The following is a 115,343-nucleotide window of genomic DNA, read 5'->3' as shown; positions in this document are numbered from 1 at the left end:
CGATGGGGAACTGGACCTTGGTGAAGAACTCGGCGATCTGCGGATGTTGCTGCTGGAATGGCGTGGATACGCCGATGCTCAGCTTGGACGCCAGCGACCGAGTGGGACGAGGGTTGGGATTGTCGGCGTCGGTGAGGGTCTTCCACGCGTCGGCGTCAAACGGTGGTTCTTCCAGTTGAATCAGTTTGTAGCGACCCATTAATGGAGTCGGCGACCAGTAGTAGAACAGTACCGGCTTGCCTCGGCGGATCGATGAGGCTATCTCGGCGTCCAGTGCTGCACCCGAGCCGCTGCGGAAGTTCACGTAGCTGTCGTCCAGGCCATAGGCCTTGAGCTTCTGCTTGTTGACCACTTCGGACGTCCAGCCAATGGGGCTGTTGAGAAAGCGGCCCTTGCCGGGCGATTCCGGGTCCTTGAATACGTCCTTGTAGCGCGCCAGGTCCTGCACGGTCTTCAGGTCCGGCGCCAGCGGCTTGAGGCCTTTGGACGGGTCACCCTTGACCACGTATTCCGGCACCCACCAGCCTTCGGTAGCGCCCTTGACCGTATCGCCCAGGCCCACCACTTTGCCTTCGGCTTCAGCCTTGATCCACACCGGGCTGCGGCCGGCCCATTCTTCGCCGATCACCTGGATATCGTTTTTCGCCAGGGCGGTTTCCAGGGTGATGGTGGTGCCGGGCAAGGTGTCGGTGGGCAGGTCATAGCCCTTTTCGACGATAAAACGCAGCACTTCGGTGATCAGGCTGCCGCTTTCCCAATTCAGGTCGGCAAAATGCACGGGGGCCTGCGCCGCCGACACCGGCAACGACAGACTCAATGTCGTCACAGCCGCAGCCAACAGGGTTCTCAATCCTTTCATGCCTTCCCACCTCGCCTCTGTGCAGCCACTGACGGACGGCTTGCTGCCTATGCGCGAAGCCTCTGAATAATTAAGTCAGCTCAACTGTAGTAGAGGTTCCGCAAAGAGAAAGGAATCAAAGAGCCCGCTGTGTTTACTCGCTGGCCTTGAAGGTCACCAGCTCACCCTTGCGCCACTTGGCGGCCTTGCCGGTGACGGCCTTGAGGGTCTTGGTCAAGCCTTCCTGCAACTGTTCATGGGCGGCGAATACCAGCATCACGCTGTGGCCTTCCTTGAACACGATGCCTTGGCCTTCGGCTGACGAAACAAAGGCGTAATCGCCCAGGCCGTACACCGTCAACTTGATATCGCGAAACTTCAATTCGAACTTGCCGCCTTCACGACTGGGCAACACGGCGGCGCGAAAATGGTCGCCCACCTTCAGTTCCAGACGCGGCTTGTCGTCGACGACCAGGGCCGCCTCGGTGTCGATTTCGGCAATGTAGATGCCTTCCGGCGTCTGTTCAGTGATGTAAACAAACCGCGATTGAAACTGCTTGACCAACTTTGCGCGCAAATCACCCAGCACGAACAACGCGTGCATATCCAGATTACTGACTGCCAAGGAAACGCCCCCACATTGAAATAGTGCCGCCCGCCGGAGCAGGCAGCACAAAAAACGGCCCGAAGGCACGATCACATAGTCGTTAAAAAACTGAAGAAGACCCTGCTGCGCCTTAAGACTAGTACAGGCGCGCACGATGGACCTTGTGCAAGGTCATCCGGCGTCACAGCAAATCACAGGTTCAACGGCCAGAGAATACGGGCCGCGCTACTTCAGAGAATAACCCGGTCCAGTGCGCACAATTCCCACGCACCCTACAAAACAAAACATTTGAGCATGGAACCAGACGGGTTGCCGGCGACAATACTAAAACAGCACCGCCGTTCAAAACCACTCGAAACGCTGCCTATGAGTGCACAGGATCAATCAAAAGGAGCTGACCATGCAACCACGCCTACACGATGCTACGTCTTCCCGTACCTGTTCATCTGCGCAGGACGGGCGCCAATACTACTGCCTGCCTGACCCCGAGAGGTACTCCAATTCCGTTCTTTACCAAGTTCTACCGGCCGGACGTAACTTCTTCCATATTCTGGAAGTGACCAGCGGCAGAATTCGCGGCTTTCGCAGCCACCACGGCAAGGCCTGCGAACTGGCCCGGCAACTGGAAGCCAGCCTGTACGCCCTTCACGGGACGAGCGGTTCGTCACACCGATGACTTTACTGCGCCACCACCCTTCAACAACTGCCATACTGCCGCGTCCATTGAAGTTTGCCCATGTGGGTGCGGTTTCAGCAGTGCAGTTACCTTGAAGGGAAGGCAATACGTGACGGAATTTGATATTGGCGAGTTTTTCATCCACGGCGATGCACGGGAAATAGAGGGTGAGTTTCAGGCGGTGATCGTGATGCGCGCCAAACCACCGCTGACCACCGTCACCACACATCAGGTGGAAAAAGACCGTTGGTTCAAGACATTCGAGACGGCTGCGGTTGCTGGCCGCGAGTCAGCCCAGGCGCTCAAGGCCGCTGTGGATTCAGGCGCCCTGACCTCCTGAGAATCGGATCGAACTCTGGCGCGCCACAGGTCTCCCATGCATACGATGGTCAGCCCGCATGGAGAAACCGATGGACACTACTACCCCGACGCTGGAAACCCTGTTCGATCAACTGGGCCTGGATTCGAGCCAGGCAGGGATCGAGCGCTTCACCGCAGAACACCGCCTGCCCAATGACGTAAAGCTGATCGATGCGCCGTTCTGGAGTGAGCAGCAGGCGAGCTTCCTCAAGGAACAATTGCATGTTGACGCCGAATGGGCGCCGGCCGTGGATGATCTGAATGCGTTGCTGCATGAATCCCCGGAAGCCTGACTCATCCCATAGCCAGATGACCGTGGCGGCGAACTAAACCTTGGCCGCCTCGGGCTTATAGCCCAGGCGCAGGCCGCCCCAATGCCGGCCCTTGACGCTGATCGGCACCGACAGGTCGTGCATCAATTCACCCGTATCGCGGGTATAGGTTTGCAATAACACCGCCTGCTGGTGGCTGCCGCAGCGGATGCCGGTGCGGTCCTCGAACTTGCGCTTGGTGCGATTTTGCACCGCGTCCACCTGGGTATCTCCCGTCAACGCCTGTGAAAACGCCTGGTTATGCGTCGGCACGTAGCCCTGCGGCGTACAGGCAATCGCAAACACCAGCCCCTCATGGCGCGGCAGCAAGGCTTCCTGGATCGCCGGCAGCACCTTGTCGGTGTAGCCGTCAAAACGCGTGTGATATTTACTCGGGCTGGTATTGGGTATCAACGTATAGCTGCGGTCGAACAGGTCATCCAGGCTGATTCGGCCCTGCTGCACATCCGCCTCGAACTGTTCGGCGATACGGTTGGCCCCCTCGCGGGCCAGGTCGTAGACACGCTGGTGATAGTCATCCAGACCGACCTCGGCCAAACGCTCGCTGATGGTCTCCGCCTGCCCTTCCATCTGCACCGCGGCGTCGGCCAACTGGCGCGTCTGCTGGTCGCTCACCGTGAGGTCACTGCGCATCTGCTCCACCGCATGGAACAGGCTGTCGAGCTGCGCGCGATTGGTGTCGCTGCCCTGGGCGATTTCGTTGACTTGCCCTTCCACATCCGCCGCCAGGCTGGCGATGGCCTCCAACTGTTCGCCCGCTTCCTCCACCTGCGCGACGCCGGTGTTCAAGTCCGCCGACAGTTGGCGAATCTGCTCCACCACCTGGGCCGTGCGCTGCTGGATATCCGCCACCATCACCCCGACTTCGTCGGTGGCCTTGGCGGTACGCCCGGCCAGCCCCCGCACTTCATCGGCCACCACCGCAAATCCGCGTCCGTGCTCGCCGGCCCGTGCTGCTTCAATGGCGGCGTTCAAAGCCAGCAGGTTGGTCTGGCTGGCGATGGACTGGATTACCAGGGTCACACGCTGGATTTCTTCGCTGCGCTGGCTCAACGCTTCGATCAGCTCACGGCTGGCATTGGCGCGCTGGCTGAGCTGGTGCATACGCGTGATGGACTGGGACAGCACCTCGCGGCCTTCACTGCTGCGCTGATGGGCCTGGCTGGCCGCGCCAAGGGCCTGGCGGCTGAGCTGGGCGGTCACCTGTTCGGTGCCGATCATCACTTCAGCGCTGCTGACGATCTGTTTGGCCGCACTCAGCTGGGATTGCAGGCGCGCCGCCAGTTGCTTGACCGAATAGGCCACGCCTGCGGCTGACAATGCGTTATGGCTGGTGGTATGGGAAAGGTCGCGCGTCAACTCGCCGATTGCATCGACGGTATTGATCGAGGTCACCGCAGGCGTGCGGGTTTTCAAGCGCGGCAGCCAGATCACCAGCAAGGCCAGTGGCAGGCACACGTACAGCGGCAGACCGGCAAATGCCAGTCCCAGCAGCACCAGCACCATGGCGGCGCTCTGCATAAGCGGCATCAGCCAGACGGGCAGCCTGCTCACCGCTTGCGGTGGCATTGCCATGCCCATCAGAGATCCATCTCCAGCCATCGTCGTTACCCCACTGCTTGTCGTTGTTGTGCCTGCATTAGACGCCACTATCGGGCCATTATCCATGGGCCTTTAGTGGGGGGCTTGCAGCACATCAACAGAGGAGGTGTAACGGGATTGCCCTGGGGGGCCGCAGGCACGGCGCCCCAGCTTCACCGCATCAGGCCTGGCGCTGATGCTTGTCGATCTGCTCGTGGCGCTCTTGGGCCTCGATGCAGTATTTGGTGGTAGGGCTGATCAGCAGGCGCTTGAGGCCGATAGGCTCGCCGCTGTCGTCACACCAGCCAAAGGAATCTTCCTTGATACGCTCCAGGGCGCGCTCCAACTGCGGCAGCATGCGCTGGTCGCGGTCGATGGCATTGACCAGCCAGGTGCGCTCTTCTTCAACGGAGGCGGCGTCGGCCGGGTCGGCCGGGGTGTCCAGGCTTTCAATGGCGATACGGTTCTGCTCAATGCGCTCGTGGTGCTCGACTTTCATGTCCTGCAGCAACTTCTCGAAAAAAGCGTGCTGTTCGGCATTCATGTAGTCATCCGCCGGCATGGCCAGCAACTTTTCCTTTGTCATTGATTTCTCTATAAAAAATACGTGCATTAAGGCGAATAAGGGAGCGTTCCGGTCGACCTCTGCAGGTCTCGGAAAGGCGCCATCCATTCCAAGCGCCACCCGACACTCAATTTAAGAGGGGCGGCAGTCTAAGGCCGACTTGAGGGCGCAGCAACTGAAATGACAGGCATTTTTTCCCGATTAACCCCCAAAGGCACCAGGACGGGCTTGGCGAATGGTTATCGGAGTGCGTTTATAGCAGGAAAGTTCGTAAAGCGGCTATAAGCCGCATGCTGCAAGCGACAAGCTGCAAGGCGCTCCACTTCAGCCTGCAGCTTGCAACCTGTCGTTCAGCGCTTGAGCTTGCGTTTGTTGCGATACTGGTCAATCACCACCGCCACCACAATGATCAGCCCCTTGATGATGTCCTGGATATACGCATCCACCCCCACGAAGGTGAACCCGCTGGCCATCACCCCGAGGATCAGCGCGCCTATCACCGTGCCGGTAATGCGCCCTACCCCGCCCGCAAGGCTGGTGCCGCCGATCACCGCAGCGGCAATCGCGTCCAGTTCATAGGACATGCCCATGCCCGCCTGGCCGGTGGCGGCACGTGCCGAGGCGACTACACCGGCCAGGCCCGCGAGCAGGCCGGCGATGCTGTAGACGATGATCAGGTGGCGCTTGACGTTGATGCCCGACGTGCGCGCGGCCTGCATGTTGCCGCCGATGGCGTAGGTGTACTTGCCGTACTTGGTGTAGCGCAGGGCGATGTGGAAGATCACCGCCACCACCAGAAAGATGATCACCGGCATGGCGCCATGGCCGATGGCGGTGTAGGAATCCGACAGCATGCTCACCGGCTGCCCTTCGGTGTAGTAGCGCGCCAGGCCACGGGCCGAAACCATCATGCCCAGCGTCGCAATAAATGGCGGAATGCCGGTCACCGCAATGATGCTGCCGTTGATCGCGCCGGCCAGCAGCCCCACACCGAGCCCCATCGCCACCGGGATCCACACCGGCAGGTCGGTGAGCGATGGAAACACCGCGCGGGAAAAGTCCGAGGTCTGCGCCAGGCTGGCAGCAATCATTGCCGACAGCGCCAGCACCGAGCCCGACGACAGGTCGATGCCGGTGGTGATGATCACCTGGGTCACCCCGATAGCCAGCAAACCAATGATCGACACCTGCAATATCATCAGCACCAGGCGCTGGGAGTTCATCAAAAAGCTCTGGTCCCGCACGATCCAGCCGAACAGCTCAAACACCAGGCCGATGCCGATCAACACCAGAAAAATGCTCAGTTCGGTGGGCAAGCGCCGACGCTGCTTGACCGGCGCCGTAGCCGGCTTGTTGTCCGTTATTGCGTTCATAGCCAATCACCTTCTTATTCTGTAATCAGTCGACTGTGGTCATACCCGACGCCAGTTGCATGACTTTTTCCTGGGTCGCCTCGCTGCGATCCAGCGTGCCCATCAGGTCGCCTTCGTGCATCACCATCACCCGGTCGCTCATGCCGAGCACCTCGGGCAGTTCCGACGAAATCATGATCACCGCCATGCCTTCGCTGGCGAGGAACGAGATCAGGCGATAGATCTCGGCCTTGGCGCCCACGTCGATACCACGGGTCGGTTCATCCAGGATCAGCAAGCGTGGATGGGTCATCAGCCAGCGCGCCAGCAAAGCCTTCTGCTGATTACCGCCGGACAGGGTGTCGATGCACTGCTCCAGCGACGGGGTTTTGACCCGCAGCTTCTTGCACATGTCTTCGCACAGCGCGCGCAAGGCTTTCTGCTGGATAAAACCGTTGTCCGAATAGTGCGGCAGTACGGCCATTTCCATGTTTTCCAGCACCGACAGGCACGGGAACAGACCGCTGAGCTTGCGATCCTCGGTCAACAGCGCAAAGCCCTTCTCGATGGCCATGTGCGGGTCGCTGATGCGCACCGGCGTGCCGTCCAGGGTGATCTGCCCGCTGGTGCTGGGGGTGATGCCGAAAATGGCTTCGGCCACATTGGTGCGGCCCGAGCCCATGAGCCCGGCGATACCGAGGATCTCACCGGCGTGCAGGTCAAACGACACGCCTTTGAATACGCCGTCCAGCGTCAGGTCGCGCACCGACAGCAGCAAGTCGCCAATCGGCGTCTCGCGCACCGGGAACAGCTGGCTAAGCTCACGGCCCACCATCATCGAGATCAGGCTGTCGCTGTTCATGCTGTCGGCGCGCTGCAAACCGATGTAGCGGCCGTCACGAAATACCGCCACTTCATCGGCGATGGCGAACACTTCGTTCATCTTGTGGGTGATGTAGACAATGCCTTTGCCCTGGGACTTGAGGTCGGCAATGATCGAAAACAGGTGGGCGACTTCCTTCTCGGTAATCGCCGAGGTCGGTTCATCCATGATCAGGATGTCGGAGTCGTAGGACACTGCCTTGGCAATCTCGACCATCTGCCGCTCGGCGATGCTCAGGTTGCCGACCTGCTCCTCGGGGTCCAGGTTGATGCGCAGCCGCGCCAGTAACTCGGCGGTGCAGCGGTGCATTTCGCGGTGGTTGACCATGTGCAGGCTGTTGAGCTGCTCACGGCCGATCCAGATATTCTCGGCGATGCTCATGTGCGGCATCAGGTTGAGTTCCTGATGGATCATCGCGATGCCCGCCTTCTGCGCGGCCAGCGGCGTTTCAAACACGATCGGCTGGCCGCGCAGACGGATTTCGCCGGCGTCGGGCTGGTAGATGCCGGCGATGATTTTCATCAACGTCGACTTGCCGGCACCGTTCTCGCCCATCAGCGCCAGCACCGAGCCCGGGCGTACGCGCAATTGCACATCGTCCAGGGCCACGACGCCGGGAAAGCCTTTGCTGATGTTGACGATTTCCAGCAGGTAGGGTTCGTCCAGCGCCAGTGGCTGGATACCAGGGGGCTGCGAGGCAGTCGCTTGAGCGAGCATGGGGAGTACTCCATCGGCAGGACGGCCGTGACCGCCCTGCCGCTTATTGTTGTTATGTCACTGCTATTTGAAGTCGTTGACGTTGTCCGGCGTGATCAGCTTGAACGGGATAATCACGTTCTGCTCGACGGGCTCCTGCTTCGCCATCTTGCGCGCTGCTTCCACCGAGCCCACTGCCTGCCCCTTGGCGTCCTGGAACGCCGAGGCGGCCATGTCACCCTTGGTGATCGCGTTCAGCCCGTCCGGGGTTCCGTCGACGCCGGCGATCAGCACTGTGCCGGGTTTGGTGCCTGCCGATTTCAACGCCATGGACGCGCCGATGGCCATCTCATCGTTGTTGGCCAGCACTGCGTTGAACTCGCGGCCCTGGGTCAGCCAGTCGTTGACCAGGGTCATGCCCTTGTCACGCAGCCAGATACCGGTCTGTTCCTGCTCGATCTTGATGTCGGGGTACTTGGCCAGCACCTCTTTCACGCCCTTGGTGCGGTTGGTCGTGGAGTTGTTCGCAAGATCCCCCAGCAGGATCACGATTTTGCCCTTGCCACCGAGTTTTTCGGCGATGTATTGCATTTGCAGCTTGCCGGCCTCGACGTCATCGGAGGTCACGGCCACCACGCCCTTGGGCAGGTCTTTCTGGTCCGGGCGGCGGTTGACGAACACCAGCGGGATGCCCGCTTTGGTGGCTGCGCTGATGATGTTTTTGGTCGATGCGGTGTCCACCGGGTTGACGATGATCGCGTCGACCTTCTGGCTGATGAAATTCTCGACCTGGCTCAGCTGCTTCACCACGTCGGCGCGGGCGTCTTCGAATTGCAGCTGCACACCGTCACCCTTGGGATAGGACTTGGCCTGCTTGTCCATGTCTTCGCGCAGGTAGGTCAGGAAGGTGTCATCGAAGGCGGACATGCTCACGCCCACCTTGATATCGGCGGCAGCGGCCATACCGCTGGCCAGCCACAGGGACAAGGCCAGCGCGGTAAAACGGATCGGGGTCTTCATGAACGGTCTGTCTCCACATTTATTGTTGGTTTTCTGGACGTTGCGTTAATCAGGACTCGGCGGGCAGTCGAACCACCGGCGCGCCGGGAATGCAGCACACCAGCGCGCCGTGGTTTTCGACGCACAGCACATTGAGGAAGGAGAAGTAGAAAGGCCGGGCGCGTGGCAGGCCGCGTGGCGTGTGAGAAAGGCGTAAAACTCGCAGTACGGCGTTGAAGATTTTCATCTGACGGTACCTGGTTGTTTTTGATCTTGTTTTTGTTGAGTCGCCGGAATCAGGTCCGGAACGTACTTTATGCAACCTGCAAAAGACTTTATTGGAAAATAATTTCTATATCAACCTATTTTAGAATTTTATTCCATTTTCGTTGAAACCACTTGCTGACGCTCCGCACTCAGGCGTGCAGCGTCCAATATACGGGTGGTTTCCAGCGCGTCATAGGCGTTTACCGGCAAGGGCCCCTGCCCTTCCACAGCACGCTGCAACTGGCTGTAGAAGTGCGTCCAGCAGCCTTTTTCGGTGGGCACCCGTTCGCGCTGCTCGCCTTGTTCAAACCAGCCCCAGCGGCGATGCTCTTCCGCCCCCCAATGCTCGCCTTCGGTTTTCGGCGACTTGCCGGCCATCAGTGCCGCTTCCTGGCCGTCCAGGCCTTCCACGGTGTAGCACCCGAGGGTGCCGCTCACGCGAAAACGCGAAGCCGGGCTGTTTTGCAGGCCATTGCCCCGCAGGTGCGAAATGACGCCGTTGGCATGGGTCAGCGACACGAAGAAACCATGGTCAACGCTGGGGTGTTCGGCGGTGTAATGCAATTGCGCAAATACCCGGTCCACCGGGCCGAACAGTTGCAGCGCCTGGTCCACCAGATGGCTGCCGAGGTCACGTAGCCAGCCGCCGCCACTGGCATTGCCGACGCCCTGCGGACTGTAGCGCTCCACACAGGATTCAAAGCGCGTAATGGTGCCCAGTGCGCCGGCGTCAATCAGCTTGCGCACGGTCAGGTAATCGGAGTCCCAACGGCGGTTCTGGTAGACGCTCAGCAAGACGTCATGCCGCTCGGCGGCCGTGATCAGCGCCTGGGCCTGTTCGGCGTTGCTGGCGAAGGGTTTGTCACTGACCACCGCCACGCCGTGCTCGATGGCTTCCAGCACCAGGGCCGGGCGGCCTTTGAGCGTGGTGGAGATAACCAGCGCATCAACGCCGGCTTCGACGATCTGGCCGATGGCGTCGAATGCCGGGATACCCGGGTGATCGGTTGCCAGTTGCTCGCGGCGTTCGATTGATCGTGTGACCACGCCCACAAACGTCGCGCCCGGCAATGTTGCAATCAGCGGCGCATGAAAAAAACGCCCTCCGTGGCCGTAGCCGACAAGTCCGATTCGCATAACGCGTGTTCCTTTATTGAGAGGCAAGGCCAATCCAGGGGGGGAGCAAGCAAGCTTCCTCCCACCTGTTTGATCGCGCATCTGCAGAGGTTCAGTTATAAAAACCCGGACGCTGCGGCAGGCTGACGTTCACAATCTGCTCGCTGTTTTGCGCCTCGATGCACGCGTCCGCCGCCACGGCCGCTGCAAAGCCGTCCCACGCCGACGGCCCGCCGACCTGTCCGGCGCGCACGCTGTCGATAAACGCCTGCAGTTCGACGTCATAGGCGCCGACAAAACGGTCTTTCCAGTCCATCAAAATGGCGTTGGACAGCTTCGCCTCACTGCGCAATTGCACCTGGGACGGTTCCGGCAATTTGGCGATACCGGTCTCCCCCACCACTTCGCACTGGATGTCGTAGCCGTACTGGCAGTTCACAAACACCTCCACGTCAATGCGCGTGCCTTTGGCGGTCTCCAGCAGCACGATCTGTGGATCGCGCAGATGGGCCAGGGCCTTGCTGCTCTTGCGCGGGAACACCACTTGCACCGAGACGTAATCGTCGTCGAGCAGCCAGCGCAGCACATCCAGCTCGTGGATCAGCGTGTCGGTTATTGCCATGTCAGTCTTGTAGTTCTCGCCCACCCTGGGGTTGCGATGCGCGCAGTGCAGCATTAAGGGCTCGCCAATCTGGCCGCTGTCGATCACCGCTTTGAGGGCTCGATAACCAGGGTCGTAGGGGCGCATGAAGCCCACTTGCACCAGACGCTTGCCGTGGGCCACTTCGGCATCGACGATCGCCCGGCAACCTTCGGCCGTCACGGCCAGGGGTTTTTCGCAGAACACCGGCTTGCCGGCAGCGATGGCGGCGAGCACAAACGCCTGATGGCTCGGCCCCCAGGACGTCACCAGAATCGCCTCGACCTGCGGCGAATGGATCAGCGCATGGCCGTCCGGGTACACCTCGGCATCCAGCTGCAACTCGGCAACCACCCGGGCGGCCTGTTCAAGGTTGATGTCCGTCACCGCCACGACCTGGCTGTTGAGCAACGTCTGGCTGCACCGACGAATATGGTCTCGGCCAATGGCGCCCGTGCCGATCACTCCAAGCTTCAAAGACATGCAAACACTCCTCTTGTTGTTAGTACTGCCTGGCCTTGGCCAACTGTTCATTGAGTTTTGCGGCGGCTGCACGGGTGCGCTCGCTGGTGGACACCTGCGCCACCCCCACCCGCCACCACGACAGGTAGCCGTGGACCATGGTCTTGGGCAGCACCTTGATATCGATCAGGGTCGAGACGCTTTGCGTGCGCGCATCAGCCAGGGCCGCTTGCAGCTGTTCCACGTTGCTGACCTTGTAGGTCTTGCAGCCATAGGCCGCCGCGCTCATGGCGAAATCAACCGGCACCAGGCCGCCGTCGAGCTTGCCGGTCTCGGGGTTGCGGTAGCGGAATTCGGTGCCGAAGCTGTCCATGCCGTTGCCGATCTGCAGGTTGTTGATGCAACCGAAGGCCATGTTGTCCAGCAGCACCACGTTAATCTTGCGCCGCTCCTGGATCGAGGTGGCCAGTTCCGAATGCAGCATCATGTAGGAGCCGTCGCCAACCAGCGCATACACCTCCTTCTGCGGTTCGGCGAGCTTCACGCCGAGGGCCGCATTGATCTCGTAGCCCATGCACGAATAGCCGTATTCGACGTGGTAGGTGTTGACGCCCTTGCTGCGCCAGGCCCGCTGCAAATCACCCGGCAGGCTGCCGGCGGCGGCGACGATAATGGCGTCGTCGGCCAGGCTTTCATTAAGCACGCCAAGAACGCGGCTCTGGGTGAGGCAGGAGCCGGTGAGCTCGATGAATTCGCGCAGTACCGCACGGTCCAGCGGGTCGTCGACCTCGGGCACGAAATCATCGCCGTGGTACTGCACGTTGTGCACGCGATCCAGCTCGGCCTCCAGTTGCGCCTTCGCGTCGCTCACCTGTTCGCCCCAGCCCGCGCGGTAGTCGCCGAGCGCATCGGCCAGTGCTTCGAGGGCCACCCTGGCGTCCGCCAGCACCTGCACACCGTCCAGCTTCAACGCGTCGCACGGGCTGATATTGAGGTTCAGAAACCTCACCTCGGGGTGTTTGAACAGAGACTTGGACGACGTGGTGAAGTCGCTATAACGGGTGCCGACGCCGATGATCAGGTCCGCCTCCGGCGCCAGCAGGTTGGCCGCCAGGCAGCCGGTTTCGCCGATACCGCCCACATTGAGCGCATGGCTGGACAGCACGGCGCTCTTGCCCGCCTGGGTCTCGGCGAAGGGAATGTCAAAACGCTCGGCAAAGGCTTGCAGCGCCGCATTCGCGCCGGCGTACTTCACCCCGCCGCCACAGATGATCAGCGGCTTGCGCTTGCCCCGGAACACCGCCAATGCATCGCCGATCATCGCGGCAGTGGGCGCACGACGCTCGATGCGGTGCACGCGTTTTTGCAGGAAATAATCCGGATAATCCCAGGCTTCAGCCTGCACGTCCTGCGGCAATGCCAGAGTCACGGCGCCGGTTTCAGCGGGGTCGGTCAGCACGCGCATGGCGTGGATCGCGGCGCTCATCAACTGCTCGGGACGGTTGATGCGGTCCCAGTATTTGCTCACCGAGCGGAACGCATCGTTGGTGCTGATGCTCAGGTCGTGGAACTGCTCGATCTGCTGCAACACCGGGTCGGGCTGGCGGCTGGCGTAGACATCGCCGGGCAACAGCAGCAACGGAATACGGTTGGCGGTGGCGGTCGCCGCAGCGGTGAGCATATTCGCCGCACCCGGGCCGACGGACGCGGTGCACGCATAGATTTTGCGGCGCAGGTGCTGCTTGGCGAACCCGATGGCGGCATGGGCCATGCCCTGCTCGTTGCGGCCTTGATGCACCATCAGGTCGCCGCTGTCCTGCTCGAGCGCCTGGCCCAGGCCCAGCACATTGCCGTGGCCGAAAATAGTGAATACCCCGGCGACGAATTTGCTCTGTACGCCATCGACTTCGATGTACTGGTTATCCAGAAATTTCACCAGGGCCTGGGCCATGGTCAATCGGGTTGTGGTCATCACTTGCACCTTGTGTCAATTCAGATCCATTGGGGCTCGGTTATGCCCGAAACTTTTGCAACAGGGTCATGCTGGCTCCCAATGCCTGCTGAATATCCGCCATCCAATGCACGCTTTCGGCAAACGGTTCGAACGACAGATAGCCCCTGTAGCCGCTGCCGAGCAAGCTGTCGATCTGCGCCGCATTGCCGAGGATATCGCCCTCGCCCACCCGTACGCGGTGACCGTCGCGGATCGAATTGAGCGGCGCATCGGCATCTTCCACGCCGCAGATATGCACCAGCCCGGTGAGTGGCGCGAAGAACGCCTGCTCGCCGGCCAGGTGATGGTGGAAGGTGTCATGCACCAGGTGCGGCGCAACCATGCGGTTGAGGGCGAAACGTAACGGCGATTTCATTGTTGTTCCCCGTCCAAAACAGCTTAAAGGTCCAGCAGCCAACTGTGCTGCGGGTCATTGTGGAAATGCCAGGCGCGCTTGGGCCCGGCCATCACGTTCAGGTAATAGGACTCGTAGCCGTACGGCACGCTGACCGGGTGATACCCCTTGGGCACCACCACCAGGTCGCTGTTTTCCACAGCCATGGCCTGATCGATGCTGCGATCGTCGGTGTAGACACGCTGGAACACGTAGCCCTGGGGCGGGTTGATCTGGTGGTAGTAGGTCTCTTCCAGAAAGCTCTGGTGCGGCAGGTCATCGGTGTCGTGCTTGTGCGGCGGGTAGCTCGACGAGTGCCCGGACGGCGTGCGCACCTCCACCACCAGCAGCGAGTGGGCCGGCTCGCTGTCGGGCAGGATGTCGCACACATAACGGGTATTGGCGCCCTTGCCGCGCACGCTGCGTTTGCAGTCTTCGGGGCGGATCAGGCGCGGCTCGAAACCTGCGGCGCCGGGGGCGGCGCACACGGCGATTTGTACATCGCTCAAGGCGGTCACCTGGGCATCGGTGCCCGGCGGCAGGTAGGCGGCAAACGGCGATTTGTCCTCGAACACCGAGTGGCGATCACCGAGGTTCTGCCAGTCGAAACCTTCGCCTTGAATAGTCACCCGGCCACTGAGCAGCACCAGGCACAGCTCTTTGTCGCCGGCGCTGACCGGCAGGGTTTCGCCCAGGCTCAGGCGGTATGCACTGAAGCCCACGTACGCCAGGCGCCCTTCTTCCAGGGCGACCATGGTGTGTCCGCGTTTGCTGCTTTTAACCAACAGGCTCATGGTTGGGTCCTCTCATCGAGCAGCGCGCGCAAGGTGTCATAGCCTTTTTTCGCATAGACATAGCTGGGCGCCACGGCAGGGTCCTGCTCGGCTTCCACCACCAGCCAGCCCTCGTATCGGGCCGCCAGCAATACATCGAGCAGTTCGGCAAAGTTGATGTCGCCATCGCCAGGCACGGTGAAGGTGCCGTTGACGATGCAGTCGGGGAAGCTCCACATCTGGTTGCGCGCCAGTTGCACCACCGGTTTGCGCACGTCCTTGAAATGCACGTGGCAAACGCGGTCGATGTGTTTGCGCAGCACTTCAAGCGGTTCGCCGCCGCCCATGTAGCAATGGCCCGAATCGAACAGCAGGCCGACTTCGGGACCGGTGCGCTGCATCAACTGGTCGATGTCCTGCGGGGACTCGACGTAGGCGCCCATATGGTGGTGGTAGGCCAGGCGCACGCCCTGGGACAGGGTAAAGCGCGCCAGCTCCGTGAGCTTGTCGGCGTAATCCTGCCAGGCCTGTTCGCTGTGAAAACGCGGGCGTTCGATCAGGCGAATGCGCGAACCCTGGATGGAATCGGCAACTTCGCCATACACCAGTACCTTGGCGCCATTGTGTTTGAGTAATTGAACGTGGCCGCCAATCGCCTCGATTTCTTCGGCCACCGAGCGGCGCGCCAGACGGCTGGAGTACCAGCCGGAGACCAGCGCCAGCTCATAGGGGCGCAGCACATCGGCGACGCCCTGGGCGTCTTTGGGGAACTTGCCGTTGAGTTCAAACCCTTCGTAGCCGATGGCCTGGCCTTCGCTCAGCGCGGTGCTCAGCGGCGTTTCACCGCCCAGGGCCGGCAGGTCGTCGTTGCTCCAGGAGATCGGGTTGATGCCAATTCGGATTGCGGGCATGGCTGCACCTTTTATTGTTTTCAGGTATCACTGAGATCTGCTTTATGTGGGAGGGGGCTCGCCTCCTCCCACAGTGGATCGCGTTTAATGTCGAGCGCTGCGCCAGGCGTTGATGAGCTGTTCAAAGGTCTTCTGCACTTGCTCAACCAGCAGGTCGTCATCGATCTCCCCCGCCATCCACGCGCGGCTTGGCTCCTGGAAGATCGTGCGGCCCACCGCAAAACCCCGGCAGGTGGTGCTGTGGCTGGCTTGTTGAAAGCCCTCCGCCAGGCATTCAGCGGACGCATTCAGGCCCAGCAATACCACGCCACGGCAATACGGGTCGCGCTCAAGGATCAGCTCATCGAGCTTTGTCCACGCCTCGGCCGACTGCGCCTCGATCTTCCACCACGCCGGGTAGATGCCCAGGTTGTACAACCGTTTGAGGCTGCGGTAGAGCACATCCGGGTGCGGCGACGGGTGATCCTTGGGCGGGATGACTTCCAGCAGCAGTTCATGGCCGCTGACCAGCGATGCGTCGTACACCGCCCTGAGTTGCGCTTCCTGTTCCAGGCGCAGCAGAGGCTCGTCATCCGGGTGAAACTGCACCAGGCACTTGATGATCTGTTCGTGGGGCCAGGCGATCAGGTTGCTGCCAATCGAGCGGCCGTGTTCAAACGCCAGCGGCCGTGAGTTCTGCACTTCCACCGGGCGCGCAATCCACCAGCCGCGACCGCTGGCAGCGTTGAGCGCGTCCTGGCCGAAACGCTGGTCGGCCAGCAGGCCCACATCGGCCTCGACGCCCTGCTCGCGCAGCTTGTGCTCCACGCGTTCGATGGCCTGGATAAACAGCTGCTTGATGTCGCTGATGCGGGTCAGGTCCTGGCCGCCTTTTTGCGCAAGCTCCACCAGTTGCCAGCGATGGTCAAAGGCGAACACAAACAGCTGCTTCCAGGTTTTGCGCGGCACCGTGACCCGGTGCAGGCGTTGCAGGGTTTCGTCCTGATCCGGCCGGGTGATGGGCACCGGGCTGCTGAACAGGTAATCCAGTTCGGCGCGCGTTGGCATCGCCGGGGCACAGGCGTGACGCGACACCACCAGGCCACCACAGGCGTTGGCCAGCTGGCTGCAACGCTCGTCACTGGCGTCATTGATCCAGCCACTTAAAAAGCCCGACATGAACGCATCGCCGGCCCCCAGCACATTGAGCACTTCCACGCGCACACCGGGGTAAATCGCGCCGTCTTCCAGGCTGGCCGGGATCGCGCCGTGGATCACCGTGCAGCCTTGCGGGCCCAGTTTGACCACCAGCGTCGCCGGGGTCAGCTCGCGCACCGTGCGCAGCGCGGTAAGCAGGTCTTCACTGCCGCCAGCGATGAGGAATTCTTCTTCGGTGCCGACGATCAGGTCGAAACGCGGGAGGATGGTCTGCACGTGCTGGCTGACATTTTGGTCGGCCACAAAGCGCGTCTCGCCGTCGGCCTTGCCCGCCAGGCCCCACAGCACCGGACGGTAGTCGATATCCAGCACGCACCTGACGTTGTGCCGGGCCGCGTAATCCAGCGCCTGGATGCTGGCCTTGTACACGCTGTCGGTGGAGAAATGCGTGCCGGTGATCAGCAGCGCCTTGCTGGAAGCGATAAAGGCCTCGTCGATGTCCTCGGCGCGCAGGGCCATGTCGGCGCAGTTTTCGCGGTAGAACACCAGGGGGAAGGTTTCGCGGTCCTTGAGCCCGAGCAGCACCAGCGCGGTGAGGCGTTCCGGGTCGACCTTGATACCGCTCACATCGCAGCCTTCGCGGCTCAGGGACTCCACCAGGAAACGGCCCATATGGTCGTCACCGACGCGGCTGAGCATCGCCGACTTGAGCCCCAGGCGTGCAGTGCCGAACGCGATATTGGCGGATGACCCGCCGAGGTATTTGGCGAAACTGGTGACGTCCTCAAGCCGCGCCCCCACTTGCTGCGCATAGAGGTCGACGCCCAGGCGCCCGAGGCAAATCAGATCCAATTGACGCCCACTGGCAAAACGAGTCTGGCCCATGCTGGCTCCTGTTATTTTTATCAGCCTGCGTTGTGCCGCCGTGGCGACGGCAAACGCTCTTGGTGGGAGCAGACTAGAACGTCCGGCGACACCGATCAATATTTATTCCATAATTATTTTTATTGGAATATTTTTTCCAATACGCCAGCATAGCTTCACGCCAGCCGCAGTGCATCGTTTCAGCAGCCCCGCCGGCCGTGATGCCGAGGTATTTTTTTGCGCCTACCCTGTAGACTGGCGCCACCGCCCAGCGCACCAGACCGACACGCCAGAAGGATTGCCCATGTCCGAGACCCCTTCACAAGACGCTCTCGCCAGCCCCCCGCTCAATGCCGAACGTTTGTTGCAGCTGATCACCGATGAATACGAGAGCCTGCCTCGCCAGCTCAAGCGCATCGCCAGCTACATGAGCCAGCAGAGCGACCGGATCATGGTCGACCGCATCAGCGACATTGCCCGCGAATGTGAAGTGCACCCTTCGGCCATCGTGCGTTTTTCGCAGCGCTTCGGCTTCAGCGGGTTCAGTGAGATGCAGACGCTGTTTCGCGAGGCGTATACGCACAAGACCACGCCCGTGCAGAACTACCAGCAGCGCATTCGCAGCATGATCGCCAACAAGTCGCAGAAGGCCAGCGGCGGCGACCTGGCGCGTGAGTGCGTGAATGCCACGCTATCGGGCATTGAGCGGCTGGGGCTGGAGCTGGATGACGTGGCGTTCGACAAGGCCGTGGACCTGGTGGTCAACGCCGACAACATCTATGTGGTGGGCGTGCGCCGTTCGTTTGCGGTGGCCGACTACCTGGTCTACAACCTGCAGCACACCAATAAACGCATCCACCTGGTCTCGGGCCTGGGCGGCAGCTACCGCGAGCAGATGCGCAGCGTGCGCGCCAATGACCTGGTGATCGCCATCAGCTTTACGCCTTACGGCAAAGAGACCCAGCACTGCCTGCGCATCGCCCAGCACCATCAGGCCAGGACGCTGATCATTACCGACAGCAACCTCTCGCCCCTGGCCAAGCGCGCGAATGCGGTGCTGCTGGTCAACGAGGGATCATCCTTTGCGTTCCGCTCATTGAGCGCAACATTGTGCCTGTGCCAGGCCTTGTTCATCGCCGTGGCTTACCGCCTCGAATTGAAAGTGGACGAGATTCACGAGCAAGTGGGTTTCGACGACTGACCTGACACCCTGCAAAACAAAATGTGGGAGGGGGCTTGCTCCCGATAGCGATGTGTCAGTGCTGAACAGGCCAGCTGACATACCGCTATCGGGAGCAAGCCCCCTCCCACATCGGGATGGAGCCTGGCTCGGATCAGTGCATGAAGATCGCGATCAGAATGATCAACGGGATTGGCACGCCAAGGAACCACAGAAGTAATGAGCGCATGATGTTCTTCCTTATTTAACGAACGTAGTTTTCGGTTTCGACGTACACCACCGCATCGCGACGGCGACCGCCGAAGGTGGCAGCGAAGCTGGCGAAGAACGCACCGATCAACAGCGACACGAAAGTCCACAGCGAGGCGTACGCGGCCACTTTCGCAGCCGTGTCGGCAGCTTGCTTGGCTTTGAGCTTGGCGTCTTCGATGGCTTTGCGGGCGTCGCCATACACCTTGTCGATACGCGCTTCGGCATCGGCCTGGCTGAGGTTGGTGCGCTGGCTGATCAGTTGAGCCAGATAGGTACGGTCTTCCGGTGCCAACTGGCCGTCGTTGCTCAGGGTACGGGCGAAGATGCGACCGACCACGGCATGCGCTGCGTCATCGCTGACCGCTGCAGGGCGATCATCACGGAACAGGCTGTCGACGTAGTAGCCGAAGTCGCCGCTGTGGGCGCCCTTGGCCATGCTGCCGGCGGCCTGGGTCATGCCGCTTGCCGCACCCGACGCCACGCTGGCACCGGCTTTGACGCCACCGCCGACGACGCTGCTCACCGAGCCGACGACCAATACGGCCGTGATCAGGGTGGCCACGGCCCAGGCCAGGAAGCCGTGGGCGGTGTCGCGAAAGTACACTTCATCGCCATGCATGTTGGCCCACTTCACGCGCAAGCGACCGGCGATGTAACCGCCCAGGCCCGATGCGACGATCTGGGTGAAAGCCAGCCAGATAATGGTGGAAATGCCAAGGCCCTTGGCACTCATGCCGCTGTCGGCCCACGGCGATACCGCCGAGAAACCCAGGCCGAAGCCCAGCAGCACGAGGATCAGGGACAGTGCAGCCGCCGCAGCGGCGCCAGCAAAAATCGCCCCCCAGGAAACCCCGGAGCGCGCGCTCGATTCTTGAAGCGTGGTGGATGATGTGATCATTGTTGTTGTGCTCCCGGCAGGAAAAAAAGTGTTACAAGTCTCAAAAGGGACAGTGCAGGCCGCGTGCCAGCCCCTCTAAAAATAAAATCTATATATTTCAACAACTTAACTAAATTGAACTTACACAATCCATGCAAGTTGCAATAAACCCGGGTTTCGAGCGGGCGTAATGCAATCCCCACAGCCACACACAACGGCCTGTGAGAAGGGGCTTGTTCCCCCAGATGATTTTCCTGTCAGTTTTATGGAGATGACGTTTTATTTAGGAAACGTTCAGTTACTTATTGGCAAAATATGCGTACTTCTAGTGTGAATCGCTCACCAGGTACTCCTATGACCCGTATTTTGACCATCGAGGATGACGCCGTAACGGCCCGCGAGATCGTCGCCGAGCTGAGTAGCCATGGACTGGAGGTGGACTGGGTGGACAATGGCCGCGAAGGCCTGGTCCGCGCCGTGAGTGGTGATTACGATCTGATCACCCTCGACCGAATGCTGCCGGAACTGGATGGCCTGGCCATCGTCACCACCTTGCGCACCATCGGCGTCTCCACGCCGATCCTGATGATCAGCGCCCTCTCCGACGTCGACGAGCGTGTGCGCGGCCTGCGCGCCGGCGGTGACGATTACCTGACCAAACCCTTCGCCTCCGATGAAATGGCCGCCCGCGTCGAAGTGCTGCTGCGCCGCAAAAGCACGGTCAAGGAGTTCGAAACCGCATTGCGCGTGGCGGACCTGGAACTGAACCTGATCAGCCGCGAAGCCAGTCGCGCCGATCAGCCGCTGACCCTGCTGCCCACCGAATACAAATTGCTCGAATTCCTGATGCGCAACACCGGGCAGATCCTCTCGCGAATGATGATCTTCGAGGAAGTCTGGGGCTATCACTTCGACCCCGGCACCAACCTGATCGACGTGCACATCGGGCGCCTGCGCAAGAAGATCGATCCCCCGGGCCTCACGCCGCTGATCCGCACGGTACGGGGCTCGGGTTATGTCATTGCTGAACCCCTCTAAGGGCTGGCGCTCCTCCAGCAGCCGCCTGCTGGCGCTGTACAGTTCGCTGTTCGTGGCCTGGAGCTGCATCCTCATGGGGGTGCTGTATTACGAGGTCTCGGGTTACCTGAGCGACCTGTCGCGCCATTCGCTGCTGCAGCGCCAGCACCTGTTCCAGCGCTTCGACGGTGAAGAACTGGTGGAAGCGCTGACCACCAGCATGACCTTCGACATGAAGGGCGTAGACGCCTATGGCCTGTTCGACGAGGCCTTCCGCCCGTTGAGCGGGCCGATCCGCGCGGTGCCACCGGACCTGCCCCTGGACGGCAAGATCCACACGCTGGTCAATTGCGTCGAATCCGACGATCCCAAGTTGCCCAAGGACAGCTGCGATGCCGTCGCCACCCACACCGACGACGGCCGCTGGCTGGTGCTGGTGCGCGCCAACGGTTCGCTGTTCGGCGTCACGCGGATCATCTGGCACGCCCTGTTGTGGGCGCTGTCGCTGACCATCATCCCCGGGATCGCCGGCTGGCATCTGCTGCGCCGCCGCCCGCTGCGGCGCATTCGCGGGATTCAGGCGAGCGCCGAGGCCATCGTCGCCGGCGACCTCACCCATCGCCTGCCGCTGTCCGACCGGCGTGATGAGCTGGACATGCTCGCGGCCATCGTCAACGCCATGCTCGACCGCATCGAGAAACTGATGAATGAGGTCAAGGGCGTGTGCGACAACATCGCCCACGACCTGCGCACCCCGCTGACGCGCCTGCGCGCGCAGTTGTACCGCATCAAGCAGCAAGCCGAGGAAGACTCGGTGCACGCGGTGAAACTCGACGATGCAATTGCCGAAACCGACACGCTGATGGCGCGCTTTCGTGGGCTGTTGCGCATCTCGGAGCTGGAAGATCACCAGCGCCGCTCGGGCTTTCTGGTGATGGACCCGCTGCCGCTGCTGCGCGAGCTGCATGACTTCTACCTGCCGCTGGCCGAAGAAGGCGAATTGCAACTGGTATTGGACGTGCCGGCGTCTTTGCCGCCAATCAGCGGTGACCGCGCACTGCTGTTCGAAGCCTTGTCCAACTTGCTGAGCAACTCGATCAAGTTCACCCCGCCGGGCGGCGAAGTGATTTTGCGCGCGGTCAATAACGCCGGCAGCACCCGCATTGAAGTGCATGACTCCGGGCCTGGCATTCCGCTGGCCGAGCGCGATGCGGTGTTCCAGCGCTTTTACCGGGTGGACGAAGGCGATCAGCAAGGCGGGTTCGGGTTGGGCTTGTCGATTGTGGCGGCGATCATCAACCTGCATGGCTTCAAGCTGGACGTGGGCAGCAGCGCACGCGGCGGCGCCAGGCTGGCACTGGAGTGCCGGCAACAACTGATGCCCAAATAACCCGGACACTGCAAAAAAACGGTGGGAGGGGGCTTGCTCCCGATGGCGGTGGTTCAGTCGGCATGGCTGTAGCTGATACACCGCTATCGGGAGCAAGCCCCCTCCCACAGTTGAATGTGTACTGTCTGTCGGATCTGATCAGGCCGGGTAGTTGGCGCGAAGCGCAGCAAGCCCATCGCTGTACACACCAGTGAACAACGCCTCGGCAGCCGCCTCGGTGGTGCCCGCTGCCGGTGTGAACACGCCGGACCAGGTCACCTTTGCCGACGTTTCGCTCAGCGCCTCAACCTGCACCGTCGCCAGGTAAGCACTCACCGGAAACGGCGATTGCTCGATGGTGTAGCTGTAGGTGCGCGCCACGTTGTCAAAGGTTTGCAGGCGCTCCACGATCACGGCGCCATCGGTGGTTTGCAGGTGACGCACGCGTCCGCCCTCACCCGGCTCGCTGCTGGCGATGAACGCCAGCCAGTCCGGCAGGCTGTTGAAACCGCCCATCAATTGCCAGACCTGATCGGCCGAAGCGGGGATTTCAATCACGCAAGATGCTGTTGCCACGGTAAATACTCCAGAAAATAAATCAGCATTCAGATCCTTGTCCTGTCGAACCACGCCGCTGCACCAGAGGTAGCAGACGACATGATTCCAAGGGGTGCTCAGTGAGTGTTTGAAACACTGCCCGGCTTATCGTTCAACCGCATCGGCCAACTATCGGTTATTCCAACCTCGGGTATTTAGGCGCTGGATACCTAAGTTCTCCCCGCAGAACGGAGTCGAACTCAATCACGGCCTCCTCAAGCCTTCTCAACAGTTGCGCGGGAGTGATGACCTGCGCCAAACGGTTGGCGATCGATCGCAGGTACACACGAAGCATCTCGTCCGCATCCACGATCCGCTTGATGAATAACCACAGCCGTTTGCGCAGGCCTTCATAACCTGCCTGATATTCCGCCGTGCCGGAGAGCTTGGCGAATCGCGACAAGATGCTTGTAGCTCCCGGGTCCGCCACGAGTTCCTGAGCCGCCACTCTTCGCCATAGCGTTGTTCTGGCGGCCGCTTCCGACTCGGGCAAGCCCCTGAGCCAGTCAACGGGTTGGTTCAAAAGCGGGGCGTTATTGTTGACCCATAATTCGACACCTGTTTCACGCTCAAACGAGAGTAAACGTTGGAACGTGTTCAAATCGTTGAGGGGGTTTCCATTCAGGCCCAGCCCCTGCCTCAAGTCAACTGTCCTGGGAATAGAGGTGAAATTGTTATCCTCCAGCCCCAGAAATTCCAAAGACTGATGTTCAAACAACTCCTCGGGAACAGTCGTCAACCCCGTGCGATTCAGAGTGAGGCGGCGCAGTTTGGTCAAAGTGGCGATCGATGGAGGCGTCTCAAGATTATTACCGCTCAAATCAAGTGACTCCAGCGCCGTCATCTGACTGAAAAACGCACTCTCCTCCGGCGGCATGCTCAGCCCGTTACTGGTCAGTTTCAGTTGCCTCAGACGGGGAAACTTTACAAGTTCCGCGGGCAAGCCGGAGCGGATCGCGTTTTGAATCTCGATAATTTCAAGACGCGGGAAGCAGCGGGAATAGATCTCCAAATACTCAGGAATCATTCCCTCCGGTTCACTGATGGCAACCACGGAATTGAACTGCAGATTCTCGCTGCGCATATAGGTGAAAAGGTCCACTAGCGGGCGATTGCCCGACACGGTGAAATCCGCGTCAAGCTTGAAGCCGATCATCCGACCGTTGCGATAGACCTTTTGCGATTGCGCGCCACGCCATGTGTACAACCGACGCAGCTCCTCAAACCATTCGGGTGGCGTTTCAGGATCAAGTTTACTCTGATCAATTATCCACTCGAGCTTGTCTTCCTCATCGATCGGCGCGTCTGGCAACTCGTCATCAGAATCAATCGAGAGGCCATCCTGGTAAGCCTCGTTTTCCTTTTGGAAATATTCATCCTCCAGAATGCTCCACTGGTACTCGGAGATGTAGCTCAGGTTTTCCTGGGTATCCACAATTCGCTGTAGCTCGGCTTGCGCATCATCGACCCAATCGAAACATTCCATGAATTCGCTGACTTGCAGATCCGTGAAGCCGGGAATGTAGGTGTCCACCAGCATTCTATCGGTCCGCAGGGCTGCCGCTCGCCCTCCAGCCCCCCCCAGTAAGCTACCTTCTTCCGGCTCGAAAAACGGCGTTCGCAATTGCTGTCGACGCAGCACCGTTTCAAATTCGCGCCGGTTTAAAAGGTTGAGCCGTAGCTTGAACTTGAAGTTGTCGAGTGAGCGCTGCACGCCCAGCTTGAGAAACTCCGCATCCGTCAGGCTGGCTACAAGCGCATCGCCAAAGTCGTCCGTGATATAGCCAGGCGTCGGCGTTGAGTCCGGGCATCGGTAGCGGTTTGTTGCCCTGATGATGATGCGTTGTTTTGGCAGGGAGGGCGCTCCGATCCTGTCCACTACCACACCGGAGGCCGATCCTTCGCGCACCGTTATCGGCACGTTCCAACCGGGCATGCGCCGAGCGCTGTGCAGCAGCAGCGTATCGCTGTCCACGTTACGGATGCTATCGAGATAAGCCCCCTCATAGGCACGAACCAGGCGCAACTCGTGTTCGTAAGCCGAGACTTGAGGTTCCAGACGCTGAAACAACGCCTTGGTCTCTGCCAGGGTCAACGTGCTGTCAGGGCTGATGTGTTCGTCGAGCAACATCTGATCGCGCACTGACAAAGGCAGTGACGGGTATTCATGCGCGAGGGCCTTTTGCAGGTCACTCTGCGGTTTGGTGAGGACGTTGTAATGCTCTTCAAACATCGACAACCGCTGATCATGCGCGATCCCCCTGGCCTTGAGGTGTATCAATCGGGCTCTGACGTAAGTGGGAGGATATGGCTCCCCTGGCTCAAGTAGATCGCCCAATAACTGACGTGTTTCTTCCGGGCCCAGACGTCTTGCCAGGTCTTTGAATAACGAGCCGCCTTTGGGATGAATAACCAACACATCTTCTTCAGCCATGATTGCGGCGGTTTCCCAGATGACCTTGTTGCCATCGACCAGCCGCAAGCCGACGCCGCGGGGCCAGGAACTGTCTGACGTCAACCAGCGGGCCAGGTGCAAATCCCCCAGAGGCGACTGAACACTGCCCAGCTGCGTAATGTAGTCTTCCACTCGCTGAGCGGTCTTGAAACGCAGCAACGTATCGGCAAACAACCCTTTGGGCCTGGCGCCCGTGATCAGTTGCTGGCGCAATTGCTCATCTGAAACGCCGCTGACCCGGCGGATCAATTCCAGCCTGTCATCCGAAATCCCTTCCACCTCGCGCCCGAAACCGCGCATCAACTGAGGACGAGTCCACTGTGCGATGGGCACATTCTCCGCGCCTGGCGGGATGAAGATTTCAGCAGCAACGACGTGAGGCGACGATGGGGTAACGATGGGCTCGGAGGGAGGTTGAATGCTTGCGCCCCCCTCATCGAGCACAGGCGGCCTGGGCCGCGGTGTTGGCTTTGACGCCGGGCCGGCCAGCGCTACGCCGGTCTTGATCAACAGCGGCAGCGCATTGAGCAAGCCAAAGACCGTTCGGGTCACGCCTTCATTGATTTTATCCCGGCTCTCGCCTTCCACCACTTCAGACACCCCCTGCGCGGCGTCGATCAACCCGGCCAGACCCAGCAAGCCTTCGCCACCGGGAAAGAAAATAGCCAGCGCGCCCCATCGGTTTATCCAGCCGATCACCGGATTGATCACGGCCGCCAGATTGTCGCGATTGACATCGGCATCGTCGCGAATGGCTTCCTCGGCAGTGGCCAGGCTTGTCTGCTTGAATACCTTGACCAATTCAGCAAACGGATCAACTGAATTCGCAACGGTGTCCAGCAGGATGTAATCGTCCGGGTTCCAATACCCGTCATTGTTGAAGAAGCCCGATTCGCGAGTAAGGTGATGCTGCTTCGGATACTGGGCCATGGCCTGCAATGCTGTCAGCACACCCGCGTGAAAGGTGCCGTCGCTGCGGTCGTCTTTTTCGAAATGCTCGCAGAGGGCCACTCTTTTCTCTCGGTGTTTGCCTTGCTCTACGATCCAGGCGCGCAATGCCTTCATGTTTGCGAACTGATGAAGCGGCGACGAATTGCCTGGTACATAGAGCAGCACCACGCCGCTGCGACGATGACGCACTACCCAAAGATCCCGCGCCGTGTAGCGATAGATCATCAGGCGGGAAACTTCTACATGCGCCATTGGAAAGGTGCGTTGCTCCAACTGAACACTGCTGATGCCAGAGAACTCAACAGCGTCTTCTCCAAGCCCCGCCACTGAAAGAGCCAGCTGCAATCCGGCAAGGGTCAGGCTCGATTCAAGATTTTGCAAAAAGGCAGCCATGACGAATGCTGTCTTCATTGAGGTGCGCAACGCGTAAGGCTCGCTCCCCATGATCGTGGCATCCGATGGCAAGTTGCTGTACAGGTACTCTTGATACAACTCTTTGTAATCGAGCGTCCACACCCATTTTTTAAACTCGGCCGCAGTGATCGCAAGTTGCGTGGAAGGCCCGTAGGTCTGCGGGTCGGTGCGGCGGTAGATACCCTCGTAAACCTTATGATTACCGCTGCCCTGAAAAGCGAACTCGTCGACATTCGCAACCAGCTTTATCTCTGGCCCTACGGCTGGTGGCGTGTACAGGCCGAACGCCGTTTCTGCAAAACGGTTATCGCCCACCGCCTGGTAGTCGCTCAACAGGCCCTGCACCAGTGACTGCTGGACGCGGATCTGCCCCTGATACACACCGTTGATGGGCGGGTGGCCGTGGTAGTCATAGTCCAGCGTCACCAACTGGGTGGTGACAGGGTCGAGGTCTTCGCCCCACTTGAGGCGTATCTGTGTGGCACCGTGTTCAGCGGGCGTGAAGATCAGGCTGTCTTTCAGGGCAAGATTCAGTGAGCCGAGCCGGTTGGTTGTCGAAATGCAGGATGTCATGCAGTCAAATCCATTTGTGATTGAAGAATCGTCGACTCTAGGTTCGTTGACTTGATTGAACGATCAGAGAATGGAGGTTCGCGTCGAGCCCATTACTGACGCCTTCTGTAGGTCAAGCGGTGCCCACGAGGCCTGAGCCAACGCTCAATCTTGTAATATCCCGCCGTTATGCCTAGCTTATGCGCCCCCCGCCCAACGCTTTAAGGCCCTGCCCCATGGTTATGGTTATGCGTCTTCGTCCCGTCATCACTTCACCTTTTGCCCTCGGTCTGTTGCTCAGCAGCGGCATGGGCAGCAGCCAGGCGGCTGAAATCGAACTGCCGGCGCTACAGGTCCAGGGCGAGGAAGCCTCCGGCTACCGCACCGAGAGCGCGTCGGTCGGCGGGTTCAACGAAGCGCCGTTACTCGACACACCGGCCTCGATCACGGTCATCAACGCCACGCTGATCAAGGACCAGCAGGCCCGCCTGCTCAGTGAAGTGCTGCGCAACGACGCCTCGGTGGGCGACAGCTATGCGCCGATCGGCTACTACGAAAACTTCGTGGTGCGCGGCTTCTCGCTGAATGCGGCGAGCAGCTACAAGATCAACGGGCGCACCATCACTGGCGAGCAGAACGTTGCACTGGAGAACAAGCAGCAGGTGGAAGTGCTCAAGGGCCTGGCCGGGCTGCAAAGCGGGATTTCCGAACCCGCCGGCGTCATCAACTATGTGACCAAGCGCCCGGAAGAGGTGCGTTCGGTCACCGTCTCCACCGATGATCGCGGCAGCGGCTATGTGGCCACGGATGTGGGCGGCTGGTTCGGCAGCGAGCAGCAGTTCGGCCTGCGTGCCAACGTGGCCCATGAAGACCTCAATACCTATGTGGAGCACGCCGATGGCCGGCGCGATTTCGTGTCCCTGGCCTTTGACTGGAACCTCAGCCCAGACGCCGTGTTGCAACTGGACGCGGAATACCAGAACAAGCAACAGCGCTCGGTGCCGGGCTATCAATTGCTGGGCGGCACTGAAGTGCCCCACGGCGCATCGCCGAAAAAACTGCTGGGGCACCAGAGCGGTTCCAGGCAGGTGGGCATCGACTCGCTGAACCTCAACGGCAAGTTCGAGTACCGCTTCAGCGACCAATGGAAAGGCAGCCTCAGTGCAGCCCGCAGCCAGGTGGTGATCGACGACTACAGCGCGTTTGCCTGGGGCTGCTACGGTTCGGCCAGTTGCAGCGGCTCGAGCACGCCCAACTACTTCAGCCCCGAAGGCAATTACGACGTCTACGACTTCCGCAGCCCGGATGACACGCGCCGCGACGATGAAGTGCAAACAACCATGACCGGCCTGTTCGACACCGCCGGTATCGGTCATGAGCTGACCTTCGGCAGCAGCGCCTTTCGCCGGGTGGTCGACAAACGCATGCCAGTCAACGAGCTGATTGGCACCGCCACTGTCGACGAGGACGTGCCGACCTTCACCCCCACCGACAAGCCGCTCAACGATAGTCATCGGGCCCTCGACAGCCGCCAGTACGGCGTGTTCGTCACCGACCGCATGCGCCTGAGCGAACAATGGCAAACCGTCGTCGGCGGCCGTGAAGTACGCCTGGATGAGCGCGCCTTCGACAGCGACGGCAACCCGGCACGGCATACCCAACAGTCTGTGTTCCTGCCCCAGGCGGCGTTGATCTACAAGCCGGTGCAGGCTGTTTCGCTGTACACCAGCTACAGCAAGGGCCTGTCCCTGGGCGGCACCGCGCCGTGGTTTGCCAGCAACGCCAATACCACCCTGGCACCGACCACATCACGGCAGATCGAAGCCGGGGTGAAATACGACTGGCGCCGCATCAGCTTCGCCGCCGCCGTGTTCCAGACGCGCCAGGCCTATCAATATGCCAAGCCCGACGGCGCCGGCAACTTCACTTACGTACAACAGGGCGAGCAGAAAAACACAGGCCTGGAGCTCTCGGCCAACGGCTGGGCCACCGAGCGCCTGCAGATCGCAACCAGCGTGGCGGCGATTCGTGCGCGGGTGAGCGGCAGCGGCACGCCGGGTTATGAAGATCATCAGGCAATCAACGTGCCCACGCTGCGCGCCAGTGTGTATGGAGATTACGCGTTGCCGTGGGTGAACGGTCTGGCGGTGCTGGGCGGCGTGCACTACAGCGCCAAAAAGTACGCCAATCGCACCGGCAATGCAGAGGTGGGGGATTATGCGGTGGTCAATGTCGGCAGCCGCTACACCACCCGGCTCGATGGCTATGAAACGGTGTTTCGCCTGAGCGTCGACAACCTGTTCGACAAGCGATACTGGCGCGACGCGGGCGAGTACATGGGCGATGACTACCTGTTCCAGGGCGCACCGTTGACGGCCCGCTTAAGTGCATCGGTCAACTTCTGATTCAGGTATGCATGCAGATCCAACTGTGGGAGAACGCCTGGTTTTAAAGCCTGAAATGTCAGACAGCCACATCACTGTGGCGAGCGGGATTGCCCTAAGGCCAGTCAGTTAAGCGCAGATCCCTTGTGGAAGCGGCGGTGCGACGATTCGACTTGCCCGCGAAAGCGGTGGGTCTTCAACATCAATGTTTGCTGGGCCGACGCCATCGGGAGCAAGCCCCCTCCCACATTTTGTACAGCGTTCGCAAACCATTCCGGTCGGCGCTCAGGCCGCCGCGCCTTTGCTTTTGATCTGGAAGCGCCCCGTCAAACACGCTGGCCGAACGCAGGTTTTGGAGCGTGGGTAACCCGGCAGGACGCCGGGTTAGCCGCGCTGGGCCAAGGATGGCCCATCGCGGCGGCCCACGCTCCAAAGCCTGCGTTCGGGCACACCGAGCCTGGGCGAGGTGCCGAGTGTTGGGGCAAGAGCCCTTTGGTTACTTTGGGGCTTTCCAAAGTGACCCGCCGTCAGGGCGGAACCCTAAGTCGCCGTTACCGCAGAAACGAATATGCGCACCGAAAAATCATCTTCGCAGGCAAGCCGCTAGTCACAGAAACTACAGTCTTACCAGAACCGCTGCTGGGTCAGGCGGCTCCACCACGTCAGCAGCACCCGGTCCACTGAACCGCTGGCCGCCAGGCCCACACGTTCCTGCAGGCTCTTGCGCTCGGCGTAGTGCAGGTGGAACACCTCGGCCGTCTTGGCCTTGGTGGCCAGGTATTCGTCGCTGGTCTGCAGCGCGTCCACCAGTTGCTTGTCCAGCGCCGCAACGCCCAGCCACACCTCTCCGGTGGCAACGTCATCGATTGACAGCTGCGGGCGGTAACGCGAGACGAAGTTCTTGAACAGTTGGTGGGTGATATCCAGGTCTTCCTGAAACTTCTCCCGGCCTTTCTCGGTGTTTTCGCCGAACACCGTGAGGGTGCGCTTGTATTCACCGGCAGTCAGCACTTCAAAGTCGATGTCGTGCTTTTTAAGCAGGCGGTTGACGTTGGGCAACTGCGCGACCACACCGATGGAGCCGAGGATGGCAAACGGCGCGCTGATGATCTTCTCGCCAATGCACGCCATCATGTAGCCGCCGCTGGCCGCGATCTTGTCGATGCACACGGTCAACGGCACGCCCGCCTGGCGAATGCGCGCCAGTTGCGACGAGGCCAGGCCGTAGCTGTGCACCATGCCGCCGCCGCTTTCCAGGCGCAGCACCACTTCGTCCTCGGGCGTGGCCAGGCTCAGCAACGCGGTGATTTCATGGCGCAGGCTCTCGGTGGCCGAGGCCTTGATATCGCCATCGAAATCCAGCACGAACACCCGGGGCCGGGCCTCTGGCTTCTTTTTGCTATTCTTCTTTTCGGTTTTGCTTTCGGACTTGCGCAGGGCCTTGAGCTGGTCCTTGTCGAGCAGGGACGACTCCAGGCGCTCACGCAACCCCTTGTAGAAATCATTGAGCTTGCTGACCTGCAACTGGCCGGCGGACTTGCGACGTCCTTTACTGCGCAGCGCCGCGAAGCTGATCAGGACGACCAGAATCGCGACCACCAGGGTGACAGTCTTTGCGAGAAAGCTCGCGTATTCAGCCAGAAAATCCATGGTTCTCCTTACAAGTGCAGTGCGCCAGGCGCGGATGGCCCCAGCATACCGGCGGCACTGCCTGCAAACCAGTGCCCAAACCGCCAGCAGCCGCCCTCCAACTACCTTTTAAAACAAGCGTATGTTTTTCCATTGACAGCTTCCGGGCATCCCCATAACCTCGTCGGACGTTTCAACGTACCCAGGAAAACGGACGTGGGCAGCATCTATCTGATTCGGCATGGCCAGGCCTCTTTCGGGGCAGACGACTATGACGTCCTGTCGCCCATCGGTGTGGAACAGGCGCAGGTGCTCGGTCGTCATCTCGCCGACCTGGGGCTTGCCTTCGACCGCTGCATCGCCGGTGACCTGCGCCGCCAACAGCACACTGCCACCGCCACCTTCGAATCCTTCAGCGCCCTCGGCTTACCGGTCCCGCCCGTGGAAACCGACAGCGCATTCAATGAATTCGACGCCGAAGCGGTGATCCGCGCGCTGCTCCCCGAGCTGTTGAGCGAAGAACCCGAGGCCCTCGACATCCTGCGTAACGCCGCGCAAAACCGCCGCGAATTCCAGCGCATCTTTGCGCTGATCATCGACCGCTGGCTGGCCGGCACTTACGACCCGCCGGGGCTGGAAAGCTGGCTGGGGTTCGTCGAGCGCGTACAGGGCGGTCTGCAGCGTCTGCTGGATAAGGCCGACGACGCCGACAAGATCGCCGTGTTCACCTCCGGCGGCACCATCACCGCCCTGCTCCACCTGATCACCCGAATGCCTGCCGCGCAGGCCTTCGAGCTGAACTGGCAAATTGTTAACACCTCGCTCAACCAGCTGAAATTCCGCGGTCGCGAGGTGGCCCTGGCTTCCTTCAACAGTCATGCGCACTTGCAACTGTTGAAGGCGCCGCAGCTCATCACGTTCCGATGAACTGCGGCCCACCGTGACCCCAAGGTCACTGGACTCTACCCTAAAGGATCGAAACCATGACTGACGTAGCCAAAGCCGTAGCAGCAATGAAAGCCAAATTCAACCCAAGCGCCGCCGAAGGTCTGGACCTGGTGTTCGGTTTCCGTATCGATGACACCAAGAACTTCTCGCTGGTGGTCAAGGACAAGACCTGCGAACTGCTGGAAGGCGAAAACCCGGACGCCCAGGTCACGCTGGTGATGGACAGCGAAACCCTGGAAGGCATCGTCGACGGCTCCACCGACGGCATGCAGGCGTTCATGGGCGGCAAGCTGCGCACCGAAGGCGACATGATGCTGGCCATGAAGCTGAGCGAATTGTTCCCGTCCTGAGTACCCGTGGGAGGGGCTCGCCCCTCCCCTATCAGTTTTTCGGTTGCAGCAACAACGCCACCAACGCGCTCCACCCCGTCTGATGCGACGCCCCCAGGCCTCGCCCCGTTTCTCCATGGAAATACTCATGGAACAGCACCAGGTCGCGACTCGCCGGGTCCGCCTCCAGCTGCGCATACCCCGCCATCGAAGGCCGCAGGCCGTTTTCATCCCTTAGAAACAATCGCGTCAAGCGTTGACTCAAGCTGTCGGCGACCTCCCCCATCGACGCCAGATAACCACTCCCCGTGGGGTACTCCACCGAAAAATTATCCGCGTAGTAACGATGAAACTCGCGCAGCGACTCGATCAGCATGTAGTTCACCGGCATCCACACCGGCCCGCGCCAATTGGAATTGCCACCGTACAGGCGTGAATCGGATTCGCCGGGCTGATAGCGCGCGCTCAGGCTGTCGCCATTCATCTGCAGCGCCAGCGGCTGCTCGGCGAAGGCTTTGGACAAGGAGCGCACGCCGAACGCCGAGAGAAACTCATCGTCATCCAGCATGCGCCGCAGCAGGTCCTTGGTGCGCTCGCCGCGCAGTAACGCCAGCAACAGGCGATTGCCCTGCCCCGGTTCATTCCAGCGCGACACCAGCCTGGCCAGATCAGGCCGGTGATGCATAAAGCCCAACAGCCGTTCGCGCAACCCCGCCAGGCCTTCATGCTCGCGCTGCTCCAGCACCAGCACGGCGAACAGCGGCATCAGGCCGACAATCGAGCGCAGGCGCACCGGCTCGCTGTGGCCATCGGGGCGGTGCAGCACGTCGTAGAAAAACAGGTCCTGCTCATCCCACAGGCCTTCGGCGCTGTCGTCGACGCGGTTGATGGCGCCGGCGATATACAGGAAGTGCTCGAAGAACTTCACCGCAATGTCGACGTACACCGCATTGCGCCTGGCCAGCTCCAGGCCGATGCGCATCAGGTCCAGCGCATAGGCTGCCACCCACGCGGTGCCATCGGCCTGATCCAGTTGATAACCCGGTGGCAACGTCGCCGAGCGGTCGAACAAGGCAATGTTGTCCAGGCCCAGAAACCCGCCCTGAAACAGGTTGCGCCCCTCGGCATCCTTGCGGTTGACCCACCAGGAAAAATTCAGCAGCAGCTTGTGGAAAATCCGCTCGAGAAAATCCATATCGCCGACGCCCGTGAGCGCCTTGTCCTGCTGATACACGCGCCAGCTGGCCCAGGCATGCACCGGCGGGTTGGCATCGTCGAAACGCCACTCATAGGCCGGCAACTGGCCATTGGGGTGCATGAAGCGGTCCTTCACCAACAGCAGCAGTTGTTGCTTGGCATAGCCCGGGTCGATCAGGGCAAACGCCACCGCCTGGAAGCCCTGATCCCAGGACGCGTACCACGGGTATTCCCAGGTGTCAGGCATTGAGAGGATGTCGAAGTTGGACAAGTGCCGCCAATGGGTATTGCGAATGTGCAAGCGCTCGGGCGGCGGCGCCGGTTGGGCCGGGTCGCCGTCGAGCCACTGGTTCACATCGAAATAATAGAGCTGCTTGGACCACAGCAGGCCGGCCAGGGCCTGACGCTGCACATTGCGTGCGTCTTCATCGACGAGGCCCTGTTGCAGGGCGGCGTAGAAGTCATCGGTTTCCTCGCGGCGCTGGTCGAACAGCTTGCGCGCATTGACCTCAGGCGCGCCCACCGGCGCAAAGCGCAGGTAGACCGTTTTGCTTTCCAGCCCCGCCAGCTCCAGGATGAACCGCGCGGCGACCTTGGTGCCCGCGTCACGCCGAATGGCGGCCTGCACACCGTCCACCACGTAATCGTTGATGCCATCCTTGAACGGCCCGGGCGCGGCTTGCCCGTCAAGCCTGGGGTAGTTGGTTTCGTTCTCGCAGAACAGCCATTCCACGCCGTCCTGGCCCCAGGCGCCGAGCTGGTAATCGGGCAATTCATGATGACGCGCGAGCACGCGCTCACCGTCGAGTTTCAATTGCGGCTTGGCGGCGTCAGCGGTCCAGCTCCAGTCGTTGCGCGCCCACACCTGGGGCAGCACCTGCAGGCGCGTCGGCTGCTCGGCGCGGTTGTGTACGGTGACGCGCATACAAATATCGTCCGGCTGATGCTTGGCGTACTCGACGCTGACGTCGCAATAGCGGTTGTCTGCAAACACGCCGGTGTCGAGGATTTCATACTCGGCATCACCCAGCCCGCGTCGCGCGTTTTCGCTGATCAGGTCGGCATAGGGAAACGCTGCATGGGGGTATTTGTAGAGCATGCGCATATAGGCATGGCTCGGCACGCCGTCGACGAAAAAGTACAGCTCCTTGACGTCCTCACCGTGGTTGCCCTCGGCGTTGTTCAGGCCGAACAGGCGCTCCTTGAGGATCACATCGCGCTCGTTCCACAGCGCCAGGCCCAGGCACCAGCGCTGCGCCTTGTCACTGAAACCGGCCAGGCCATCCTCGCCCCAGCGGTAGGCGCGGCTGCGCGCATGTTCATGGGGGAAGTAGCGCCAGGCATCGCCGTCGGCGCTGTAGTCTTCGCGCACCGTGCCCCATTGGCGCTCACTCAAATACGGCCCCCACGCGCGCCAATCCTCGGCATCCTCGGTCGCCAGGCGCTGGCCTTCAACCGTTTCACGTAGTCGGGTATTGGGTGTGGCCGTCATGGAGTCCTCCGTCGCCTGCCTGATAGACGCAGTGTAGAGCCCAACCGCGCGCGGATGCACATGAAGACTTGGAAGACGCCTTTCATTCATTTGCAGAATGAAGTCCTGAGGATTCTTCGTTTGCACGCGCACCCCGCGCCCAACAAAATCCCGTGAACGGCCACGCTCATCGCCACTGCCATCAGGAATTTTTCTATGTCCAGCACCGCCCACGTCAGCCCCGACGACATTCGCAAAGGTTTCTCCAGGGCCATGTCCGACATGTACCGCGATGAAGTGCCGCTTTATGGCGCGCTGCTGGAGCTGGTGGCCGAGACCAACCGCCGCGTACTCGACAGCGACCCGGGCCTGGCGCAACAGCTGCAACGCACCGGCGAACGCCAGCGTCTGGACATGGAACGCCACGGCGCCATTCGTGTGGGCACGGCTGCCGAGCTGGCAACCCTGCGCCGGCTATTCGCGGTGATGGGCATGCAGCCGGTGGGCTATTACGACCTGACCCCGGCCGGGGTGCCGGTGCATTCCACGGCGTTTCGTGCGATGCATGAAAGCGCGTTGCAAACCAGCCCGTTCCGCGTATTCACCTCGCTGCTGCGCCTGGAACTGATCGAAAACCCCGAGCTGCGCGCCTTCGCCGAAACCGCCCTGGCCAAACGCTCGATCTTCACCCCGGGCGCTTTGGCGCTGATCGAACACGCCGAGCAACACGGCGGCCTCAACGCCGCGCAGGCCGATGAATTCATCCGCCAGGCCCTGGAGACTTTTCGCTGGCACCACACTGCTACCGTCACCGGCGCGCAGTACCGGCAATTGAGTGACCAGCACCGCCTGATCGCCGATGTGGTGGCCTTCAAGGGCCCGCACATCAATCACCTGACCCCGCGCACCCTGGACATCGACCAGGTGCAGGCCGCGATGCCCGGCAAAGGCATCACGCCCAAGGCGGTGATCGAAGGACCGCCGCGCCGCCGCTGCCCGATCCTGCTGCGCCAGACCAGCTTCAAGGCGCTGGACGAACCCATCGCCTTCACCGATGCCCACGGCAGCCACAGCGCGCGCTTCGGCGAAATCGAACAACGCGGCGTCGCCCTCACCCCCAAGGGCCGCGCGCTGTACGACCAACTGCTGAACGCCGCGCGCGAGGAACTGGGTGCCTTTCCCAACGAGGCCAACGCCGGGCGCTACACGCAGTTGATGGCACAGCACTTCCAGGCGTTCCCCGACGATCATGGGCTGATGCGTGAACAGGGCCTGGCCTATTTTCGTTATTTCGCCACCGAGCAGGGCCTGGCAGCACGCGGCCAGGCCGACCGGCCGCACACGCTGGAGGCACTTTTGCGCGCCGGCCATGTGGCGATTGAACCCTTGGTGTATGAGGATTTTCTGCCAGTGAGTGCGGCGGGGATTTTCCAGTCGAATTTGGGGGATGCGGCGCAGAGTCACTATGCGGCGAACTCGAACCAGGCCGAGTTCGAGCAGGCGCTGGGGTGCAGGACAATCGATGAATTGCAGTTGTATGCACAGACGCAGCAGCGTTCCATCGACGCCTGCACCCAGGCATTGCTGTAGGAGCAAGCGTGCTCCTACAGCCGTTGGCATTCAGCTCAGGCGGCCGCTGATCTCGTCCTTGATCAACAGGCGTTTCTTCTTGAGCTTCTCTACATCCTCATCGTTGGCACTGGCTTTTTCCGCCTCCAGCACGTCCTTGTCGGCGGCGTCATAGCGAGTGAGCAGCGCGTCCAGCCGTTTATCGTTCGCCCTGTGTTTGTGAACGTCGTCCTTGCTCATCCCCAGGTCCTGATACAGGTCGTGTTTAACTGGCATGGCCTACCTCCTCACGTTGATCAATGGCTTACGCCTTTGAAACTAGCCCATTCCTGACGCGCTTGTCATGTTTCAAGCCCATCGGTTCCGTTCGTCGCGGCGCGAAGGATGGGATCAAACCTTTGCGCTGAGCTGCCCTCCACTGTAGATCGCCACCCAAGGGAGACCGGTTCATGAATCACGCTGCCACCGCTGTCGACACCCAATGCATCAACACCCTCCGCACCCTGGCCATGGACGCCGTGCAGAAGGCCAACTCCGGCCATCCGGGCACGCCCATGGGCCTGGCGCCGGTGGGGTATACGCTGTGGAGTCGATTCCTGCGCTATCACCCCGAGCACCCGGACTGGCCCAACCGCGACCGCTTTGTGCTGTCGGTGGGCCATGCGTCGATGCTGCTGTATTCGCTGCTGCACCTGGCCGGTGTGGTCGAGATCGACGCCCACGGCAAGCGCAGCGGCCAGCCGGCAATCAGCCTGGACGATATCAAGCAGTTCCGGCAGATGAGTTCCAAAACCCCAGGGCACCCCGAGTACCGCATGACCACTGGCGTGGAGACCACCACCGGCCCGCTCGGCCAGGGCTGCGCCAACAGCGTCGGCATGGCGATGGCCGAGCGCTGGCTGGCCAAGCGCTTCAACCGCGACGGTCAGGTGCTGTTCGATTACAACGTCTACACCCTGTGCGGCGACGGCGACATGATGGAAGGCATCAGCAGCGAAGCCGCGTCGATGGCCGGCCACTTGAAGCTGGATAACCTGTGCTGGATCTACGACAACAACACCATCAGCATCGAAGGCCATACGGAACTGGCGTTCAGCGAAGACGTGATCAAACGGTTCCAGGCCTATGGCTGGCACACCCTGCACGTCACCGATGCCAATGATTTGCAGGCATTGAGCGACGCATTGACCACCTTCCAGGCCAACACCGGCGCGCCGACCCTTATTGTGGTGGACAGCGTGATCGGCTACGGCTCGCCGCACAAACACAACACCGCAGCGGCCCACGGCGAGCCGTTGGGTGACGACGAAATTCGCCTGACCAAGGCGGCCTACGGATGGCCGGAAGATTCCAGCTTCCTGGTGCCCGAAGTCGCGCGTACGGTATTGCGTGACGCGCTGCATGAGCGTGCCGAGCCTTTGTTTGCGCAGTGGAACCAGACCCTGTCGCGCCTCGACCCGCAACTGGCCGATGAACTGCAGCGCATGCGCGCCGGTGAAATGCCCGCGCAGTGGCAGGCGCAACTGCCCGACTATGCGGCCGACGCCAAGGGCGTGGCCAGCCGCGCCGCCGGTGGCGAGGTGCTGAACGCCTTCGCCCAGCAGATTCCCTGGCTGCTCGGCGGTTCGGCGGATTTGTCGCCTTCGACCAAGACCAACCTCACCTTCGACGGCGCCGGGCGTTTCAGCGCCGATGACTACAGCGGGCGCAACCTGCACTTCGGCATCCGCGAACACGCCATGGGCGCGATTGCCAACGGTATGGCGCTGTCCTACCTGCGGCCGTACACCTCGACCTTCCTGGTGTTCAGCGACTACATGAAACCGCCGATCCGCCTGGCGGCGATCATGGAGCTGCCGGTGGTGTTCGTGTTTACCCATGACTCGATCGGCGTGGGCGAAGACGGCCCCACTCACCAGCCCATCGAGCACCTGACCCAACTGCGCGCCACACCGGGACTGCTGACCCTGCGCCCGGGCGATGCAAATGAAACCCTGGAAGTGTGGAAAGTGGCGCTGGCGCAAACCCATCGGCCCAGTTGTGTGGTGCTCTCGCGCCAGCCGCTGCCGACCCTGGACCGTACGAAGTACGCAGCCGCCAGCGGCGCGGCCAAGGGTGCCTATGTGCTGGCGGGTGCCGAGCAACCTCAAGTGCTGCTGTTGGCGACGGGCAGTGAAGTGAGCCTGGCGGTGGCGGCGTATGAACAGCTCAAGGGTGAAGGGATTGCCGCGCAGGTCGTCTCGATGCCCAGCTGGGAACTGTTCGAAGACCAGGACCAGGCCTACCGCGACAGCGTCTTGCCGCCCGCGGTGAAAGCCCGCGTGGTGGTGGAACAGGCCGGCCCGCTGGGCTGGGACCGCTATGTCGGGCAGACCGGCGCCAAAGTGGTGATGAACAGCTTCGGCGCCTCGGCCCCACTGGCCAAACTGCAGGAGAAGTTCGGCTTCACCGTGGAAAATGTGGTCAAGCAGGCCAAGCAGCAAATCCAGCTGAATCAACACTGATCCACCTGTGGGAGGGGCTTGCTCCCGATGGCGGTGTCACAGTCAACATCTGCATTGACTGACCCACCGCTATCGGGAGCAAGCCCCCTCTCACATTGGCCGAAGGTGGCCGCACAGGTTCGTGATCACCTGAGATTTACTCAAGAAGCCCAAACACACATCCAACTGACCCAACACTGCTCCCACAGGTGACCTTCCCTGGTTGTTAGACCCGCTCGCGCGCCAGAAACGGCGCGGTGCGGCTTTTCTTGCTCCTGGCGACCTTTTGCGGCGTGCCACAGGCAACCACGGTGCCGCCCTCATCGCCGGCCCCCGGCCCGATGTCGATCACCCAGTCACTCTGGGCCACTACGCGCATTTCATGCTCCACCACAACCACCGTGTGCCCTGCGTCCACCAGTTGATTGAGCTGGCTGAGCAAGCGGTCGACGTCGCGGGGATGCAATCCGGTGGTCGGCTCGTCGAGCACATACAAGGTCGCGCCCCGGGCATTGCGTTGCAGCTCGGTGGCGAGCTTGATGCGTTGCGCTTCGCCACCGGACAGCTCGGTCGCCGGCTGACCCAGGCGCAAGTAGCCCAAACCGATATCGCGCAGCACCTGCAGTGAACGCAGCACAGCAGGTTGCTCGGCGAACACCTCGACCGCCTGTTCCACCGTCAGCCCCAGCACCTGGGCGATGCTCAGGCCTTGCCATTTGATCGCCAGGGTCTCGGGGTTGTAGCGCGCACCGTGACAGGTCGGGCATGGCGCGTACACGCTGGGCATGAACAGCAACTCAACGCTGACAAACCCTTCACCCTCGCACTGCGGGCAACGGCCCTTGGCGACGTTGAACGAGAACTGCCCCGCGTCATACCCGCGCTTCGTGGCCGCCGGCGTGGCGGCAAACAGTTTGCGCACGTTGTCGAACAGCCCGGTGTAGGTTGCCAGATTGGAACGCGGCGTACGGCCGATGGGTTTCTGGTCCACCTGCACCAGCCGACGGATATGCTCGAGCCCGGAGCGGATGTGCCCGCCACTGGTTTGCGGGGCGTCGTCCTCCAGGCTGGGTTCTTCGTCATTGACCACCCGGCTGCCGAGGCCGCTGCCCACCAGGTCCAGCAGCGCCTGGCTGACCAGGCTGGATTTGCCCGAGCCGGAAATACCGGTCACCGCCGTGAAACAGCCCAACGGGAAATCCACCTTCACGTCATTGAGGTTGTTGCGCGTCACCCCTTCCAGCTGCAGCCACTGGGCGGGCTCACGGCGCGTCGAGGGCAACGCCTGCCCTTCGGCAAACAGGTACGCGCGGGTCTGCGAAGCCTGCACGTGCGCCAGCCCGGCCGGCGGGCCGCTGTACAGCACTTGCCCGCCGTGTTCGCCGGCGGCCGGGCCCACGTCGATCAGCCAGTCGGCGCGGCGCATGGTTTCCAGGTCATGCTCCACCACGAACAGCGAATTGCCGGCGGCTTTCAGGCGCTCGAGCGCGGTGAACAGCGCCTCGCCATCGGCCGGGTGCAAGCCCGCCGAGGGCTCGTCCAGCACATAGATCACGCCGAACAACTGCGAGCCCAATTGCGTGGCCAGGCGCAAACGCTGCAACTCGCCGGACGACAGGGTCGGCGTGCTGCGCTCCAGGGACAGGTAACCCAGGCCCAGGTCGATCAAGGTGCTGACCCGTTCGAGCAGGTCCTGGGCGATGCGTTGCGCGGCCAGGCGTTTCTCCACCGACAACTTCATGCGGTCCTGCCCTGCCGCCACCGGGCGCAACAGTTCGGCCAGTTGCGAAAGAGACAGCTGCGACAACTCGCCGATATCCACCCCGGCAAATTTCACCGACAGCGCCGCACGCGTCAGGCGCTTGCCCTCGCACAGCGGGCAGGCGCTGCCTTGCATGAACTGCGACACGCGCTTTTTCATCAGCGCGCTTTGGGTGTGACTGAAGGTGTGCAGGATATAGCGCCGCGCACCGCTGAATGTGCCCTGGTAACTCGGCTCCAGCTTGCGCTTCAACGCGTCGCGGGTCTGCGCCGGGGTGAAGCCGGCGTACACCGGCACCGTCGGGGTTTCTTCGGTGAAGAGGATCCAGTCACGCTGCTTTTTCGGCAGGTCGCGCCAGGGGATATCGACGTCATAGCCCAGGGTCACGAGGATGTCGCGCAGGTTCTGGCCCTGCCACGCCAACGGCCAGGCGGCCACCGCACGCTGGCGGATCGTCAATGAGGGATCGGGCACCATCAGCGCCTCGGTCACCTCATACACGCGGCCCAGGCCATGGCACTCCGGGCAGGCGCCCTGGGGCAGGTTCGGCGAAAAGTCCTCGGCATACAGCATCGCCTGGCCCGGCGGGTAGCTGCCGGCGCGCGAATACAGCATGCGGATCAGGCTCGACAAGGTGGTCACACTGCCCACCGAGGAACGCGCGCTCGGCGTGCCGCGCTGTTGTTGCAGGGCCACGGCCGGCGGCAGGCCTTCGATGGAGTCCACGTCCGGCACGCCGACCTGATCGATCAGGCGCCGCGCATAAGGCGCCACCGACTCGAAATAACGGCGCTGGGCCTCGGCATACACCGTGGAAAACGCCAGTGACGACTTGCCGGAACCTGACACGCCGGTAAACACCACCAGGGCATCCCGTGGAATATCCACGTCGACGTTGCGCAGGTTGTGTTCGCGGGCGCCGCGTACCCGGACGAAACCTGGGCGTTGGACGGAGATCGGGGGAATGCTGCGCGGTGAAGTCATTGGCAACCTTGTCGTGCGGTAAGCATGCTGCGCACCCGTAGCGTGAGGGCTTCGGGGCTGTAGGGCTTGCTCAGCAGATGAATGTCGGGGCTCAGCAGGTGGTTGCTGGAGAGAATGTCGCGGGTGTGGCCGGAGGTGAACAGCACCGGCACCGGCGGCTGTTGCTGGCGAGCCCAGTCGGCCAGGTCGGTACTTTTGACCCGGCCCGGCATCACCACGTCGGTAAAGATCAGTTCCGGTTGCAGGCCGGTTTGCAGCTTTTGCATGGCCTGGTCGCCGTCGTCGGCGGTGAGCACGGTGTAGCCCGACTGTTCGAGCACTTCCACCACGGTGAGGCGCACGCCTTCGTTATCCTCGACCACCAGGATGGTTTCCTGGCCGCCGACAGTCTCCACGGGCTCATCCACCGACTCCCCGCATTCCTCACCAAGGCTGCGCGGGAAATACAACTGCACCACGGTGCCCTTGCCTTCGGCGCTGCACACGTCGACATGCCCGCCGCTTTGGCGCACAAAGCCGAACACCATGCTCAAGCCCAGCCCGGTGCCGTGGCCGTCGCGCTTGGTGGTGAAGAACGGTTCGAACACCTTGGCCTGGATCGCCGGTGACATGCCCACCCCGGTGTCGCTCACCGACAGGCGCACGTACTCGCCGGGGCTGATGCTTTTGCCCACGCAATCCTTGGGATTGAGGATGATGTTTTCGCCACTGATGCGAATCACGCCTTCGCCTTTCATGGCGTCCCGCGCGTTGATCGCCAGATTGAGCAGGGCATTTTCCAACTGGTTGCGGTCGACGTGAATGCGCCACGGGTCGCGCGGCAGTTGCACATCGATATGGATGGTTTCACCCAGCGCACGCTGCAACAGCTCGCCGAGGCTTTCATAAATGCGCAAAGGGTTGTACACCGCCGGCGACAGCGGCTGACGACGGGCAAACGCGAGCAATTGCGAGGACAGCTTGGCGCCCCGCTCCACGGCGGCGATGGCCGCCGTGACACGGCGCTGTACCTGAGGGTTATCCGGCTCATGCCGGGCCAGCAGGTGCAGGTTGCCGGCGATCACTTGCAGCAGATTGTTGAAGTCGTGGGCCACGCCGCCGGTCAGGCCGCCGATGGCTTCGAGTTTCTGCGACTGGCGCAACTGTTCCTCCGCGGTCGAACGCGCCTGCACTTCGGCGGCGACGCGCTGCTCAAGGTTGTGGGTGAGCTCCTGGCGCACCCGCTCGGACTTCACCAGTTCGGTGGTCTCCACCACAATCGCCAACACCCCGGCCGGTTGCTGGTTGTCGCCGGCAACCGGGCTGTAATAAAGGTCGAGCCACAGGGTTTCGGGCCTGCCGTGACGCGACAGCACCAGTTCCTTGTTGTTGAACGACAGGGTGCCGCCGGCCAGGCAGGTGTCCACCACATGCCGGTTGAACTCGGCCACTTCCGGCCAGCCCTGCTCCACCGGCGTGCCCAGCAGGTAGGGATGGCGCCCGCCGGCGAACACCGAATAGCTGTCGTTGTAGATCATGTAACCCGCCCGCCCCCACAGCATCACCATCGGCACGGGAGATGCGAGCATCATCTGCACCGTGCAAGCCAGACTGGTCGACCATTCGTCGAGCGGCCCCAGGTCGGTGTTCGACCAGTCGAACGCGCGAATGCGTTGGGCCATTTCACCGGCCCAGCCTTCACAGTCATGTGGGTTGGATAAAAATTGCATGGTTGGGCTCTGCACAAAGAGGACGTTTGCAAGGTTTGGAGCACGCCAGTTGTAGATGGTTTCATCCGGACTTATTTAGGGCGCAAACACTATGCAATCAACGGCTTCAATGGAAATCCCGGCTGCGCACATGGATGCCGTCCAGCAGCGGCGTGAGGTCGGTGAGACGCCCGGCGATCAGGTGCCGCACTTCGCCCACCGCCTCCCAACGCCCATCCACCTTGAGCAGGCGCGAACCCACCAGGGCCTGGCGCTGGCGCTCGGCGAGGTCGCGCCAGACCACCACATTGAGGTTGCCGAATTCATCTTCCAGGGTGACGAAGGTCACGCCGCTGGCAGTGCCGGGCCTTTGCCGCCCCGTGACCAGCCCCGCCACACTGACGTTGCGCCCATGTTCCACCGTCGCCAGCTCGCGGGAGCTGCGACAACGCCGCTTGCGCAACTCCCCGCGCAGCAAGGCCAGCGGGTGCGGGCCCAGGGTGGTGCCGAGGGTGGCGTAGTCGGCGTGCAGGTCTTCGCCCAACGTTGGCGCGGGCAACGCCACCGGGGTTGCGTCGGCGCCGGGCAGGCCGGCAAACAGCCCCAGCTGTTTATGCACCCCGGCCACGTCCCAGCGCGCCTGGTGCCGGTTGCCGGCCAGCGCACGTAATGCACCGGCATCGGCCAGCAGGGCCTGGGCACGCGAATCCAGCCCGGCCCGCTCGTCGAGGTCGGCAATGTCGCCGAACACACGACGCCCGCGCGCGGCCTCGATGCGCCGCGCGTCGTCTTCGCGAAACCCCGAGATCATGCGCAGCCCCAGGCGAATCGCCGGTTGCTGGCCGTCGATGGGCTCCAGGCTGCAATCCCAGTCACTGGCGAGCACGTCCACCGGGCGGATCTGCAGGCGATGGCGGCGTGCGTCCTGCAGGATCTGGTCCGGGCTGTAGAAACCCATGGGCCAACTGTTGATCAGCGCACAGGCGAACGCCGCCGGCTCATGGCACTTGAGCCAGCAACTGGCGTAGGTCAGCAGGGCAAAGCTGGCCGCGTGGGACTCGGGAAAACCATAGCTGCCAAAGCCCTTGATCTGCTCGAAGATCTGCGCGGCAAAGGCTTCGGTGTAGCCGTTTTTCATCATGCCGGTGCGCAGGCGTTCCTGATGGGGCTCCAGCCCGCCATGGCGTTTCCAGGCAGCCATGGAACGGCGCAACTGGTCGGCCTCGCCGGGGCTGTAGTCGGCGGCGACCATGGCGATCTGCATCACCTGTTCCTGGAACAGCGGGATGCCCAGGGTGCGTTCCAGCACCTCTTTTAAGGCAGGCGACGGATAAGTCGTGGGTTCTTCTTTATTACGCCGACGCAGATACGGATGCACCATGCCGCCCTGAATCGGCCCGGGCCGTACGATGGCGACTTCAATCACCAGGTCGTAAAACGTCTGCGGCTTGAGCCTGGGCAACATCGACATCTGCGCCCGCGACTCGATCTGGAACACACCGATGGTGTCGGCCTTGCTGATCATCGCGTAGGTGGCCGGGTCTTCCTTGGGGATCGACGCCAGCGTCAGGTCCTGGTTGCGGTGGCGGCGCAGCAGGTCGAAGCAGCGGCGGATCGCGCTGAGCATGCCCAGGGCGAGGATATCCACCTTGAGCAGGCCCACGGCGTCGAGGTCGTCCTTGTCCCACTGGATGATGGTGCGCTCGGCCATGGCCGCGTTTTCCACCGGCACCAGGGTGTCCAGCGGGTGTTCGGAAATCACGAAGCCGCCGGGGTGCTGGGACAGGTGCCGGGGGAAGCCGATCAACTGTTGGGTCAGCGTGAGCACCCGGCGCAGGATCGGGCTGTCCGGGTCGAAGCCGCTTTCACGCAGGCGTGCCAGCGGTGGCGCATCATCACTCCAGCGCCCGCAGCACTCGGCCAGCGCGTTGATCTGGTCGGCGGGCAAGCCCAGGGCCTTGGCCACATCGCGCACTGCGCCGGCCGCGTGATAACTGCTGACCACCGCCGTCAACGCCGCGCGGGCACGCCCGTAGCGTTGGAACACGTATTGCAGCACCTCCTCGCGGCGTTCGTGCTCGAAGTCGACGTCTATGTCCGGCGGTTCGTTGCGCTCCCTGGACAGGAAGCGCTCGAACAGCAGCCGGGTCAGGCTCGGGTCGATTTCGGTGATGCCCAGGGCAAAGCACACCGCCGAATTGGCCGCGGAGCCGCGCCCCTGGCACAGGATCGAACGGCTGCGGGCGAAACGTACGATGTCGTGCACCGTGAGGAAGTAGCTTTCGTAGCCCAGCTCGCTGATCAGCGCCAGCTCGATGTTGATCTGCTCCAGGGTGCCGGCCTCGACGCCCTGGGGCCAGCGCCGGGCGATGCCTTCTTCGGTGAGGGTACGCAGCCAGCTCTTGGCGCTGTGGCCGTCGGGCACCAGCTCGCGCGGATAGTGGTAGCGCAACTGGCCGAGGTCGAAGGTGCAGCGGCGGGCGATGGCCAGGGTTTCGTCGAGCAAGGCCTGGGGGTACAGCGCGGCCAGGGCCTCGCGGCTGCGCAGGTGGCGTTCGCCATTGGGGTGCAGGCGCGTGCCGGCTTCGGCCACCGGTACGTGATGGCGGATGGCGGTCATGGTGTCTTGCAGGGCCCGGCGACCGCGCGCATGCATGTGCACATCGCCACAGGCCACCGCCGGGATGTGCAGGCTGGCGGCCAGTTGCAGGCGCTGCTCCAGATGGCGCGCATCGTCCTGGCCGCAGTGCAGGTGCACCGCCAGCCACAGGCCGTCGACAAAGGTGCGGCGCAGCCATTGGATATCGGCCTGGGTATTGCCGTCTTCGGCCACCCACAGCGCCAGCAGGCCGGAAAACGGTGTGTCGAAGTCCTCCCGCAGCAGGCGATAACGGCCCTTTTCGGCACGCCGCCGGGCCAGGGTGATCAGCCGGCACAGGTGCTGGTAACCGATGAGGTCCTGCACCAGCAACACCAGTCTCGGGCCGTTTTCGATGCGCATCTCGCTGCCGATGATCAGCGGCACCTCCACCGCCTTCGCCGCCTGCCAGGCCCGCACGATGCCCGACAAGGTGCACTCATCGGTGATCGCCAGCGCGCGGTAACCCTGTTGTTTGGCACGCTCGAACAACTCCAGCGCACTTGAGGCGCCGCGCTGGAAGCTGAAGTTGGACAGGCAGTGCAGTTCGGCGTAGTTCATGCAAACCAGCCTTGCAGCCATAACCCGTCGCTTTGCCCCACGCTGCGGTAGGCCCAGCCCTGCTGACCGGCGCGGGTCTGGATCAGGTAGTAGTCGCGGCGGATGTCGGCGCCGTCCCACCAGCCGGATTCGATGCGTTCCGGGCCCATCAGAATCTGCACCCCCTGCTCGGCCAGCAGGGTTGGTTCGCGCAGCAGCCAGCCGGGGCGTTGCACCTTGTTCAGGGGTGGGCAGGGGTGTTTGTCGACCACCGCCTGCCAGGCACATTCGGGGCGGTGATCGGCATGAAAACGCAGGCCCTGCACCGCCTCATCCCCCAGGCGCGCGCGCAGGCGTTCGCGCAACTGTTCCCACGGCAGGGTTTGTTGCGGGCGGTCGTCGAACAGGTCCTGGCGCTGGGGCACGAACAACGGCAGGTCCTCGGCCACCAGGCGAAAGCCGCGTACCGGCGCGGTAACCTGCACCTGCTCAAGCCGCCCGCGAGCCAGCTCGAACAGCATCGCCGGTTCGCGCTCGGCGCTGAGCAGGCCGACCTTGATCACGCTGTCCGGCGCCTGGGCGTGTTCCAGGTGCAGGTCGAACCGTTGCACGCCGCTGTCGCGACCGCAGAGGAAGGCTGATAGATCGCCGGTCAGGCGGCGCAAGGGAAACAGCAGCGCCTGGTGGGAGTGCACGTCGAAATTCAATTCGATACGCGCATCGAACTGGTCTGGCGGCTGATAGAAGGCCAGGGCCAGGGGGCGCTGCCCGGTCAATGTATCCAGGTGCTGCAGCAGCCCGGCGTCAAAGCGCCGCGCCAGGGTATGCCGGGGCAGCGCCTGCACCTGCGCCAGCGTGCGCAGGCCCATGCGCGACAAGGCGGTGGCGGCCTGCGGGTTCAGGCCTGCACGGTCGATGGGCAGCGGCGCCAGGGCGTGCAGCAAGGCGCTGTCATCGGCCACGGCCAGGCCATCGTAGAGGTTCGCCAGCACCCGCGCCGCCGCCGGGTTGGGGGCGGCGACGATGCGGTGGCGAAACCCCAGTTCGGTGAGTTCCTTGCGCAAGCGCGCCTCGAACTGCGGCCAGGGCCCGAACAGGCCCAGGCTCGACTCGATCTCGAACAGCAGCGCACGCGGATAAAACACACTGACCTGGGAACTGAAACGGTAGGCCCAGGCCGCGAGAAACTGTTGCCAGTGTTCGATTTGAACCGGGTCGTACTCGGCGCTGGCAAAGGTTTTGCTCAGCGCATGGGCGGCCGTCAGCGACTGACCGGGGCGCAAGCCCAAGGCGCGCGCGGCGGCATTGGCCGTTTGCACGACGCGGCGCTGCGGCGTACCCGCCAGCAGCACCAGCGGTTGGTCCGGCTCGGGATGCAGACGCTGCACCCCGTCCAGCGCCAATTGCGGGAAGACAATACACACCCAGCGCATGGCAACCTCAGTGCCCGGCCAGCGCAATCGGCGCCGGATGGGCCAGCCCGCCCCGGCACTTGAGCACGCGCACCTGCGCAGGCCGCGCCTCGACCGCCAGACGCAGAGCCGCCGGCGACGCATTGACCGCCTCGCCCAATGCGCGCCAGGCAAACGCCAGGGTCTGCCCGGTTTCCGCCGCCACCTGCAGGCGGCGCAAGGCGCGGTCATCGGCCTTGCGCGGCCAGCACAGCACCGCGCCGCAACTGCCGGAACGCAGGCACTGTTCCGCCGCCCACAGCGCGTCGCGTTCCTCGGCCCGGATGACGGCGAGCTGGCGCAGGTCCACCCCGGCGTTGTGCCAGGCATGGGCGTACGGCGTGTAAGGCGGCGCCACCAGCACGATGCGCTCCCCCGCCGCCGACAGGCGCGCCAGGGTCGGCAGCACCAGTTGCAATTCGCCTACGCCCTCCGTGGCCATCAGGATTTCGCTGAGGGCTGACTCCGGCCAGCCACCGCTGGGCAGCACCGCATCCAGCGCCGCCAGCCCCGTGGGGTGCACGCTGGCCGGTGGCGCGGCGGGCCGGCCTTTCCACACGCGGCCGCCATTGAACAGCGTGTCCAGCGCAATGACGGCGCCCATCAACCCTGCCTCACCAGGCCGCAGAACACCCCTTCGATGGCCAGGTCCTGATCAGGCCCCACCACGATGGGCTGATACGCAGGGTTGCGCGGCAGCAGGCGCACGCTGTCGCCATGGCGCTCGAGCCGCTTGATGGTGACTTCGCCATCCAGGCGCGCCACCACGATCTGCCCGTTTACGGCCTCGGCACTGCGGCGCACGCCCACCAGATCACCGTCGAGAATGCCGTCTTCGATCATCGAATCGCCCTGCACCCGCAGCAGGTAATCCGGAGTTTTGGCGAACGTGGTCGGGTCCAGTTGCAGGCGGCTGTGCACCTCGGCATCGGCACCGATGGGCAGCCCGGCGGCCACGCGACCGAGCACCGGAACATCCAGCCAGTCGGGCCGCGCCGGCTGATTGAGCAGGCGAATGCCACGGGCCTGGTTGGGGTTGACCTCGATAAAACCGGCTTCAGTCAGCGCCAGCACATGCTTGCGTGCCACGCTGCGCGAGGCAAAGCCGAACGCCTCGGCGATCTCGGCGAGGCTGGGGGGCTGCCCTTGCTGCGCGATGCGATCGCGGATAAAGGTCAGAATGGCGGTACGGCGTGGGGTTAGAGTCGTCATGGAGTACATTTGTACTCCTTCGGGAAATTTCTGACAATAGCCGGTAGTCGGGAGTGTTCACTGAAGCCAGGCGCACCAATAGCCCCTACTGACAGCCCAAATCATCGCAAGTCGATAGGGCCATCCGGTCCAGCGTTTGAGTGATAGCGGAACGGCGGATAACTCTGCCTCAGTCATAAAACTTTTTTCACGGCGTCAGTTGGATCACATCAGATTTGAATGTCGAACCACCAAAACCAGACGCACCAAACGATGGTTGCGCCCCCCCAGATATAAGTAAGGTAAAAGGGCCACAACACCCAACGCCTGAGTGACAAAGGAATGGACTTCAGTTCGGCCTCCGTCACCAACCCCGCTTCCAAATGGCATTTGGAATCGGACAAAAACTCATAAATCTGCAACATGCGATAAAACCTGTCGATCGGCTGGTTTCTTCCCCAAAAGCGTTTAGTGTCGCGAACCTTTTCATTTTGGCTGAAGCAGCTTTCCAGACTGTCGAGTTTTACGTATTCGGCAAATAGTCGCAGCCCCAGGGTAACAAGGCCTCCAAAAAACCAGACGACGGTGTAGACGAGAAAGAATGACAATTGTCAGGCCCCTTCAGGGTCGAATATCAAGTCTCCATCAACCTCGATGATCTCCCACCCAAAAAAGCACCGCCAGCACCGCCAGCATTTCCGCCTGCGCTGCCTCCCGCTGCACCTCCAATGACCCCACACGCAAGTAATCCATTTCCTTTCAAATAAACGCCCAGATACAAGCGACAAGCACTACGAGCTACATCAGCAGCTAATTTTGCCCCAATGGCAGCTCCCGTCACCCCGCCCACAAACCTGCCCGCCTCCACATATTTCGCTCGTCTGCACTGCGCTTCCTTACTCGTCATAAAGGCTTCCTTGATCTCCAAACCTGTGACGCCAACATCCAACAGCAATCCTGCATATGTCCCTTTGCCCAACCACTTCGACGTCTGCGTTATCGCCTTGATTCTTTGCGCATACCCTGCAATTTCATTCTTGTGCAGATAACTTTTAGTCGACAATCCGAGCACTTTCTTCAACGATTGATTGCCTTGCAATCCCGTCCCGAAACGCGCCGCTCCTTGCAACTGCGCATCCAATCGACCAAACAGCATCTGCCGCTGCCGAACAAATCCATCCCTGTCCAACCCGCCACTCTTCAACCGTTGATGCAAATGTTCGATTTCTCCCAGTGTTCGCCCCACTTCATCCAGATGCCGCCCCCAGCCAGACGCTGCGCTTCCCACACCAATCGAGCCATACGCAAGAAAACTCTGCAGCAAATCATAATTGCCGATCACCACCGCGCCGGCCGACGTATTCAGCTCCAGGCTGCGACGAACCTGTTCAGCATGCCGCATCAACCAGGCCTCCTCGCCGGAACAGCTCACGCTGCCAGCATCGGGAATAATCACCAATTGCCCCGGTGCCACAAGACCGGGGCGCAGGTGTCGATTCAGTACGTCGAAATGATCAGAGCGCTGTCGATTCAGGCCGCCGCCCATCAAGCGCGATTTCAAACTCTCGTAGTCCGTTGTGCGGTCATTGATGTAGCTCTGCGCCATGCCTTACATCCGGGATGCAATGAAACTGGCGTCGAAATATAAGCAGGGAAGCACGGCCTGGACACAAGTCCGGGAGGGGTCCATCACATTTGGGAAGCTGCCTACACAGCAGAGAATTTGCGCTTACAGAAAGCGGCCCGACCTACCGTCAAACCTTTACCACTTTTACTTTGGCGAGCGGGCCTGTCGTGGCGAGCGGGCTTGCCCCGCGTTGGGGTGCGAAGCAGCCCCAGAACCAGGCTCTGAGTAGTGTCAGGTACACCGCGTTTTTCTTGATTGGGGGCGCTTCGCACCCCAACGCGGGGCAAGCCCGCTCGCCACAACAGACCCCCTCCCACATTTGAACAGGTGTACATCCACAACCACGTCTAATACCCGGTCATCTCCAGATACCCCACCCCACCCTCAAACTCCACCGGCCCTTCCCAGTACGGAATATTCAAATCCATCCAGGCCTTGGGGTTGACGGCTTGAGTCGTGATATCCAAGCCCTTGCCGGGAATCTTCAGCGACCAGCGCGTGGGAATACGGCGCCCGTCAATCTCGGTGGTGGCCAATGGCGTGAGCTGGATATCGGCGTTGTGCAAGGTCTGCGTCCCCCCTTGCGGATCAATCCAGGTACCCGTCAGGTAGCCCGAACCGTCCTTCTGCCGCACACGAAACAGCATCAACTGCTCGCCCCTGTCCAGGTGCAGCGAAAACCAGTCCCAGCCCGTCTGGCTGGCGGCCAGGGGTTGGCTGCTCCACTCCCGATCCAGCCAGGCCGGCCCGGTCACCTGATACACCTTGCCATCCAGGCTGATACTGCCGCTGGCCGTAAAAAACGGCTGACTGTAGTAATACGACGCCTGGCCCTGATCCGATTTACGGCTGTAGCCACGGTCACCTTGCAGCACCAGTGGGCGGCTGGAGGTCAAGCGCAAATCGTAGGCAAACTGCGCGCCGCCGGCCTTGAGTTGCATGTCTGTCAAGGGGCTGGCCGCGCCGGGACGGCTGGCAAAATTCCACTCGTCGATCCAGGCAGCAAACGGCTCCGCCTGGGCGCCGGCCTGGCCGACACCGCCACGGGCGTAGCGCTCGGCAGCGTAGTGGCGGGTGGCAGAAGTGACGGCCGCGTGGCCCAGCCAGACGGTGGAATCGCGCCAACCGGCCTGCGCGGGGCCCGCCTGCAAGGCGTTGCGAAACAGCGTCCACTGCACGCCAAACACATTGCCCTGGGCGTCCTTCAAGTTGGCGGTGACGTACCACCATTCAATGCGAAAGCCTGGATGCGCACCGTGGTCTGCGGGAAACGTAAACACCTTGCCTGGCACCACCTGGGCAAAATCCGCGGCATCGCTGCCAAGGCCGGCAAAGCTTTCTTCGGGGGCGGGGGCTTTGTCGCACGCACTCAACAGCAGCAACGCACACCACAACCAGGCTTTAATTTTCATGGGCGAAGGTCCTCAGCAGATCCGCCGGGCGGCTGCGGTACAGCTGCCACAGCGGCCAGGCGGAGGCCAGCAGCGTGGCGAGCATCGCCAGGCCCAGCAGTTGCGCCAGCTGCCACGGAAATACCTGCAACGGCAGGCGCCAGCCAAAGGCCTGCACGTTGATCACCGCGTCCAGGCACCACGCCAGCAGCAGGCCCAGAGGCAAGGCCAGCACCAGGGTCAGCACCGCCAGCAGCCAGGTCTGGCCCAGGTTGAGCAGCATCAGTTGTCGGCGCGTCACCCCCAGCGCCCACAACGGCGCGAGTTGGCCGAGGCGGCTTTGGCTCTGGGTCAACAGGCTGATGAACAGCGCCACGCCGGCGACGCCGAGGGTGAGGCTGTTGAGCGCGGCCGTGGCGGCAAACGTGCGTTCGAACACCTGGCTCGACCAGCCTTTGAGCTGCTGTTGATCGACAATGCGGCTGTCCTCCAGGGCAAAGGTGCGCTGCACGGCCTGGATCAGCGACGGTACCTGTTGCGGCAACACCCGCAGGTTGAAGCGCACCGGTGACAGCCCTGGCCAGTGCGCCAACAGGTGCTGTGAATCGACCAGCAGATGGCCCTTGGGGTTGCCGTAGTCAGCGTAAATCCCGACCACCGAAGGCGACCAGTTTCCCTGCGCGGTGGGCACGCTGAGCGTATCGCCCAATCGCACTTTCAAGCGCCGCGCCAATTGTTCACTGAGCATCACCGTATCGCCTTGATGCAGGCGGTCCCAGGGTTGGCCGACGGCTTCCAGCAACGGCCAGTGCTGACGGTAGGTGGGGTCGTCGACCACGCCGAACACGTCCGCCGGCCAACCCTGTAATTGCACGCTGACCTGCCAGGCGGGCAGCACCGCCTGCACCTGCGGTTGGCGGGCCAGCCAGGTGTGCATCTGCTCGGCCTGCGCCGGGTTTTGCGGGTTGAGGTAGAGCTCGGCGGTAAGGCGCTGTTCCAGCCAGTTATCGAAGGTGTGGCGAAAGCCCGAGGTCATGGAGCCCGCGCCGATATTGGCAGCCAGCGCCAACAGCAGCGCCATCAGCGCCAGGCTCAGGGCCGGCAGTTGCTGACGGCAATCGGCGAGAAACCACTGTCCCAACACCGAACGGCTGCGCCCCAGCACGCCTTTGAGCAGCGCATTGAGCAACACCGGCAAGCCCAGCGCCGCGCCCAGCAACAGTGCGGCCATCAGCACAAACCCGGCGGCCAGGCTGTTGCCCAGCCACAGCGCCAGCAGCGCAATCAGCAGCGCCGCTCCCGCCACCCAACCCTGGCGCCGCAACCAGCGGCCATGGGCCTCATGCCAGGCCTGGGCATTGGCCAGCGCCAGCAGCGGCAAGCGTGCCGCGCGCCACAGGCTGCCGGCGCCGGCGAGCAGCGCGCCGAGCAGGCTCAAGCCGAGCCCGGCTACCCACCAGCCCGGGCTGAGGCTCAATTGGCCCGGCACCTCGGCGCCGTACAGGCCGCGTATGCTGGCAGCCACATCCGGCAGCAACAGGCTGGCCAGCAAGTACCCGCTGGCCACGCCCAGCACGCCGCCGAGCAACGCCAGCACGCCCAGCTCCACGCCCAGGCTGAGGATCAGCAGGCGCGCGCTGACCCCGCACGCGCGCAAGGTGCGCAGCAGGCTGCGTCGTTGCTCCAGGGCCAGGCCGATGGCGGCGTGGACGATAAACAACCCGACCACAAAGGACAGAAAACCCAGGGCATCCAGGTTCAGGTGAAAGCTTTCGGTGAGGCGCGCGAGGTTGTTGTCTTCGCCCTGCTTGAGCTGCAAGCCGGCCGGCGGCGTGGGATGGGTGGCGGCGAAGGTTTTGTCCAGCAGCAGGCGCGACAATTGCCCGGGCATGCCCAGCAAGGGTTGGGCAAAGCCAATGTCCATCAGCAGCAGCCCGGGGGCCATGTCCGGCTGGGCCTGCAAAGGCGGCAGGGCTTGCCCGCTGGTGGTATGCGCTTGCTCGCCCTCGCTCAGGCCCAGCGCGTGCAGGGTCTGCGGCGAAATCCAGGTGCGCCCCGGCGCGGCAAAAAACGCGAGCATCTGCGCCTGGCTCAAGCGCTGCCCTGCCACCGCGCCACTGCCGGGCAGGGACAGCGGTTCGATGCCCATCAACTGCAGGCGCTGGTCTTCATGCCCCTTGAGCAACACGCGCCCCTGCACCACCGGCGACACCGGCCAGCCGGCGCGACGCAACTGGGCAAACAGCGCCTCGGGGAAAGCGGCCGCATCCGGCGCACTCAGGCTGGCTTGCGGCTCACCGCCGATCAACTGGCCGGCGCGTGCGTAGCTATCCCGCGCTTGACTGTTGAGGGCTTGCACACCGGTGAGCAACGCCGTGGCGAGCCACAAGCCGGTGAGCACACTGAAAAACTGCACGGGGTGACGCCGCCAGTGGCTGAGCAGCGCGCGCAACGCCCAATAAAATACCCTCATCTCAAGAGGCAACGGCGGGCACGACCAGCCCGCGATGCAGCACCACCTGGCGGTCGAGCCGCGCCGCGATGCGCGGGCTGTGGGTGACCATCAACAGGCTGGTGGGGCTGTCGCGCAGCAGGTCCAGCAGCAGTTGCAGCACGTCATCGCTGGTGGCTTCATCGAGATTGCCGGTGGGTTCATCCGCCAGCAGCAGGCCCGGCCGTGACGCCAGCGCACGGCCCACCGCCACCCGCTGCTGCTGACCGCCGGAGAGTTGCTCGGGATAGCGCTTGAGCAAGTCGCCCAGGCCCAGGCGCTCGACCAACTGCGCCTGCCACTGCGGATCAAAACGCCCGGCCAGGCGCGCCTGGAAGGCCAGGTTATCGTCGACGCGCAAACTGCCGATCAGGTTGAACTGCTGGAACACCAGGCCGATTTCGCTGCGCCGCCACTGCGCCAGTTGCGCCTCGCCCAGTTGGTCCAGGCGCTGCTCGCCCACCTGGATACTGCCGGCGTCCACACGGTCGAGCCCGGCCACCAGATGCAGCAGCGTGCTCTTGCCGCTGCCCGACTCCCCCATCAGCGCCAGGCTGCTGCGCTCGCCCAACTGCAGGTCGACGCCGGCCAGCACCGCCAGCGGCCCCTGGGGGGTGGTGTAGCTCTTGCGCACGCCGTGCACCTGCAACATAAACACGCTCACTTGGAAAACTGAAAACGAGAATAACGGCTGATGGCGCCAAGTACGCAAATTTTTCACATGGATTTCACCACCTGCCCACCCCTGTCACTTTAAATTGCCGGCGCATTACTGATGAATCGGCAACTTGTTAGTTATTCAGTGCGACAACTTTTAACCGCAGGATGTTCAGCCAAAAGACAGCCACCCTGTGACAGCCTCTTTATCCCACTGCGGGCCTCCGTTAATGCATTGCGCCTACTTGAATATTAATAAATACGGCCATGGTGAATGATGTGGTTGACCTCACGCTGACCAAACCGCGCACGCGCCGACGCTTTATCAAGCGCTGGCGAACGTGGCGGATGAGCCTTGCCGTCGTAAGCCTGATGCTTGCGGGCTGGCTGTTGTGGCCTGCGACACCCCGCGACCTGGGTGTGGGCAAGCGCCTGCTGACTGCGCACCTGCTGCCTGCCTGGCGGGAAGGCGAACTGATCGTGCTGGTGCGCCATGAAGAGCGCTGTGATCGCTCGAAAAACCCCTGCCTCGGCCCGTCCGACGGCCTCACCGTCGTCGGCCACCAACATGCCGAGGCGCTGGGCAAAGCCTTCAACGTATTGGGCATGACGCGCACCGACGTGCTCGCCAGCCCCGCCACTCGCACGGCCCAGACGGCCCATGCAATGTTCGGCAACGTCCAATTGACGGCCGATCCGCAGGCCATCTGCGGCGAGGCGATCGGCGAACAGCTGCTGCAGCACAAACACCCCGGGCGCAACCTGATCTTCGTCACTCACAGTGGCTGCATCGCCGACTTCGAAAAAGCCCTGGGCTACCCCCACGCGGCGTTTCCCCAATACGGCAGTGCGCTGTTCATACGGGCAAGGGCCGACGGCAGGTTCGACACCCTGGGACTGGTCAATGGTCCGGCATGGACGGCTGTTTTGAAAAACCTCTGAACACACTTTTTTACATATCCAGCATTACCTATTCAGCAAAATGACAGGCCTGTTCTGGCATGTTGAGCCGCGCCCGTTAATTAACGGCGCCCCACATAACTCGACCCAGTTAGTGAACATTTTGAGTCTTGCTCTTATTACTTATATAGCCCCCCACTCCGTCATTAAGTGTCAAGGCGCCGCGCGCTCATGACCCGACTAAAACCTCTGCCCTTACTGTTGCTGGCAATCGCCGCATTTTACCTGCTGCCCCTTGGCCTGCATGGCCTGTGGGTGCCCGACGAAACCCGCTACGCCCAGATCAGCCAGGAAATGCTCACCAGCGGCAACTGGGTATCCCCGCATTTCATGGGTTTGCGCTACTTCGAAAAACCTGCCGGCGGCTACTGGTTGATCGCCCTCGGTCAGGCGGTGTTCGGCCAGAACCTGTTCGGCGTGCGGATTGCCTCGGCACTCACCACCGCCCTGAGTGTATTGCTGGCCTACCTGATCGCCCGCCGCCTGTGGAACGATCCGCGCAAAAGCTACGCCTGCGCCCTGCTCTACCTGAGCTTCGGCCTGGTGGCCGGGCAAGCCGGGTACTCCAACCTCGATCCGCAATTCACGCTCTGGGTCAATCTCAGTCTGGTGGCGCTGTGGTTCGCCCTCGACAGCCGCACGCCACGGGCCCGACTCGGCGCCTGGGCGCTGCTCGGGGTGGCTTGCGCCATGGGCTTCATGACCAAAGGGTTCCTGGCCTGGCTGCTGCCGGTGCTGATCGCGGTGCCCTACTTGTTGTGGCAACGCAGGCTGGGTGAATTGCTGCGCTATGGCCCACTGGCCGTGGGCGTTGCCTTGCTGCTGTGCCTGCCCTGGGCCTGGGCGATTCATGTGCAGGAACCGGATTACTGGCGCTTCTTTTTCTGGCACGAACACATCCGCCGATTTGCCGCCGATGATGCACAGCATGCGCGGGCGTGGTGGTTCTTCCTGCCGATCATGGTGGTGGCGTGCCTGCCCTGGGCCGGGTTGCTGCCCAGCACACTGCTCAAAAGCTGGCGGGAAAAACGCCAGCCGGCCATCGTGTTCCTTTCCCTCTGGCTGTGGCTGCCGCTGGCGTTTTTCAGCCTGAGCCGGGGCAAGCTGCCAACCTACATCATGCCGTGCCTGTTGCCGCTGGCCCTGTTGATGGGGCATGCGCTGATCGACCTGGTTCACCAGCACAAGCCACGCGCCATCCGCCTCAACGGCGTGATCAATCTGATCGTCGGCCTGCTCGCGATGGTGGCCTTGATCTACCTGCAAATCGACCGCCCGCTGTACGGCAACAGCCATGCCGAGATGTTCAGCCTGTCGCTGGCATTTATCGTGCTGCTGGGCTGGATCCTTGCCAACCTGCTGCAGGCCTTCCGCCCGCTGACCCTGTGGGCGACACCGGCGCTGGGCATCGGCCTGCTGGTGGTGTTGCTGCCGGTGGGCATGCCGGCGCAGATCGCCAACAGCGAAATGCCCGACCAGTTCGTGCTCGAACACCTGGACGAACTGCAGCAGACCCAGGCGCTGTTGAGCAATCAACTGGAATCGGCCTCCGCGCTGGCCTGGCGACTGAACCGCGCGGACGTCACGCTTTACAACACCGAAGGCGAACTGCGCTACGGCCTGACGTATGCGGATGCAGCGCACCGCAAGGTCAACCTGGACACTGTCCAGGCCTGGCTCGCCGAGGCGCGCAAGCACGGCTCGGTCGGCGTGCTGCTGCGCGTCAGAAGCACCAGCGAACACCGTGAAGAGGGGCAACTGCCACCCGGTGGCAAGCGCTACCGCAAGGGCGACCTGGTCATTACCCTCTACCCGCAATCCCCTTAGGAATACCCATGAGTTTCTGCAAGACCGAACGCGGCGCACTGCTGTTGCTGCTGGGCGTATCAGCCCTGCTCCTGCTGCTGGGCCTGGGCAGCCGCGACCTGTGGGGACCGGAAACACGCTGGGCGAATATCGCCCTGCAGATGCTGCAAAGCGGCGACTACTTCGACCCTTATCTCAAGGGCGCACCCTACTATGACAAACCCCTGCCCTCCTACTGGCTGATCACCGGCTTTGCCAACCTGATGGGCGGCCTGGGCCCGTGGTCGCTGCGCCTGTCGTCGGTGATCGCCGCGTGGCTGAGCATCTGGCTGGTGTACCTGATCGGCGAGCGCCTGTTTCGCAAGGGCACCGGGCTGATTGCCGGCTGGATGCTGGCCACCACGTTCTATTTTCTGTTCTGGGCGCGGGTGGCCACGGCGGATGTGCTCACCGTGTGCGGCGTGCTGGCCGCCGTGTGGTGGTACTGGCGCGGGCCGGACGACACCCGGCTGGGGCGCTACACAGTATTTTTCCTGCTGCTGGCGGCGACCTCATTGTTCAAGGGGTTGATCGGCTTCGTACTGCCGGGCCTGGTGCTGTTACCGCACCTGCTCAGCGAACAGCGCTACAAACGCCACTTCAACCTGCGCCTGCTGCTGGCCGTGATTATCGCCGGCGCGTTCTACGCGATTCCCTTCGTACTGTCCCATCTCTATGGCGCCCCCACCTATGGCGAAAGCGGCCTGGAGCTGGTGTTCAAGGAAAACGTAGTGCGCTTCTTCGACCCCTTCGACCATATGGGGCCGATCTACACCTACCTGATCTACCTGCCGGCGTACACCCTGCCCTGGGCACCCTGCTGGATGCTCGGCCTGTGGCTGGCGCTGCGCCACTGGCGCGAAACGCCGCCCAATGTGCGCTGGCTGGTGTGGGGCCTGGGCCTGTTGTTCGTGTTCTTTACCGCCAGCGGCAGCCGACGCAGCTACTACGTACTGCCCCTGGTGCCTTTTGCCCAGCTGCTGGCAGCGTGGTGGTTGAGTGAACGCCTGGCGAAAAACCCCGCCGGTTGGCCGCGCTGGCAAAAGGGTTTTGGCTGCGCTGCGGGCTTGATGCTGCTGGTGATCGGCGGCGTGTATCCCTGGACCAACGGCAATGGCGGCGTGACGCAGTTTGTCGAGGATGTGAAAGCACAGGCGGTGAAAACAGCACCTTGGGATCAGTGGCAGATGGTGCTGGTGGAAGTCGACAACAAGCTGCCGATGTACCTGAACAATGGCGGCAAGCCGTTCTACTACGTCAGCGAAACCCAAAACTTCCCGCGCCAGGGCGACAGCGCCGCGTTCATGGCCTGGCTGGAGAAAACCAGCGGCCAGGAATTTGATCCACAGCACACCATCATCATCGCGCAGTTCTCCAAAGACGACCCGACGCCGCTGGCGTTTCTGGGGGCGGATCACCAGGTGATCGTTACCCAGCCGGATAATGGGGAGCGGTTGTTTCACAAGCGTGAGGGTGGGAGTGTGGGGTTTCTTCCAGTGAGTAAATGAAGCGACCCGGTGCTTACAGACACTGAATACCCAGTGTGGAAGGCTCCGCCAAATCTTCGACTTAGCGCTGTCGCGCAGCAAACTGGAGACGATTCGACTCGCTCGCGAAGGTGATTTTTCGGTGTACCTATCCGTTTCTGCGGTGACGGCGAATTAGGGTTCCGCCCTTACGGCGGGTCACTTTGGAGAAGCCCCAAAGGGCGCCTCAGATCAAAATCAAGAGCGCGGCGGCCTGAGAGCCGACCGGTAATGCTCTGCGCAGCGTCAGGTAAACCGCGTTCTGTCGAATTGGGGGCGCTTCGCACCCCAGCGCGGGGCAAGCCCGCTCGCCACAAAAGCCCGCTCGTCAGAGAGGTTCCGGTTTGCTGCGCGACAGCGCTAACCGAATCTCCCACATTGACCGCAATCTATAGGGGCGTTGGTTAATGGGATTTGGTCATGGTTTGTTAAGGGCCAGCAAGGCGCGTCCCTTTTAATTGCAGGACGTTTCCTAGACAATCTCTGCCGCCTTGCGCCTGTTGGAGTCGGTGGCTAGTCTGCGGCCCGTCACTGCCAATTCAGTGATCGGGTTTAGTCGCCCGGATCTCATATGGCGCATGGTCCCCCGTGATGTTTTATGGTGGCTGTGCGTATGGGCACCTTCGGGTGCGCCGGTTTGCCATGTGGCCGGTCGACTAACCTGCGTACAGCCACCGCCCATCGTTTAGTCGCGAAGAGTGTCGGCTCCAAACCATGTGGAGTTACACCATGAACAAAGCCCTACCCGATCCACCCCACGATCGCAGCGCCTTCCACCGCGCCATTGACCGTCACTCACCCACAAAAGACTTCCATTGCGTCAATGAAGACCTGAGCTTCGAAGATGCCCTGCTCTTCACCGCCAGCTTGCTGGACAGCGCCTCGGTGACGGCACTCGATTGCAGTGAGCACCTGGAGAGCCCCGAACGGGCGAAGATTCTGGCGGTGTGGCATTTGCTGGAGATTGCCAGGACCACGGTGGATCGCTCTATCCACTGCATGAACAACCCAAAAACCACTGCCTGAACGCGCGAAAAAAATGTGGGAGGGGGCTTGCTCCCTCCCACAGTGAGCGTATTTCAAGATCAGGTTCAGCGTAATTCTGGCCCTCAAATCCTGCGACGACGATTGAGTTGCGGAATGGTGGTTTGCGCCACTTCCACTCGCTGCACCCGCGCCTGGGTGCGCGCTGCCAGTTGTGCCAGTGTCGGCTGGCTGAACAGGGTGCGCGCATCCACTTCCAGCCCGGCCTTGCGCAAGCGTGCCACCAGGTTGACCGCCAGCAGGGAATGCCCGCCCAGCTCGAAAAAGTGGTCATGACGCCCCACCCGTTCCAGCTTCAGCACGTCGGCCCAGATTCCGGCCATGGTGGTTTCCACCTCGCCTTGCGGTGCTTCGTAGGCGCGGCTGATCACCGCTTCCAGGCCCGGTTCCGGCAGGGCCTTGCGGTCGAGTTTGCCGGCCGGGTTCAGCGGCAGCGCATCGAGCTGCACGAAGGCCGCCGGCACCATGTACTCGGGCAGTTGCTCCAGCACATGGATGCGCAGCGCTTCCAGGCTCGGTGCCTGTTCGCGCACGGTGAAATACGCCACCAGCCGCTCTTCGCGGATCAGCACCGCCACTTCACGCAACGCCGGGTGCGCCAGCAGGCGTGATTCGATCTCGCCCAACTCCAGGCGCACGCCGCGTAGCTTGACCTGGAAGTCATTGCGCCCCAGAAACTCCAGGTTGCCGTCCGGCAGGTAACGCACCAGATCGCCGCTGCGATACAGGCGGTCGCCGGCCACGAACGGGCTGTCGATAAAGCGCTCGGCGGTCATCTGCGCCAGGCCCAGGTATCCGCGTGCCACGCCTACCCCGCCGATATGCAACTGGCCGCTGACGCCCAGCGGCACCGGCGCGTCGTGGTCGTCGAGCACATACAGGCGGGTGTTGTTGATCGCGCGGCCGATCGGCAGTTGCAGTGCCGGCACCGGTGCGCCGGGTTCAAGGGTCCAGGCGCTGCTGTCGACGGTGGCTTCGGTGGGACCGTAGACATTGTGCAGGCGCACCTGCGGCAAGCGCGTTTGCACGCCACGGGCCAGGGCTTCGGTGAGTTCGCCGCCGCCGCACAGCACGTCGGTGAGGCTGGTGCACAGCGCTGACTCGTCCAGTTCCAGAAACTGCTGCAACATCGCCGGCACGAATTTGATCACGCTGATGCGCTGCTCGCGAATCACTTGCGCCAGGTACGCTGGTTCCCGATGCCCGTCAGGTCGCGCCAGCACCAGGCGCATGCCATTGGTCAGCGGCCAGAACAGCTCCCACACCGAGCCGTCGAAGCTGAACGGCGCGCGTTGCAGCAGCGCGCCGCCTTCAGCGTTCGGGCACAGTGTGGAGCCCCAGTGCATCAGGTTGCTCAGCCCGCGATGCTCGATCATCACACCTTTGGGCGTACCGGTGGAGCCGGAGGTGTACATCACGTAGGCCAGGTTGGCGGCGCTCAGGCCCGGCACCAACGGATTGCCGATCGGCGCGTGGCGCCAGGCGCAGCAGTCGAAGTCGATCAGCGGGATCGACACGTCGCCCGGCAGGTCGCGCGTTGCGGCATGCACCAGCAGCGCCACCGGCTGGCTGTCGTGCAGCATGTAGGCCAGGCGCTCGCGCGGGTAGCCCGGGTCCAGCGGCACGTAAGCGCCGCCGGCCTTGAGAATCGCCAGCAGGCCCACGACCAGATCCAGCCCGCGCTCGACGCACAGCGCCACCCGCGAATCGGGCTGTACCCCGCGCTCACGCAGGTGGTAGGTCAACTGGTTGGCGCGCTCGTTGAGCTGTTGGTAACTCAGCTGGTGTTCGCCGGCCTGCACCGCGATGGCGTGAGGGGTATGTCGCGCATGCGCCTCGAACAGTGCCTGCACGCTGAGGGTGTCGGGGTAGACGGTGTCGGTGGCGTTGAAGTCCACCAGCAAGGTGCGCAACTCGTCGGCGGGCAGCACCGGCACGTCGTGCAGCGGCGATGTCGGCGCCTGTTCCAGTGCCTGCACCAGGCCGCGCACGGCCGTATCGAGGTAGGCCAGCAGCCGCGCGGCGCCGATCTTGCGCGGCGCCTTGGCCTTGAGGCGAAACCCCTCGGCGGTGTCGTCCACCGTGAGCATCAGCGGGTAGCTGAGGATGTCCTCACTGCTGAGCAGGGCAATCCCGGGCACCAGCTTCAACTCGGGGTCGGCCGAGGTATGCCGGTAATTGAGCAGGCTGTTGAACAACGGCGAGGCGCTGCTGCAACGCTGGGCCAGCGCCAGCGACGCCTGCTCGTGAACGAGCAAGGCACTCAGTTGGGCGTGGGTATCACTCAGCGCATCCAGCACAGTTTGCCCGGCCAGTTGCACCCGCAGCGGCAGTGTATTGATGAACATGCCCAGTGCGCGGTCGGCGCCCTCGCCCGCCTGCAGGCGACCCAGCAATACGGTGCCGAACACCACGTCATCGCGGCCCGACACACGGCTGAGCACCTGCGCCCAGGCCAGGTGAAACAGACTCGCGGCACTCACGCCCAGGGCGCGGGCCTGTTCGCGCACGCATTGATTGAGGTGCTCGTCGAGGGCCTGTTCGGCCTCTTCACTGTCGGCGCGATTGGCCTGGCGCTCCTGCAAGCCGAACGCCAGTGTCGGCTCGTCGACATCCGCCAGACGCTCACGGAAAAACGCCTCGTGCGCGGCCTGGCGCGCCGGCAAGCGGCTCTGCGCGACCACATTGCGATACGGCACCGGCGCCGGCAGTTGCGCCTGCTGGCCGAGCAGGTGCGCGCGAATCTCGTCCACCAGCACGGTGGTCGAGGTGGCGTCGTTGACCAGGTGATGAAAGCGCAATCGCGCAATCCAGCGTTGCTGCTGCGGCTGTTCGGCGTAGTCCATGGCCATCAGCGGCGCCTGGCGCAGGTCCAGCGGCTCATCACTGTCGCCCAGCGGTGCGACGCGCAACTGCGCCTTGCGCCACACCACCTGCATCGGTTGCTCCAGCGCATCCCAGGCCAGGCTGGTGCGCAGGATGTCATGCCGGTCGATCACCTGTTGCAGGGCCTGGGCAAAGGCATCGAGCTGTTCGCGCCGGGCAAAGCTGAACATCGCGTGCTGCTGGTACGGATCGCGCTCATCGGTGAGGTGGTGGTAGAGCAAGCCCTCCTGCAACGGCGCCAGCGGGTAGATGTCCTGCACATTCGCTGCGCCGCCGGGAATGCCCGCGACGATGCGGTCGATGCTGGGCTGGTCGAGTTCGGCAAGGGCCAGCAGGTCCGGGGTGATGTGGGTGCAACCTGGCGCAATTCGGTTGGCCGGCACCGCCACCTCGCGGCGCTGGCTGACGGCTGCCAGCGCCGCCAGGGTGGGCTGGCCGAACAGTACCTGCACGTCGGCATGCAGCCCGGCCTGACGCATGCGCTGCACCAGTTGCACCGCCAGCAGTGAGTGCCCGCCCAGTTCGAAGAAATGATCATGCCGGCCCACTTGCCGCACCTGCAGCAGCTCTGCCCAGATCTGCGCCAGGATGGTTTCCGCACCGTCGTGCGGGGTTTCGTAACGGCGGCTGACAAAGGCATCCTGGGTCGGTGCCGGCAACGCCTTGCGGTCGAGTTTGCCGTTGGCGGTAAGGGGCAGACTGGTCAGCTTCACGTAGGCGGCGGGCAGCATGTAGTCGGGCAGCGACGTTTGCAGGTGGGCGCGCAGGGTGTCGATATCGATAGGGTGATGCTCGATGAACCAGGCCAGCAGTTGTCCCTCGCGGAACTGCACCACGGCCTCCTTGACGGCGGGATGGCCGGCCAGGGCGGTTTCGATTTCCCCGAGTTCGATGCGCACGCCGCGAATTTTCACCTGGTCGTCATTGCGCCCCAGGTATTCAAGGTTGCCATCGGGCAGCCAGCGCGCCAGGTCGCCGGTGCGGTACAGACGGCCGGCGCTGAACGGGTCATCCAGAAAACGTTCGGCGCTGAGGTCCGGGCGGTTGAGGTAACCGCGCGCCACGCCCTTGCCGCCGACATACAACTCACCCGCAACGCCAATCGGCAGCAGGCGTTGCCGGGCATCCAATACGTAGACCTGGGCATTGGCGACAGGCGCGCCGATAGGCAGCAGGCTTCCCACTTCAACCCTTCCGGACGTGGCGACCACCGTGGCTTCGGTGGGCCCGTAGTTGTTGATCACATCGAAGGTTTGTGCACGGTTGAACGCACGCAGGCGGTCGCCACCGATGAGCAAGGTGTGCAGGGTCGGGTGTTCCAGGCGCTGGCTGAAAGCGTACTCGGCCACCGGCGTGGGCAGGAAGCACACGTCCAGCGGCTGGGCGCGCCACCAGTCGAGCAGCGCGTCGATGTCTTCGGCACCGTCATGGGCCGGCGGCAGGTGCAGCGTGGCGCCCACGCACAGGGCCGGCCACACCTCCCAGGCCATCGCATCGAAGCCGAACCCGGCGACGCTGGCGGTGTGGCTGCCCGCGCGCAGGTTGAAGGCCCGGCAGTGCCAGTCCACCAGGTTCGACACACTGTGGTGCTCGACCATCACGCCTTTGGGCAGGCCGGTGGAACCGGAGGTATAGATCACGTAGGCAAGGTGCGTGGGCTGCACCGCCACGTCAGGGTTGGTGCCCAGGTGCAACGCGGGACGGTCCAGCGCGATCACCGGTACGTCCAGCGCAGGCAGGCGCTGGCGCAAGTCATGCTGGGTCAGCACGGCGACCGGGGCGCTGTCGTGCAGCAGGTAGTTGAGGCGTTCGGCGGGATGGGCCGGGTCCAGCGGCACATAGCAGGCGCCGGACTTGAGAATCGCCAGCAGCCCCACCAGGGTGTCCAGCCCGCGCCGGGCCAGGATCACCACGCGATCGTCCGGCTGTACGCCCTGTTCGATAAGCTGATGGGCCAGGGCATTGGCCTGTTGATTGAGCTGGGCATAGCTCAGTTGCCGGCCCTGATACACCGCCGCCACGGCCTGCGGCGTGCGCGCAGCCTGGGCTTCGATGCGCGCGTGCAGGGTGCGCGGCTGAGTATCGGGCTGGGCGGTGGCGTTGAACTGTTGCAGTTGCGCCTGCTCGGCCGGGGTGATCAGGGACAATTCGGCGAGGGTGAGCGCCGTGTCCTCCAGGCCCTGCTCCAGCAACCCGATGACGCGTTCAGTCAGTGCCTGGACCTCGTCGTGACTGAAATACGCCTCGTTGTACACGCAATGCAGGCATGCGGTGTCCTGCACGCGATTGCTGCGCAGGTGCATGGCAATCGGCAGCGCTTCATGGTGGTTGGAAACCTTGATGGCCCGGGCCTGGACCTCGCCATAGCGCAGGTCATGATCGTCCTGCTCGTAGGACACCGACACCTCGAACAGCTGGCCGCGGTCGCTACGGCGCAGCCCCAGCTCACGGTTCATGTCGCTCAAGGGGAAGCGCTGGTGGCGCATGTCCTGCTTGAGCTGGTCGCGCACGCCGCGCACCAGTTCGGCGAAAGACAGCTGCTCGTCAAATTGAAAACGTACCGCGCTGACCTGGGCAAACATCCCTACCGTCGCGCGAAAACGCGCGTTGGCGCGGTTGAGCATCGGCAGTCCTGCCACCCATTCCTCGCGCTGATAGGTGCGGGTGAAACACACATATAACGCCGCCAGCAATACATGGAACGCCGAGGCGTGGTGACGCTTGGCCACGTCTTCCATGCGGTGCAGCAACGCCACGGGAAACCCTTGCACCAAGGTGCTGCTCGGCGCTGGCGCGGTGTGCCGTGGCGTCAGCAGCGGCTCGGGCAAGGTCTGGTATTTGTCCAGCCAATACGCGCGGTCGCGGACGTAACGCGACGACTGCCGGTAGTGCTGGTCGGCGTCGATGAAGTCGATATACGACGGCGCCAGCGGCTGCGGCTGACGGCCCTGCACCAGGCCCGTGTAGAGCTGCGCCAGGGACTGCAGCATCTGGCCGAAGCCCCAGCCATCAAGGATCAGGTGATGGGCCTGGGTGCCGAGCCAATAGCGGTCAGCGTCGAGCTTGACCAGAAAAAAGCGGAACAACGGCTCGCCCTGCAACCCATAGGGCCGAGCCATCTGCGCCTGCATCAAGGCCTGCGCGGCAACCTGCGGCTCGGGCAAGGACGAGAAATCATACCGCGCCACCTCTACCGTCACTGCCGCAGCGAAGTGCTGGCGTGGCAAGCCGTCAGCGTCGCTGAACAATTGGGTGCGCAGCCCATCGTGCAGGGCCACCAGTTGCTCGATGGCCTGCTGGATCAGCGCCGGCTCTACAGGGCCGGCAAAGTCGAGAAAACCACCGATGTTGTAGAGCGGCGAGTCACCCGCGCGCTGTTGGTCGAGCCAGATATCCTGCTGGGCGGCGGTGAGCGGGAAGCTGGGCGACGGGCTGGAAATGTGCGGCATAAGATCCTTCTCATGGGGGCTCGCCAGGGAGGTCCATCACGGCGAAATTGCCGGATTTGAGCATGGGGGTACGGGGCTGCCTGACACCCCAAACCCGGACATTCAAATGAATGGAACCGGCTCGGCTGAAGGTTCACCGCTGAAACGATTAAAGCGGTGTAGGACATTGGCTATATAACGCCGAGGATGGCAATTAGACACCCTCGCTATAAAATTGAATTATCTTTATAAATCAATAATTTATAAAATAATAAAAATCCGAGCTGGCTATTCGTCTGTGGAAATACCTGACAGAACCGTCGATTTAATGGCGGTACTTTTATGGCAGGTTGTGTCCCACGTTTCCGCTACATACGTAGGACAAATCCATATGGCTAAATGAAATCTCGAACGCCGAGTCACGTTCAAGCAACACGGCGCGCCCCGCACAGACCCAGGGCGCCCGATGGCGGTTTTCGACATCAAGGATGAGATGGCTATGAGTCTGACGCGCACCATGAGCAACACAACCAGCCCGCATTTCTATGCCGAAATGGGCGAACTGATTTCAAACAGCGGCCAGGAAGATTTCGCCGCGCACATGCTGCACCTGGTGGACAAATGGGTGCCGATCCACATGGTTGACCTCAGCGAGTGGACCCTCGACGAACTGCACGACCGCGTGCTCGATATCAAGCTGCTGGGCAGTGCGGGGCTCAAAAGCGAGCTGTCTGCGCCCCAGACCCTGCACCCGCTCAAGGACCATCCGCTGCTGCGGGAGATGCTGCGCATGCAGGACCCGCTGCTGATTCAGATGCGCGCCCAACCCAACAGCGCGCACCCGCGCGGCACCTCGCACCAGTGCAACCTCGTGGCACGCCAGGGCAATCGGCGCCAGGTGATTTCGTTCTACCGCCCGCCGGCCCAGCGTGGGTTCTCCCTGGCGGAGCTGTCGTTTCTCAAGTGCCTGTCGGACACCCTGCTGCCGCTGCTGGAGCGTCATGCCCAATGGCTTCACCAGGCGCCGCAGAGCGGCAGGGAACCGGTGCATAACCCGCTGGAGCAATCGCAATTGCAGCGCGAGTTCTACAAGCGGCTGTCGCTGAGCGATATCACGTTGTCGGCACGCGAGCAGGAAGTCTGCCTGGGCCTGCTGACTGGCGGCACCGTGCCGCAGATGGCGGAAAAACTCAGCGTGAAAAACAGCTCGATTGAAACCTACCTCAAGCGCGCTGCCGCCAAACTGGGCGTAAGTGGCCGCCATGGCCTGGCCAAATGGATGGTGGGCGCTTGATGACCAGAACCACCCTCACCGCCGTCGGCATGGCCTGCCTGCTCGGCGGTTGTTCGCTGATTCCCGAGTACCACCGGCCCCAGGCACCGGTGCCGCAGCATTACCCCCAGGACGGGGTGTATCGCCAGGCGCAAGCGGGCACGCAAACCACCTCGGACTGGCAGCACCTGTTCCATGACCCGGCGCTGCAACAGCTGATGAGTGATGCACTGGTCAACAACCGCGACCTGCGGGTGGCGGCGCTGAACGTCGCGGCGTTCCAGGCGCAGTACCGCATCCAGCGTGCCGACCTGTTTCCGGCGGTGTCCGCCACCGGTGCCGGCAAGCGCCAGAACGTGCCGGGGGATGTGACGGGCACCGGCAAGTCAGCGATCACCTCCAGCTATTCGGCCACCCTGGGCATCAGCGCCTATGAACTGGACCTGTTCGGCCGTGTACGCAGCCTCAGCGAACAGGCGATGCTCACCTACCTGGGCACCGCAGAAGCCAGGCGAAGCGCGCAGTTGAGCTTGGTGGCGAATGTCGCCAACGCGTACCTCACGTGGCGCGCCGACCAGGAACTGCTGGACCTGGCCCGGCAAACCCTGGCCGCCAACGAACGCAGCCTGCACCTCACCGAGCGCAGCAAAAGCGCGGGCAAGGCCTCGGCGGTGGATGTGGTGCAAGCGCGCACCAGTGTCGAAAGCACCCGCGCCAGCCTGGCCCGTTACCAGCGCCAGGTGGCCCAGGACCTCAACAGCCTCGCCTTGCTGGTCGGCGGCCCGGTGGACCCAAACCTGCCGTCGCGCCCGCTGGCGGACGACTTGGTAGCTCGGGTGCCCGCCGGCCTGCCCTCGGACCTGCTGCAGCGCCGCCCGGATATCCTCCAGGCCGAATACCAGTTGCAGGCCGCCAACGCCAATATCGGTGCCGCCCGCGCTGCGTTTTTCCCTTCGGTAAGCCTCACGGCCAATGCCGGCAGTGCCAGCACCGAGCTGTCAGGGTTGTTCAAGGGCGGCTCGGGCACCTGGACGTTCCAACCGCAGATCAACCTGCCGATTTTCAACGCTGGCAGCCTGCGTGCCAGCCTCGATTACGCCAGGCTGCAAAAAGACATCACGGTGGCCCAGTACGAAAAATCGATCCAGACCGCCTTTCAGGAAGTGGCCGATGGTCTCGCCGCGCGCCAGACATTCGTCGACCAGCTCAACGCGCAACGGGATTTTGTGGCCGCCAGCCAGCGCTATTACGACCTCGCCCAGCACCGCTATCGCAGCGGAGTGGACAGTAACCTGACGTTCCTGGACGCACAACGCTCGCTGTTCAGCGCGCAGCAGGCGCTGATTGTGGATCGACTGGCGCAGTTGATGGCAGAGGTGAACCTGTATACGGCGCTGGGTGGTGCGTGGGCCGAAGCCCCGCGCCTGGCCGCTTCGCCCTAGAGCAGTTTCAGCCCGATGATTGAACGGTTGCTCCAATCCGATTCGCGCAGCTCGGATGCCTTCCCGTAGTTATCCAGCTTGCCGTTGATGACTGCCATTGAATGCGCTAAGCCAGAGACCGTGCCGATCGCTCCCTGCCTGAAGTCTTCAAGAGTAGCCGGGGTCACGTAGTTCTTCAGGCCCAGGCGGCGCAGGGCCTGCCCTGGGTACTCGCCATCGTTCAAGCTGTTCAGGGCAGCGGCATAACCCAGGTGGCCGACGCCATCATTGTTTTCCAGCTGAGCACGCTTGGCGCTGACGGCATACAGAAACTGCGCATTGACCAGCACATCATTGGGCCTGTCGGCCTTGAAGTCCGAGGCTTTGCCGGCTTGCTCCAACTCTGCGTAACTGATGCGCAGTCTGTAGGCATCGCGCATGACAACCTCAACACCCGTGGCCGTCGCCTGGACGCGCTTGAAGACGCCGTGGGGATTATGACCAAACCTCATCATGGCGGCCTTGATTGCGGAAATGGTGACGCAATTCCCTTCAACGTTCTGGTAAAAGTCCGTGAATACGTCAGCGGGTTTTATGCCGATGTTGGCCGCCGTTCCGCGGATGAACCGGCCAGCTCCACCCACCCCCGGATCCAGATTTTCAGCCTGTGTGATGCGTCGGCGATTCACTTCATGGGTGTCATACCGCCCACTCCTGCGTTCGGACAATTGCCTGAGCCGCTCGCCCAACACGCCCAGCGCGCTGATCAAACCTTCTGCATTCTGCCTTGACGCGGGCTCAATCGGCATCTGCGCTGCGGAATAATCGGTCCTTCCAAAATACACATTCAACCCCAGCATTTTTCACCTCCAATATGCAAACGGTGCAGTCAATCAGCCAGCGTGGCAACTTTCAGGGAAGGTGAGACGGGCCTGTTATAGAACTGCCCCTCCATCACCCCATCAATGATGACGCCGTTCTTGTGTCTGCCGCCTGACGTCACCGGCACACCCACTTGCGCCCCCAGTGTTCCTGCATCGACAACCTTGATCTGCTGTTTCAGGCCCAGCAAGGACAGGGCCGAGTACCCATCAATGCCATCGCCCGCCAATGCCAGCACCCCCGGATACGAGTCACACGCGTGATATTCGCTGTCCGTGCGATACATACTCATGAACGAATCCGACTGTTTCTGAAGGTACAGCTCCAGCTCCAGGCTCTTGCGCTTGCTCATCACGGCAAACAGGAAGCTGGCATCCTTGACCATTCCTTCATCGCCGCCGCTGAACTTTGCAGCCCTGAACGCCAGGTTCAACTCTTCATTCGATAGAGTGAGTTTGAAGCCATCCCTCATTGTAATGCTGTAGCCGTCCCCGGCATTTACAACGTCCTCACATACACTGGCCGGGCTCTGTCCAAACTTCATCATTGCAACTTTGATGGCGCCTACATGTTCTTCCCTGCCAGCGCTGCCAAAGTAAGGATAGTGTTCGTATGACGCACGCAGCCCGTTGAGGATGTCATCCGGCTTTTGTCCTTTGGGTACCGCCGATAAGAAGTCTGTGACCGGCTCATAATGTTCAGTTGCAAACATCTCAGTCAGTTCGCTATCAAAATGGGTACGGGTAGCCGCCAGATTTGATCGTTCCATGAACGGTGCCAGCCTGTTGCGCCAGACATTGTCGATGGACACCGGTTCAGTGCGTGGAGCGGGCGCGACGTCCATGGGCGGCGGTGGACTGGGCAGCGTTTTATCCTTGGCCATCCATTTATTCAATGCACCGACCAATGCGTCGTACATCTTCAACAAGGCAGCCAACTCGGGATCTTTTTCCTGCGCCGTTAAATGTTGGCCGATCTCACTGAGTGCCGAGAACGGTCGAAGAGGATTAACGCCATGACTCGCCGCCGGTTGATGATCGACTGGTTCAGGCATTTTGCTGATGGGCGCGGGAGTTTCACCGCCCACGGGAGGCATCATCAGACGATTGTTGTACGCAGAACTCATGAGCATGACATTCAAGTCTCGGTAATTGAAATAAAAGGTCAACCCGTCAACGGGGGTACTTTTGCGTGGCGAATCGAAGATGATCGTTCCGGCCGCCAGCGGGCTAATACGTAACAACGACCTTCGATTTCAAACAATTACCATCGGAGAAATCCGCAGCCTCGGCCTGTTTGTGCGCAGGCACGCTGCCCTGCTGGAACTGACGCGGTGTACAGCCATACTCACGCCGAAACACCGTGTGCAGATACTGCGCCGAGGTAAAGCCGCAACGTGAAGCGATATCGGCAATCGCCAGCGCCTGGTTGCCCAACCCCTTGGCTGCTGCGGCGAGTTTGAAGCGCAGGATCTCGTCATGCACGCTGCAGCCGCGTACCTTGCGAAAGTGCGCTTCCAGGGACGAACGCGACACACCCACATAGGCTGCTACCTGCGCAGTCTTGATGCCCTGGCAGGCGTACTGGCGAATAAACAACAGGGCTTGCATCACATACGGATTGCCCAGCGGTTGATGCAGGCTGGAGGCCTGCACGTTGATCGCGTCCGGTGGCACCAGCACCTGGGTGCCCGTGCAGGGTTTGCCGTGCAGCATCTGGTGCAGCAACGCGGCAGCGGTGCGGCCCATGGTCTCGGTGCCCTGGATCACCGAGCTGAGCGGCACCCGCGTGAGCGTGCGGGTCAGCGGGTCGTTGTCGATGCCGATCAGGGCGACCTGCTCCGGCACCGCAATGCCCGCCGTGAGGCAGGCCTGCAAGAGCTGCCGGGCGCGGGCATCGGTGACGGCAATAATACCGATGGGCTTGGGCAGGCTGTGCAGCCAGGCGATTTGCTGCTCCACCGCGCTGTCCCATAGCGGCGCGCTGGTGCCCAGGCCGCGATAGATCTGCACCGCCAGACCGTCGCGCTGCATCAGCCCACGAAAGGCCTTCTCACGCTCCTGGGCCCAGCGATTGGCCTGGGCTTCGGGCAGGCTGAAACAGGCAAACCGGGCCAGCCCGGCTTCGATCAGGTGTTCGTAGGCAAGCTTCATCAGCGCATGGTTGTCGGTGGCCACGTAGGGAATGCCCTTGGGATAGGCGTGCACATCCTCGTAGGAGCCGCCCACCGCCACGACTGGCAACCTGCTCCCGGCCAGCGCCTCGCCGATCAGCGGGTCATCGAAATCCGCAATGATGCCATCGCCCTGCCAGCGCTCGATGCCCTTGAGGCGGCACAGGAAGTCCTCCTCCAGAAACAGATCCCAGGACGCGCGGGTGCTGCTCAGGTAATTACCGATGCCGGCAATGATGCCGCGGTCGTAGATTTTGCTGCCGTTGAAGAGCAAGGCGATGCGGTGGACGGGCGGTAGGGTTTTCATTGTTGTTGTCCTGGGGCCGATCAGGACAGACTAGACCTCGCCACTCAAAATCGCACCACACCTTGGTGATTTTCATAATCGGCAAGGCAGGCGCCGTTGCTAGTATCCAGACACCGCCAAGAACAATAAGGAAAACGCCATGCCGTACTTCCCCGGTGTCGAGAAGGTTCGCTTCGAAGGCCCAGACAGCGACGCCCCCCTCGCCTTTCGCCATTACGATGCCGACAAGCTGATCCTCGGCAAACCCATGCGCGAACACCTGCGCATGGCCGTCTGTTATTGGCACACCTTTGTGTGGCCGGGCGCGGATGTGTTTGGCGCAGGCACCTTCAAGCGACCGTGGCAGCGCAGCGGTGATCCGATGGACGTCGCCATTGGCAAGGCGGATGCGGCCTTCGAGTTCTTCTCCAAGCTGGGCATCGACTACTACAGCTTTCACGACACCGATGTGGCGCCCGAGGGCAGCTCGCTCAAGGAATACCGCCATCACTTTGCGCAGATGGTCGATCATCTGGAACGCCATCAGGAGCAGAGCGGCATCAAGCTGCTGTGGGGCACCGCCAATTGCTTCAGCAATCCGCGCTTCGCCGCTGGCGCCGCGAGCAACCCGGACCCGGAAGTGTTTGCCTGGGCCGCCGCTCAGGTGTTCAGCGCGATGAACGCCACACTGCGGCTCAAGGGCTCCAACTATGTGCTGTGGGGCGGCCGTGAAGGCTATGAAACCCTGCTCAATACCGACCTCAAGCGCGAACGCGAACAGCTCGGCCGATTCATGCGCATGGTGGTGGAGCACAAGCACAAGATCGGCTTCAAGGGCGACCTGCTGATCGAGCCCAAGCCTCAGGAGCCGACCAAGCATCAGTACGATTACGACAGCGCCACGGTGTTCGGCTTCCTGCACGAGTACGGGCTGGAGCATGAGATCAAGGTCAATATCGAGGCCAACCACGCAACGTTGGCTGGACACAGTTTTCACCATGAAATCGCGACGGCCGTGTCGCTGGGCATTTTCGGCAGTATCGACGCCAACCGTGGCGACCCGCAGAACGGTTGGGACACCGACCAGTTTCCCAACAGCGTCGAGGAAATGACCCTGGCCACCTATGAGATCCTCAAGGCTGGCGGATTCAGGAACGGCGGCTATAACTTTGATTCCAAGGTGCGTCGCCAGAGCCTGGACGAAGTGGACCTGTTCCACGGGCATATCGCGGCCATGGATGTGCTCGCCCTGTCGCTGGAACGGGCGGCGGCGATGGTGCAGAACGACACACTGCAGCAGTTCAAGGATCAGCGCTATGCTGGCTGGCGGCAGCCCCTTGGCCAGGCGGTGCTGGCGGGGGAATTCAGCCTTGAGTCGCTGGCCGAGCATGCGTTCACCCATGAGATTAACCCGCAGGCAGTGAGTGGGCGGCAGGAGATGCTGGAGGGTGTGGTCAACCGGTTTATCTATCGGTGAGGTTTGGCTTCTGTGGTGAGCCTGCTTCTGTGACAAGCGGGCTTGTTGTGGCGAGCGGGCTTGCCCCGCGTTGGGCTGCGAAGCGGCCCCAAAACCAGACGCCTCGGTTGTATCAGGTAAAACTGCGGTGTATGAATTGGGGGCCGCTTCGCGCCCCAACGCGGGGCAAGCCCGCTCGCCACATAAAGCTCGCTCGCCACAGAGGCCCGCTCGCCACAATCAGTAATGTGTTTGCCTAGAGTCTTCCAACAACAATAAAAGGACGCACTACCATGAAGTCATTCAAACGTACACTGCTTGCCGCCACCCTGGCGGTGCTCGCCCTGCCGGTGATGGCCGATCCCGCCCACCCGAAAATCGGCTTTTCCATCGACGACCTGCGTCTGGAGCGCTGGTCCCGCGACCGTGATTATTTTGTGGCGGCGGCGGAAAAGCTCGATGCCAAGGTGTTTGTGCAATCGGCCGATGCCAATGAGCAAAAGCAGATTTCCCAGATCGAAAACCTGATCTCCCGGGGCGTCGACGTGATCGTGATCGTGCCGTTCAACGCCACGGTGCTGACCAACGCGGTCGCCGAGGCCAAGAAGGCCGGGATCAAGGTGGTGTCCTATGACCGCCTGATTCTCAACGCGGACATCGACGCCTATATCTCCTTCGATAACGAGAAGGTCGGCGAGATGCAGGCCAGCGGCGTGCTGCAGGCGGCGCCCAAGGGCAATTACTTCCTGCTCGGCGGCGCGCCCACCGACAACAACGCCAAGGTGCTACGCGAAGGCCAGATGAAGGTGCTGCAACCGGCCATCGACAAGGGCGATATCAAGATTGTCGGCCAGCAGTGGGTCAAAGAATGGAACCCCACCGAAGCCCTGAGCATCGTCGAGAATGCCCTGACCCGTAACGACAACAAGATCGACGCCATCGTCGCCTCCAACGATGCCACCGCCGGCGGCGCCATCCAGGCCCTGGCCGCGCAGAAGCTGGCGGGCAAGGTGCCGATCTCCGGGCAGGACGCCGACCTCGCCGCGATCAAGCGCGTGATCGACGGCACCCAGACCATGACCGTGTACAAGCCGCTCAAGCTGATCGCCACTGAAGCCGCCAAACTCTCGGTGCAATTGGCCCGCAGCGAAAAACCGGCCTACAGCTCGCAGTACGACAACGGCAGTAAAAAGGTCGACACCATCCTGCTGACGCCGACCCCGCTGACCAAGGCCAATGTCGACCTGCTGGTGAAGGACGGTTTCTACACCAAAGAGCAGATCGGCGGGCAGTGACCGTCATGTCCGACTACCTGCTGCAGATGAATGGCATCGTCAAACGTTTTGGCGGTGTCAATGCGCTGAACGGCATCGATCTCAAGGTACGGCCCGGCGAGTGCCTGGGCCTGTGCGGCGAAAACGGTGCCGGCAAATCCACGCTGATGAAGGTGCTGTCGGCGGTCTACCCGCACGGCACCTGGGAGGGCGAAATCCTCTGGGACGGGCAGCCGCTCCAGGCTCAGTCCATCCGCGAAACCGAAGCCGCCGGCATCGTCATCATCCACCAGGAGCTGACGCTGGTGCCGGACCTTTCGGTGGCCGAGAACATCTTCATGGGCCACGAGCTGACCCTGCCCGGCGGGCGCATGAACTACCCGGCGATGCTGCACCGCGCCGAAGCCCTGATGCGCGAACTCAAAGTGCCGGACATGAACGTGGCGCTGCCGGTGTCGCAGTACGGCGGCGGCCACCAACAACTGGTGGAGATCGCCAAGGCCCTCAACAAACAGGCGCGCCTGTTGATCCTCGACGAGCCCTCCTCGGCCCTGACCCGCTCGGAAATCGAGGTGCTGCTCGACATCATCAAGGGGCTCAAGGCCAAGGGCGTGGCCTGCGTGTACATCTCCCACAAGCTCGATGAAGTGGCGGCGGTGTGTGACACCATTGCGGTGATCCGCGACGGCAAACACATCGCAACCACGGCCATGATTGACATGGATATCCCGCAGATCATCACGCAGATGGTCGGGCGCGAAATGAGCAACCTCTACCCTGCCAGGCCTGACGCGGTGGGCGATGTGATCTTCGAGGCGCGTCACGTCACCTGCTACGACGTGGACAACCCCAGGCGCAAGCGCGTCGACGATATTTCCTTCGTGCTCAAGCGTGGCGAAATCCTCGGCATCGCCGGGCTGGTGGGCGCCGGGCGCACGGAGCTGGTATCGGCGCTGTTCGGCGCCTACCCCGGCCGCTACAGCGCCGAGGTGTGGCTGGATGGCGCAGTGATCGACACGCGCACGCCGCTCAAATCGATCCGCGCCGGGCTGTGCATGGTGCCCGAGGACCGCAAGCGCCAGGGCATCATTCCCGACCTCGGCGTGGGCCAGAACATCACCCTGGCGGTGCTCGACACCTATGCGCACCTGACGCGCATCGATGCCGAGGCCGAACTGGGGAGCATCGACCAGCAGATCGCGCGCATGCACCTGAAAACCGCCAGCCCGTTCTTGCCGATCACCAGCCTCTCCGGCGGCAACCAGCAAAAGGCGGTGCTGGCGAAAATGCTGATGGCCAAGCCCAGGGTGCTGATCCTCGACGAGCCCACGCGCGGGGTGGACGTGGGCGCCAAATACGAAATCTACAAGCTGATGGTTGCACTGGCGGCCGAGGGCGTGGCGATCATCATGGTGTCGTCGGAGCTGGCCGAAGTGCTGGGGGTGTCGAACCGCGTGCTGGTGATCGGCGACGGCCAGCTGCGCGGCGACTTCGACAACCAAGGCCTTACCCAGGAACAGGTGCTCGCCGCTGCGCTCAGTCAAAACAATAACGATCGGAAGACCGCCTAGATGAATCAGGTCAAACACCTTTTTACCCGCTACAAAATGCTCGCGCTGGTAATTGCCGTGGCGTTCATCTGGCTGTTTTTCAGTTGGCAGACCGAGGGCGGTTTTCTCACGCCGCGCAACCTGTCCAACCTGCTGCGGCAGATGTCGATCACCGGGATTCTGGCGTGCGGTATGGTGCTGGTGATCATCAGCGGCGAGATCGATTTGTCGGTGGGCTCGTTGCTCGGATTGCTGGGCGGGCTGGCGGCGATTCTCGACGTGGTGTATCACGTTCCGCTGCTGGCCAACCTGAGCCTGGTGGCGTTGTGCGGGCTGATGATCGGCCTGGCCAACGGCTACATGACGGCGTACCTGCGCATTCCCTCGTTCATTGTCGGTCTGGGCGGCATGCTGGCGTTTCGCGGGATTCTGCTGGGGATCACCGGCGGCACCACCATCGCGCCGGTGTCGCCGTCGCTGGTGTATGTGGGCCAGGGTTATCTGCCGCATGAGGTGGGTATCGGGCTTGGGGTCTTGCTGTTTGCACTCACCGTGTTTCTCACCTGGAAGCAACGGCGCAATCGCGCACTGCACGGCCTGGCCGCGCATTCGCCGGTGCGTGACGGGCTGCGTGTGGTGCTTATCGGTGCGGTGCTGGCCGGGTTTGTCACCACGCTCAACAGCTACGACGGCATTCCGGTGCCGGTGCTGCTGTTGCTGGCGCTGCTCGGGGTGTTCAGCTACGTCACCAGCCAGACCGTGTTCGGCCGCCGGGTGTATGCGGTGGGCAGCAACATGGAAGCCACGCGGCTGTCGGGCATCAATGTGCAGGCGGTGAAACTGTGGATCTTCGGCATCATGGGCGTGATGTGCGCCCTCGCCGGCCTGGTCAATACCGCGCGCCTGGCGGCCGGTTCGCCGTCGGCCGGGAACATGGGAGAGCTGGATGCGATTGCCGCGTGCTTTATCGGCGGCACCTCGATGCGCGGCGGCTCGGGCACGGTGTATGGCGCGCTGCTGGGGGCGCTGGTGATTACCAGCCTGGATAACGGCATGTCGATGCTGGACGTGGACAGTTACTGGCAGATGATCGTCAAGGGCAGCATTCTGGTGCTGGCGGTGTGGGTGGATGTGAGTACGCGAGCCGGGCGTCGCTGAGGTCATTGGTGCGAGAAGGGGCTTGGTCCCGATAACGCTAGGTCAGCCACAGATAAGGTGACTGCCATACCGTCAGCGGGAACAAGCCCGTTGGGTTAACCGTAATCTGTAGACCTTAGCGGGACACCGGCATCGCAAACTCCGCGCCCTGCTCGATACTCTCCGACCAGCGCTGCATGATCGACTTCTGTTTGGTGTAGAACCGCACACCTTCGGTGCCATACGCATGCATGTCGCCAAACAGGCTTTTCTTCCAGCCCCCAAATCCGTGCCACGCCATCGGCACCGGGATCGGCACATTGATGCCGACCATGCCCACTTCGATGCGCCGCGCGAACTCGCGGGCGATATTGCCGTCGCGGGTAAAGCAGCTCACGCCGTTGCCAAATTCATGGTCGTTGACCAGTTGCACCGCCTCGGCAAAGTCATTCACCCGCACACAGGCCAGCACGGGGCCGAAGATTTCTTCGCGGTAGATGCTCATCTCCTTGCTCACGTGATCGAACAGCGTCGCGCCGAGCCAGAAACCGTTTTCCAGGCCGGGTTCGGAGGGCACGTAATCACGGCCGTCGAGCAGCAACTGGGCGCCGGCCTGCACGCCCTGTTCGATGTAGCCACTGATGCGCTGCAGCGCCGCACGGGAAACAATCGGGCCCATTTCGGCCTTCAGGTCGCGGCCGTCGGTGATGCGCAACTGCCTGGCTCGTTCGGTCAGCGCGGCGACGACTTTATCGCCCACATCGCCCACCAGCACCGCCACGGAGATGGCCATGCAGCGCTCGCCGGCACTGCCGTAAGCGGCGCCCATCAAGGCGTCGACGGTTTTTTCGATATCGGCGTCGGGCATCACCACCATGTGGTTTTTCGCACCGCCCAGGCCCTGCACGCGCTTGCCGTTGCGCGCGCCGGTTTCGTAGATGTAGTGGGCAATCGGCGTCGAGCCGACAAAACTCAGGGCCTTGACGTCCGGGTGTTCAAGCAGTGCATCCACCGCTTCCTTGTCGCCCTGCACCACGTTGAATACGCCCTGGGGCAAGCCGGCTTCGCGCAGCAGTTCGGCCATGAACAGCGAGGCGCTCGGGTCGGTAGGGCTGGGTTTGAGGATGAAGGTGTTGCCGGCGGCGATGGCGATCGGGTACATCCACATCGGCACCATCACCGGGAAATTGAACGGCGTCACGCCCGCCACCACGCCCAGAGGCTGGCGCAGGGTCCAGTTGTCCATGCCACGGGAGACCTGGTCGGAGTGCTCGCCCTTGAGCAGGTTGGGGATGCCGCAGGCGAATTCGAGAATATCAATGCCACGGTCAACCTCGCCCTGGGCATCGGTGAACACTTTGCCGTGTTCGGCGACGATGATGCTTGCCAGTTCGTCCTTGCGCTCACGCAGCAGATGCAGGTACTGAAACAACACGCGGGCGCGGCGGATCGGCGGCGTGTCGGCCCAGTCGGCAAACGCAGCCTGGGCGGCGGCCACCGCTTCGCCCACGGTGTCGCGGCTGGCCAGGGCGACGCGGCCGGTTACTTCACCGGTGGCGGGGTTGTACACGTCCTGATAGCGATCATCGCGGCTGACGCGCTGGTCGTTGATGTAATGCTCGAGGGTGATGGTCATGGCAGCGGATCCTGGGTCGATTAGCGTTGGCACCTACCATAGGCTTCCGCTTTGTTGCGAACCAGAGCAGAATCCAGAACTGATTGTGCACACAGGCGAACAATAGTCCCATGGAAAAAACCGAGATCGAAGGCCTGTGGACGCACATCCGCTGGCTCTCCGTGCTGGAAGAACACGGCACCTACACCGCTGCCGCTGCGCGGCTGGGCGTGAGCAAATCGGCGGTGAGCCAACGCATTTGCGAGCTGGAAGCCGCCACCGGCACCCGCCTGGTCACCCGCACCACACGCAGCGTGCGGCTCACCGACGCCGGGCGCTCACTGACCCGCGACGTGCGCAGCGCCTACGAGCACATCGCCCGCAGCTTTTCTTCGGTGCGCGACTCGGCCGGCGAAATCCGTGGCCTGGTGCGCCTCACCGCTCCGGTCGCCTTCGCGCGCCAGCAACTGGTGCCGCATCTGCCCGAATTCCTGCGTCAGCACCCGCAGGTTCGCATTCAGCTGGACGTGTCCGATGCCTTAAGCTCACTCGCCGCCGAAGGCTACGACCTGGCCGTGCGCCACAGCTTCCAGGTGCCGGAAACCCACGTCGCCTGGAAACTCTGCGACACCGCCTCGGTACTGGTCGCCACCCAGGACTACCTGCACCACCACGGCGAACCCCGCGAACCCGCCGACCTCAGCGCCCACAACTGTCTCTACTATCCGCGCGGCGCCGACCAGCCCGCGTGGACCTTCGAGCGCGGCGTTAAACAGACAGAACGCATCACCGTGCCCATCGCCGGCAGCTTTTCTACCAATAACAGCGAGGCACTGCGTGACTCGGCGCTCAATCACCTGGGCATCGCCCTGCTCCCGGATTTCAGCGCCCACGCGGCGCTGGCCAATGGCACGCTCAAGCAAGTGCTCAAGGGCTGGCGCTTGAAGGGTGCGTTTGCCGACGAGATCTACTTGATTCGGCCGTATTCGCCCCATGTGCCAAAGGCAGTGAGTGCGCTGGTGGGGTTTCTGAAGGACAAGCTGTCGACAGGCTTCGGTTCTGGCGCGCGGCAGGTCGCGACGAGAGCGGGCTGAACATTTTTTTGAAAATGCTGCAATGCGTAGGACATTTCACACAGTTTTCACAGGCGCACGCTTAAGCTCCACTCAGCTCCTAAGTGAACACCTTTTAAGCCCGCGCCCCCATCGTGGGCTTTTCTTTGCCTGGCGCAAAAGGCATTGCGCGCAGTGCCTGCCCTGAATGCAAAAAGCCCGGCTCAATGGCCGGGCTTTTTGTTATGGAGCGGTCCTCAGTTGTCAGGGTGCTCACTCGCCACCGAATCCGCAGCGTCCACGTCAGACATGTCTTCCTCGTCATCAGCCGGCAACGACTGCTCCGGCGCGTCGCGCTTGGGATCGTGACCGGTTTCGCTGTCCGTGCCTCGGGTCACGGGCTGCTGTGAAATGTTGCCTGGGGCGTTCTCGTCGATTTCCATGCTGGCTCTCCGCTTGGGCGTTCGGGATATCCGCGCTTGAACATGAGAAGCATCGTGGTCTGACAAGTGCCGTTTGATGGACGAACGGTGGCCTGTTCGGACCTCGCTCTATCGGCGGTGTAGAAAATTTGAATTAGCAGATTGTCTTCCCGGTCAAGAATTATGAACGCAGTCAATCTGACGAGGTGAGCGCAATGACTATCCAGGCAGAGACACTCGTACAACTGACCGAAGCGCTGCGCGAACGCGGTTTGAATCTGGTGTCGGATGTGCACTTTACCCGTGCACCTTATCGGCACAATCACCGCTGGATCTGCACGGTGGAGTAAGGTCACACAAAAACAAATGCCCCGACGAGTCGGGGCATTTGCTGTCAGCCGGAGTAGACCGCGTTTTCACACGGCCCGCCCGGCCCTTTTTTACTCACTGCAGGCTTACCTGACGCAGTTGCGGATCACTGTCGCTACCGATCGTGATGCGTTTGGGCTTGGCCTCTTCAGGCACCACGCGCAGCAGGTTGATGCTCAGCAATCCGTTGTTCAGCGAAGCACCACGCACCTCGATGTGATCCGCCAGGCGGAACGACAACCGGAAGGCCCGTTGCGCAATGCCCTGGTGCAGGTAAGTCACCTCTTTCTCGCTTTCACGTTTGTCACCCACAACCGTCAAAACGCCCTTCTCGACCTGGATATCCAGATCCGCCTCAGTAAGCCCGGCGACTGCAATGACAATGCGATATTCGTCATCACCGTGCTTTTCCACGTTATGAGGCGGATAGGTGTTCGGAGCCTCGCTGCGCAGCGCAGACTCAAACAGGTCATTGAAGCGATCAAAGCCCACCGACTGACGGAACAGAGGGGCCAGGGAAAGAGTAGTAGCCATTTTAAAATCTCCTGATTAGATCCAAGTGATTTAAAGCGCGACCCTGATTCGGCGTCGCGTGAAGGGAATTTATGTGCGGGAGAGAAGATTTCAAGGGGCGGGTTTGAAATTTTTTTACGGGCTCGCTGGCCGTGGGCTGAAAATCCCGCGAAGCCTCTGGCTCGCGGGATTTTTCCTTGGTGTTAAGTCAGTTGACCTTGAACTGCCTCACCAATCCCTGCTGATGCTCGGCCAATCGAGCAAGCTCGCGGCTGGTGGCGGCGGTTTGCTCAGCGCCGGCGCTGACCTGGATCACCAGTGAGTTGATGTCGTTGACGTTGCGATGAATTTCTTCGGCCACCAGGCTTTGCTCCTCGGCAGCGGACGCTACCTGCATGTTACGGTCACTGATGGACGCAATGCCTTCGGCGATCTCATTGAGCAAGTGGCCGGCACGCACCACATTGCTCGCACCTTCCTGCGCCTTGCCAAGGGTCTCCTGCATGGAGACCGCGGCGCGGTCGGAACCCGACTGCAGGTTGGCGATCATGTTCTGGATGCTGACCGTGGAGTCCTGGGTCTTTTTAGCCAGATTGCGCACTTCATCCGCAACCACCGCAAAACCACGGCCCTGCTCCCCAGCACGCGCCGCTTCGATGGCGGCGTTCAGTGCCAGCAGGTTGGTCTGCTCGGCAACACCGCGAATCACGTCCAGCACCGAAGAGATGGAATCGCTTTCGAGTTTGAGCTCGTTGATGATCTTCGAGGTTTGTTCGGCCTGCACTTCCAGGCCCTGGATCAAGCTGATGGTGTTATCGATCTCAGTCTTGCCCTGCATCGTGCTGGCGTTGACACGCTGTGACATTTCGGCGGCGTCAGTGGTGATGCGCGCTACATCCTTGACCGTGGCGCTCATCTCGCTGATCGCGGTCACCACCTGGTCGGTACCCTGACGCTGTTGCGCCACGTTCTGGCTGGTCTGCAAGGCCACCGCCGAGGACTGCTCGGCAGCCGTGGCAACCTGCGCCGTGGCGCTGCCGATTTCGCTGACCACGCCACTTATCTGAAGCGCCATGTTGTCCAGGTTGCGTGATATTTCGCCAAACTCGTCCTTGCCGGTGTAGCGGGTGCGCACCGTCAGGTCGCGGGTGGAAAGCGATGCAAGGGTGCGGTTCACATCGGTCACTGCCAGCTTGATATTGCGGATGATCACCAACGCCAGCCACAGCAAGGCGATCAACATCACGATAACGGTCGCTATGGCCACATACAGACTGAGTTCGGCATCATCACGCTCGTGATGGGCCAGGCCAACCACGGTCTGGCCCAGCTCCGCTTCGACGCCGGCCATGAGGTCGATACGACTGGTCGAAAGGTTGAACCAGTCTTCAGGTTTGATGTTGAGCGGGTTGCCCAGGGGCGTGTCAAAACCGAGCCGCTGAAGGCGTGCGACTTCCAGTGATCCGGGTTGTTGCAGGACCGCATCCAGCTTGCTCTTGAAGGCTGCCGGAGCCCATCGCTGGAAGGCTTCAAAGTAGCCGGAGAACTCACCGAGGTTACGGCTGAAGCGCGACAACAATGCAGCGTCGAAGCGATTTTGATTGAACGCCAGGCCCAGCAATACGCGCTCGCGCCCGGCACGCTCTTTCATATCGACAAATTGATTGAGCGAGCCCAACGCACGCAGAATCTGGGGGTCATCAATGCTGGCTTCCAACGAATAATTGAAGCCCACGAGGGTTTTAATCAGGTCGGTAAAAAGAGCGCCGGACTCCGTGTTGTTAATCGCCAGGTTATCGACTTTCAAACGCAAGGCGGCCAGCTCACCCAGCGCGCGCAATGCCTCGTTCGGGGCTGGAATACCCTCGCTCGATTGCCCTCGCAGCGCGCCGATTGACGTGTCGGTCTCCTGGCGCAAGGCCTTGAGCTTGTCTTGCATGGACTTGCCACCGCTGCCCAGAAAAACGCCGCTGGCGCCGCGCTCGCGTTGGAGGGTGGTCACGACATTGCTGAATTTTTGTGCAGCGGTGGTGGCGGCAACTGCGCGATTCATTGACCCCAGCGTATCGCTTTTGTCCGCAATGAAAATGCCCGCAAAAGCCAGAAATCCGAGCAAAGGAAAAATCAGAATAAGCAGCAGCTTGGTACTCAAAGGAGCATTGCTAAGCATTACAAACCTCGGGACTTACAAATTTTGTCTAATAATTACCTCCGGCGCACGTTCTAGTGAAATCGACGTTTATAGGAGCCAAAGATGATCCAGTTTGAGCCCGCCATAGCCGTTTTTCTTCCGTTTACACTATCTCGGCCTGAAGCTATCGAGCTTTAGAGCTGCCGGAAAAAATGGACTGCGCGTGAACCTGGATACCTGAGGATCTTTACAAACCCCGGAAACGCAAAAGCCCCGCTTTCGCGAGGCTCTCGTGTCAATCTTGGCGGGAAACCAGGGATTCGAACCCTGGGAACGCTATTAACGTTCGCCGGTTTTCAAGACCGGTGCATTCAACCACTCTGCCAATTTCCCTTGTGCATCACGGGATTATAGTAACCCTTCCCGTCTCAGCGGGCGCCATAATACCCGAATGAAACACACTGTCAAACTCTCGCCATCGCTTGTTACAGAGCGTCTGTTATGATCTTTGCGACTGAACGTTTCAAAACCACAGGAGTGTCGCCATGCGCGAACAGAATTACGCAGTGAATGGCAACGCCCAGGCTGAGCAGCTTGAAGTCAGCCGCGTGTTGCGCAACACCTACGGCTTGCTCGCCCTGACCCTCGCCTTCAGCGGTGTGATGGCGTTCGTGGCTCAGCAGATGCGTGTTGGCTACCCGAATATCTTTGTTGTGCTGATCGGCTTCTATGGTCTGTTCTTCCTGACCAACAAGCTGCGTGACTCGGCCTGGGGCCTGGTGTCGGCGTTTGCCCTGACCGGTTTCATGGGCTTTATCCTTGGCCCGATCCTCAACCGTTACCTGGGTATGGCCGGCGGCGCGGAAGTGGTCAGTTCGGCGTTTGCCATGACGGCGCTGGTGTTTGGTGGCTTGTCCGCCTATGTGCTGATCACCCGCAAGGACATGAGCTTCCTCGGCGGCTTCATCACCGCAGGCTTCTTCGTGTTGCTGGCGGCGGTGGTTGCGGGCATGTTCTTCCAGATTAGCGGCCTGCAACTGGCGATCAGCGCAGGCTTCGTGCTGTTCTCGTCGGTGTGCATCCTGTTCCAGACCAGCGCGATCATCCACGGCGGCGAGCGCAACTACATCATGGCGACCGTCAGCCTGTATGTGTCGATCTACAACCTGTTTATCAGCCTGTTGCAGATCTTCGGCATCATGAGCCGCGACGACTGATTCATTTTCATTGCCGCAATAAAAAATGCCCCGTATCGAAAGATACGGGGCATTTTTGTTGGCGCGGGACTCAATACTGGTTGGGTTCCATCTCCAACTCAACCTTGAAACGCTGGGCGATGTCCTGCTGGATACGCCGCGCGAGGTTGGCAATGTCCTGCCCGGTAGCACCGCCGTAGTTGACCAGCACCAACGCCTGCATGTTATGCACGCCGGCATCGCCGTCTCGAAACCCCTTCCAGCCGGCCTTGTCGATCAGCCAGCCAGCGGCGAGTTTCATCTGCCCGTCGGCCTGGGGATAGGCCACCAGGTCCGGGTACTGGCTTTTCAGCTCGGCTGCGAGTGCCTGGGAGACCAGCGGGTTTTTGAAGAAGCTGCCAGCATTGCCCAGCTCTGCCGGGTCCGGCAGTTTCTCGCGGCGAATGCTACAGATCGCACGGCTGACGTCACTCGGCGTGGCATCGGTGATGCCCTGCGCCGCCAGACGCTGCTGCACCGGGCCGTAGTCGAGTTTCAAGTGGCGGATGCGGCTCAGGACAAAGCGCACGCGCAGGATCAGCCAGCGTCCGGTGTGCTGCTTGAACAGGCTGTCACGGTAGCCGAACTGGCACTCTTCCAGGCTGAAATCGCGCCGTTCGCCGGTTTGGCGATCCAGGGCGGTGAGGCCGGCGAATACATCCTTGATCTCCACTCCATAGGCACCAATGTTCTGCATCGGCGCTGCGCCGACAGTGCCGGGGATCAGGCTGAGGTTTTCCAGGCCGCAGAAACCATGTTCCAGGGTCCACAACACAAACGGATGCCAGGGCTCACCCGCTTCGGCTTCGATCACCACGCGGCTGCCGTCGTCCTGCAATACCCGAATGCCGCGGGTTGCCATGCGCAATACCAAAGCGCAAATGTCCTGGGTCAGCAGCAGATTGCTGCCGCCACCGATCACCAGCAACGGCAGTGCCTGCGCAGCGGCGTAAGCCAGGGCTTCACGCACATCGGCGTCGCCATGAGCGTCGGCGAACAGCTGGGCCCGCACATCGATGCCGAAACTGTTGAAGGGCTTGAGCGAGACCTGCGTCTGCACCTGCAAGGTCATAACCGCCCCTTCAATTCGATCACCAATAAATCACAGGCGCGCTCGATCAGGTCCAGCACCCTGTCGAAGCCTTGTTCGCCTTCGTAGTAAGGGTCTGGCACTTCGTCAACGTCGGCATCGAAGCGGCGCAGGAACAGATCCAGCTCCGCCTTGCCCTGCCCTGACTGCATCAGCTTGAGGTGACGCAGGTTACTGTGGTCCATCGCAAGGATCAGGTCGTAGCGCGAAAAATCGGCGCGGCTGACCTGCTGGGCACGCTGGGACGACAGGTCATAACCGCGCATCAGCGCCGCACGCTGGCTGCGCTGATCCGGCGGGTTGCCGACATGCCATTCACCGGTGCCGGCGGAGGCCACGTCGACCTGCCCCGCCAGCCCCGCTTCGCGCAATTTATGGCGCAGTACGCCTTCCGCCGTGGGCGAGCGACAGATGTTGCCCAGGCAGACAAACAGAACCTCCATCAGGCCCCCAGCAGGCGACGAACGCGCTCGAGGTCTTCCTGGGTGTCGACACCGGCCGGCGGCGCTTCGAGTGCATCGCCGACATGGATGCGCACGCCATGCCACAGGGCCCGCAGTTGCTCCAGGGATTCGGTGTTTTCCAGCCAGCACGGGCCCCAACTGACGAAGTCGTGCAGGAAGCCGGCGCGGTAGGCGTAAATGCCGATGTGGCGGCGGTAAGGCACGCCTTCGGGCAACAAATCGGGGTGTTTGGCAAAGGCATCGCGCGCCCAGGGCAAGGTCGAACGACTGAACGTCAGCGCCAGGCCGTTGATGTCGCTGACCACCTTGACCACGTTCGGGTTGAACAGGGTTTCCACATCTTCGATCGGTTCGGCCAGGGTGGCCATGCGCGCTTCGCCATGGGCGGCCAGGTTGGCGGCGACCTGATCGATCACGCTCGGCGGAATCAACGGCTCGTCACCTTGCACGTTGACCACGATGGCATCGTGCGCCAGGCCCAGTTGCGTGGCCACTTCGGCCAGGCGGTCGGTGCCGGAGTTATGGTCTTCGCGGGTCAGCACCGCCTCGGCGCCAAACCCTTGGCAGGCGGCGATGATGCGCGGGTCATCGGTGGCCACCACCACCCGCTCGGCGCTGCTTTTGCAGGCCTGTTCCCACACCAGCTGAATCATCGGCTTGCTGCCGATCAATTGCAGCGGTTTGCCCGGCAGACGGGTCGATGCATAGCGCGAGGGAATGACAACGGTAAAGGCGGTGGTCATTTATCCAGACGCTCATCGGTGGTGAGGGTACGCGCTTCGCTTTCCAGCATCACCGGGATACCGTCGCGGATCGGGTAGGCAAGGCCCGCACCTTTGCTGATCAACTCGGTTTTGTCGGCGCTGAGCTTGAGCGGGCCTTTGCAGATCGGGCAAGCAAGGATATCGAGCAGTTTGGTGTCCATGAATATTTCCTGGAAAGAAGCGTGTTAGGGCAAGGGACGTGCGGGCAGCAGGCGCGTCAGTTGCGTGTCGAACCAGGCGACAAACGCCGGCGACGGCAGCGCATCCACCGCAAGGTACCACCAGTCGGGCTGTGCGAAGGCGCGGCACTTCACCGCGTCCTTCTCGGTCATCACCAGCGGCAATGACGGGGTAAAACTCAAGACCTCGGCGCTGTACTGCGCATGGTCGGCAAATACATGGGGTATGGGCTGCCAGTGTAGCGTTTCAAGGGTGGTGAAGAAACGCTGCGGGTTACCGATACCGGCGACCGCATGCATGGCCTGACCCGCCTGGAAGTGGTCGACCGGCCTGCGCTCGCCGCTGTGCAGGTTGATCAGGGCGGCAGGTTGCAGGCGAAAGGCGAAACCGTCTTCACGGTCGGCCCCCGAGCCGTTATATAACAGCGCATCGACGCTTTGCAGGCGCTCCACCGGTTCGCGCAGCGGCCCGGCAGGCAGGCAACGGCGGTTGCCCAGGCCACGGGCGGCATCGATCAATACCAGTTCAAGATCACGCGCCAGGCGGTAATGCTGCAGGCCGTCGTCAGACAGAATCAGGTCCAGGGGTTCGCTTTCCAGCAAGGCTTTTACTGCACGACTGCGATTGGGGTCGATCATCAGCGGCACACCGCTGCGCTGCACGATCAGCAACGGCTCGTCGCCGGCCACGGCGGCACTGTGGTCGGCCTCGACGCGCCAGGGCAGCTGCGGCGGTTTGGCGCCGTAGCCACGGCTGACCACGCCCACCCGCAGACCGGCGCGGCGGCAGTGTTCGATCAACCACAGAATCAACGGCGTCTTGCCGGTGCCGCCCACGGTGATATTGCCCACCACTACAACTGGCACAGGCGCCTTATAGATGTCACCCTCCCCGGCCACGAAGCGCGCGCGCTTGCGCTGCACCACCCGACGATACAGACACTCCAACGGTGTCAGCAGCGCCAGGGCCGGATGGCCTGTGTACCAGGCCTTGAGCAGACGGTCGGACATTGCCATCAGGGTTGGCCCGCCGCCTCGACGGTGCTCATGCGCAAGTGGCTGAAGCCCAGCTTGCCGGCGGCGTCCATCGCAGTGATCACAGCCTGGTGCTGGGTCTTGCCATCGGCACTGATGGACAACGGCATTTTGGTATCGCCGCCGGATTCCTTCTGCAGCGCGTCCATCAAGCTATTGAGGTCGTTTTTCTCCAGCAACTGGTTGTTCACAGTGAACACGCCATCAGCGCTGATGGCGATGTCCAGTTGCTTGACCTCCTGGTCCTCGGCCGGCGAGCCGCTCACCGCTTCCGGCAGATCAACCCGCAGCGCGGTCTGCCGAGTGAAGGTGGTGGTCACGACAAAAAACAGCAGCAGGATAAACACCACGTCGATCAGCGACGCGAGGTTGATATCGACATTTTCCCGTCGCTTGCGGCGAAATTTCACACCTTGTCCTCAACCAGATCCACGTCACGGTCGCCCTGCACCACTTCCACCAGCTTGATGGCTTCCTGCTCCATGCCGACCACCAGCTCATCGATACGCCGTTGCAGGAAACGGTGGAAGAACACCGATGGAATACCCACCATCAGGCCCGCTGCGGTGGTGATCAAGGCTTTGGAAATACCGCCGGCCAGCACCGCCGCGTTGGTGGTCATGCCCGAGCCCATGAACGAACTGAAGATATCGATCATGCCCAGCACGGTGCCGAGCAAGCCGAGCAACGGCGCCATGGCGGCGATGGTGCCGAGCGCATTGATGTAGCGCTCCAGCTCATGAATGACGCGGGCAGCGGCCTCTTCGATGCATTCTTTCATGATCTCGCGACCATGCTTGGAGTTGGCCAGGCCCGCCGCGAGGATTTCCCCCAGGGGTGAATCGGCGCGCAGTTCCTTGAGCTTCTGTTTGTCGAGCTGCTTGTTCTTGATCCAGCCCCACACCTGCCCCAGCAGATGCTCGGGGGTCACGCGACTGGCACGCAGGGTCCACAGGCGTTCGGCAACGATGCCCAGCGCTGCGATGGAACTCAAGATGATCGGCAACATCATCCAACCACCGGATTTGACCAATTCCCACACAGTGAATGTCCCCTCGAAAAAGTGCGCCACTTTACCATATAGGTTCGGTCGCGGGGCCCGCCCGTCGCCGGCCGTGAGCGCGTTGGATAGCGAATCAGCGTAACGGTTCACGCCAGAAGCGGCGTTGCGCGCGTGCAACCGTGGCGGGCTCGAAAGCCCCCAACTGCAGGCGTACCGCACCCTGCTCGGCGCTGTCATACACCCGGCTGCCCACTGCGCGGTAACGCTCCAGCACCTGGGCGTGAGGATGGCCGAATGCATTGCCGCGCCCCCGCGAGATCAGCACCGACGTGGGCGCCAACTGCTGCACAAAGGGCCGCGACGACGAACTGCGGCTGCCATGGTGAGGGGCTTGCAGCCAGTCGGTGCGCAGCGCCAGCGGCGAGTCGAGCAACGCGCGCTCGGCAGCGCGATCGATATCGCCGGTGAGCAGCAACCGTTCGCCATTGGCCTGCACCTGCAACACGCAGGATTTCGGGTTACCGTCGACGGCCCCGGGCCATTGCCACAGCTCGAATGACACACCGTCCCACTGCCAGCGTTCGCCGCTGATACAAGGTTGAGTGCCGAGAAACTCGGGTAGGCCGTCGGTTTCACCCCCCACCACACGCTTGACCGGCAGCCCGCGCGCCACCGCGGCCGCCCCGCCGGCATGATCGGCATCGGCGTGGCTGATCAGCATCAAATCCAGCGACGCGATGCCAAGTTTTTTCAGCGACGGCAACACCACACGCGCGCCCAGGTCTGCGGCCCGCGAACGCGGGCCGGCATCGTAGAGCACACTGTGATGACGGGTGCGCAGGATAATCGCCTGCCCCTGGCCGACATCCAGCTGCACTACGTCCACCCGCCCATGGGGCACCAGCTCACGCGGCGTAAACACCGCCAGCAACAGCATCGGCCAACCCAACAGCCGAAAAGGCACACCGCTCGGCAGCAGCACGATCACCGCGCCGGCCAGACTCACCAGCCAATACCCCAGGGGCACTTCGGCCGGTATCCACGCCGGCAGGTGCGCCGCCAGCAGCGCCAGGCCCTGAAACAACAGGTCCAGCGCGCCGCCCGCCAACCACAGCAGGCCCTCCCCCACAAGCGGCACCGCCAGCAGGACAGTCCCCAGCAATGCCAGCGGCAACACCACCAGGCTGATCCAAGGCACAGCGACCAGATTGGCAAGGGGAGCACTCAGGCTGATCGGCAAATCAAGCATCAACAACAGGGGAAAAAGACCGATGGCGATCAACCACTGCGCACGCGTCCAGGCCTGCCACAGGCGCCACGGGCCCAAGCGCCCGCCGAAGGCCAGTATCAACACCGCAACCGCACCGAACGATAACCAGAATCCGGGCTGCAGACTCGCCAGCGGTTCCAGCACCAGTACCCCGTTGAGTGCCAGCAGCAACGGCCACCAGGCACCCAGGTGGCGAAAACGCAACCGCCACAGCAGCACCAGCCCCACCATGACGCAGGCCCGCTGCACCGGCACGCCGAACCCTGCCAGCAAGCCGTAACCCAGCGCTGCAACAAAGGCCAGGCCGCAGGCCCAGGGCAACCACGGCCAGGTGGCGGGCCAGCAACCATAACGCGCCAGCAACGCTATCAGCCCGTAGATCAACCCCGCCAGCAGGCCAATGTGCTGGCCGGAGATCACCAGCAGGTGCACGGTGCCGGTGTCCTGCAGCACTTGCCAGTCTTCGTCCGCCAGCCCGGAGCCGTCGCCCAGCACCAGCGCGGCCAGCCCCGCTTCGCGGCCCTGGGCATCCACCGTCATCAGGCGTTGGCGCAGCGTATCGCGCCAGGCGTTGCGGGCCGGCGTCAGACGCTCGCCGTCCTTTACCGTACCGGTCGCGCCGATGCGCTGCGCCAAGAGCCAGGCTTCGTGATCGAACCCCTGAAAGTTGAGCAGGCCGGACGGTCGCTTCAGGGTCACGGCCAACCGCCAGCGCTCGCCACTGTGCACCGCCGGCCCGCCGTGCCAGGACACCCGGATGCGCCTGGGCAAGCGGGTATGGCGTGACCGGCTGTCGGCCAGTTCGAAGCGCACGCCAGTGGATGTCTGCTGCGGTAACCCGACCACCCGCCCTTCCAGCCAACGCGTCTGGCCGTCCAGTGCGGAGGGCAATCGGTCATTCAGCGCCCACTGCGCACTGATGCACGCCCAACTCAAACCAAACAGGAAAAAGGCCAGCGCGAAGGTGCGAAACGGCAACAGCATCAAGGCCAGCACCAGCATGGCCAGCAGCCATCCCGTCGCTGGCAATGCGGGTAAAACACGCAGAGTCAGCAACCCCAGCGCCAATGCAAACATCCCTGTCTTCATGAATCATCCTTCTCAAATGACCCACTCAGTCTTAGCCGGGCGTCGGACGGCGCCTATGATGTTTTGTCACAAAGTCTGAATTTTCTGTTTATAGAATCCGGGCATACTTGCCCCTCGAACTGACCTGGACCCCTTATGCCCCGGCGCTTATTCAAACGGTACATGCCCGACCCCAGCAGTATCAGGGAACACAAGTCATTACAGTTTCTTGGGACCTTGCTGCATGACCCGAACCTCTGGCACCTGAACCGGCACTCGGTGGCGCGGGCCATGGCCGTGGGTCTGTTCGCGGCCTTTATCCCGATTCCCCTGCAGATGTTATTGGCCGCGGTGCTGGCCATCGTGGTGCGCGGCAACATGCCCATCGCCGTCAGCCTGGTGTGGCTGACCAACCCGATCACCATGCCGGTGGTGTTCGTGTGCACCTACATGACCGGCGCCTGGCTGATGAACGTGCCGCCGCGCAGCCTGCCCGACCACCTCACCTGGGAATGGATCAGCGGCCAGCTGAACACGCTGTGGCAGCCGTTCCTATTGGGTTCGGTGGTGCTGGGGCTGGTGCTTGGCGCACTGGCCTACTGCCTGACCATGGGCTACTGGCGCTGGTGGGTCGCGCGCCAATGGAAACGCCGCAAACTGCGCCGCCGCTGAAACCCGACACCCAGGCTCCTGCTCAACACCATTAATTTTCAGGATTCCAGGCCGCGCAAATGGCTACACTGCGCAGGTGGCGCGGGCCGGATGCCCGCGTGGAAGATTGATATCAGTGGTAGCAGGAGAAGTGGCGTGCTTAGAAGAATGGGAATTAAAGGCCGCGTACTGTTGCTGACCTTATTGCCGACCAGCCTGATGGCCGTGTTGCTGGGCGGTTATTTCACCTGGATGCAGCTCTCGGAACTGCAGACCCAATTGCTGCAACGCGGCGAAATGATCGCCGAACAACTGGCGCCGCTGGTGGCCCCGGCCCTGAGCAGCAAGAACGCCGACCTGCTGGAACGTATCGCTACCCAATCCCTTGAGCAGACGGACGTGCGCACCGTGTCGTTCCTCGCACCGGACCGCACGTCCCTGGCCCATGCCGGCCCGAGCATGCTCAACCCGCCGCCGACCGGTAACAGCTCACACCTGCTGCAACGCACCGGCAATGACGCCACGCGCTATTTGCTGCCGGTGTTCGGCCGCCATCGCAACCTGGCCGGCGAGCTGATCCCCGATGAAGCCGACCGCCTGCTGGGCTGGGTCGAGGTAGAGCTGTCCCATAACGGCATGCTGCTGCGCGGCTACCGCAGCCTGTTCGCCAGCCTCCTGCTGATCGCCGTCGGCCTGATCTTCACCGCCGCGCTGGCCCTGCGCATCAGCCGCACCATCAACGCGCCGATCGGCCAGATCAAGCAGGCCGTGGCCCAGCTCAAGGACGGCAACCTGGAAACCCGTCTGCCAGCGCTGGGCAGCCAGGAGCTTGACCAACTCGCCTCGGGCATCAACCGCATGGCCGAAACCCTGCAAAACGCCCGCGAAGAACTGCAACACAGCATCGATCAGGCCACCGAAGACGTACGCCAGAACCTGGAAACCATCGAAATCCAGAACATCGAGCTGGACCTGGCCCGCAAGGAGGCCCTGGAAGCCAGCCGCATCAAGTCGGAGTTCCTGGCCAACATGAGCCATGAGATCCGCACCCCGCTCAACGGCATCCTGGGCTTCACCCACCTGCTGCAAAAAAGCGAACTGTCGCCGCGCCAGCTGGATTACCTGGGCACCATCGAAAAATCCGCCGACAACCTGCTGGGCATCATCAACGAAATCCTTGATTTCTCGAAGATAGAGGCCGGCAAGCTGGTGCTCGACAGCGTGCCGTTCAACCTGCGCGACCTGCTGCAGGACACCCTGACCATCCTCGCCCCCGCCGCCCATGCCAAGCAGCTGGAACTGGTCAGCCTGGTGTACCGCGACACCCCGCTGGCACTGGTCGGCGACCCGCTGCGCCTCAAGCAGATCCTGACCAACCTGATCAGCAACGCGATCAAGTTCACCCGCGAGGGCACCATCGTTGCCCGTGCAATGATCGAAGACGAACAGGAAGACAGCGTACAACTGCGCATCAGCGTGCAGGACACTGGCATCGGCCTGTCCAGCCAGGATGTGCGCGCGCTGTTCCAGGCGTTCAGCCAGGCTGACAATTCGCTGTCACGCCAGCCCGGCGGCACCGGCCTGGGGCTGGTGATTTCCAAGCGCCTGATCGAACAGATGGGCGGCGAAATCGGCGTCGACAGCACACCGGGCGAAGGCTCGGAGTTCTGGATCAGCCTCAACCTGCCCAAGACCCGCGACGATGTCGACGACCTGCCCTGCGCGCCGCTGCTCGGTCGCCGCGTCGCCGTGCTGGAAAACCACGAACTGGCGCGCCAGGCCCTGCAACATCAGTTGGAAGACTGCGGCCTGGCGGTCACGCCATTCAATACCCTGGAAAACCTGACCAACGGCATCACCAGCGCACACCAGACCGAACAGGCCATCGACCTGGCGGTGCTTGGCGTCACCGCCAACGACATTCCGCCCGAGCGCCTCAACCAGCACCTGTGGGACCTCGAACATCTGGGTTGCAAAGTGCTGGTGCTGTGCCCGACCACCGAGCAGATGCTGTTCAACCAGTCGGTGCCCAACCCCAACAGCCAGTTGCAGGCCAAACCGGCGTGCACGCGCAAACTACGCCGTGCCCTGGCCGACCTGATCAGCCCGCGCCCCTTGCGCGCCGAGCCTGGCGAGCCGCTCTCCAGCCGTGCGCCGCGAGTGCTCTGCGTCGACGATAACCCCGCGAACCTGCTGCTGGTGCAGACCCTGCTCGAAGACATGGGCGCCAAGGTGCAGGCGGTGGACAGCGGTTACGCGGCGATCAATGCGGTGAAGCAGGAAACCTTCGACCTGGTGTTGATGGATGTGCAAATGCCGGGCATGGATGGACGCCAGAGCACTGAGGCGATTCGCCAGTGGGAAAGCGAACGCCACGGCACGCCGCTGCCGGTGGTCGCGCTCACGGCCCACGCCATGGCCAACGAAAAACGCGCGCTGCTGCAGAGCGGCATGGACGACTACCTGACCAAGCCGATCAGCGAACGGCAACTGGCCCAAGTGGTGTTGAAATGGACCGGCCTGGCCCTGCGCAACCAGGGCCCCGAGCGGGTCACTGAAAACCTCGGCCACGGCGTGCAACTGCTGGTGCTCGACCATGAAGAAGGCCTGCGCCTGGCTGCCGGCAAGACTGAGCTGGCGGCCGACATGCTCGCCATGCTGCTGGCGTCGCTGGAGGCCGACCGCCTGGCCATCACCGTCGCCCGCGAAGCCAACGACAATCAGGCCCTGATCGAGCGCGTCCACCGCCTGCACGGCGCTACGCGCTACTGCGGCGTGCCGCAACTGCGCGCCGCCTGCCAGCGCGCCGAAACCCTGCTCAAGCAGGACGATGCCAAGGCCGCGGCGGCGCTGGATGAACTGGACATGGCCATCACCCGGCTGGCCAGTGAGGCACGGGTGAGCGCCTGACTCCTGTTGATCAGCGGTCACATACCGGGCTCATGATAGGCCGGCACCCGTGATAGGATGCCGCGCCTATTTGGAGGATCCATGGCCGAACACGATTTCCGCTTCAGCTTGCTGAGCCCGCAACACACCCTGATCGAATGCCGCGCCCTGGTGCCGGGCCGTTACCAAGTGACCGGCAACGGCGGTTCGATCAAGCATGGCGACGTGCTGATCGTCACCCTGCGCGGCAGTAAAACCCTGTCGATGCGCCTGACTGTCGAAGGGGACGCACGCTACTCCATCCGCCCCGCCGGCCAGTGGGTCGCCATGGCCCACGGGCCGCAATTCGGCGAGCTTGAGATTCACACCTGGAAGGTCAACTGCGACAGCTGCGACAACGTGCTGGAGTTTGAATTTGCGGTGGAAACCAAGCTGACCAAAGCGCCGCTGCAGCCAGCGGCCAACGCGCGCATCAAGGCGTTGGGCTGGGCCAGCGATGGCGACAGGCACCGCTGCCCGAAATGCCAGCAGGCCGCGCAATGAGAGGCTTGTTGCTCATCGCCCTGGCGGCCGGCCTGAGCGGTTGCGCCGGTCACGCAGTCAAGCTCAAGCAGGATCACAGCTACGTGGTGGAATGGATCGGTGAACGGCCGCTGATGGATGACGCGAACCTGACCGTTACCCTCGGTGCCGATGGCCGCGCCTACGGCAACGGTGGCTGCAACCACTGGTTTGCGCCCTACACCGTGAACGGCGACACCCTCAGCTTCGGCAAGATCGGCAGCACCCGCAAGCTCTGCGCCGAGGCCTTGATGGAGCAGGAACAGCGCTTCTTCCAGGCCCTGCAAAGCGTGCAACGCTGGGACATCTCGCCTATCGAACAGACCCGCTTCTGGCCGGCCGAAGGCAAACCGATTCGCCTGTGGCTCGAAGAAGGCTGATCGCAGAGTTGATGCAAACCCAATGTGGGAGGGGGCTTGCTCCCGATAGCGGTGTATCAGTCAACCGATGTATGGACTGACACTCTGCAATCGGGAGCAAGCCCCCTCCCACATGTGAGTTATGCCCTTTAGCCGCGCAACGCCTTGAGCTTGGCCAGCACCCCTGCCGCCGTCTGCTCGCCCATCAACTGCTCGCGCACCTTGCCCTTGTCGTCAATGATGTAGGTCACCGGCAACGCCTCGCTGCGCGGGATATCAAAGAGCTCTTCGGGGTTCTGCGCCAATACGGTGAACTTGATCCCCAGTTTCTCGCTGGCGGCCTTGAGTTCCTCGCCCTGCACGTTGTCGAAATTGACCCCGAACACGCCGACGTTCTGGGCTTTCAACTGTTCAGACAACGCATTGAGCTCGGGGATTTCCGTGCGGCACGGGCCACACCATTCCGCCCAGTAGTTGACCACCAGCCACTGCTTGTCGAGGCGCTCCGCCGCCACCTTCTGGCCGTACTGGTCGACGCCATAGTCGTTGCCGCAGCCGCTGAGCAGCAGGGTTGTGATGATCGCCAATGCACCGATCAGTCGCCTTGTCATGGAGTAATCCTTCGCAAAAATGAACGTGGGCTGCGACCGGTTGCCTCTTACGGTTTAAGGACGGGCCGCCACGCGGGTAGAATACCCGCCACCTTACGCAAGATGCGACCCGCACATGACCGATCTGACGCTTTATCACAACCCGCGCTGCTCGAAATCCCGCGGTGCGCTCGAACTGCTTGAAGCCCGTGGCCTCGCTCCGACCGTGGTGCGCTACCTCGAAACCCCGTTGAACGCCGCGCAACTGACGGCGTTGCTCGGCAAGCTCGGCATCACTGCGCGCCAACTGCTGCGCACCGGTGAAGACGAATACAAGACCCTCGACCTCGCCGACGCCACCTTGAGCGAAGCCCAGGTGATCGCCGCCATCGCCGCGCATCCGAAGTTGATGGAACGCCCGATCCTGGAAACCGCCGACAAGGCCGTCATTGGTCGCCCACCCGAGAAGATACTGGAGATTTTGCCGTGAGTACGCCGTATGTGCTGGTGCTGTATTACAGCCGTAACGGCTCGGTGAGCGAGATGGCCCGGCAGATTGCCCGTGGCATCGAGCAAGGCGGGCTGGAAGCGCGCCTGCGCACGGTGCCGGCGATTTCCGCCGAGTGCGAAGCCGTGGCGCCGGGCATTCCGGAAGAAGGCGCAGTGTATGCGAGCCTGGATGACCTGAAGAACTGCTCGGCCCTGGCCCTGGGCAGCCCGACGCGCTTTGGCAACATGGCCGCGCCGCTCAAGTATTTTCTCGATGGCACCAGCAACCTGTGGCTCACCGGCGCCCTCGTCGGCAAGCCGGCCGGGGTGTTCACTTCCACCGCCAGCCTGCATGGCGGCCAGGAAACCACGTTGATGTCGATGCTGCTGCCGTTGCTGCACCACGGCATGCTGATCACCGGCCTGCCCTACAGCGAGCAGGCGCTGCTCGACACCCAGGGCGGCGGCACGCCTTATGGCGCGAGCCACCATGCCGGAGCGGACGGCAAGCGCCTGCTCGATCAACATGAAACCGCCCTGTGCCGCGCCCTGGGCCAGCGCCTGGCAAAAACCGCCCGGCTGTTGGACGGCCAACCGGGCTAAGGTCCTGCCACCCCGCTCCCACAGCTTGCAATGCATGCCAAATGTGGGAGCGGACTTACCCGCGAAGGGCTCACCCGGGTCTCAATGATTGACGGTATAAGCCAGCATCATCGACAACTGACACATCGGCCGCCCGCTCTCGGCGTGCCACTGGTTGAACGCGCTCTGCACCGCCGCGAGATCCCGCAAGCTGGTGGGCGCCCTGTCGACGATCTTCTGCGCATTCAGCGCCGCCACCACATCATCACTGGGCACAAAGGTGTCCTTGCCCACCATGCGCAAAAAGCGCGGTGCCGACAGCCCGCCCAACTGGTGGCCGTGCTTGCTCAGGTATTTCCATAAGCCGACGATGTCGGTCACCGGCCAGTCGGCGACAAAGGCGCCGAAGCTGCCCTTTTCCTGCTCGATATCCAGGATCATCTGCGCGTTGCGCGGCACGCTCTTGAGTTTGCCCAGGTGGCGGATGATGCGCGTGTCCTGCATCAGCCGTTCCAGGTGCTCGGCGCCCATCAACACGACTTTCTCCGGGTCGAAGCCGAAGAATACCTGCTCGAATGCCGGCCACTTGGCGTCCACCACGCTGTGCTTCAAGCCTGCGCGAAACACCCGCAACGCCAGGGTCGACAGGTAGCGGTCATCGCTGATCTTGCGCAACTGCGCGGCCGTTTTGGGCGTTGGCAGGTGGGCTTCCAGCTTGGCCGCCGAGCCGAAGCGGTTCAGACAATATTCGTTCAGCCACTTGTAATCGCGCATGCCCTCTCCCGGGGATTGAAATGAAAACGGCGCCCGTGAGCGCCGTCCTTCAGAGCGTTGCAGGGCCTCAGAGGTTCACTACATTGACGAAGCGCGAAGCGGCGCTCTCGTCGATACGCAGGCTGGTGAAGTCGAACAGGTTGCGGTCGGCCAACTGCGACGGGATCACGTTCTGCAGGCTGCGGAAGATGCTCTCGGTACGCCCGGGGGTCTTGCGCTCCCAGTCCAGCAGCATCTCCTTGACCACCTGGCGCTGCAGGTTTTCCTGGGAGCCGCACAGGTTGCACGGGATGATCGGGAACTGCTTGAGGTCGGAGTAGGCCTGGATATCCTTCTCGTTGCAATACGCCAGCGGGCGGATCACCACGTTGCGCCCGTCATCGGCGCGCAGCTTGGGTGGCATGGCCTTGAGCGAGCCGTTGAAGAACATATTGAGAAAGAAGGTTTCGACGATATCGTCGCGATGATGACCCAGGGCCATCTTGGTCGCGCCAATTTCGTCGGCAAAGGTGTAGAGCGTGCCCCGGCGCAGGCGCGAGCACAGCGAGCAGGTGGTCTTGCCTTCGGGAATCAGTTCCTTGACCACCGAATAGGTGTCCTTCTCGACGATGTGGTACTCCACGCCCAATGCCTTGAGGTAGGCCGGCAGCACATGCTCGGGAAACCCCGGTTGTTTCTGGTCCATGTTGACGGCAACGATGTCGAACTTGATCGGCGCGACCTTTTGCAGGTGCAGCAACACATCGAGCATCGTATAGCTGTCTTTGCCGCCGGAGAGGCAGACCATGACCTTGTCGCCGTCCTCGATCATGTTGAAATCGGCAACCGCCTCACCGGCCAGGCGACGCAGGCGTTTTTGCAGTTTGTTCTGGTTGACCGTAAGAGTGCCCATGGCGCTTGGATCCGCTGGAGGTGTGTGACGAAAAGCGCAGCATTTTACCGATAAGGCCGGTGAAGTTCCAATGCGCCCGCTGAGCCTTTAAACCCTGGGCAATGACCATTCGGCGCCTGACAGATTCGGAAACACCCCGCTTTGCGGCATACTGGACCGCTCTGGAGATAGATACAGCATGTCCGAGCCACTCAATACCCGCGTCGAAGATTGTTTCCTGCAAGCCGAATCCTTTTTCAAACGAAGCTTCAAACGCCCCCAGATCAGCCTCAAGCTGCGGGGCCAGAAAGCCGGTGTCGCGCATTTGCACGAAAATCTGCTGCGCTTCAATCCACAGCTGTACCGCGAAAACAGCCAGCACTTCCTGAAACAGACCGTGGCCCATGAGGTGGCGCATCTGATTGCCCACCAATTGTTTGGCGAGCGCATCCAGCCCCATGGCGAGGAATGGCAACTGATCATGCGCGGCGTTTATGAACTGCCGCCGGATCGCTGTCACACCTATGCGGTGAAGCGCCGCCAAGTCACTCGCTACATCTACCGATGCCCGTGTGCGGACAGCGACTTTGCGTTTTCCGCGCAGCGCCATGGCATGGTGGCCCAGGGGCGCAGGTATCTGTGTCGGCGGTGTCGGCAGACGTTGGTGTTCAGCGGGGAAACCCGCGTGGAATAAGGGCCTCATCGGGAGCAAGCCCTCTCCCACAGCGATCTGCGCTTAACTGACTGGCATTGGGGCTTGCCTGCGATAGCGCACGGCCCCGTCACTCCACTGTTTTGATCACGGCGGGCTTTTTCGCAGCCGCCGCTTTATCATGAGCCTACGTTTGTTTGCCGAGTGTTCCATGAAGTTCGCGATTGCACTGTATAGCGCCGCCCATGCGCCCTCCTCGCGCCGCGCCTTGCTGTTCGCCCAGGCGGTATTGGCCGGCGGGCACGACATTGTGCGGCTGTTCTTCTATCAGGACGGTGTGTACAGCGCGTCCAACAACATCGTTGCGCCGCAGGATGAGCAAGACATTGCGCGCCAGTGGCGTGATTTTGTCAGCCAGCATCAGCTTGACGGCGTGGTGTGCATCGCCGCCGCCCTGCGCCGTGGCGTGCTTGACCGCGACGAAGCCACCCGTTATCAGCGCAGCGCGGTGAATCTGGATGCGCCCTGGGCGCTGTCGGGCCTGGGGCAACTGCATGACGCCATCCAGGACGCCGACCGCCTGATCTGTTTTGGAGGGCCGTGACATGTCCAAATCCTTGTTGGTAATCAGCCGCCAGGCGCCGTGGTCCGGGCCGAGCGCGCGGGAAGCCCTGGATATCGTGCTGGCCGGTGGCGCATTCGATCTGCCGATCGGCCTGCTGTTCATGGACGACGGCGTGTTTCAGTTGGCCTCGGACCAGAACGCCAGGGCCGTGCAGCAAAAGGATCTGAGCGCCAACCTGCAGGCGCTGGAGTTGTTCGGCATCGACGATGTATTCGCCTGCAACCACAGCCTGGAAGTACGCGGACTGAATGCGCCGGCCAGCGCCCAAGGCCTGGGCAGCGACGCCATTGCCCAATTGATCGACCGTTACGACCAGGTGATAACCCTCTGATGTCGACTCTCCATGTGCTCTCCCACTCCCCGTTCACCGACAGCCGTCTCGACAGCTGCCTGCGCATCTGTGGCGCCGAGGACGCGATTCTGCTCTGCGGCGACGGCGCCTACGGCCTGCAAAATGCCGCGCTGCAAGGCAAGGGCGTGAAAGTCTTCGTGCTGGCCGAAGACAGCCAGGCGCGCAACCTGCCACTGCCCGACTGGGCCGACAGTGTCGATTACCCCGGCTTCGTGCAGCTATCCGTCGGCTACGACAAGGTCAACACCTGGCTATGAACACCCTCACCGTAGGCGCGCGCTGCCTCGAACTGGACAAGGACGGCTACCTCGTCGACCTCAACGACTGGTGCGTGGACGTCGCCAACGCCCTCGCCGCTGCCGAAGGCCTGGCATTGACCCCCGCGCACTGGGAAATCCTCGAGTTGCTGCGCGGCTTTTATGCCGAGTTCCAGTTGTCCCCGGCCACACGCCCGCTGATCAAATACACCGCCTTGAAGCTGGGCCCGGAAAAGGGCAACAGCCTGCACCTCAACAAACTGTTCAACGGCACTCCCGCCAAACTCGCCGCCAAACTGGCGGGCCTGCCCAGGCCGACGAATTGCTTATGACCGACTTTGCCCCACTGACCCTCGCTACGCCCGAAGAGCACCCGTTTGCGCCGTTCGTGCGCATCCTCGGCAAAGGCAAGCGCGGCGCGCGCAACCTGACCCGCGCCGAAGCCCGCGAAGCCATGGGCATGTTGCTCGACGAAAAGGTCGAAGACACCCAGCTCGGCGCCTTCCTGATGCTGCTGCGCCACAAGGAAGAAAGCCCGGAAGAACTCGCCGGCTTCACCGAAGCCGTGCGCGAGCGCCTGAACGCGCCGGCGTTGAATGTGGACATCGACTGGCCCACCTATGCCGGCAAAAAGCGCCACCTGCCGTGGTTCCTGCTGGCGGCCAAGTGCCTGGCGCAGAACGGCGTGCGCATTCTGATGCACGGCGGCGGCGCGCACACCGCCGGTCGGCTGTACACCGAGCAATTGCTTGAAACCCTGCAAATCCCGCTGTGCCGCACCTGGCAACAGGTCGAGGCGGCTTATGAGCATGGCAACCTGGCGTTTATCCCGCTGGGCGATTGGGCGCCGCAGTTGCAACGCATGATCGACCTGCGCAACACCCTGGGCCTGCGTTCGCCGATCCACTCGCTGGCGCGCCTGCTCAACCCGCTGAAGGCCCGTTGCGGCCTGCAAAGCATTTTCCATCCGGGCTACCAGGGCGTGCACCGCGACGCCAGCGGCCTGCTGGGCGATAACGTGATCGTGGTGAAAGGCGACGGCGGCGAAATCGAGATCAACCCCGACACCCTCAGCCATTTGTACGGCACCACGGGCGGCAAGAGCTGGGACGAAGAGTGGCCTGCCCTCTCCGCCCAGCGCCACGTCAAACCGGCCAGCCTTGAGCCCGAGCACTTGACAGCGCTGTGGCGCGGCGACGTCGAGGACAGCTACCCGCAACTGGCACTGATCGCGACCATGGCGCTAGCCCTGCGCGGTCTTGGCCAGCCACGGGAGCAGGCGTTCGAACTGGCCCGGCACTACTGGTTAGCGCGGGACAAATCGATTTAATCGATGATTGTCGCCGGGTATTTGCGCTTTTAGTTCGAACTCACGCCTTTAGACTGGGCTCCAACGCTTATTAGCCAAGGAGCCAATCATGGGTTTGCTGATCGAAGGACACTGGAAAGACCAGTGGTACGAAAGTAGCGCAGATGGCGCTTTCCAACGCGAACAGGCACAACGTCGTCACTGGGTGACCGCCGACGGCGCGCCCGGCCCGAGCGGCGAAGGTGGCTTCAAGGCCGAAGCGGGCCGCTATCACCTCTACGTGTCGCTGGCGTGCCCGTGGGCGCACCGCACCTTGATTCTGCGCACACTCAAGGGGCTGGAAAGCCTGATTGACGTGTCGGTGGTCAGTTGGTTGATGCTGGAAAACGGCTGGACCTTCGACAAGGCCCACGGCTCCACAGGCGACGCTCTGGATGATTTCCAGTTCATGCACCAGCGCTATACCGCCGACACCGCCGATTACACTGGGCGCGTCACCGTGCCGGTGCTGTGGGACAAAAAACTCAAGCGCATCGTGAGCAACGAATCGGCGGAGATCATCCGCATGTTCAACAGCGCGTTCAACGCGTTGACCGGCAACACCCTGGACTTCTACCCCGAGCCACTGCGCCCGACCATCGACGCACTGAACGAGCGCATCTACCCGGCCGTCAACAACGGCGTGTACCGCGCGGGCTTTGCCACGTCGCAGCAGGCGTATGAAAGTGCATTTGATGATGTGTTTGCCGAGCTGGACCAGCTTGAACAGCACCTGGGCACGCATCGCTACCTGGCCGGTGAGTACCTGACCGAGGCGGATGTGCGCTTGTTCACCACGTTGATTCGCTTTGATGCGGTGTATTACAGCCACTTCAAGTGCAATCTGCGGCGCATTGCCGATTATGCGAATTTGTCGAACTGGCTACGGGAGATGTATCAGTGGCCGGGGGTGGCCGAGACGGTGGATTTTGCGCATATCAAGGGGCATTACTATGCGAGCCATCGCACGATCAATCCGACCGGGATCGTGCCGAAGGGGCCGCTGCAAGGGTTTGATGGCGAGCATGATCGCAACAGGCTGACTGGCCAGGGCGTCCACGGCTGACTGCACAACTCTGGGAAGCGGGCCTGTCTTCAGTCAAGCGCAGACTCCCTGTGGCGAGCAGGCTTGTCCTGCGCTGGGCTGCGCAGCAGCCCCAAAGCCAGACGCTGAGCCGTATCAGGTAAAACGCGCTTTCCTTGATTGGGGGCGCTTCGCACCCCAACGCGGGGCAAGCCCTAATGCCGTTCAGTCAAGCGCAGATTCCCTGTGGCGAGCAGGCTTGTCCTGCGCTGGGCTGCGCAGCAGTCCCAAAACCAGACGCTGAGCCGTATCAGGCACACCGCGTTTTGCTCGATTGGGGGCGCTTCGCACCCCAACGCGGGGCAAGCCCGCTCGCCACAATAAGCCCACAAAACCCGGGGTTGCCATCAGGAGGCGATGTCAGACCTGGGATTGGGCGCCTTCGAACCATTTGAGTTTTTCACGCAACACCACCACCTCACCCACGATCACCAGTGTCGGCGCATGCACTTCATGCTCCGCCACCATGCGCGGCAGGTCGGCGAGGGTGCCGGTGAATACGCGCTGGTTGGCGGTCGTCCCCTGCTGGATCAACGCAGCCGGGGTGTCCGGCGCGCGGCCATGCTGGATCAGCTGTTCGCAGATGATCGGCAACCCAATCAACCCCATGTAAAACACCAGGGTCTGCGACGGGCCGACCAGGTCCCGCCAGGGCAGGTCCGAGGTGCCGTTCTTCAAATGCCCGGTGATGAAACGCACCGATTGCGCATAGTCGCGGTGGGTCAGCGGAATCCCGGCATAGGCCGCGCACCCGCTGGCCGCAGTGATCCCCGGCACTACCTGGAACGGGATGCCATGGGCCGCCAGCTCTTCGATTTCTTCCCCGCCACGTCCAAAAATGAACGGGTCGCCCCCCTTGAGGCGCAGCACGCGCTTGCCCTGTTTGGCCAGGCTGACCAATTGCTGGTTGATCTGCTCCTGCGGCACCGCGTGTTCAGCGCGGCGCTTGCCAACGTAGACACGCTCGGCATCGCGACGACACAGATCCAGAATCGCCGGTGCCACCAGGCGGTCATACAGCACCACATCGGCCTGCTGCATCAGGCGCAGCGCGCGGAAGGTCAGCAGGTCCGGATCGCCCGGGCCGGCGCCTACCAGATACACTTCGCCCGGCGCATAAGGCGGCGCACCGTTGACCTTTTCGATCAACAGGCGCTCGGCTTCAGCCCCCTGCCCGGCCAACTGACGGTCGGCAATCGGGCCTTGAAACACCTCTTCCCAGAACGCACGGCGTTGCTGCACATCCGGGTACAAACCTTTGACCTGAGCGCGAAAGCGTGCCGCCAGGCCGGCCAGTTGACCGTAAGTCGATGGAATCCAGGTTTCCAGCTTGGCCCGAATCAACCGCGCCAGCACCGGCGCATCGCCGCCGCTGGACACTGCGATCACCAGCGGCGAGCGGTCGACAATCGCCGGGAAGATCACGCTGCACAACGCCGGCGCATCCACCACATTGACCGGCACACAACGGCGCTTGGCATCACTGGACACTTGCGCGTTCAACGGCTCGTCGTCGGTGGCCGCAATCACCAGCACGCAACCGTCGAGGTCAGCCTCCTGATAACCGCGCAGCACGACCTCCCCGCCACTGCCCAGCACCAGTTCACGCAACTGACCTTCGACCTGGGGAGCAACCACCTGCAGCAACGCACCGGCTTCGGCCAGCAGGCGGGATTTGCGCAAGGCAATTTCCCCACCGCCAACCACCAGTACACGACTGCCGCGCAGGTTATGAAACAGCGGCAGAAATTCCATTTAACCGATGACCTCGACACCCGCCATGTAAGGCTTGAGCACCTCCGGCACGCGGATCGAACCGTCTGCCTGCTGGTAGTTTTCCAGCACGGCCACCAGGGTACGGCCAACGGCCAGGCCCGACCCGTTGAGGGTGTGCACCAGTTCCGGTTTGCCGGTTTCCGGGTTACGGAAACGCGCCTGCATACGCCGCGCCTGGAAATCGCCGCAGTTGGAGCACGACGAAATCTCGCGGTATTTGTCCTGGCTCGGCACCCACACTTCCAGGTCGTAGGTCTTCACGGCGCTGAAGCCCATGTCGCCGGTGCACAGCGCCAGCACACGATAAGGCAACTCCAGCAGCTGCAGCACGCGTTCGGCGTTGGCGGTCAGGCCTTCAAGGGCCTCCATCGATTTGGCGGGTTCGACCACCTGCACCATTTCGACCTTGTCGAACTGGTGCTGGCGGATCATGCCGCGGGTATCACGACCCGAGGCACCGGCTTCGCTGCGGAAACACGGGCTGTGGGCGACGAATTTGAGCGGCAGCTGCCTGGCGTCGAGGATCTCGCCGGCGACGATGTTGGTCAGCGACACTTCGGCGGTCGGGATCAGGTACAGGTCGGCTTCGCCATCGCGGCTGATCTTGAACAGGTCTTCTTCGAACTTGGGCAACTGGCTGGTGCCCATCAGCGCCGGCGCCTGCACCAGGTAAGGCGTGTAGGCTTCCTCGTAACCGTGCTCGGCGGTGTGCAGGTTGATCATGAACTGCGCCAGGGCGCGATGCATGCGTGCAATCGGGCCGCGCAGCAAGGCAAAGCGCGCGCCGGACATCTTCGCAGCGGTTTCGAAATCCAGGCCGCCGGTCAATTCGCCCAGGGCGACGTGGTCCTTGATCTGGAAATCAAACGCTTTGGGCGTGCCCCAGCGACGCACTTCGACGTTGCCGTCTTCGTCGGCGCCAATCGGCACTGACTCATGAGGGATGTTGGGGATGCCGAGCAGGATCGAATCCAGCTCGGACTGGATCCTGTCCAGCTCGACCTTGCCCTCGGACAGCTCGCTGCCCATGCGCTCGACGTCCGCCATCAACGGCGCGATGTCTTCGCCGCGCTGCTTGGCCTGGCCAATGGATTTGGAGCGCGCATTACGGTCAGCCTGCAGTGCTTCGGTGCGGGTCTGGACGGTCTTGCGCTGTTCTTCCAGCGCTTCGATGCGCGCAACATCCAAGGCAAAGCCACGGGATGCCAGGCGGTCCGCTACGTCCTGAAGGTTGCTACGTAACAGTTTGGAATCGAGCATGTCGGTCTCTCGTTTATCAAAGTTTGGTCAAGGACAGGCCGGCCCAGGTGGCGAGCAGCCCGCCGAACACGCTGATGCCCAGGTACCCGAAGGCGACCAGGGCCTGGCCGCTTTCCAGCAGGCGCAGCGTGTCCAGTGAAAAGGATGAAAAGGTCGTCAGACCGCCTACAAAGCCGACAATCAAGCCGGCGCGAATCTCAATCGGCACGTCCGGACGCAACAGGAACCAGCCGTACAACAGCCCGATAATCAGGCACCCCACCAGATTGACCGCCAGGGTCGCCGCGTAAAAATGCTTCGGCCAGTTGGCGCTCACCCACGTCCCGGTGGCGAAACGCAATAATGTACCAGCGATGCCGGCAGCGGACACGGCAAGAATCGTCTTGAGCACTACTTTCTCCGCTGCCTGGGGCTGAGACGGTCGAGTTGAGCGAGGTGATTGAGCTTTTCGCCGATCTTCAGCTCCAGGCCACGGGGCACCGGCTGGTAGAGCGGCAATGGCTCAAGCTCATCGGGGAAATAATCTTCGCCGGCGGCGTAGGCGTCCGGCTCATCGTGGGCGTAGCGGTATTCATCGCCGTAGCCCAATTGCTTCATCAGCTTGGTCGGCGCATTGCGCAGGTGCATCGGCACTTCGAGGGAGCCGTGTTCGGCCGCCGCGCGCAATGCCGACTTGAAGCCCATGTACACCGCGTTGCTTTTTGGCGCGCAGGCGAGATACGTGATGGCCTGGGCCACCGCCAGCTCCCCTTCGGGGCTGCCGAGGCGCTCCTGCACGTCCCAGGCGGCGAGGCACAGACTCAGGGCGCGCGGGTCGGCGTTGCCGATGTCCTCGCTGGCCATGCGCACCACACGCCGCGCCAGGTACAGCGGGTCGCAACCGCCATCGATCATCCGCGCAAACCAGTACAACGCGCCGTCCGGGTTGGAGCCGCGCACCGATTTGTGCAGCGCCGAAATCTGGTCGTAGAAGGCTTCGCCGCCCTTGTCGAAACGTCGACGCGTATCGCCCAACAGGCTTTGCAGGAGATCGACGCCAATCTCGCTGCCGTCTTCGGCCAGGTCCGAGGCGTTTTCCAGCAGGTTGAGAAAACGCCGGCCATCGCCATCGGCGGCGGTGAGCAAAATCTGAAAGCCTTCGTCGCTGACGCTCAACTGGCGCTTGCCCAGGCCCTTGTCTTCGCCCAGGGCGCGCTGCAGCAGCTTTTGCATGGCGGCGGCGTCCAGGCTCTTGAGCACATAGACCCGCGCCCGCGAGAGCAAGGCGTTGTTGAGTTCGAAAGAGGGGTTTTCGGTGGTGGCGCCGATAAAGATCAGCGTGCCGTCCTCGACGTAGGGCAGGAACGCATCCTGCTGCGACTTGTTGAAGCGATGCACTTCGTCGACAAACAGGATGGTGCGCTTGCCGTACTGGCCGGCCTGCTGCTTGGCGACTTCCACCGCCTGGCGGATTTCCTTGACCCCGGCGAGTACCGCCGAGACCGTTTCAAAGTGAGCGTCCGAGACCTTGGCCAGCAGCCGCGCCAGGGTGGTCTTGCCCACACCGGGCGGCCCCCAGAAGATCATCGAGTGCAGCGCACCCTGCTCCAGGGCTTCGCGCAGGGGCTTGCCGCGCGCGAGCAGGTGTTCCTGACCGACATACTCGTCCAGGTTGGTCGAGCGCAGGCGCGCGGCCAGGGGCTGGGCAATCGGATCACTTCGAAACAGGTCCATGGGCAGCGTTTGTAACCTCTGGGCAGATTATTCCTGGATCACGTCGGCACCCTTGGGGATGTCGAACTTGAACCGGGACGCGGGCACCGGCGTATTGGCCTTGACCCCGGTGAACAGGATATCGGTGCGCTGGCCGACGCTGTCGATCAGGCGCATGTTGTTGATCACGCCATTGCCGAACGACAGTTGCAGGCTGTCAAACAGCGTGTCTTTGGATTTTGGCTTGAGGGTGAACTCAATCACGTTGCTGGTTTGCTTGGAGGTGATGTCGAAGCTGTCGTTGATTTTCGACACATCACCGGACAGCAGCAGCGCCGGGGTCTGATTCAGCCGCGGGTCGAGCTTCTTGATGGTCGCCTGCTCCAGGTCCGGGTCCCACAGCGTGACCTTCTGGCCGTCGGAGACGATGGTCTGCTCGGACTTGCCTTCGGTGTGCCAGTAGAACAGGCCGGGGCGCTGTACGGCCATCTCGCCGGCGGTTTCCTGCAAGCGGGTGCCGCCGGCGTCCAGGGTCAGCTGGGAGAAGCGCGCGGTGAGGGTCTGGGATTTGTCCAGCAGGTTTTTCAGGCTGGCGACGGAGGCCGGGTCGGCGTGGGCCGAAACAGCAGTCAGGGCCAGGGCCGGCAACAACAGCATGCGGATAAGGCGCATGGGAGTCCTCATTGAGTAATCAGGGCGCGCCGCGTGCTGCCACGCGGCGCGAGGTCAGTCGCGCGCCTGCCCGGGGGCAATGACTTCGCGCGAGCCGTTGGTGTTCATTGCGGTGACGACGCCGGCGTTTTCCATCGATTCGATCATGCGCGCGGCGCGGTTGTAGCCGATCTTCAGCTTGCGCTGCACGGCGGAGATCGAGGCGCGACGGCTTTCCAGCACGAAGGCCACGGCCTCGTCGTAGAGCGCATCGGTTTCGGCATCATCGTCGCCACCGCCGCTGCCGCCGTCGAAGCCGCTGCCGGCCTCTTCCACACCGGCGAGGATGTCGTCGTTGTATTCTGGCGCACCGCGCAGTTTCCACGCTTCCACCACACGGTGCACTTCATCATCGGACACGAAGGCGCCGTGCACGCGAATCGGCAGGCTGGTGCCGGGCGGCATGTAGAGCATGTCGCCGTGGCCCAGCAACTGCTCGGCGCCGCCCTGGTCGATGATGGTCCGTGAGTCGATCTTGCTCGACACCTGGAACGCCATGCGGGTCGGAATGTTGGCCTTGATCAGGCCGGTGATCACGTCCACCGACGGGCGCTGGGTGGCGAGGATCAGGTGGATACCGGCGGCACGCGCCTTCTGCGCGATCCGCGCGATCAGTTCTTCGACCTTCTTGCCGACGATCATCATCATGTCGGCAAATTCGTCGACCACCACCACGATGGTCGGCAGCTTGGTCAACAGCGGCGCCTCGTCGTGAATGCTTTCACGTTTGTACAGCGGATCGGTCAGCGGCGTGCCGGCGTCCTGGGCTTCCTTGACCTTGGCATTGAAGCCCGACAGGTTACGCACGCCCATCTTGGCCATCAGCTTGTAGCGCCGCTCCATCTCGGCCACGCTCCAGCGCAAGGCGTTGGCGGCGTCCTTCATGTCGGTGACCACCGGGCACAGCAGGTGCGGAATGCCTTCGTAGATCGACAGTTCGAGCATCTTCGGGTCGATCATGATCAGCTTGGCGTCGTCCGGGCCGGACTTGAACAGGATCGACAGGATCATCGCGTTCACGCCCACCGACTTACCCGAACCGGTGGTACCGGCCACCAGCAGGTGAGGCATTTTCGCCAGGTCCGTGATCACCGGCTTGCCGCCGATGTCATGACCCAGGGCCAGGGTGACCGGCGATTTGAAGTTGTCGTATTCCGGGGTCGACAGCACCTCGGAGAAGCGCACGATCTGGCGGTCCTCGTTGGGAATCTCGATACCCACGGTGGTCTTGCCGGGGATCACTTCCACCACGCGCACGCTGGTCACCGCCAGGGAACGCGCCAGGTCTTTGGCCAGGTTGGAAATACGGCTGACCTTTACACCGGCGGCCGGCTGGATTTCGTAACGGGTGATCACCGGGCCCGGGTGGATCGAGTCCACCGAGACTTCGACGCCGAATTCCTTGAGCTTGATTTCCAGCAGATGGCCGACTGCCGCCAGGGATTCCGGGGAATAGTTGAGTTGTTTCTTTTCGGCCGGGTCGAGAATCGAGATCGGCGGCAAGGTGCCTTCCACCGCGCTGTCGATGAACAACGGCGCCTGTTTCTCTTTCTGCACGCGATTGCTCGGCTCGGGAGCCTTTGTCGGTGCCGGGGCGATCACCGGCGGCACCTGCTTCTCGCGGTCCGACATGTGTTTGCTCAGGGCCTGCTCGCGCTCGATCAGGCGTTCCTTGACCTTGGCCTGCTCACGGCGGTCCGGCGTGGTCGGCGCGACCACCTCGTTGACGCGGGTGTCCACCTCGCGCAACTGCGCCACCATGCGTTTGCGCTCGACACGCGCCGACCACCAGCGGTTGGCGGCACCCTGGAACAGCTCCAGCAGGTCGAGGGTGATCTTGCCGGTCACGTCCATCACCTTGAACCACGACAGGTCGGTGAACACCGTGAGGCCGAACAGGAACAGCGCGATGAACATCAGCGTGCTGCCCTGGATATTCAGGCTCTTGCGTGCCAGGTCGCCGAGGCTTTCGCCCAGCGCACCGCCCGCACCCGCCGGCAGGCCGGTGGGCGCATGAAAGTGAATATGCGCCAGCGCGGCGCCGGACAGCACGAGGAATACCAGACCGATCAGGCGCCAGGAGAACAGCCAGCCGCTCCACTGCCACGGCTCGTGACGCTGGCGGAAGATCTGCCAGGTCTTGATCGCCAGCAGCAACGGGAAGATATAGGCGAAGTAACCCAACACCATGAACAGGATATCGGCGCTGTAGGAACCGGCAGGCCCGCCGAAGTTCTGCACGTCTTCGATCTTGCTGTTGTGGCTCCAGCCCGGATCGTCCTTGCCGTAGGTAAGCAAGGCCATCATCAGGAACAGGCACAGGGCACCGATGGCGATCAGCGCACCTTCCTTGAGTCGGTAGTGCAGGTGCTGGCGCCAGGCCGGCACGACTGCTGCTTTGGGTGTTGCGGCGGATTTCTTCAAAACGGGTCTTTTCCTGCGCCTTTGGCGCGTCCATCTGTTGAATGACTGCACATGCTGCCCAATCCGAGCAGCTGAAAAATGAACGAATGTCGGTAAATCTACTGTTAATACAGGGCGTTGGACAGGCGAAACGACGATAACGCCACGATGGCCGCATTGTACGGGTTTGCGTGCGTGATGCCACACACTTGCCCCTCACCCGCCAGTCTGGATAATTGGCGTGTCATGGCCTGTTCAATTTGAGCATGCATTGCCTTAGCTGACAAAGGCTTATGCGTGGTTTTTATCATTCAAGGCAAGCTTGGCAAAGGGCCTGCATTGGCGCGACCCGATTACGACCGCACCCCTTGCGCAGAGTTGCAGAAACACTCGTTTACGCTAATACCCGACAATGTGCCCTTCGTACTGGCCGTGCGCTGCCACGTCGACAATAATCACCGCTCAAGCGGCAGGCGTCATATCTGCCACTCCCCTCCCCTTCTGCAAAGCCTGGATGCCATGCTGACCTGGTTACAACGCGACACCCTGACTTTTCCGCCGCTGGCCAAAGCCATGCGTGAACCCAATGGCTTGCTGGCCGCCGGTGGCGACCTGTCGGCCGAACGGCTGATCCAGGCTTACCGCCACGGCTGCTTTCCCTGGTTCTCCGAGGGGCAGCCGATTCTCTGGTGGTCGCCGGACCCGCGCACGGTGATATTCCCCGACGAACTGCATGTCTCACGCAGCCTGGGCAAGTTGCTGCGCCAGCAGCGTTACAGCGTGACGTACGATCAGGACTTCGCTGCGGTGATCCAGGCCTGCGCGGCGCCGCGCAGCTACGCCGACGGCACCTGGATCACCGAAGGCATCCAGAGCGCGTACCTGGCCCTGCATCAGCGCGGTTATGCGCATTCGGTGGAGGTATGGGACGGCGGTGAACTGGTGGGCGGGCTGTATGGCCTGGCGATGGGCCAGTTGTTCTTTGGCGAATCCATGTTCAGCCGCGCCGACAATGCCTCGAAATTCGGCTTTGTCACCCTTGCCCGGCAATTGCAGGCCTGGGGGTTCGTGCTGATCGACTGCCAGATGCCCAACGATCATCTGCACAGCCTGGGCGCCCGCGCCATCCCGCGCAGGGAATTCGCCGATTTCCTGCACAAACATCTGGATCAGCCCAACGCAGGCCCGTGGGTTTCCTAGGCGACATCCGCGCACCTGGCTTACACTTATTTCAACGCTTATCCCGAGGGTTGATCATGACCGAGCTGGCGCGCTTGAAGTTTTATGCCACTCAAGCCCACTCCTGCAGCTATCTGCCCGATGAGCAGGCCACCACGCTGTTCCTCGACCCCAGCCAGCCCATGGACGTGCATGTGTACGCCGACCTCTCGGAGATGGGATTTCGGCGCAGCGGCGATCACCTGTACCGACCACACTGCCAGCACTGCAATGCCTGCGTGCCAGCACGCATCCCGGTTGCGCAGTTTGTGCCGGACCGCAACCAGAAGCGCATTCTCAAGCGCAACGCCGACCTGACGGTGACGCCGGCCCTGCCCAGGTTCACCGAGGAATACTTCGACCTCTATCAGCGCTATATCGAACAGCGGCATGCCGACGGCGATATGTTCCCGCCCAGCCGCGACCAGTTTTCCACCTTTCTGGTGCGTGACCTGCCCTTTTCACGTTTTTACGAGTTTCGCCTGGAAGGCCGCCTGGTGGCCGTCGCCGTCACCGACTTGCTGCCCAACGGCCTGTCGGCGGTGTACACCTTCTATGAGCCCAGGGAAGAGCGCCGCAGCCTCGGACGTTTTGCAATCCTGTGGCAGATCGGCGAAACGCTGCGCCAGGAACTGGAGGCGGTGTACCTCGGTTACTGGATCAAAAACTGCCAAAAGATGAACTACAAGACCCAATATCGGCCCATTGAGCTGCTGATTAATCAAAGATGGGTCACGCTTAACTAGAACCCCTTGGCTTGAACACTCTTTTTCGGGCACAATGCACGCCGCTTTTGCCTGGCGCAGTTGCACCGGGCCATTCACTGGATACCGAGGGCTTTACTGCATGTCGAAAGAAGACAGCTTCGAAATGGAAGGCACTGTCGTCGACACCCTGCCCAACACCATGTTTCGTGTGGAGTTGGAAAATGGGCACGTCGTAACCGCGCATATCTCCGGCAAGATGCGCAAGAACTACATCCGTATTCTTACCGGTGACAAAGTGCGCGTCGAGCTGACGCCCTATGACTTGAGCAAAGGGCGCATCACTTACCGCGCTCGCTAAGCAAGTCAATACAAAACGCCCGGTTATGCCGGGCGTTTTTGTGTGTGCGTATTATTTATTTACCAACACCGCCCTCCCACATTTTGATCTCTGCTGTGTTGAAAGTGGATTGTAGAATCGAGTAGGAGGCGGGATTACTCCCGCCGTCCTCTCACACCACCGTACGTACGGTTCCGTATACGGCGGTTCAGGCTATGCGGTTGAGTCGGTTTATCGTATCCAGTATCGAGACCAGCCCGAGTT

At 62.2% G+C, this 115,343-nt stretch carries 95 protein-coding genes, 1 tRNA gene and 2 pseudogenes (1 of these 98 running past the window's edge); 40 read left to right on the top strand and 58 right to left on the bottom strand.

Translation table 11 applies throughout. From position 1 onward, the window contains the following. Both LUB09_RS15460 and LUB09_RS15455 read right to left on the bottom strand, forming a co-directional pair. Nucleotides 1-859, bottom strand: the 5' portion of a protein-coding gene (locus LUB09_RS15460; RefSeq protein WP_231422971.1) for an ABC transporter substrate-binding protein. The gene continues 152 nt to the left of window position 1, outside the view; the window shows 859 of its 1,011 coding nt (coding positions 1-859); it begins with the start codon at nt 857-859; its stop codon lies beyond the left edge, outside the window. 133 nt (nt 860-992) lie between these two features. Further along, nucleotides 993-1,442, bottom strand: coding sequence for a hypothetical protein (locus tag LUB09_RS15455; protein WP_209990392.1), 450 nt, complete (start codon nt 1,440-1,442; stop codon nt 993-995). 403 nt (nt 1,443-1,845) lie between these two features. On the opposite strand from LUB09_RS15455, the gene LUB09_RS15450 reads away from it, so the two are divergent. From LUB09_RS15450 to LUB09_RS15440, 3 genes are all read left to right on the top strand, one after another. Then, nucleotides 1,846-2,121, top strand: a complete 276-nt coding sequence (locus LUB09_RS15450; RefSeq protein ID WP_231422970.1) for a hypothetical protein — start codon at nt 1,846-1,848, stop codon at nt 2,119-2,121. Nucleotides 2,122-2,230: 109 nt separating this feature from the next. Further along, nucleotides 2,231-2,461 (top strand): hypothetical protein, encoded by a 231-nt coding sequence (locus LUB09_RS15445; RefSeq protein WP_209982675.1) that lies wholly within the window; start codon nt 2,231-2,233, stop codon nt 2,459-2,461. 70 nt (nt 2,462-2,531) lie between these two features. Continuing rightward, nucleotides 2,532-2,774, top strand: a complete 243-nt coding sequence (locus LUB09_RS15440; protein ID WP_209982677.1) for a DUF2789 domain-containing protein — start codon at nt 2,532-2,534, stop codon at nt 2,772-2,774. Between the two features lie 33 nt (nt 2,775-2,807). Here the strand turns inward: LUB09_RS15440 and LUB09_RS15435 are convergent, their stop codons facing one another. The 13 genes and pseudogenes from LUB09_RS15435 to LUB09_RS15375 form a co-directional block, all read right to left on the bottom strand. Beyond that, nucleotides 2,808-4,034 carry a methyl-accepting chemotaxis protein gene (locus tag LUB09_RS15435; protein WP_442964102.1) on the bottom strand — a complete coding sequence of 409 codons (1,227 nt, stop codon included), beginning with the start codon at nt 4,032-4,034 and terminating at the stop codon, nt 2,808-2,810. Between the two features lie 541 nt (nt 4,035-4,575). Next, nucleotides 4,576-4,980, bottom strand: a complete 405-nt coding sequence (locus LUB09_RS15430; RefSeq protein ID WP_003191666.1) for a TraR/DksA family transcriptional regulator — start codon at nt 4,978-4,980, stop codon at nt 4,576-4,578. 329 nt (nt 4,981-5,309) lie between these two features. After that, the gene (locus LUB09_RS15425; RefSeq protein WP_058411640.1) at nt 5,310-6,332 is read right to left on the bottom strand and encodes an ABC transporter permease; all 1,023 of its coding nucleotides are present in this window, start codon (nt 6,330-6,332) and stop codon (nt 5,310-5,312) included. 25 nt (nt 6,333-6,357) lie between these two features. Next, the gene (locus tag LUB09_RS15420; protein ID WP_209982679.1) at nt 6,358-7,911 is read right to left on the bottom strand and encodes a sugar ABC transporter ATP-binding protein; all 1,554 of its coding nucleotides are present in this window, start codon (nt 7,909-7,911) and stop codon (nt 6,358-6,360) included. Nucleotides 7,912-7,974: 63 nt separating this feature from the next. After that, on the bottom strand, nt 7,975-8,910 hold the full coding sequence (locus LUB09_RS15415; protein ID WP_209982681.1) for a sugar ABC transporter substrate-binding protein: 936 nt from the start codon (nt 8,908-8,910) through the stop codon (nt 7,975-7,977). Nucleotides 8,911-8,959: 49 nt separating this feature from the next. Next, on the bottom strand, nt 8,960-9,136 hold the full coding sequence (locus LUB09_RS15410) for a hypothetical protein (protein ID WP_209982683.1): 177 nt from the start codon (nt 9,134-9,136) through the stop codon (nt 8,960-8,962). A gap of 128 nt (nt 9,137-9,264) precedes the next feature. After that, on the bottom strand, nt 9,265-10,293 hold the full coding sequence (locus LUB09_RS15405; protein WP_231422968.1) for a Gfo/Idh/MocA family protein: 1,029 nt from the start codon (nt 10,291-10,293) through the stop codon (nt 9,265-9,267). A 91-nt stretch (nt 10,294-10,384) separates the two neighbouring features. Continuing rightward, nucleotides 10,385-11,395, bottom strand: a complete 1,011-nt coding sequence (locus LUB09_RS15400; protein WP_231422967.1) for a Gfo/Idh/MocA family protein — start codon at nt 11,393-11,395, stop codon at nt 10,385-10,387. A gap of 19 nt (nt 11,396-11,414) precedes the next feature. Continuing rightward, nucleotides 11,415-13,346, bottom strand: a complete 1,932-nt coding sequence (iolD, locus tag LUB09_RS15395) for a 3D-(3,5/4)-trihydroxycyclohexane-1,2-dione acylhydrolase (decyclizing) (RefSeq protein ID WP_231422966.1) — start codon at nt 13,344-13,346, stop codon at nt 11,415-11,417. Nucleotides 13,347-13,386: 40 nt separating this feature from the next. Further along, nucleotides 13,387-13,695: pseudogene (locus LUB09_RS15390) on the bottom strand (TIM barrel protein); the annotation flags it as partial. A gap of 71 nt (nt 13,696-13,766) precedes the next feature. Continuing rightward, on the bottom strand, nt 13,767-14,555 hold the full coding sequence (iolB, locus tag LUB09_RS15385; protein WP_209982690.1) for a 5-deoxy-glucuronate isomerase: 789 nt from the start codon (nt 14,553-14,555) through the stop codon (nt 13,767-13,769). Further along, on the bottom strand, nt 14,552-15,445 hold the full coding sequence (gene iolE / locus LUB09_RS15380; protein WP_231422965.1) for a myo-inosose-2 dehydratase: 894 nt from the start codon (nt 15,443-15,445) through the stop codon (nt 14,552-14,554). The genes iolB and iolE overlap by 4 nt, the downstream gene beginning before the upstream one ends. A gap of 84 nt (nt 15,446-15,529) precedes the next feature. Continuing rightward, the gene (locus tag LUB09_RS15375; protein ID WP_231422964.1) at nt 15,530-17,467 is read right to left on the bottom strand and encodes a bifunctional 5-dehydro-2-deoxygluconokinase/5-dehydro-2-deoxyphosphogluconate aldolase; all 1,938 of its coding nucleotides are present in this window, start codon (nt 17,465-17,467) and stop codon (nt 15,530-15,532) included. A 283-nt stretch (nt 17,468-17,750) separates the two neighbouring features. Here LUB09_RS15375 and LUB09_RS15370 point away from each other — a divergent pair, with 283 nt between their 5' ends. Then, on the top strand, nt 17,751-18,647 hold the full coding sequence (locus tag LUB09_RS15370; protein WP_231422963.1) for a MurR/RpiR family transcriptional regulator: 897 nt from the start codon (nt 17,751-17,753) through the stop codon (nt 18,645-18,647). Nucleotides 18,648-18,870: 223 nt separating this feature from the next. Here LUB09_RS15370 and LUB09_RS15365 read toward each other — a convergent pair whose 3' ends face one another. Next, entirely contained in the window at nt 18,871-19,776 is a 906-nt protein-coding gene (locus tag LUB09_RS15365; protein ID WP_209982699.1) for a hypothetical protein, read from the bottom strand. 333 nt (nt 19,777-20,109) lie between these two features. On the opposite strand from LUB09_RS15365, the gene LUB09_RS15360 reads away from it, so the two are divergent. Both LUB09_RS15360 and LUB09_RS15355 read left to right on the top strand, forming a co-directional pair. Continuing rightward, entirely contained in the window at nt 20,110-20,793 is a 684-nt protein-coding gene (locus LUB09_RS15360; protein ID WP_034096990.1) for a response regulator transcription factor, read from the top strand. After that, nucleotides 20,771-22,162 (top strand): sensor histidine kinase, encoded by a 1,392-nt coding sequence (locus LUB09_RS15355; protein WP_209982701.1) that lies wholly within the window; start codon nt 20,771-20,773, stop codon nt 22,160-22,162. The genes LUB09_RS15360 and LUB09_RS15355 overlap by 23 nt, the downstream gene beginning before the upstream one ends. 138 nt (nt 22,163-22,300) lie before the next feature. On the opposite strand, the gene LUB09_RS15350 is transcribed toward LUB09_RS15355, so the two are convergent. Continuing rightward, nucleotides 22,301-22,717: an SRPBCC family protein gene (locus LUB09_RS15350; RefSeq protein WP_231422962.1), complete on the bottom strand. Its 417-nt coding sequence runs from the start codon at nt 22,715-22,717 to the stop codon at nt 22,301-22,303. 157 nt (nt 22,718-22,874) lie between these two features. Next, nucleotides 22,875-27,131 carry a leucine-rich repeat domain-containing protein gene (locus tag LUB09_RS15345; protein ID WP_231422961.1) on the bottom strand — a complete coding sequence of 1,419 codons (4,257 nt, stop codon included), beginning with the start codon at nt 27,129-27,131 and terminating at the stop codon, nt 22,875-22,877. 221 nt (nt 27,132-27,352) lie between these two features. Between LUB09_RS15345 and LUB09_RS15340 the strand changes: the two genes are divergently transcribed. Next, nucleotides 27,353-29,515, top strand: coding sequence for a TonB-dependent siderophore receptor (locus tag LUB09_RS15340; protein ID WP_231422985.1), 2,163 nt, complete (start codon nt 27,353-27,355; stop codon nt 29,513-29,515). Between the two features lie 603 nt (nt 29,516-30,118). Here LUB09_RS15340 and sohB read toward each other — a convergent pair. After that, entirely contained in the window at nt 30,119-31,144 is a 1,026-nt protein-coding gene (gene sohB, locus LUB09_RS15335; RefSeq protein ID WP_231422960.1) for a protease SohB, read from the bottom strand. Between the two features lie 195 nt (nt 31,145-31,339). Here sohB and LUB09_RS15330 point away from each other — a divergent pair, with 195 nt between their 5' ends. Continuing rightward, the gene (locus LUB09_RS15330; RefSeq protein ID WP_231422959.1) at nt 31,340-32,050 is read left to right on the top strand and encodes a histidine phosphatase family protein; all 711 of its coding nucleotides are present in this window, start codon (nt 31,340-31,342) and stop codon (nt 32,048-32,050) included. A 56-nt stretch (nt 32,051-32,106) separates the two neighbouring features. Further along, the gene (locus tag LUB09_RS15325; RefSeq protein WP_209982712.1) at nt 32,107-32,421 is read left to right on the top strand and encodes an SCP2 sterol-binding domain-containing protein; all 315 of its coding nucleotides are present in this window, start codon (nt 32,107-32,109) and stop codon (nt 32,419-32,421) included. 31 nt (nt 32,422-32,452) lie between these two features. Here LUB09_RS15325 and LUB09_RS15320 read toward each other — a convergent pair whose 3' ends face one another. Beyond that, a complete protein-coding gene (locus tag LUB09_RS15320) occupies nt 32,453-35,089 on the bottom strand; it encodes an MGH1-like glycoside hydrolase domain-containing protein (protein WP_231422958.1) in 2,637 nt (878 codons plus the stop codon). Between the two features lie 195 nt (nt 35,090-35,284). Here LUB09_RS15320 and hglS point away from each other — a divergent pair, with 195 nt between their 5' ends. Next, nucleotides 35,285-36,658 (top strand): 2-oxoadipate dioxygenase/decarboxylase HglS, encoded by a 1,374-nt coding sequence (gene hglS, locus LUB09_RS15315; RefSeq protein WP_231422957.1) that lies wholly within the window; start codon nt 35,285-35,287, stop codon nt 36,656-36,658. Nucleotides 36,659-36,688: 30 nt separating this feature from the next. Here the strand turns inward: hglS and LUB09_RS15310 are convergent, their stop codons facing one another. Continuing rightward, on the bottom strand, nt 36,689-36,913 hold the full coding sequence (locus tag LUB09_RS15310; RefSeq protein ID WP_209982719.1) for a DUF465 domain-containing protein: 225 nt from the start codon (nt 36,911-36,913) through the stop codon (nt 36,689-36,691). A 173-nt stretch (nt 36,914-37,086) separates the two neighbouring features. Between LUB09_RS15310 and tkt the strand changes: the two genes are divergently transcribed. After that, nucleotides 37,087-39,141: a transketolase gene (gene tkt, locus LUB09_RS15305; RefSeq protein ID WP_231422956.1), complete on the top strand. Its 2,055-nt coding sequence runs from the start codon at nt 37,087-37,089 to the stop codon at nt 39,139-39,141. A gap of 205 nt (nt 39,142-39,346) precedes the next feature. Here tkt and uvrA read toward each other — a convergent pair whose 3' ends face one another. The 11 genes and pseudogenes from uvrA to LUB09_RS15250 all read right to left on the bottom strand — a co-directional run bounded on the left by uvrA (nt 39,347) and on the right by LUB09_RS15250 (nt 55,535). Next, complete coding sequence (uvrA, locus tag LUB09_RS15300) at nt 39,347-41,866, bottom strand: excinuclease ABC subunit UvrA (protein ID WP_231422955.1); 2,520 nt, start codon at nt 41,864-41,866, stop codon at nt 39,347-39,349. Then, nucleotides 41,863-43,575, bottom strand: coding sequence for an ATP-binding protein (locus LUB09_RS15295; RefSeq protein ID WP_209982725.1), 1,713 nt, complete (start codon nt 43,573-43,575; stop codon nt 41,863-41,865). Before LUB09_RS15295 ends, uvrA begins: the two co-directional genes overlap by 4 nt. Before the next feature lie 106 nt (nt 43,576-43,681). Next, on the bottom strand, nt 43,682-46,774 hold the full coding sequence (locus LUB09_RS15290; RefSeq protein ID WP_231422954.1) for an error-prone DNA polymerase: 3,093 nt from the start codon (nt 46,772-46,774) through the stop codon (nt 43,682-43,684). Beyond that, complete coding sequence (locus LUB09_RS15285) at nt 46,750-48,165, bottom strand: Y-family DNA polymerase (protein ID WP_209982729.1); 1,416 nt, start codon at nt 48,163-48,165, stop codon at nt 46,750-46,752. The genes LUB09_RS15290 and LUB09_RS15285 overlap by 25 nt, the downstream gene beginning before the upstream one ends. A gap of 7 nt (nt 48,166-48,172) precedes the next feature. Continuing rightward, the gene (imuA, locus tag LUB09_RS15280) at nt 48,173-48,787 is read right to left on the bottom strand and encodes a translesion DNA synthesis-associated protein ImuA (protein ID WP_231422953.1); all 615 of its coding nucleotides are present in this window, start codon (nt 48,785-48,787) and stop codon (nt 48,173-48,175) included. Beyond that, a complete protein-coding gene (gene lexA, locus LUB09_RS15275) occupies nt 48,787-49,404 on the bottom strand; it encodes a transcriptional repressor LexA (RefSeq protein WP_231422952.1) in 618 nt (205 codons plus the stop codon). Before lexA ends, imuA begins: the two co-directional genes overlap by 1 nt. A 200-nt stretch (nt 49,405-49,604) precedes the next feature. Beyond that, the gene (locus tag LUB09_RS15270) at nt 49,605-49,982 is read right to left on the bottom strand and encodes a hypothetical protein (protein ID WP_231422951.1); all 378 of its coding nucleotides are present in this window, start codon (nt 49,980-49,982) and stop codon (nt 49,605-49,607) included. A 3-nt stretch (nt 49,983-49,985) separates the two neighbouring features. Beyond that, nucleotides 49,986-50,980 (bottom strand): annotated as a pseudogene (locus tag LUB09_RS15265) (hypothetical protein). Nucleotides 50,981-51,348: 368 nt separating this feature from the next. Continuing rightward, nucleotides 51,349-52,413 carry a lipocalin-like domain-containing protein gene (locus LUB09_RS15260; protein WP_231422950.1) on the bottom strand — a complete coding sequence of 355 codons (1,065 nt, stop codon included), beginning with the start codon at nt 52,411-52,413 and terminating at the stop codon, nt 51,349-51,351. Beyond that, nucleotides 52,403-54,865, bottom strand: coding sequence for an ABC transporter permease (locus LUB09_RS15255; RefSeq protein WP_231422949.1), 2,463 nt, complete (start codon nt 54,863-54,865; stop codon nt 52,403-52,405). Before LUB09_RS15255 ends, LUB09_RS15260 begins: the two co-directional genes overlap by 11 nt. 1 nt (nt 54,866) lies before the next feature. Then, nucleotides 54,867-55,535 (bottom strand): ABC transporter ATP-binding protein, encoded by a 669-nt coding sequence (locus LUB09_RS15250; RefSeq protein WP_209982741.1) that lies wholly within the window; start codon nt 55,533-55,535, stop codon nt 54,867-54,869. Between the two features lie 272 nt (nt 55,536-55,807). Between LUB09_RS15250 and LUB09_RS15245 the strand changes: the two genes are divergently transcribed. The 4 genes from LUB09_RS15245 (at nt 55,808) to LUB09_RS15230 (ending at nt 60,897) form a co-directional block, all read left to right on the top strand. Next, the gene (locus tag LUB09_RS15245; protein WP_209982743.1) at nt 55,808-56,482 is read left to right on the top strand and encodes a histidine phosphatase family protein; all 675 of its coding nucleotides are present in this window, start codon (nt 55,808-55,810) and stop codon (nt 56,480-56,482) included. Between the two features lie 189 nt (nt 56,483-56,671). Beyond that, the gene (gene arnT, locus LUB09_RS15240; protein ID WP_231422948.1) at nt 56,672-58,327 is read left to right on the top strand and encodes a lipid IV(A) 4-amino-4-deoxy-L-arabinosyltransferase; all 1,656 of its coding nucleotides are present in this window, start codon (nt 56,672-56,674) and stop codon (nt 58,325-58,327) included. An 8-nt stretch (nt 58,328-58,335) separates the two neighbouring features. Next, the gene (locus LUB09_RS15235; RefSeq protein ID WP_231422947.1) at nt 58,336-59,853 is read left to right on the top strand and encodes an ArnT family glycosyltransferase; all 1,518 of its coding nucleotides are present in this window, start codon (nt 58,336-58,338) and stop codon (nt 59,851-59,853) included. 747 nt (nt 59,854-60,600) lie between these two features. Beyond that, nucleotides 60,601-60,897 carry a DUF6124 family protein gene (locus LUB09_RS15230; protein WP_209982750.1) on the top strand — a complete coding sequence of 99 codons (297 nt, stop codon included), beginning with the start codon at nt 60,601-60,603 and terminating at the stop codon, nt 60,895-60,897. Between the two features lie 83 nt (nt 60,898-60,980). Here the strand turns inward: LUB09_RS15230 and LUB09_RS15225 are convergent, their stop codons facing one another. Next, on the bottom strand, nt 60,981-67,250 hold the full coding sequence (locus tag LUB09_RS15225) for a non-ribosomal peptide synthetase (protein WP_231422946.1): 6,270 nt from the start codon (nt 67,248-67,250) through the stop codon (nt 60,981-60,983). A 478-nt stretch (nt 67,251-67,728) separates the two neighbouring features. Here LUB09_RS15225 and LUB09_RS15220 point away from each other — a divergent pair, with 478 nt between their 5' ends. Together LUB09_RS15220 and adeC are read left to right on the top strand one after the other, a co-directional pair. After that, entirely contained in the window at nt 67,729-68,523 is a 795-nt protein-coding gene (locus LUB09_RS15220) for a helix-turn-helix transcriptional regulator (RefSeq protein ID WP_209982753.1), read from the top strand. Further along, nucleotides 68,523-69,944, top strand: a complete 1,422-nt coding sequence (gene adeC / locus LUB09_RS15215; protein ID WP_231422945.1) for an AdeC/AdeK/OprM family multidrug efflux complex outer membrane factor — start codon at nt 68,523-68,525, stop codon at nt 69,942-69,944. The genes LUB09_RS15220 and adeC overlap by 1 nt, the downstream gene beginning before the upstream one ends. On the opposite strand, the gene LUB09_RS15210 is transcribed toward adeC, so the two are convergent. Genes LUB09_RS15210 through LUB09_RS15200 form a run of 3 tightly spaced genes read right to left on the bottom strand, consistent with a single transcriptional unit; the run spans nt 69,941 to nt 73,285 of the window. After that, nucleotides 69,941-70,783, bottom strand: a complete 843-nt coding sequence (locus LUB09_RS15210; RefSeq protein ID WP_231422944.1) for a hypothetical protein — start codon at nt 70,781-70,783, stop codon at nt 69,941-69,943. The two genes, adeC and LUB09_RS15210, sit on opposite strands and share 4 nt — an antisense overlap. Before the next feature lie 29 nt (nt 70,784-70,812). Beyond that, nucleotides 70,813-72,048 carry a type III secretion protein gene (locus LUB09_RS15205; RefSeq protein WP_231422943.1) on the bottom strand — a complete coding sequence of 412 codons (1,236 nt, stop codon included), beginning with the start codon at nt 72,046-72,048 and terminating at the stop codon, nt 70,813-70,815. Further along, on the bottom strand, nt 72,035-73,285 hold the full coding sequence (locus tag LUB09_RS15200; RefSeq protein ID WP_231422942.1) for a XylR family transcriptional regulator: 1,251 nt from the start codon (nt 73,283-73,285) through the stop codon (nt 72,035-72,037). Before LUB09_RS15200 ends, LUB09_RS15205 begins: the two co-directional genes overlap by 14 nt. A 139-nt stretch (nt 73,286-73,424) precedes the next feature. Here LUB09_RS15200 and xylA point away from each other — a divergent pair, with 139 nt between their 5' ends. The 4 genes from xylA (at nt 73,425) to LUB09_RS15180 (ending at nt 78,702) form a co-directional block, all read left to right on the top strand. Then, nucleotides 73,425-74,741: a xylose isomerase gene (gene xylA, locus LUB09_RS15195; RefSeq protein WP_231422941.1), complete on the top strand. Its 1,317-nt coding sequence runs from the start codon at nt 73,425-73,427 to the stop codon at nt 74,739-74,741. 272 nt (nt 74,742-75,013) lie between these two features. Continuing rightward, on the top strand, nt 75,014-76,015 hold the full coding sequence (gene xylF / locus LUB09_RS15190) for a D-xylose ABC transporter substrate-binding protein (RefSeq protein WP_209982763.1): 1,002 nt from the start codon (nt 75,014-75,016) through the stop codon (nt 76,013-76,015). 5 nt (nt 76,016-76,020) lie between these two features. After that, nucleotides 76,021-77,565: a D-xylose ABC transporter ATP-binding protein gene (xylG, locus tag LUB09_RS15185; protein ID WP_231422940.1), complete on the top strand. Its 1,545-nt coding sequence runs from the start codon at nt 76,021-76,023 to the stop codon at nt 77,563-77,565. After that, on the top strand, nt 77,566-78,702 hold the full coding sequence (locus tag LUB09_RS15180; protein WP_209982766.1) for a sugar ABC transporter permease: 1,137 nt from the start codon (nt 77,566-77,568) through the stop codon (nt 78,700-78,702). 115 nt (nt 78,703-78,817) lie between these two features. Here LUB09_RS15180 and LUB09_RS15175 read toward each other — a convergent pair whose 3' ends face one another. Continuing rightward, nucleotides 78,818-80,317, bottom strand: coding sequence for a CoA-acylating methylmalonate-semialdehyde dehydrogenase (locus LUB09_RS15175; RefSeq protein WP_209982767.1), 1,500 nt, complete (start codon nt 80,315-80,317; stop codon nt 78,818-78,820). A gap of 110 nt (nt 80,318-80,427) precedes the next feature. Between LUB09_RS15175 and LUB09_RS15170 the strand changes: the two genes are divergently transcribed. Next, on the top strand, nt 80,428-81,390 hold the full coding sequence (locus LUB09_RS15170) for a LysR family transcriptional regulator (protein WP_231422939.1): 963 nt from the start codon (nt 80,428-80,430) through the stop codon (nt 81,388-81,390). 215 nt (nt 81,391-81,605) lie between these two features. On the opposite strand, the gene LUB09_RS15165 is transcribed toward LUB09_RS15170, so the two are convergent. Beyond that, nucleotides 81,606-81,791, bottom strand: a complete 186-nt coding sequence (locus tag LUB09_RS15165; RefSeq protein ID WP_003232175.1) for a hypothetical protein — start codon at nt 81,789-81,791, stop codon at nt 81,606-81,608. Between the two features lie 194 nt (nt 81,792-81,985). On the opposite strand from LUB09_RS15165, the gene LUB09_RS23885 reads away from it, so the two are divergent. Next, nucleotides 81,986-82,120: a hypothetical protein gene (locus tag LUB09_RS23885; RefSeq protein ID WP_269325489.1), complete on the top strand. Its 135-nt coding sequence runs from the start codon at nt 81,986-81,988 to the stop codon at nt 82,118-82,120. Between the two features lie 94 nt (nt 82,121-82,214). Here LUB09_RS23885 and LUB09_RS15160 read toward each other — a convergent pair whose 3' ends face one another. The 3 genes from LUB09_RS15160 to LUB09_RS15150 all read right to left on the bottom strand — a co-directional run bounded on the left by LUB09_RS15160 (nt 82,215) and on the right by LUB09_RS15150 (nt 85,176). Next, nucleotides 82,215-82,673: an Hsp20 family protein gene (locus LUB09_RS15160; protein WP_003232172.1), complete on the bottom strand. Its 459-nt coding sequence runs from the start codon at nt 82,671-82,673 to the stop codon at nt 82,215-82,217. A gap of 187 nt (nt 82,674-82,860) precedes the next feature. After that, a complete protein-coding gene (locus tag LUB09_RS15155; protein WP_442964101.1) occupies nt 82,861-84,822 on the bottom strand; it encodes a methyl-accepting chemotaxis protein in 1,962 nt (653 codons plus the stop codon). A gap of 263 nt (nt 84,823-85,085) precedes the next feature. Further along, nucleotides 85,086-85,176 (bottom strand) — tRNA-Ser (locus LUB09_RS15150). Between the two features lie 152 nt (nt 85,177-85,328). On the opposite strand from LUB09_RS15150, the gene LUB09_RS15145 reads away from it, so the two are divergent. Then, on the top strand, nt 85,329-86,000 hold the full coding sequence (locus LUB09_RS15145; RefSeq protein WP_003174664.1) for a Bax inhibitor-1/YccA family protein: 672 nt from the start codon (nt 85,329-85,331) through the stop codon (nt 85,998-86,000). A 70-nt stretch (nt 86,001-86,070) separates the two neighbouring features. Here the strand turns inward: LUB09_RS15145 and murB are convergent, their stop codons facing one another. The 8 genes from murB to LUB09_RS15105 all read right to left on the bottom strand — a co-directional run bounded on the left by murB (nt 86,071) and on the right by LUB09_RS15105 (nt 92,912). Beyond that, nucleotides 86,071-87,090 (bottom strand): UDP-N-acetylmuramate dehydrogenase, encoded by a 1,020-nt coding sequence (murB, locus tag LUB09_RS15140; RefSeq protein ID WP_231422938.1) that lies wholly within the window; start codon nt 87,088-87,090, stop codon nt 86,071-86,073. Further along, on the bottom strand, nt 87,087-87,551 hold the full coding sequence (locus tag LUB09_RS15135) for a low molecular weight protein-tyrosine-phosphatase (RefSeq protein WP_209982771.1): 465 nt from the start codon (nt 87,549-87,551) through the stop codon (nt 87,087-87,089). Before LUB09_RS15135 ends, murB begins: the two co-directional genes overlap by 4 nt. Next, on the bottom strand, nt 87,551-88,315 hold the full coding sequence (gene kdsB, locus LUB09_RS15130; protein WP_209982772.1) for a 3-deoxy-manno-octulosonate cytidylyltransferase: 765 nt from the start codon (nt 88,313-88,315) through the stop codon (nt 87,551-87,553). The genes LUB09_RS15135 and kdsB overlap by 1 nt, the downstream gene beginning before the upstream one ends. After that, nucleotides 88,312-88,497, bottom strand: a complete 186-nt coding sequence (locus LUB09_RS15125) for a Trm112 family protein (protein WP_003174668.1) — start codon at nt 88,495-88,497, stop codon at nt 88,312-88,314. The genes kdsB and LUB09_RS15125 overlap by 4 nt, the downstream gene beginning before the upstream one ends. Before the next feature lie 24 nt (nt 88,498-88,521). Further along, a complete protein-coding gene (gene lpxK / locus LUB09_RS15120; RefSeq protein WP_231422937.1) occupies nt 88,522-89,532 on the bottom strand; it encodes a tetraacyldisaccharide 4'-kinase in 1,011 nt (336 codons plus the stop codon). After that, nucleotides 89,532-89,960, bottom strand: coding sequence for an ExbD/TolR family protein (locus LUB09_RS15115; RefSeq protein WP_209982774.1), 429 nt, complete (start codon nt 89,958-89,960; stop codon nt 89,532-89,534). Before LUB09_RS15115 ends, lpxK begins: the two co-directional genes overlap by 1 nt. Next, nucleotides 89,957-90,592 (bottom strand): MotA/TolQ/ExbB proton channel family protein, encoded by a 636-nt coding sequence (locus LUB09_RS15110; protein ID WP_209982775.1) that lies wholly within the window; start codon nt 90,590-90,592, stop codon nt 89,957-89,959. Before LUB09_RS15110 ends, LUB09_RS15115 begins: the two co-directional genes overlap by 4 nt. 94 nt (nt 90,593-90,686) lie before the next feature. Next, nucleotides 90,687-92,912, bottom strand: a complete 2,226-nt coding sequence (locus LUB09_RS15105) for a DNA internalization-related competence protein ComEC/Rec2 (protein ID WP_231422936.1) — start codon at nt 92,910-92,912, stop codon at nt 90,687-90,689. Between the two features lie 135 nt (nt 92,913-93,047). Here LUB09_RS15105 and LUB09_RS15100 point away from each other — a divergent pair, with 135 nt between their 5' ends. The 4 genes from LUB09_RS15100 (at nt 93,048) to LUB09_RS15085 (ending at nt 97,372) form a co-directional block, all read left to right on the top strand. Then, the gene (locus tag LUB09_RS15100) at nt 93,048-93,563 is read left to right on the top strand and encodes a DUF2062 domain-containing protein (RefSeq protein WP_209982778.1); all 516 of its coding nucleotides are present in this window, start codon (nt 93,048-93,050) and stop codon (nt 93,561-93,563) included. Between the two features lie 135 nt (nt 93,564-93,698). Next, nucleotides 93,699-96,452: a response regulator gene (locus LUB09_RS15095; RefSeq protein ID WP_209982780.1), complete on the top strand. Its 2,754-nt coding sequence runs from the start codon at nt 93,699-93,701 to the stop codon at nt 96,450-96,452. An 81-nt stretch (nt 96,453-96,533) separates the two neighbouring features. After that, the gene (locus tag LUB09_RS15090) at nt 96,534-96,974 is read left to right on the top strand and encodes a hypothetical protein (protein ID WP_209982783.1); all 441 of its coding nucleotides are present in this window, start codon (nt 96,534-96,536) and stop codon (nt 96,972-96,974) included. Beyond that, complete coding sequence (locus LUB09_RS15085; RefSeq protein ID WP_231422935.1) at nt 96,971-97,372, top strand: META domain-containing protein; 402 nt, start codon at nt 96,971-96,973, stop codon at nt 97,370-97,372. The genes LUB09_RS15090 and LUB09_RS15085 overlap by 4 nt, the downstream gene beginning before the upstream one ends. Before the next feature lie 128 nt (nt 97,373-97,500). Here LUB09_RS15085 and LUB09_RS15080 read toward each other — a convergent pair whose 3' ends face one another. Further along, entirely contained in the window at nt 97,501-97,962 is a 462-nt protein-coding gene (locus LUB09_RS15080; protein ID WP_003232144.1) for a TlpA disulfide reductase family protein, read from the bottom strand. A 115-nt stretch (nt 97,963-98,077) separates the two neighbouring features. Here LUB09_RS15080 and arsC point away from each other — a divergent pair, with 115 nt between their 5' ends. Together arsC and wrbA are read left to right on the top strand one after the other, a co-directional pair. Then, nucleotides 98,078-98,431, top strand: a complete 354-nt coding sequence (arsC, locus tag LUB09_RS15075; RefSeq protein WP_209982789.1) for an arsenate reductase (glutaredoxin) — start codon at nt 98,078-98,080, stop codon at nt 98,429-98,431. Continuing rightward, nucleotides 98,428-99,033, top strand: a complete 606-nt coding sequence (wrbA, locus tag LUB09_RS15070) for an NAD(P)H:quinone oxidoreductase (protein WP_209982791.1) — start codon at nt 98,428-98,430, stop codon at nt 99,031-99,033. Before arsC ends, wrbA begins: the two co-directional genes overlap by 4 nt. 81 nt (nt 99,034-99,114) lie before the next feature. On the opposite strand, the gene LUB09_RS15065 is transcribed toward wrbA, so the two are convergent. Further along, nucleotides 99,115-99,786 (bottom strand): DNA-3-methyladenine glycosylase I, encoded by a 672-nt coding sequence (locus LUB09_RS15065; protein WP_231422934.1) that lies wholly within the window; start codon nt 99,784-99,786, stop codon nt 99,115-99,117. A gap of 67 nt (nt 99,787-99,853) precedes the next feature. Next, nucleotides 99,854-100,678, bottom strand: a complete 825-nt coding sequence (ttcA, locus tag LUB09_RS15060; protein ID WP_003232138.1) for a tRNA 2-thiocytidine(32) synthetase TtcA — start codon at nt 100,676-100,678, stop codon at nt 99,854-99,856. 178 nt (nt 100,679-100,856) lie between these two features. Here ttcA and LUB09_RS15055 point away from each other — a divergent pair, with 178 nt between their 5' ends. The 7 genes from LUB09_RS15055 to LUB09_RS15025 all read left to right on the top strand — a co-directional run bounded on the left by LUB09_RS15055 (nt 100,857) and on the right by LUB09_RS15025 (nt 104,957). Then, nucleotides 100,857-101,351: a SprT family zinc-dependent metalloprotease gene (locus LUB09_RS15055; RefSeq protein WP_057007496.1), complete on the top strand. Its 495-nt coding sequence runs from the start codon at nt 100,857-100,859 to the stop codon at nt 101,349-101,351. 169 nt (nt 101,352-101,520) lie between these two features. After that, nucleotides 101,521-101,913, top strand: coding sequence for a sulfurtransferase complex subunit TusD (gene tusD / locus LUB09_RS15050; RefSeq protein ID WP_209982798.1), 393 nt, complete (start codon nt 101,521-101,523; stop codon nt 101,911-101,913). A 1-nt stretch (nt 101,914) separates the two neighbouring features. Next, a complete protein-coding gene (tusC, locus tag LUB09_RS15045; protein ID WP_209982799.1) occupies nt 101,915-102,265 on the top strand; it encodes a sulfurtransferase complex subunit TusC in 351 nt (116 codons plus the stop codon). After that, nucleotides 102,265-102,543 carry a sulfurtransferase complex subunit TusB gene (tusB, locus tag LUB09_RS15040; RefSeq protein WP_209982801.1) on the top strand — a complete coding sequence of 93 codons (279 nt, stop codon included), beginning with the start codon at nt 102,265-102,267 and terminating at the stop codon, nt 102,541-102,543. Before tusC ends, tusB begins: the two co-directional genes overlap by 1 nt. Next, the gene (locus LUB09_RS15035; RefSeq protein ID WP_209982804.1) at nt 102,540-102,875 is read left to right on the top strand and encodes a TusE/DsrC/DsvC family sulfur relay protein; all 336 of its coding nucleotides are present in this window, start codon (nt 102,540-102,542) and stop codon (nt 102,873-102,875) included. The genes tusB and LUB09_RS15035 overlap by 4 nt, the downstream gene beginning before the upstream one ends. Beyond that, nucleotides 102,872-103,873 carry a glycosyl transferase family protein gene (locus LUB09_RS15030; RefSeq protein WP_231422933.1) on the top strand — a complete coding sequence of 334 codons (1,002 nt, stop codon included), beginning with the start codon at nt 102,872-102,874 and terminating at the stop codon, nt 103,871-103,873. Before LUB09_RS15035 ends, LUB09_RS15030 begins: the two co-directional genes overlap by 4 nt. An 88-nt stretch (nt 103,874-103,961) precedes the next feature. Beyond that, complete coding sequence (locus LUB09_RS15025) at nt 103,962-104,957, top strand: glutathione S-transferase family protein (protein WP_231422932.1); 996 nt, start codon at nt 103,962-103,964, stop codon at nt 104,955-104,957. A gap of 378 nt (nt 104,958-105,335) precedes the next feature. On the opposite strand, the gene cysG is transcribed toward LUB09_RS15025, so the two are convergent. From cysG to LUB09_RS14995, 6 genes are read right to left on the bottom strand one after another with little or no spacing between them, the layout of a single operon-like run. Next, nucleotides 105,336-106,730: a siroheme synthase CysG gene (gene cysG / locus LUB09_RS15020; RefSeq protein ID WP_231422931.1), complete on the bottom strand. Its 1,395-nt coding sequence runs from the start codon at nt 106,728-106,730 to the stop codon at nt 105,336-105,338. Next, nucleotides 106,731-108,011 carry a serine--tRNA ligase gene (gene serS, locus LUB09_RS15015; RefSeq protein WP_231422930.1) on the bottom strand — a complete coding sequence of 427 codons (1,281 nt, stop codon included), beginning with the start codon at nt 108,009-108,011 and terminating at the stop codon, nt 106,731-106,733. It abuts the gene before it with no gap. A gap of 16 nt (nt 108,012-108,027) precedes the next feature. Beyond that, nucleotides 108,028-108,402, bottom strand: a complete 375-nt coding sequence (gene crcB / locus LUB09_RS15010) for a fluoride efflux transporter CrcB (RefSeq protein WP_209982814.1) — start codon at nt 108,400-108,402, stop codon at nt 108,028-108,030. Beyond that, entirely contained in the window at nt 108,402-109,724 is a 1,323-nt protein-coding gene (locus LUB09_RS15005) for a replication-associated recombination protein A (protein ID WP_209982816.1), read from the bottom strand. Before LUB09_RS15005 ends, crcB begins: the two co-directional genes overlap by 1 nt. A 27-nt stretch (nt 109,725-109,751) precedes the next feature. Further along, on the bottom strand, nt 109,752-110,375 hold the full coding sequence (gene lolA / locus LUB09_RS15000) for an outer membrane lipoprotein chaperone LolA (RefSeq protein ID WP_057007506.1): 624 nt from the start codon (nt 110,373-110,375) through the stop codon (nt 109,752-109,754). Between the two features lie 54 nt (nt 110,376-110,429). Beyond that, nucleotides 110,430-112,838, bottom strand: coding sequence for a DNA translocase FtsK (locus LUB09_RS14995; RefSeq protein WP_209982818.1), 2,409 nt, complete (start codon nt 112,836-112,838; stop codon nt 110,430-110,432). Between the two features lie 498 nt (nt 112,839-113,336). Here LUB09_RS14995 and aat point away from each other — a divergent pair, with 498 nt between their 5' ends. The 3 genes from aat (at nt 113,337) to infA (ending at nt 115,100) form a co-directional block, all read left to right on the top strand. Continuing rightward, entirely contained in the window at nt 113,337-114,017 is a 681-nt protein-coding gene (gene aat, locus LUB09_RS14990; protein ID WP_209982820.1) for a leucyl/phenylalanyl-tRNA--protein transferase, read from the top strand. A 56-nt stretch (nt 114,018-114,073) separates the two neighbouring features. Further along, on the top strand, nt 114,074-114,781 hold the full coding sequence (locus LUB09_RS14985) for an arginyltransferase (RefSeq protein WP_209982822.1): 708 nt from the start codon (nt 114,074-114,076) through the stop codon (nt 114,779-114,781). Nucleotides 114,782-114,881: 100 nt separating this feature from the next. Next, nucleotides 114,882-115,100, top strand: coding sequence for a translation initiation factor IF-1 (gene infA, locus LUB09_RS14980; protein ID WP_002553999.1), 219 nt, complete (start codon nt 114,882-114,884; stop codon nt 115,098-115,100). The last annotated feature ends 243 nt before the right edge of the window (nt 115,101-115,343 follow it).

The organism is Pseudomonas sp. Leaf59, assembly GCF_920984685.1.
Lineage (GTDB): Bacteria > Pseudomonadota > Gammaproteobacteria > Pseudomonadales > Pseudomonadaceae > Aquipseudomonas.
Note: the sequence above shows the minus strand (reverse complement) of the source record. Positions and strands in the feature narration are given on the sequence as shown.

Bases quoted from the DNA above. Each gene is read 5' to 3' on its own strand.
- LUB09_RS15225 (WP_231422946.1), bottom strand. From the start codon at position 67,250: ATGCCGCACATTTCCAGCCCGTCGCCCAGCTTCCCGCTCACCGCCGCC.
- serS (WP_231422930.1), bottom strand. From the start codon at position 108,011: ATGCTCGATTCCAAACTGTTACGTAGCAACCTTCAGGACGTAGCGGAC.
- LUB09_RS23885 (WP_269325489.1), top strand. From the start codon at position 81,986: ATGACTATCCAGGCAGAGACACTCGTACAACTGACCGAAGCGCTGCGC.
- LUB09_RS15055 (WP_057007496.1), top strand. From the start codon at position 100,857: ATGTCCGAGCCACTCAATACCCGCGTCGAAGATTGTTTCCTGCAAGCC.
- LUB09_RS15285 (WP_209982729.1), bottom strand. From the start codon at position 48,165: ATGCGCTGGGTGTGTATTGTCTTCCCGCAATTGGCGCTGGACGGGGTG.
- LUB09_RS15425 (WP_058411640.1), bottom strand. From the start codon at position 6,332: ATGAACGCAATAACGGACAACAAGCCGGCTACGGCGCCGGTCAAGCAG.
- LUB09_RS15235 (WP_231422947.1), top strand. From the start codon at position 58,336: ATGAGTTTCTGCAAGACCGAACGCGGCGCACTGCTGTTGCTGCTGGGC.
- LUB09_RS15415 (WP_209982681.1), bottom strand. From the start codon at position 8,910: ATGAAGACCCCGATCCGTTTTACCGCGCTGGCCTTGTCCCTGTGGCTG.
- LUB09_RS14985 (WP_209982822.1), top strand. From the start codon at position 114,074: ATGACCGAGCTGGCGCGCTTGAAGTTTTATGCCACTCAAGCCCACTCC.
- aat (WP_209982820.1), top strand. From the start codon at position 113,337: ATGCTGACCTGGTTACAACGCGACACCCTGACTTTTCCGCCGCTGGCC.
- LUB09_RS15435 (WP_442964102.1), bottom strand. From the start codon at position 4,034: ATGATCGGCACCGAACAGGTGACCGCCCAGCTCAGCCGCCAGGCCCTT.
- LUB09_RS15005 (WP_209982816.1), bottom strand. From the start codon at position 109,724: ATGGACCTGTTTCGAAGTGATCCGATTGCCCAGCCCCTGGCCGCGCGC.
- LUB09_RS15180 (WP_209982766.1), top strand. From the start codon at position 77,566: ATGAATCAGGTCAAACACCTTTTTACCCGCTACAAAATGCTCGCGCTG.
- LUB09_RS15360 (WP_034096990.1), top strand. From the start codon at position 20,110: ATGACCCGTATTTTGACCATCGAGGATGACGCCGTAACGGCCCGCGAG.
- LUB09_RS15310 (WP_209982719.1), bottom strand. From the start codon at position 36,913: ATGCCAGTTAAACACGACCTGTATCAGGACCTGGGGATGAGCAAGGAC.
- LUB09_RS15105 (WP_231422936.1), bottom strand. From the start codon at position 92,912: ATGAAGACAGGGATGTTTGCATTGGCGCTGGGGTTGCTGACTCTGCGT.
- LUB09_RS15430 (WP_003191666.1), bottom strand. From the start codon at position 4,980: ATGACAAAGGAAAAGTTGCTGGCCATGCCGGCGGATGACTACATGAAT.
- LUB09_RS15405 (WP_231422968.1), bottom strand. From the start codon at position 10,293: ATGCGAATCGGACTTGTCGGCTACGGCCACGGAGGGCGTTTTTTTCAT.
- LUB09_RS15145 (WP_003174664.1), top strand. From the start codon at position 85,329: ATGCGCGAACAGAATTACGCAGTGAATGGCAACGCCCAGGCTGAGCAG.
- LUB09_RS15200 (WP_231422942.1), bottom strand. From the start codon at position 73,285: ATGAAAACCCTACCGCCCGTCCACCGCATCGCCTTGCTCTTCAACGGC.
- LUB09_RS15250 (WP_209982741.1), bottom strand. From the start codon at position 55,535: ATGTTGCAGGTGCACGGCGTGCGCAAGAGCTACACCACCCCCCAGGGG.
- LUB09_RS15220 (WP_209982753.1), top strand. From the start codon at position 67,729: ATGAGTCTGACGCGCACCATGAGCAACACAACCAGCCCGCATTTCTAT.
- lolA (WP_057007506.1), bottom strand. From the start codon at position 110,375: ATGCGCCTTATCCGCATGCTGTTGTTGCCGGCCCTGGCCCTGACTGCT.
- LUB09_RS15210 (WP_231422944.1), bottom strand. From the start codon at position 70,783: ATGCTGGGGTTGAATGTGTATTTTGGAAGGACCGATTATTCCGCAGCG.
- arnT (WP_231422948.1), top strand. From the start codon at position 56,672: ATGACCCGACTAAAACCTCTGCCCTTACTGTTGCTGGCAATCGCCGCA.
- LUB09_RS15420 (WP_209982679.1), bottom strand. From the start codon at position 7,911: ATGCTCGCTCAAGCGACTGCCTCGCAGCCCCCTGGTATCCAGCCACTG.
- LUB09_RS15245 (WP_209982743.1), top strand. From the start codon at position 55,808: ATGGTGAATGATGTGGTTGACCTCACGCTGACCAAACCGCGCACGCGC.
- LUB09_RS15025 (WP_231422932.1), top strand. From the start codon at position 103,962: ATGGGTTTGCTGATCGAAGGACACTGGAAAGACCAGTGGTACGAAAGT.
- LUB09_RS15320 (WP_231422958.1), bottom strand. From the start codon at position 35,089: ATGACGGCCACACCCAATACCCGACTACGTGAAACGGTTGAAGGCCAG.
- xylG (WP_231422940.1), top strand. From the start codon at position 76,021: ATGTCCGACTACCTGCTGCAGATGAATGGCATCGTCAAACGTTTTGGC.
- LUB09_RS15290 (WP_231422954.1), bottom strand. From the start codon at position 46,774: ATGGCTGCAAGGCTGGTTTGCATGAACTACGCCGAACTGCACTGCCTG.
- tkt (WP_231422956.1), top strand. From the start codon at position 37,087: ATGAATCACGCTGCCACCGCTGTCGACACCCAATGCATCAACACCCTC.
- LUB09_RS15155 (WP_442964101.1), bottom strand. From the start codon at position 84,822: ATGCTTAGCAATGCTCCTTTGAGTACCAAGCTGCTGCTTATTCTGATT.
- infA (WP_002553999.1), top strand. From the start codon at position 114,882: ATGTCGAAAGAAGACAGCTTCGAAATGGAAGGCACTGTCGTCGACACC.
- arsC (WP_209982789.1), top strand. From the start codon at position 98,078: ATGACCGATCTGACGCTTTATCACAACCCGCGCTGCTCGAAATCCCGC.
- LUB09_RS15035 (WP_209982804.1), top strand. From the start codon at position 102,540: ATGAACACCCTCACCGTAGGCGCGCGCTGCCTCGAACTGGACAAGGAC.
- imuA (WP_231422953.1), bottom strand. From the start codon at position 48,787: ATGGGCGCCGTCATTGCGCTGGACACGCTGTTCAATGGCGGCCGCGTG.
- LUB09_RS15340 (WP_231422985.1), top strand. From the start codon at position 27,353: ATGGTTATGCGTCTTCGTCCCGTCATCACTTCACCTTTTGCCCTCGGT.
- xylF (WP_209982763.1), top strand. From the start codon at position 75,014: ATGAAGTCATTCAAACGTACACTGCTTGCCGCCACCCTGGCGGTGCTC.
- LUB09_RS15085 (WP_231422935.1), top strand. From the start codon at position 96,971: ATGAGAGGCTTGTTGCTCATCGCCCTGGCGGCCGGCCTGAGCGGTTGC.
- LUB09_RS15440 (WP_209982677.1), top strand. From the start codon at position 2,532: ATGGACACTACTACCCCGACGCTGGAAACCCTGTTCGATCAACTGGGC.
- lpxK (WP_231422937.1), bottom strand. From the start codon at position 89,532: ATGGCAATGTCCGACCGTCTGCTCAAGGCCTGGTACACAGGCCATCCG.
- iolD (WP_231422966.1), bottom strand. From the start codon at position 13,346: ATGACCACAACCCGATTGACCATGGCCCAGGCCCTGGTGAAATTTCTG.
- LUB09_RS15175 (WP_209982767.1), bottom strand. From the start codon at position 80,317: ATGACCATCACCCTCGAGCATTACATCAACGACCAGCGCGTCAGCCGC.
- cysG (WP_231422931.1), bottom strand. From the start codon at position 106,730: ATGGAATTTCTGCCGCTGTTTCATAACCTGCGCGGCAGTCGTGTACTG.
- LUB09_RS15135 (WP_209982771.1), bottom strand. From the start codon at position 87,551: ATGGAGGTTCTGTTTGTCTGCCTGGGCAACATCTGTCGCTCGCCCACG.
- tusD (WP_209982798.1), top strand. From the start codon at position 101,521: ATGAAGTTCGCGATTGCACTGTATAGCGCCGCCCATGCGCCCTCCTCG.
- LUB09_RS15365 (WP_209982699.1), bottom strand. From the start codon at position 19,776: ATGATCACATCATCCACCACGCTTCAAGAATCGAGCGCGCGCTCCGGG.
- uvrA (WP_231422955.1), bottom strand. From the start codon at position 41,866: ATGACTTCACCGCGCAGCATTCCCCCGATCTCCGTCCAACGCCCAGGT.
- LUB09_RS15100 (WP_209982778.1), top strand. From the start codon at position 93,048: ATGCCCCGGCGCTTATTCAAACGGTACATGCCCGACCCCAGCAGTATC.
- kdsB (WP_209982772.1), bottom strand. From the start codon at position 88,315: ATGACCACCGCCTTTACCGTTGTCATTCCCTCGCGCTATGCATCGACC.
- tusB (WP_209982801.1), top strand. From the start codon at position 102,265: ATGTCGACTCTCCATGTGCTCTCCCACTCCCCGTTCACCGACAGCCGT.
- LUB09_RS15400 (WP_231422967.1), bottom strand. From the start codon at position 11,395: ATGTCTTTGAAGCTTGGAGTGATCGGCACGGGCGCCATTGGCCGAGAC.
- LUB09_RS15125 (WP_003174668.1), bottom strand. From the start codon at position 88,497: ATGGACACCAAACTGCTCGATATCCTTGCTTGCCCGATCTGCAAAGGC.
- iolE (WP_231422965.1), bottom strand. From the start codon at position 15,445: ATGCCCGCAATCCGAATTGGCATCAACCCGATCTCCTGGAGCAACGAC.
- LUB09_RS15355 (WP_209982701.1), top strand. From the start codon at position 20,771: ATGTCATTGCTGAACCCCTCTAAGGGCTGGCGCTCCTCCAGCAGCCGC.
- LUB09_RS15370 (WP_231422963.1), top strand. From the start codon at position 17,751: ATGTCCGAGACCCCTTCACAAGACGCTCTCGCCAGCCCCCCGCTCAAT.
- LUB09_RS15455 (WP_209990392.1), bottom strand. From the start codon at position 1,442: ATGCACGCGTTGTTCGTGCTGGGTGATTTGCGCGCAAAGTTGGTCAAG.
- sohB (WP_231422960.1), bottom strand. From the start codon at position 31,144: ATGGATTTTCTGGCTGAATACGCGAGCTTTCTCGCAAAGACTGTCACC.
- LUB09_RS15170 (WP_231422939.1), top strand. From the start codon at position 80,428: ATGGAAAAAACCGAGATCGAAGGCCTGTGGACGCACATCCGCTGGCTC.
- LUB09_RS15030 (WP_231422933.1), top strand. From the start codon at position 102,872: ATGACCGACTTTGCCCCACTGACCCTCGCTACGCCCGAAGAGCACCCG.
- LUB09_RS15375 (WP_231422964.1), bottom strand. From the start codon at position 17,467: ATGGGCCAGACTCGTTTTGCCAGTGGGCGTCAATTGGATCTGATTTGC.
- LUB09_RS15260 (WP_231422950.1), bottom strand. From the start codon at position 52,413: ATGAAAATTAAAGCCTGGTTGTGGTGTGCGTTGCTGCTGTTGAGTGCG.
- murB (WP_231422938.1), bottom strand. From the start codon at position 87,090: ATGACCTTGCAGGTGCAGACGCAGGTCTCGCTCAAGCCCTTCAACAGT.
- LUB09_RS15090 (WP_209982783.1), top strand. From the start codon at position 96,534: ATGGCCGAACACGATTTCCGCTTCAGCTTGCTGAGCCCGCAACACACC.
- LUB09_RS15080 (WP_003232144.1), bottom strand. From the start codon at position 97,962: ATGACAAGGCGACTGATCGGTGCATTGGCGATCATCACAACCCTGCTG.
- hglS (WP_231422957.1), top strand. From the start codon at position 35,285: ATGTCCAGCACCGCCCACGTCAGCCCCGACGACATTCGCAAAGGTTTC.
- ttcA (WP_003232138.1), bottom strand. From the start codon at position 100,678: ATGGGCACTCTTACGGTCAACCAGAACAAACTGCAAAAACGCCTGCGT.
- iolB (WP_209982690.1), bottom strand. From the start codon at position 14,555: ATGAGCCTGTTGGTTAAAAGCAGCAAACGCGGACACACCATGGTCGCC.
- LUB09_RS15295 (WP_209982725.1), bottom strand. From the start codon at position 43,575: ATGCAATTTTTATCCAACCCACATGACTGTGAAGGCTGGGCCGGTGAA.
- tusC (WP_209982799.1), top strand. From the start codon at position 101,915: ATGTCCAAATCCTTGTTGGTAATCAGCCGCCAGGCGCCGTGGTCCGGG.
- LUB09_RS15450 (WP_231422970.1), top strand. From the start codon at position 1,846: ATGCAACCACGCCTACACGATGCTACGTCTTCCCGTACCTGTTCATCT.
- LUB09_RS15345 (WP_231422961.1), bottom strand. From the start codon at position 27,131: ATGACATCCTGCATTTCGACAACCAACCGGCTCGGCTCACTGAATCTT.
- LUB09_RS15325 (WP_209982712.1), top strand. From the start codon at position 32,107: ATGACTGACGTAGCCAAAGCCGTAGCAGCAATGAAAGCCAAATTCAAC.
- LUB09_RS15255 (WP_231422949.1), bottom strand. From the start codon at position 54,865: ATGAGGGTATTTTATTGGGCGTTGCGCGCGCTGCTCAGCCACTGGCGG.
- LUB09_RS15065 (WP_231422934.1), bottom strand. From the start codon at position 99,786: ATGCGCGATTACAAGTGGCTGAACGAATATTGTCTGAACCGCTTCGGC.
- xylA (WP_231422941.1), top strand. From the start codon at position 73,425: ATGCCGTACTTCCCCGGTGTCGAGAAGGTTCGCTTCGAAGGCCCAGAC.
- lexA (WP_231422952.1), bottom strand. From the start codon at position 49,404: ATGTACTCCATGACGACTCTAACCCCACGCCGTACCGCCATTCTGACC.
- LUB09_RS15410 (WP_209982683.1), bottom strand. From the start codon at position 9,136: ATGAAAATCTTCAACGCCGTACTGCGAGTTTTACGCCTTTCTCACACG.
- adeC (WP_231422945.1), top strand. From the start codon at position 68,523: ATGACCAGAACCACCCTCACCGCCGTCGGCATGGCCTGCCTGCTCGGC.
- LUB09_RS15230 (WP_209982750.1), top strand. From the start codon at position 60,601: ATGAACAAAGCCCTACCCGATCCACCCCACGATCGCAGCGCCTTCCAC.
- LUB09_RS15165 (WP_003232175.1), bottom strand. From the start codon at position 81,791: ATGGAAATCGACGAGAACGCCCCAGGCAACATTTCACAGCAGCCCGTG.
- LUB09_RS15160 (WP_003232172.1), bottom strand. From the start codon at position 82,673: ATGGCTACTACTCTTTCCCTGGCCCCTCTGTTCCGTCAGTCGGTGGGC.